A 111384-nucleotide genomic window follows, 5' to 3' on the forward strand; every position below is an offset into this window, starting at 1 on the left:
AGGTGTCGGTCGCCAGCAGCGCCGCGATCGTCGTCCCGGCGGTGCCTGCTAAAAGGGTGATCTCCGCGTCCATCCTTTGCCCTCCCTCTGTCCGGCCCGAGTGACAAGCCTATGGAGCCGACGCGGTCTCAGTACACCGGACTTTCAGCGACATTTCATGCCGCCCTCGCCCCACTGCTACGGACCGCCGCGTAGAGCGCGGTCGGCGCAGTCGCCACGGTGCTCGTGCGGCACGGTCCTGCCCTCTGTGCCGGAGCCGGACTTCAAGGCGCTGGAGCCCTGGCGCCCTGACGCAGGGGCTCTTCCGCCCTGGGCTCGCCAGAAAGATCAATGCGTCATCACAAAATATCGAGACCAGCTACACACCATCCTCACAAAGTCTTAAGATCTCACCGGTCTGACGCTCTGGGTGACTCACACCTCGGAGGCCGGCGCGCATCCACGCCGCGACACAGCACGCGAGCGCGGGGCAGCAGCAACGATCGAGAACAAGAAATGGGGGGTGGCATGTCTCTTCGGGATGCACCGAGGTCTTCGATATCCGGCGGAGCCCAGGGCATGAGGCGTGGGAGGAAGGAACGCCGGGCCTACGGAGCCATGGTGGTCGGGCTCATGGCCCTCTCCATCGGCATCTCGGCGTGCTCCGACGGGGACCAGAACGCGGTTTCGGCTTCTGTTTCGGCATCGGTTTCGGCTTCTGCGAGCGCGTCGGTATCAGCATCGGCATCGGTTTCGCCGTCTGCGACGGCTTCGGCCTCTCCCTCAGAAACCGCCTCGGCGTCCCCGTCCGCGACCCCCTCGAAAAGGCCCGTCGTCAAGGAGACGGTGGGCACTTATGCCGGGTGGAACCTCGGCGAGGCCGTGGCAGACGCTCGCGGACACCACGTGAAGTCTGTTTCGTACGCCGACGCGAGCGAACTGCGACGATCCGTGGCCCACACGTCCAACTGGAAGGTGTGCTCACAGAGCCCGTCCGCCGGTACGTACAACGCCTCCACCAGGCTCTCGTTCAAGATCGTGGAAACGAACGAGTCGTGTGCGCACCCGCCGCGCGCCGCCTCAAGCGGTACGTCCAGTAGTGGCGGGTCGTCCTCGTCCGGTGGCAGCGGCGGCAGCAGTTCCAGTTCGGGTGGGAGTACAGCGACGGGCGGAGGCTCCACCACGACGCAGGTCTGCAGCATCCGTTCCAACGCCGGCAATTGCTACCACGCCGGGCAGTTCTGCAGGAACGCCGATGTCGGGGCGACGACCACTGACGCAGCCGGGCGGAAGATCACATGCAGCTACCGGGCCAGTGCGAACCGGTGGCATTACTGAGCTGCCCACAAGGAACCCCGGAGCGTCGCCCCGACTTCCTCTTCACCCCGGCTCAAGGAGCCTTCGGCCGGTCGAACCACATGGTCGCCGCCGACGGCACCAGGCCCGCCCAGAAGAGGACGAGCGGGATCGTGCGTTCCGTCCAGGGGATCTGGGTGATCAGCAGGGCGCAGAGCATGGCCCATGCCGCCTGGCCCAGGACGGTGCGGGACCAGGGCATGCGGCTGATGAGGGAGCGGAGGTTGACCCGGATGCCGGCGCGGAGGCGGCGGTAGCGGAGGAGGGCGCCGAGGGCCCAGATGACCGCCATCGGGACGAGGTCCCAGAGGCGCTGGCCGAGGACCAGGGGCAGTTCTCGCTGGGTGTCCCCGTCCGTGGCGAACAGGTCGATGCCCGTGGCGGCGAGGGCCAGACAGAGCAGGGCCGGCCAGCGGAGGCCGCGCAGGAGGCGGTAGGAGGCCGCGTCCAGGCCGCGCTGCATGGGGACGGAGTCCGGGGTGGAGGCCAGCGCGTCGGCGTACAGGGTGGCGGCTTCCTTCGCCTTGACGCCGGGGGCGGTCGCCGCGGCCTTCGTCCGACGGGCCAGGGCCTGTTCGTGCTGCGGGTCCAGGCGGAGGATGGCCTCGTCCATCCGGGCGGCGGCGCTCCGGTCGGCGGACATGTCGGCGATGAGCCAGGCCACCTCGTAGGGGTACGCCTGCTCGGGGGCCAGCCGGATGGCCTCCTGGGCGATGGCGTCGGCCTCCCGCAGGGCGGCCTCCATGTCCTCGCGCCGGACCTGGCCGCCGTTGGCATGTCCGGAGCTGATCATCCTGATACGCCAGAGCCAGTCGGCGAGCCGCGCGTAGGTGAACCAGTAGTCGGGCGCCAGCCGGATCGCCTCGCGCAGCACGCCCTCGGTCTCCGGGAAGCGGCCCCCGACGCGCAGGGCGCGGGCATGCATGAGGAGCGCCCCGATGTCCTGGGTGTTCAGGGCCAGCGCCCGCTCGGTCGCCTCAAGCGCCTTCGCGCCGTCCTCCTTGTCCTCGACATGGCTCCGGGCGAGTTCGATCCAGGCCCGGATGTCCTCGGGGTCCTCCGCGAGCCGCTGGGCCAGCAGCTCCCTGGCCTCCTCGTACCGCTTGAGGTCGATGAGCAGGTCGGCCCGCTCCACCGCGGGGTGCGGGGTCGTGGTCACAGCTTGCGCCTCTTCTTCAGGTACGTCACCAGGTCGTCGTACATGCCGCCCTCGTTGGCGAACATCGCCACGTTGCGCGCGGAGGAGAACCACGGTTCGGCGGACGGCACTACCTCGTTCGCGGCGGCCAGCAGGTCCTTCATGCCGATCATCCGTACGGTTCCGGTGCGCACCGAGTCCAGCAGCGCACGCTCCGCCGCCGCCTCGCAGACATGGGCCAGGTCCGCGCCGGACAGCCCCTCGGTGATCTTGACCAGCTTGCCCAGTCCGACGTTCTCGATGGGCCGGTCCCGCAGGTGGTAGCGGAGGATCGCCTCCCGGGCGGGTCCGTCGGGCGGGAGGACGAGGATCGTCCTGTCCAGCCGTCCGGGGCGGCGCAGGGCGTTGTCCACGTCCCAGGGCACGTTGGTGGCGGCCAGGACGAAGACGCCCTCGTTCGCCGCGGAGTCGATGCCGTCCAACTCGCTGAGCAGCTGGTTGACCACGTTGCGCATGCCGCTGTGCCCGGTGCGGCTGCGCTTGGCGCCGAGAGCGTCCAACTCGTCCAGGAAGACCACGCAGGGCGCCTGCCGGCGGGCAGTCTCGAAGACCTCGTGCATGTTGCGTTCCGAGTTGCCGATCCACATGTCCAGCACGTCGTTCACGGACACCGACAGGAACGCGGCGCCGAGTTCGCCGGCCACCGCCCGCGCGATGAACGTCTTGCCGCAGCCGGGCGGCCCGTACAGCAACAGCCCGCCGCGCAGGCTCTTCCCGTACAGCTTGCGCAGCTCGGGGTTGCGCAGCGGGGCGAGGAAGGCGGCGTCCAGGCGGTCCTTCACCTCCTGCATGCCGCCGACGTCGGCCAGCCGTACGGTGCCGGGGTCCTCCACGTCCCACGCGTCGGCGCCCGCGGAGTCGTCCTGTCCGTCCGCGCGGACCGGCGCCTCGGTGAACCGCGGCGGCACCGCGTCCCCGACCTGCTCCTCCGCGGCCTTCCAGTCGAACCCGGTCCGCGTACGCGGGGGTTGGGACGGGGACGGGGGCTGGGACGCGGGCGGGGGCTGGGACGCGGACGGGGCCGGTGCGCCCATCGCCCTGACCATCAGGTCCCTGGCCTGGACGTCGCCCGGCGCGTGTTGCAGAGCCACGGCCGCCTCGGCGACGGCCTCGTCGGACCGGTCCGCCTCCAGCAGGAGCTGGGCCAGGTGGAGCCGGAGGGGCACATCGGCGGGCGCGGCGGCGACCGCTGTCCGCAGGCTCTGTATGAGAGGGGAGTCGTCCGACATGATCGACAGCCTAGCGGCGCCGTACGACACACCCCGGGGCCGTGGGCGTGGGGTGCGCGACGCCGGTGCCGCTCACGCCGTACCCCGGGGGGTCAGAGAGCGGCCTCGGTGTCCTGGCGCGGTCCTGCCGGAGCGGTGTCGGGCGCGCGGCCGGCCGGTGGCACGACGAGCCGGTCGTCCGGCACGGCGGCCGGGCGGTCCGCTGCCGCGCGGCGACGTGTCACGAAGCCGGTCGCGATGAGGGCGAGGGCGACGGTCCCGGAGAGCGCGGGCCAGTACACGTACCGGTAGTTGGACTCGGGTGCCGTGGGCAGGTACGCGAGGATGTACAGGAGCGAACTCGCCCCGAGGAGACGGAGTTCCCGGGAGTAGGGACCGGCCCGGCGGCGGCGCAGCACGAGCACCAGCGAGACGGCCAGCCAGAACCAGCCCTGGAAGAGCATCGGCAGATCGCGGGTGAAGCCGCTCACGTAGTTCTGCAGAGCGAACCTCAGCGTGTCGTTCAGCGGTTCCTTCCGCACCAGGGGATGCAGTCGGGCGCCGGCATTGGCATGGGTGCCGTTCCAGAAGGTCTGGTTGCTCTGGAAGAGCAGTTTGGTGAAGACCCGGCCCCGGTACTCGGCGTAGCCCTTCCAGTGGCGTGGCATCTGCCGCGCCCACATCCGGACGATGACATCGGCGTGCCGGTCCAGGTAGGTGACGTCGAACGGCTTGGTGTGCGGGAAGCACTGCAGGTACGCGTCCGAGGCGATGTTCCGCTTCTGGCAGTTCACGGCGGTGGCGACCAGGCGGTCCCGCAGGTCCGGCCCCGCGTGCGCCTGTTCCGCGGCCGCACGCATCTGGTCCGGGGTCAGCACGTGCGCGAGGTCGTCCACCGGAATCACCGCGTACACGCGCGTGGCCAGCGGGGTGGTGGCCGCGGACACAGCGGCCCCGCAGGCGATCACGACGGCGGCGAACACACCGGTGACGGCCAGCCAGCGGCGCCGACCGGGGGCGGGCCACGCGGCCGGCACCAGGAGGGCGAAGACCGGGATCACGGCCGGGACACCGTTCTTGCGCACGAGGGCGGCGTACGCGAGGAACAGCAGGGCCGACACCAGAAGGGCCCAGCGGCTCACGACCCGTTCGCGCGGCAGCTCACGCAAGGTGAGCGCGATCGCGAACACGGCGAGGAGTGCGTACGCCAGGTGCACGTCCTTCCACACCACCCCCGTGAAGTTCATGATGTGCGGCGCGAATCCCACGGCCAGCACCGCGAGGGAGAGCGCCCGGCTGCCGGAGCTCCTCCACACCAGCCGGGCGAGGACCCACAGCGTCCCCCACAGCACCGCGGCCTGCAGCGCGGCCATGGCCGAGAAGTCCCCCGTGATCCGGATGAGGACACGCCACAGGAGCGCCATCACCGGGGGGTGCCAGTCGTTCACCGGCTCGTCCCCCAGCGCCTGCCACAGCTGGGTGTTGCTGTCCGCGCTGAGGTACCCGGGGTGAAAGACGGTTGCCACGGCGTAGCCGCAGGCCGCCGCGAGGGCCGCCAGGCACCACGGCCACAGTGTGCCGTCCCTCCAGGCTCCGCGCAGTGCTGTGGTCCACCGGTCGACGGTTCCGGACATGTGGGCGGAGCCCTCCCAGCCGAGGATGACGGGTCGCGCTGCCGCTCGACCACGTTCCAGGGGCGAACAGCGTCCCAGGAGGGAACAGCTGGCGCACAACGTGGCGGAAATCTATGCGTATGGGGCCTCAAAGGACAAACCGGAACGATAATTCGTCTGCGGGTCAGCACTCCCCCGCGAGCCGCCCAAGGCCTGGAGCGTGATGTCTGGTGCGTGATGCGTGGAGCATGGAGCGTGATGCCTGGTGTCGGGTGCCTGGTGTCGGGTTCGATGGGGAACCCGCTTCCCCAGCCCTGGAGGTCGTACGTATGTCCTGGTCCGAGCGCACGGTGACGCGGGACGGTGTCCGGGTGGTCTGCCGGGACTGGGGCGGGCCGGGGCAGCCCGTCATCCTGCTGCACGGGCTGGCGGGCCACGCCGGTGAATGGGACGCCGTGGCCCGGTCCCTGAGCCCCGGACTGCGGATCGTCGCGGTCGATCAACGCGGGCACGGCGCCGCCGAACGCCGTCCGCAGGATGTCTCCCGCGCCGCCTACGTCTCGGACGTCGTCGCCGTGGCCGATCAGCTCGGGCTGCGGCAGCCCGTCCTCATCGGCCAGTCCCTGGGCGCCCACACCGCCATGCTCACCGCCGCCGCGCACCCCGCCCGCGTACGCGCGCTCGTCCTAGTCGAGGCGGGTCCAGCTGTCGCGGACCCGGACACGCCGTCCAAGATAGGCAGTTGGCTGGACACGTGGCCGACGTCGTTCGCCTCGCGCGAAGCCGCCGTCCGGTTCTTCGGCGGCGGGCCGCTCGGTGAGGGCTGGGCGGGCGGGCTGGAGGAACGCGAGGGCGGCTGGTGGCCTCGGTTCGACCGGGACGTCATGGTCGGCTCCATCACGGAGAACGCGCTGCGCCCCTTCTGGGACGAGTGGGACGCCGTCACCTGCCCGACCCTGCTCGTCCTGGGCCAGACCGGCTTCGTCCCGCCGCAGGAGGTCGACGAGATGCTGCACCGGCGCCCCGCCACCGAGGCCGTCTGCCTCCCCGGTACCGGCCACGACCTGCACCTGGAGCGGCCCGCGGTGCTGCACGACCTGATCTCCGGGTTCCTGGCCGGAATCGGCTGAGGGGCGGGGCGCGGAGAGCAGCGATTCACCCCAGGCCGGGGGCACGGTCGTACGTCAGGAACATCGCCCCGCTGTCCAGGACCTGGTGGTCCTTGAGCGTCCAGGCGTTCGGGCTGAACGTGGCTCCTCCGGAGAAGAGCGGGATGCCCGCGCCGATGGTCATCGGGCTCAGCTTGAGGATCAGGGTGTCGATCTCGGAGTACAGGGCGCCCGCGAGTTCCCCGCCGCCGATCAGCCAGATGTCCTTGCCCGCCCCCTGCTTCAGCTCCCTGACCCGGGCCGCCGGGTCGTCCGCCACGACCTCCACCGCGGGGTCCGGGCTCTCGCCGAGCGTCCGGGAGAACACGATGTGCCGCAGATGCGGGTAGGCGTCGGTCACCCCGGCCTTGAGGCCGGTCTCGTAGGACCTGCGGCCTTCGAGGACGGTGTCGAAGTGCGTGCCCGGCGCCGAGATGGACAGCGCGGTACGGGCGGGGCCGGGCAGGGTCTCCGGGTACTCGGCGATCATGTGCCCGATGTAGTCCTCCGGGACCGGCCAGAATCCGTCCGGGCCGGTGGGGTCGGCGCCGTCCGGGCCGGCGATGAAGCCGTCCAGGGTGGCGGCGATGTAGTACACGAGCTTGCGCACGGAGGGCCTTTCGTCACCGGGGCCGCCACGCGGCGGGCGCCCCTCGGCGCTCATGATTCAGACAGACCCGCCCGCCGCGCAACGGGAATCCGGGCTTCCGTACGCCCCACCCCGGGCACTTCCCGCGCCGCGGGGCGAGGGAGGTGACTGCGTCAACCCTGGGGCCACTGCCGCGCCCTCGGCCCGTGTTTCGACGAGCGTGCAAGAAGAGCGGCGGATTCCGGACAGCGGGGACGATCAGGACTTCTGCCGTCCTCGCATGCCGTCCAGCGCCGGGTTGATCACCGCGAAGGCCTGGCCGATGAGGTCGGCCGGGTCCTCCGTCCCGTCACTCGCGCTCCACCGGTCCAGTACGGCATCGAAGGCGTTCAGCGCCATGCCGGCGGCCAGCCTCGGATAGAGGGCGGATTCCGCCTCCGGACCCGGGCGCCGGGCCAGCTCCTCCGCCAGCTCGTCACGCCACTGGGCCTGGCGTTCCAGGAAGCGGGCGAGCAGGGCGGGGGTGCGCAGGATCAGCTGGACGACGCGCAGCGCCCTGTCAGATCCGGCGTGCCCGGCGCAGGCCGCGAGGGGGACGCGGACGGCGTGCAGCAACGCGACGGAGGGCGGCTCCGCCGCGGGGCGGGCCGCGAGCTCCGCGCGGATGCCGGTGCCCATGTCGGCCAGGAAGCGGACGACGACGTCCTCCTTGGACGCGAAGTACCGGAAGAACGTCCGCTTGGACACGCCCGCAGCGGTCACGATCTCGTCGACCGTCACCGCGTCGTACCCCTTCGACGCCATCAACTGCAGTGCGGCTTCGGTCAGTTCTTCGGAAACGAGCTGACGCTTCCGCTCGGCCATCGTCACTTCGGGGCGGGTGCTCACCCCCTCAGGATACTTCATGCCCTCAATGGCACTCAGTAGCATCTTGACACCAAGTGCCACCAAAGGCAGTCTGTGCCGCATGACACAGCGGCAGGAGCAGAAGCAGGAGCAGAAGCAGCGGAGGAGCGGGCGGGGGCAGGAACCGCGGACGCGGCGACAGCGGCAGTGGGCCGCCGAACAGATCCCGGACCAGACCGGGCGGGTCTTCGTCGTCACCGGCGCCAACAGCGGACTCGGCCTGGCCACCACCCGCGCGGTCGCCCGCCGGGGAGCGCACGTCGTCCTCGCCGTCCGCGACGAGGACAAGGGCCGCCGGGCAGTCGCCGGGATCACCGCGGAGCACCCGGGCGCGAGCCTTGAGGTGCAGCGCCTCGACCTCGCCGACCTCGACTCGGTGCGCACCTTCGCCGATGTGGTGCGCACCGCCCATCCGCGTCTGGACGTGCTCGTCAACAACGCCGGGGTGATGGCACCGCCCCGGTCACTGAGCGCGCAGGGCCACGAGTCACAGTTCGCGTCCAACCATCTCGGCCACTTCGCACTGACCGGGCTGCTCCTCGACCTGCTGACCCCGGGCATCGATCCCGTGGTGGTCACGGTGAGTTCGGCCAACCACCGCAAGGCGCGCCTCTTCTTCGACGACCTCACGGGCGAACGCCACTACTCACCGATGGGGTACTACAACCAGTCGAAGCTCGCCAACGCCGTCTTCGGCCACGCGCTCCACCGCCGGCTCGGCGAAGCGGGCAGCCCGGTACGCAGCGTGCTCGCCCACCCCGGCTACACCGCGACCGGCCTCCAGACCGACGGGCCCGTCGGACCGGTGAAGCTGCTCTTCGGCCACCTCCTCACCCCCCTCGCCCAGGACCCGGACCGGGGCGCGCTGCCACAGCTGTACGCGGCCACGGACCCGAGCGTGGCGGGCGGCGAGTTCATCGGGCCGGACGGCATGGCGGAACTGCGCGGCGGGCCGACGCGGGTGGAGCTGTCCGCCGGGGCTGCCGACGCCGCGACCGGCAACCGGCTGTGGGAGCTCTCGGAACGGGCGACGGGCGTGCGGTACGTGTTCCCCACACCTGCCTGACGGGTCCTCCCCGACCGCCCCACCCCTGCCTGACGGGTTCCTCCCCGCCCACCCCGCCACGGCCGCTTCGGGCCCGCACCGAGCGATTTCCGCCCGGTGCGGGCGGCGGCCGCGCGGAGTAGGCAGAGTAGTGAGCATGACGACACCCGCAGAGCTGCTCCGCTCCTTCGCCCGTACCCGCGCCTCGCTCGACGGCGAGGAGGTCACGTACTGGTGGTCCGGCGATGTGTACACCTGGTCCCCCGACGAGCCCTACCAGCGCGTCTTCGGCTTCGAAGGGCTCAACGTCTCCCGCCTCGTCCAGGATGCCGAAGCAGGTCCTGACGCCTACCAACTGCTCACCCGTGAGGCTGCCTTCTACCTGGACCCCGCGAGCCGCGAGATCCTGGAGACCTGGCAGGACCTGCCCGTGGTGCACGTCTGGAACGACCCGGCGAACCAGAAGTGGCGCCCCTTCCCGGTCCCGGTGACCGAACTGGGCGAGCAGCTCTGCTTCAGCCTGGAGATCCCGCTCGCCTACCCCTCACCGCTGCCGGTGGCCGAGTACCCCGTCCACTCGGCCGGTGACACGTACAAGGCCCTGGAGCTCTTCCAGTTCTTCGCCGACCGGGCAGACCTGGCAGGGCCGGCACCGAGCGTGCCGGCCACCATGTCGTGGACCCGGATGTCCCCGTGGCTCCCGTGGATGGCACGCGGTCAGCGGCCCGGTGGCCTCACCTACCACTGCCGGGGCCACAAGCTCGGCTCGTACGCCGAGGTCCCCGAGCGGACCCGCGCCTACATCGCCGCGCACCAACCGGAGTTCGCCAGCGCCCCGGAGAAGTGGAGCGAGCCGAACGAGACCAGCTGGACGTACTTCCGCAAGCTCAACCCCCCGAAGTAGCAGCCTGACCGGCGACGGTGCCGACACCGGCACCGGCTCGGCCCGGCTCAGCCCAACGTGACCCGGCCCGGCCAGGCCAGGCCCGGAAAGCTCCGGTGCTCTCCGAGGGCTGTCCCGGCCGGGATTTGGATAAGGTGCCGTTTCGACAGCAGCGCTCTGCGGGGGAGATACGAGTTCATGAGCGGTCAGCAGCCAAGCGGGGGCAGCGGCTCCCAGGTCTTTCAGCCACTCACAGCCGACGATCCGGCGACCATCGCCGGATACCGGCTGGCCGCCAAGCTCGGTGCGGGCGGCATGGGCAAGGTGTACCTGTCGTACACGCCCGGCGGGCGGCCCGTGGCCATCAAGGTGATCAGGCCGGAGTTCGGTGAGGACCCCGAGTTCCGGCGGCGGTTCGCCCAGGAGGTGCAGTCCGCGCAGCGCGTGCAGGGGCTGTTCACCGCGCCGGTCATCGACGCGGACACCAACGGCGCGCAGCCGTGGCTGGCCACCGCCTACGTACCGGGGCCCTCGCTCGCCGACGCGGTCGTCGCACACGGGGCGCTGCCGGTCGAGGCCGTCCTGCTGCTGATCGCCGGTATGGCCGAGGCGCTCCACGTCATCCACGGCGCGGGCATCGTGCACCGCGACCTCAAGCCGTCCAACGTGCTGCTCGCCGCCGACGGGCCCCGCGTCATCGACTTCGGCATCGCGTACGCGGCCGACGCGACCTCGCTCACCGGCAGCGGCGTCACCATCGGCACCCCGTCGTTCATGGCCCCGGAGCAGGCTGCCGGGCGCCGGGTCACCCCGGCCACCGACATCTTCGCCCTCGGCCAGGTCGCGGCGTTCGCGGCGGCCGGGTCGCCCGCCTTCGGGGAGGGGACCTCGCACGGGGTGCTCTACCGGATCGTCCACGAGGAGCCCGACCTCAGCCGCGTCCCGGAACGGCTGATGGAGCTGGTCAGCCGGTGCCTGGCCAAGGAGCCGGAGGCCAGGCCCTCGGTCGCCGAGGTCATCGAGCTGTGCCAGACCGCGAACGCGGAAACGGTGCTGCGGCGCCCCGAGGACTGGCTGCCGAGCCCGGTCGCCGCCGACATCACCGTACGGGCGGCGGCCCCGGCCCCCGCCCAGACCCCGCCGCCTCCGACCACCGCACCGGCCGCGCCTCCCGGCCCGGCCGCCGGATACTCACCGACCACCCCGGCGGCGCCGAGCACCCCGCCTCCGGGGTTCGGTCCGGCGCCGACCCCGCCGCCCGGCCAGTACGCCGATACGTCCCAGACCGGCTACCCCCTCCAGCCGCCGCACGCGCAGCCGACTCAGCCCGCGCACCCCGGCCGGCAGTACCCCTCAGGTCCTCAGCCGCAGGCCCAGCACCAGACCCCGGCCCACACGTCGGGCCCGTATCCCGCCCAGGCGCAGACGTACCCCGGGCAGTTCCCGCCCCAGGGGCACCAGACCCATCCCACGCCTCACCCGACGCCCCAGCCCCCGAAGAGCCGGCGCGGCCGGATCGCCGTCATCGCCATCGCCGCCGCGCTGGTCTTCGCCATCGCGGGCGCCGGAGCCGCGTACTACGTACTCAAGGACGACGGCAAGGAGACGCAGAACAACGCCTCCCCGAAGACCGGCGCCTCCCCCGAGGACAACAGCCCCTCGCAGGACAACGCCTCGCCGGACGCGACCGGCTCGACAGGTGGCGGCGGCCAGGGCAGCGAGGCCGATACCGAGCAGACCCCGCAGGCCGACCCCGAGCCCGCCGAGTACAAGTCCATCAACCTCACCGAGGGCTACCACCTGACGCTCGGGGACGAGGACCTCCGGCCCCAGGAGGGCGAGGACGCGGGATACGAGCTGTCCTACGACAGCGGCGGGTACCTCGACGCGGAGAACGACGAGGGAAAGCTGATCCTGCTCAATCCTGGGCAGCAGGGCTCGCTGGACGTCTGCCGCGCGGACACCCGGTTCGCGCAGAACATCCCCTTGGAGAAGCTCACCAAGGGGCGCCAGGTCTGCATCATCACGGGCACGGGGCACATCGGCCTCCTGACGTACCAGGGCCACTCCCCGGAGGACTCGCCCAGTACGTACTTGACGGTGGACGTGACCGTCTGGCGCAACGCGGACAGCTGAGCGAGCGGGTGCGGGGCGACGGGGCGGACTCCCCCGCTCGCCCCTCACCCGTCGTGCCGTCTACGGCCGCGCCCGCACCCCGCCCAGCAACTCCCGCTCCACATGGGCCGATACCACCCAGTTCGGCGCGTCCACGATCTCGGAGATCTTCAGATCCGCCGCCACGCTCGCCAGCAGGTAGGCGTCCTGCGGGGTGAGCCCCGTCCGGGCCGAGATCTCGTCGATCAGCGCGCGGACCGCGTCCTTCGCCGCCTCCATCAGGTCCGGTCCGATCCCCGTCGTGGCCAGGGCGGCGCCGGTCCTGGCGCTGACCGGGTCCGTCTCGATCACCGGTGTACGGGGCGCCGCGCCCTTGCGGACGTCCACCCGCAGCCGCACCGTCGCGGGCGTCTCGACGCCCGTACCGCAGACCTCGCCGTCACCCATCGCGGCGTGCGCGTCGCCCGCCGAGAGCAGGGCTCCCGGCACTCCGACGGGCAGGATGAGCCGGGCGCCGGGGCCGATGTGGCGGATGTCCATGTTGCCGCCCCAGCGGCGGGGCGGGATGACCGAGTGCGGTCCGGGCTCCGGCGGGGCGACGCCGATCGTCCCGATCATCGGCACCACCGGGATCCGCAGGCCGGGCAGCAGTTCGGCGTAGCCGCCGGTGATCGTCGAGATGCGCAGGTACGGGTCGGGGAAGTCGTCGGTAAGCAGCCCGAACCCGGGCAGGCAAGCAGTCCAGCCCCACTCCCCCACCTGTACGTCGAGGATGTCGACGACCAGCGCGTCGCCGGGCTCGGCCCCGGCCACGTACAGCGGGCCAGTGACGGGGTTGAGGGTGCCGAAGTCGAGCTCGGAAAGGTCTGCGGCGGTCGATCCGGCGGCCAGCTGGCCGCCGCTCGCGTCCTGGAACTCCAGGACCGCCTCTTCGCCGGGGGCGAGCGTGGCGACGGGCTTGACCGTCCGGTCCCAGGCGTGGTGCACCTGTCCGCGGTGGATGCTGAAGTCACTCATGAACGGCGGGGCCTCCAGGTCGGGTTCGGTGCGATGCGGTGCGTGCGCCCGCACTGCGGTGCGGTGCGTGCGCTGCCTCGGCCGGCGGGGACTGTCGTCCGCACGGCACCGCCGATCCTGGCGTGGCCGTGCGGGGTTGCACAACAGAGCCGGTCCGGGGCGGTCCGTCCCGCGGCGTGACCCACATGGCCGATGGCGGGCCCATGAGGCGGTTCCCGTTCGGGTGAGCACGTCCCGCGTGCGAGTGAATCCGTGGCCCGGCGGGGCCGGTGGCGGGCCAGACTCTGGCCGGAACGATCTTGCCTCGTTCCGGTCCGGTCCCGGTCGAACCGTGCGACGGACCGCACGTCGAACCCCACAAGGAGTGCCTCCACCATGCGACTTCGTACCACTGCGGCCGCCGCCCTCGGCGCGCTCGCGCTCATCGTCAGCCTCCCCGGCTCCGCGAACGCGGCTGCGGCCGAGGGTCAGTTCGCCTACACGTACACCACCGCGTCGGGGCACCGGCAGGCGGTCGTCCTGCTCGACCCGCCGATCCGGGAGTGCGTCACCCTGCCGGGAGTGGCCGACGAGAACACCTCGGAGCCCGCCGACACGCCCTGGAACAACACCGGTTCGACCGCGACGGTCTTCACCGGCCCGGACTGCGACGGCGCCTACTACACCCTGCGACCCGACGGCGGCCACGCCTCCAGCCGGCTCAAGCTCCGGTCGGTCGTCTTCAGCTGATCCGGTTCGGGGCCGGGCGGAACGAGGCGGGGCGGCGGGGGTGCACGGCCGATATCCGCAGGCGCTCGGCCGGGCGCGTGGGTACCTTGCGGGGATGCCTTTCTCACCCCGCCTCGTCACGGTCACGTCCGACAACGTCGAGGATGCCTGCGCCCTGCGGGTCCGCCCCGACCAGGACGGACTCGTGAAGCCGGTCGCCTGGTCCCTGGCCCAGGCGTACGCCTCGCCCGAGACCGCGTGGCCACGACTGATCGTCGACGACGAGCGGATCGTCGGCTTCGTGATGGCCTTCCTCGGCGTGCGCTTCCACCCCGGCGAGCCGGACGACCGGCCGCGCTCCGGGCTCTGGCGGCTGAACATCGCCGCCGGACAACAGTCCTGCGGCTACGGGCGGTTCGCGGTGGAGGCCGTCAACGATGAGCTGCGCCGGCGCGGGCAGACACGTACGACCGTTTCGTACGTGCCCGGCGAACACGGGCCGGAGGGGTTCTACCGGAAGCTCGGATTCCGGACGACCGGCGAGCTCAGCGGAGACCAGGTGGTGGCCGAGCTGGAGCTGCCCCCGACCGCGACCCCGACCCCGGCCCCGGCCCCGGCCCCGGCCCCGGCCCCGATACGGGAATGAGCCGCCGGGTCCGCCCGGTTGCCCGTACATGCCGACGCCACGCGTGATCCTTCTGCTGTCCGGAAGCCTGCGGTCCGCTTCCTCCAACGAGACGGTGCTGCGCACCGCGCGGGCGGTGGCGCCCGCAGGGGTGCGGACCGTGCTCCACGAGGGGCCCGGGGCGCTGCCGCACTTCAACCCCGATGACGATGCCGAGCCACTGCCGGAGCCGGTGGCCCGGCTGCGCGCAGCGATCGACGCGGCCGACGCCTTGCTGATCTGCACCCCGGAGTACGCGGGGACCCTGCCGGGGGCGTTCAAGAACCTGCTGGACTGGACCGTCGGCGGCACCGAGATCTGCGACAAGCCGGTCGCCTGGGTCAGCGCCGCCGCCCCGGGGCGCGGCCTGGGTGCGGAGGCGACGCTGCGGACCGTGCTCGGATACACGGGCGCCACCGTCGTCGAGGCCGCCTGCGTGCGGATTCCGGTGGACCGGCAGGTGGTCGGTCCGGACGGGGTCATCACGGAGGCGGGCGCACGGGAGCGGCTCGCGAAGGTGCTCACTGTGCTGGCGGAATCCGCTTCGGATGCGGATGCGGAGTAGTCAGCGGGCCGTCAGGCCGAGCGCGGACGGCCGGGATTGTCGGCCAGCAGGGGGAACAGCCTGGTGACCGCCGCCACGGCCACGGCGTCTGCGGGGCGGGTCTCCGGGTGGTCCTCGCGCTCGCGGTAGACAGCCAGCAAGTCGCGTACCGAGGAGGCTAGTTCGGTCATCTCCGCCGGGGTGAGATGGATGACGGCACTGAATGATTCGTCCTGCCGCCACTCGGCCGGCGCCCGGTCGCGGTGGCTCAGCCAGTGCTGGTAGCTCTCGTCCTCCAGCCCGCGTGCGAGCGCGTCGAACTCGGCCATTCCCTCCTGCCCCGGCTCGCGGGAGGTCTCCCAGCGCAGCCGCCACGGCCGCACCCGGCCGCCCTTGTGCGGGGCCTCCTCGATGAGGCCGTGCGCGGCGAGTTGGCGCAGGTGGAAGGAGCAGAGCCCGGAGCTGTGGCCGAGCCGGGCGGCGGCCTCGGTGGACGTCACCGTGCCGGCCTCCGCGAGCAGGTCGAGCAGGGCTACCCGGACGGGGTGGTCCGGGAGTGGTTTGCGGGCCCGGTACGGCAGCGGGCCCGTGGACCCGTGCAGTGGCTCCGGGGACCCGGCTTGACGCTTTTCATCGCTCATTTTGCAAAGGATGCTACTTTGCAAAGCGTTCGGTCAAACCGGCCGCCCCGGCCGTCCAGGCCGTCCCCCGGCCGACTCCCTTGTGCGCGGAAGGCGTTGATCATCCCCATGGCCGCTCGGTTCGATGACACCTCGCAGGACCGCCGGGTACGTGTGCAGGGCGTACCCGTCGACTCCTATCCCCGGTTCGCGCCGGAGTCCGAACGGGGCTCGGTGCGCCGGATCACCGTCGTCGGGGAGGAGATCCTGCGCCGGCCGTGCCGGGAGGTCACCGAGTTCGGCACCCCCGAACTCTCCCGGCTGGTCGACGACATGTTCGCCACCAACCAGGTGGCGGAGGGCGCCGGGCTCGCCGCCAACCAGGTCGATGTGGACCTGCGGCTGTTCATGTGGGACATCACCGACGACTGGGGGGTGCGCCATGTCGGGCACATCGCCAACCCCGTCCTGGACGAGGTGCCGCCCGAACAGCGCAGGCTGGTCGAGGAGTCCGAGGGGTGCCTGTCCGTCCCGGGCCCCTACCGGATGGTGGCGAGGCTGGACCGTACCGTCGTACGCGGCCGGGACAAGGACGGCGATCCGCTGGTCATCGAGGGCCGGGGCTACTTCGCCCGCTGCCTCCAGCACGAGACGGACCACCTGCGCGGCCACCTCTATCTGGACCGGCTCGCCCAGCGGGACCGGAAGACGGCCCTGCGTGAGATGGACGCCACCAAGGAGGAGACGTTCGCCCGGCGGGCCGCGCGCGCGGCGAAGCTGGGCAAGTGACCTGGGGGGCCGTCAGCGGTAGTACTCCTCGTTCACCCGGTCCGGGGGACGTGTACGGGGCCTCCGCCCTCTCCCCGCTCCCTCGCGGGTCGGCCCGGACCCTGTCCCGAACCGCTCAGCCCGTGATCAGCTTCTGGAGCGCGGGTGCGTAGAGGTCGGCGATGTGTTCCGGGGTGGCCAGGGCGCCGGCTCCCTCGCGGTGCAGGCTGAGGGTGGCGCCGAGGCCGAGCAGGTGGCCGGCCAGCAGCTCGGCGCGCAGCGCCCGGTCGGGTCCGGAGAGCCGGGCGGTCAGGGCGTCGGTGACCTGTTCGTGGAACCGGTCGCGCAGCAGCGAGCGTTCGTCCTGGTTGCCGAGGGAGAACACCACGCGCAGGAGCGGGTCCGAGTTGAGCTCGCGCCGCCGGGTCACCAGGGTGACGACCAGGTGGCGGCCCAGCCGGGCGAGTGGGGCGTCGAACAGTTCCGCGGCGGCCGGGCCGAAGTCGGCCACGGTGTTGAACAGCTCCTCCTTGCGGCCGAAGTGCTTGACCACCAGGGCCGGGCTCACCCCGGCGTCCGAGGCGATCTGGCGGATCGTCACCTCGGCGTACGGGCGCTGCGTGAACGCCCGCCGGGCCGCGCGCAGGATCGCGCTCCGTCCGGTGCCCGCGTCCGCGGACCCGGTGGCCGGTGCGGTGGCCTGGCCGCCGGTCATGCGCCCTCCTGGATCTGTGCTGTCCGTACACCGCCCTCGCGGATGCCCGGCGCCTTGCGGCTCTCCCCGACCGTACCCGGCCCGGCCTGCCGGTGGCCCGGCAGGAACAGCGTGACGACCAGCGCGGCGAGCGCCGCCCCCGCCGCGATCACGAAGACCAACTGGTACGCGTGGAGGGTCGGAGCCGTACGTCCTCCTGCCTGGAACGTGATGTTGGCCAGGACGGCGGCCACCGTCGCACTGCAGAAGGCCTGCCCGATCGACCGCATGAGGGTGTTCAGACCGTTGGCCGCCCCGGTCTCGCTGACCGGGACCCCGCGCATCACGAGTGCGGGCAGGGCCGAGTAGGCGATGGCCGTGCCCGACGCGACGACGGTGGCTCCGGCGACGATCAGCCACAGGCTGTGGCTGGTGAAGTAGCGCACCCCGTATCCGACGGCGATGATCCCGGCCGCCAGCGCCAGACTCACCTTCGGGCCGCGCTTGGCAGAGATCCGCGCCGAGACGGGCGAGAGCGCCACCATCGCCACACCACCGGGCAGCAGGCACAGGCCGCTGACGACGAGCGAGGCGCCGAGCCCGTAACCGGTGGCCTTCGGCTCCTGCACCATCTGGGCGGTCACCAGCGAGTTCGCGTAGAATGCGAAGCCGATCAGCAGGGCGGCGATGTTGGTGAGCAGTACGGCCGGGCGGGCGGAGACCCGCAGGTCGACCATGGGCGTCGCGACGCGGAGCTCGTACGCGCCCCAGAGCAGCGCCACCACGACGGCGGTCACGAGCAGGCCCACCGTCCGGACCGAACCCCAGCCCCAGTCGGCGCCCTGGGTGACCGCGAGCAGCAGGCAGACCAGCGCGGCGGACAGGCCCAGCGCGCCGACGGCATCGAACCGGCCCCGGCTGCGCAGCGGGGATTCCGGCACGCAGCGCAGGACCAGCGCGATGTCGATGAGCCCGATCACGCCGGAGACCCAGAACATCGTGTGCCATTCGAAGTTCTCGATGACCACGGCGGCGACCGGCAGGCCGACGGCCGCGCCGATCCCGAGCGTGGAGCTCATCAGCGCGACGGCGGACAGGACGCGCTCCGGCGGGAGCTCGTCTCGCAGGATGCTGATGCCCAGCGGTACGACGGCGATCGCCGCACCCTGGAGGGCGCGGCCGGTGATCAGGACGCCGATGTGCGAGCTGACCGCGCAGAGCACGGAGCCCACCACCAGCACCGCGAGCGAGGCGACGAGCACCCGCCGCTTGCCGTACATGTCTCCGACCCGGCCCAGGACCGGGGTGAAGACCGCGCCGGTGAGGAGCGTGACGGTGACCAGCCAGCTCGCGGCGGCGGGGGTGGCGCCGGTCAGCTCGGGGATGTGCGGCAGCAGCGGGACGACGATCGTCTGCATGACCGCGACCACCACACCGCAGAACGCCAGCACGCCGACGGCGAAGCGGGGGTGCGGGGCCTGGACGGCCGGGGGCGCGGCATCGGCTGGGACGTCGGCTGGGGCGGGTATGTCCGCGGGCATGGCTCTCCGTACGAGGCTCGGCGGCGAGGCAGGGGTGTACGTACGTTCACCCCCGGAGTCCTAGGGTAAACGCACGTACACCCCCTCCGCGACGGGACGCCGGAAAGCCGCGTTAGCCTCGGATCGGTGATCCGGGCCCGGGAAGCGGCACCGGACGACGGACGCGAAGGTGAAGGTGGCCGCGATGGCGAGGATTCCGGCAACGGCAGTGGCGGCGAGCGGGCTGGTCGGCGGCTACGCGGTGGCGCGGTGGACCAGGAAGCGGCCGCTGGGCGGCGTCGCCCTCGCCGCGGCGGGCACGGCGGCGGCGTACGAGTGGAACCGGCAGGCCGGGACGCGCGCGGCCGTCGGGCTGACCACCGCGTACGTCGCCGCCTTCGCCGGGTCGCACCCGCTCGCCAAGCGGATCGGGGCGTGGCCCGCGGTCTTCGCCGTGGCGGGCACGGTGGCCGCCGCGTCCTGGGCGGTTACGCGGCGCGCGGCCTGATCCGGGGGCGGGGGCCGGGGGCCGGGAGCCGGAGAGGCGGACCGGGCGAGGCGCGGGTGAGCCCCGGGTGCGTCCGGGGAGCCGCTTCGTCCTCAATCGCCGGACGGGCTTGATTTGCCTGGCAGACGGGCCTGAGCTGCCGGGCGGACAGGCTTGATTTGCCCGGCAGACGGGCCTGAGCTGCCGGGCGGACAGGCTTGATTTGCCCGGCAGACGGGCCTGAGCTGCCGGGCGGACAGGCTTGATTTGCCCGGCAGACGGGCCTGAGCAGACCCCCGACCGGCTTGATCTGACCGGCGGAGACGGGATGAGCCGGCCCCCGCAGCCCTGGGCTGCCTCAGCCGCCCAGGGCCTTCGACACCGTGTAGATCGCCAGGCCGGCCAGTGCGCCCACCACCGTGCCGTTGATGCGGATGAACTGCAGGTCGCGGCCGATGTGGGCCTCGATCTTCTTCGATGTCTGGTCCGCGTCCCAGCCCGCCACCGTGTCGCTGATCAGCGACGTGATCTCCGTCCGGTACGTCGTCACGACGTACACCGCCGCGTCCTCCAGCCAGCCCTCCAGCTTCGCCTGGAGGCGGCCGTCCGTCGCCAGGCGGGCGCCCAGGGACATCAGGGAGGCACGGGCGCGCAGCCGCAGTTCGCTCTGCTCGTCCTCGGCCGCCGCGATGACCATCGTGCGGACCGAGGACCAGGCGGACGCGATGACGTCCTGCACCTCGCCGCGCCCCAGCACCTCCGACTTCAGCCGCTCCACCCGGGCCCGGGTCTCCGAGTCCGTCTGGAGGTCGGCCGCGAAGTCCGTCAGGAACGTGTCGATCGAGCCGCGCGCCGGGTGCCCCGGCATGTCGCGCATCTCCGTCAGGAAACGCAGCAGCTCCTTGTAGACCCGCTCCCCCACCCGCTTGTCCACGAACCGGGGGGTCCAGCCCGGCGCACCGCCCTGCACCGCGTCCATCACCGAATCGGCGTGCAGCACCAGCCAGTCGTGAGCCCGGACACACACCAGGTCCACCACCTTGCGGTGGCCGCCGTCCGCGACGACCTTCTCCAGCATCTTGCCGAGGCCCGGCCCGATCTCCGCCGCGTTCGCCCGCCGGGTGATCGCCTCACCCACCACGGCCTGCACATCCGCGTCGCGCAGCACCGTCAGCGCACCGCGCAGGGCGGTCGACAACTCGGCCGTGACCCGGTCCGCGTGGGCCGGTTCCGCGAGCCACGCACCGAGCCTGCCGCCGATGCCGAGGGAGTGGATCCGGTCCCGTACGACATCGCCCGACAGAAAGTTCTCACCCACGAAGGAACCGAGTGAGGCTCCAAGCTGGTCCTTCTTCGTGGGAATGATGGCGGTGTGCGGAATCGGCAGGCCGAGCGGACGCTTGAAGAGTGCCGTGACGGCGAACCAGTCGGCCAGCGCACCCACCATGCCCGCCTCGGCGGCCGCGGCGACGTAGCCCGGCCAGCCGCCCACCCCCTCGTTCTTCGCCCAGGTGGCGAGGACGTACACCAGCGCGACCAGCAGAAGGAGGCCCGTGGCCGTGGTCTTCATCCGCCGTACGCCGCGCCGCTTCTCCTCGTCCGCGGCGGTGTACGAGAACGAGGCCAGGGAGGCCGGGCCGCGGCCGCCCGCCCCCCTGCTCCCCGCGCCCGCCGCCGCGCTCGCGCCCGCCTGCGCACCGGCCTCCGGCTCGCCGGGTCCGCTGCCTTCGATCCGTTTCATCCACTCCACCCGTCCGCGTACGCATCGTCCCCCGACGCCCCGTACGCATTGTCCTTACCCGACCTACTCCCGGGCCGCACGTTGAGTTCCCCGCGCCCTGCCGCATCATGGAACCGGCCCACGAACAGAGGAGAAACACCGCCCATGCCCAGGCGCCAGGGGTACGCCCTGCTCATAGCTCTCGTGACCGGCACCGCCGTGCTCGCCGCCGTCGTGGCGTTCGCCGGCTCGATGCTGTTCTCCGGGCCCCGGGCGAAGGCCTCCGCGTCCGCAGCGCCGCAGAGCACGGGCCGCCCGCCCGCGGCTCCGGCCCGCTCCGCCGGACTCTGGCTCGCCACCTGGGCGGCCGCACCCGTCCTCGGGGCTCCCGACCCGAACCACGACCAGGACTTGACCCACCGCACCATCCGCAACGTCGTTCACACCAGCATCGGTGGCAACGCGGCTCGCGTCACCCTCTCCAACCTCTTCGGTACCCAGCCGCTGGTGATCGACAACGTGACCGTGAACACCCGCCCGGTGACGTTCCGAGGCGCCCCGGCCACCACCGTCGCCGCGGGCGCGAAGATCGTCAGTGACCCCGTCGTCGTCCCGGTCGCCGCCGACGCCGACCTCGTCGTCACCCTGCGCACCCCCCACGCGAGCGGCCCGGTCACCGCACACCCCAACAGCCACCAGAGCTCCTACGTGGAGACCGGGAAGGGCACCTGGCGCAGCACCACCTGGCGCTACCTCACCGCAGTGGACGTGCGCAGCACGACCGCCACCGGAACCGTCGTCGCGCTCGGTGACTCCCTCACCGCGGGGACCGGCTCCACCACCGACGCGAACACCCGCTGGCCCGACATCCTCTCCGACCGGCTGAACGGCCGCTACGGGGTGGTGAACCAGGGCATCGGCGGCAACCGCATCCTGCGCGACGGCATCGGGCCGCGCGCCCTGGACCGCTTCCAGCGCGATGTGCTGGACATCAGCGGCGCGAAGACCGTCATCATCGCCCTCGGCGTCAACGACGTGCAGGGCTTCCCCCAGCAGACGGACCCGCAGCGGATCACGGACGCCCTGCGCGGCCTGACGCAGCGGGCCCACGCGCGCGGGATGCGGGTCGTCGGCGCGACCCTGATGCCGTACGACGGCTACCGCAGCTGGACCCCCGCTCAGGACGCCGTCCGCAACCGGGTCAACGAGACGATCCGGGCCGGCGGGGTCTTCGACCAGGTCCTGGACTTCGACCGCGACATGCGCGACCCGGGCCACCCGTACCGGCTGAACCCCGCCTACGACTGCGGCGATCACCTCCACCTGAACGACGCGGGCTACCAGCGCCTGGGCTCCCTGGTGAACCTGACCAACCTGGTGAGCGTCCGGCCGTCGTCCGACGCGCTCTGAGGGACGGGAGAACGGGGGGACGGGGCCTGGGCGGGCTCTGACCCAGGCCCTCGGGCTGCCGGGGTTACTCCCCCCGCCCCCTGCCCCCGTCACCCTTCTCCAGCCGCCCGCGCGAGCGCTCCGCCTCCCGCAGCCGCTGCTTCTCCGCCTTGCTCCGCTTGCGCTCCACGCCGACGCCGCCCATCAGCGCGAAGCCGGTGACCCGTACCCGGGGGGAGTCGGGGGCCGGGAAGCCCTCGTCCTTCGTGTTCTCCCCGAAGCCGCCCATCACGCCGATGCCCCGGACCTCGACATTCAGGTCCGGCGGGACCGTCACCTGCATACCGCCCATGATCGCGAAGCAGCGGATGACCACCTCACGGTCCTCGAAGTCCGCCTCGCGCAGATCGATCTCGCCGCCGCCCCACATCGCGAACGCGGTGAACTTCCGGCCGACCGTCCAGTTGCCCCGGCGGCGGAACCCGCCCCAGAACGCGAAGGCACCGCCCGACGTCGCGGGCTTGCCCACCCGGTCCGACCAGCGGGCCATCGAACCGGTCACAGGCTGCCCCGCGGCCACCGGCGCCACCGCCGCGCCGACGGCCGGAAGGTCGCGGACGATCGGTTCCAACTCCCCGTGCGTGCGGGCCTTGTAGGCGGCGTCGAGACGCTGCTCGAACTCCTCCATCTCCAGCCGGCCCTCGGCCACCGCCTCGCGCAGGATCTCGGCGATGCGTTCACGCTCGGCGTCGGAGGCACGCATGTCCGGAAGTTCGCTACTCATAGCGCGCAGCCTATTGAACGCCCGGACTTCCGTCACCGGACTACCCGCCCGAAGCCGGCCCCGCAGGCGCCTCCGTAACCGCTCCCTCGGCCGGTTCCTCAGCCGGTTCCCTGGCCGACTCGTACATCTTCGCGATCACGGCCTCGATATCGGGCTCCCGTACCGAGAGGTCCACCATCGGGTACTCCGCGGCGATCCGTGCCACCAGGGGCGCCGCGGACGCGGACGCCGGGAACGCCAGCCACTGCCGCGGCCCCTCCACCTTCACGGTACGCACCGCCGGCTCCGACTCCAGCCGGATGGGCGGGAGTTCGCGTTCCAGGTCGACGACCAGCGTCCGCTCGCTCTCCCCCACCTCGTGCAGGCCGGACAACGCCCCGTCGTACATCAGACGGCCGTGGTCGATCACCATCACCCGCTTGCACAACTGCTCGATGTCCGTCAGATCGTGGGTGGTGAGCAGCACCGTCGTCCCGCGCTCCGCGTTCAAGTCCCTTAGGAACCCACGCACCTTGGCCTTCGACACCACATCGAGGCCGATCGTCGGCTCGTCCAGGTACAGCACCTCGGGATCGTGCAGCAGGGCCGCCGCGATGTCGCCGCGCATCCGCTGCCCCAGCGAGAGCTGCCGCACCGGCACCTCCAACAGCTCCTCCAGGTCGAGGAGTTCGACGCACCGCTCCAGGTTGGCCCGGAAGCGGGCGTCGGGGACCCGGTACATCCGGTGGACCAGCCGGTACGAGTCGCGCAGCGGCAGGTCCCACCAGAGCGTGGTGCGCTGACCGAAGACCACGCCGATCCGGTGCGCCAGCCTCGTACGCTCCCGCGAGGGGTCGATGCCCGCCACCCGCAGCGAGCCGCCGCTCGGGGTGAGGATGCCCGTCAGCATCTTGATCGTCGTCGACTTGCCCGCCCCGTTCGGGCCGATGTAGCCGACCATCTCACCGCGCTCCACCCGGAAGCTGATGCCGTCGACGGCCCGCACCTCGCGGCGTTCGCTGCGCAGGAAGCCGGTACGACGGCGGACGTCGAACACCTTCTCCAGGCCGTCCAGCTCGATGAAGCCGCCGGTATCGCCTCCAGTTGCACTGCCCGTGCCGCCGCCCACGCCCATGTCCGATGCCCCGCTCCGCTCGATGATCGTCAACTTCCCGTACTCCGGTACGCCCGCAGCCCCGCCCGCCAGGCCAGACCCGCGACCACCCAGCACAGCGCCGCCACCACCGGCGGCAGGAACGCCACCCAGTCCGGCAGGTCCAGCGGATACGGCCGGCCCAGCACGTACAGCGCAGGCAGCCAGTTCACGAAGGCCAGCGGCACGACGAACGTGACCCCGCGCACCAGATCCTTCGCGAAGACCGTCGGCGGGTACTGGAGCAGCGTGTTGCCCCCGTACGTGAAGGAGTTCTGCACCTCGGAGGCGTCCTGCGCGAAGAACTGGAACGCCGCCCCCGCCACGAACACCGCCCCGAAGATCGCCGCCCCGCTCAACAGCATCAGCGGCACCATCAGCACCCGCGCAAGGGTCCAGTCGATATCCAGGGTCACCAGCGCATAGCCCAGCACCAGCACCCCCTGCGTGATCCGCCCCAGCCTGCGCAGCGCGAACCGGTCCGCCGCCACCTGCGCCATCACCGGAACCGGCCGCACCAGCAGGGTGTCCAGCGTCCCGTCCCGCACCCGCCGACCCAGCCGGTCCATCGAGCCCATCACCAGATCCGCCAGGCCGAACGCCGTGCCCGCGGCCCCGTACAGCAGGGCGATCTCCGGCAGCGTGTAACCGCCCAGCACATCCACGTGCGAGAACATCAGCATGATCGCGACGAAGTCGAACGCCGTCGCCGCGAAGTTGCCGAACGCCGTCATCACGAACGACGCCCGGTACGCCATCGTCGAGCGCAGCCACATCGCGGCGATCAGCCCGTACGCCCTGACCCCCTCGACCACCCGCGACCGGGGCTCGAACACCGCGACGGGCGGCTCCGCCACGGCCGTCTCCAGCGCCTCAGCCACCCTGGACCACCACCCTCCGCGTCGCCGCCGACTGCATCAGCCGCCCGACGAGCAGCAGCGCCAGCGCCCAGCCCGCCTGGAACCCGTACGCGCGCACCAGGCTCCAGCCCGTGCGCTTGCCCAGGAACACATCGGCCGGCACCTGGAGCAGCGCCGACCACGGCAACGCCCGCGCCACCTCGCCCAGCAGCCCCGGGAACAGGTTCAGCGGCAGCAGCAGCCCGGAGAAGAACATCCCCGCCAGGAACGCGATCTGCGCCGCCCCCGCCCCGTCCATCAGCCAGAACGCGGACAGCGCCACCAGATAGCGGATCGCGAAACTCACCACGACCCCCAGCGCCACGGAGACCAGGAACGCCGGCCAGATCCCCGGCGAGGTGGGCAGTGCCAGCTCGAAGGCCATGGAACCCAGCAGCATCGGCACGATGCCGCGCCCCAGCAGGTGGAACGCGGCACGCCCCAGATCCCCGGCCAGCCACCACAGTTGGAGATCGATCGGCCGGTAGAGATCGACCGCGACATCGCCGGTACGGATCCGCTCCATCAGCTCGTCCTCGAAGCCGCCGCCCATCATCGCGCACGTCATCAGCAGCGCCTGCCCCAGCCACACGTACGTGAGCGCCTGCGGCATGTCGTAGCCGCCGAGCTGCGGACGCTCGTCCCACAGCGCCACATACGTGTACGCCATGATGAAACCGAAGACGGTGTTGGTGAAGACCCCCGCGACCGTCGCGATCCGGTACGTGGCATAGCGCCGGAACCCGCCCGCCGCCACCACCGCATACAGCCGCACCGCACCCCACCCCCGCTGACTGTGACGCCGCCCTGCACTCGGCACCAAAGCGCACGAGCCTAGTCCAGCCGGGGCAGCCGCCGCGACCGCTTTTCGGGGAAAGATCCGGTGGATATACCGGAGAAAAGGGCACTATGGGGGAACTGACCGCGGCCGAGGAGTCTGCACCGACATGAGCGACGAGCCACAGCAGCAGAACGGGGACCCCGGCCGCAGGGGCTGGACCCCCAGAGACCTGCCTGCCGACGCCGCCGCCGCCCCCGGAGGCCAGGGCACCCCGGCCACAGACCCGGCCGACGCGGAGTCCGGGCCGAACAGCGCCACCGGCACGAAGCAGAAGAAGCCCAAGCGCCCCAAACGCAAGGGCTGGCGCCGCGCCGTCCCCACCTGGCGGATGGTGCTCGGCGGGATCCTCCTCATCGCCCTGGTCCTGATCGGCGGCTTCATCGCCGGGTACCAGCTCGTCGACATCCCCTCCGCCAACGCCAGTGCCACCGCCCAGTCCAACGTCTACCTCTACAAGGACGGCAGCGTCATCGCCCGCGACGGCGAGGTCAACCGGGAGAACATCAAGCTCGCCCAGGTCCCCCGCACCGTCCAGCAGGCGGTCCTCGCCGCCGAGGACCGCGACTTCTACTCCGAACGCGCCGTCGACATCAAGGCGATGTTCCGGGCCGGCTGGAACACCTTCACCGGCAAGGGCAAACAGGGCGGCTCGACCATCACGCAGCAGTACGTCAAGAACTACTACCTGGGCCAGGAACAGACCGTCGGCCGCAAGATCAAGGAGTTCTTCATCGCGATCAAGCTGGGCCGCGAGGAATCCAAGAACAAGATCTTCGAGGGCTACCTCAACACCAGCTACTTCGGCCGCAACGCCTACGGCATCCAGGCCGCCGCCCAGGCCTACTACAGCAAGGACATCGGCGACGTCACCACCGCAGAGGGCGCCTACCTCGCCTCCCTGCTCAACGCGCCCAGCGCGTACGACGTCATCACCCACCCGGAGAACAAGAGCGCCGCCGTCGCCCGCTGGAACTACGTACTCGACGGCATGGTCAAGGAGGACTGGCTCGGGGCCGGCGAGCGCGCCGCCATGACCTTCCCCCCGCCGGGCCGGGTCAAGCCCGCCAACAGCCTCTCCGGACAGCGCGGCTACATCGTCCAGGCCGTCGAGGACTACCTCGTCCGCAACGACATCCTCGACGAGAAGACCCTCGCCACCCGCGGCTACCGGATCACCACCACGCTGGAGAAGAGGAAACAGGACGCCCTCGTCGAAGCCGTCGACGACAACGTCATGTCCAAGACGAGCAAACAGCGCAAGGCCGACCGCAACGTCCGCGTCGGCGGCGCCTCCATCGACCCCGCGACCGGCCGCGTCGTCGCCATGTACGGCGGCATCGACTACACCCGGCAGTACGTCAACAACGCGACCCGCACCGACTACCAGGTCGGCTCCACCTTCAAGCCGTTCGTCTTCACCTCCGCCGTCGCGAACGGCTCCACCACCCAGGACGGCAGGCGCATCACCCCCACCACCATTTACGACGGCACCAACAAGCGCATGGTCCAGGGCCCCGACGGACCCACCGGCTACTCCCCCGCCAACGAGGACGACAAGAGCTACGGGCCCATCACCGTCAGCGCCGCCACCGACAAGTCCGTCAACGCCGTCTACGCCCAGATGGCCGAGGACGTCGGCCCCGACAAGGTCCGCCGGACCGCCGTCGGCCTCGGCATCCCCAAGGACACCCCCGACCTCACGGCGTCCCCGTCGATCGCGCTCGGCCCCGCCACCGCCAGCGTCCTGGACATGACCGACGCGTACGCCACCCTCGCCGGCCACGGCAGGCACGGCGCCCACGTCCTCGTCGACGAGGTCACCAAGGACGGTACGGCGGTCAAGCTCCCCGACCGCAGCACCAAACAGGCCGTCAGCCGCCAGGCGGCCGACACCACCACCTCGATCCTGCGGAGCGTCGTCGACGGCGGCACCGGAACCGCCGCCCAGGGCGCGGGCCGCCCCGCCGCCGGAAAGACCGGCACCGCGGAGGAGGACAAGGCCGCCTGGTTCGCCGGATACACCCCAGAGCTCGCCACCGTCATCGCCGTCATGGGCCAGGACCCCACCACCGGCGTACAGAAACCGCTCTACGGCGCGCTCGGGCTCCCCCGCATCAACGGCGGCGGCGCCCCCGCGGAGACCTGGGCCCAGTACACCGGAGCCGCCCTGCGCGGCACCCCCGTCAAGAACTTCACGCTCGACCTGGAGAGCGGCACCGACGAAACCGCACTGCCCAGCGCCCAGAGCAGCGCACCCGGCGACACCGGCCGGCCGTCCCGCACCCCGTCCGGCACCACCTCGAACACCCCGTCCAGCACGCCGCCCACCACCCCGTCCACCCCACAGGCCCCGCCCGCCACCACCGGCACCCCGACCGGCGGCACCGACACCGCGGGCGGCACGGACGGCGGCACAGGCGGCGGGACCGACGGCGGCACGGACACCGGAGGCGGCGACAGCGGCGGCGGGGACAACGGTGGGGCGGACAACGGTGGGGCGGACAACGGCGGAACAGACAACGGAACGGGCACCGCCGGCGGCCTCCTGGAAGGCGCCCGCGGCACCCGCGCCCCCGGCCGCCTCTAGGGGGCGTTGTCCGGGGCCCGGCCCGTCAGTGACCCGAGGTCGCCTTCAGCCCCACGACGGCCACCAGCAGCAGACACACGAAGAAGATCCGGGCCGCCGTCACCGGCTCGTGCAGCACCACCATGCCCAGCACCGCGGCACCGGCCGCACCGATACCCACCCAGACGCCGTACGCCGTACCGATGGGCAGGGTCCGCGCCGCATGGGACAGCAGCATCATGCTCGCCACGATCCCGAGGCCCGTGAACACACTCGGCCACAGCCGGGTGAACCCCTCGGTGTACTTCATTCCGATCGACCAGGCCACTTCGAGCAGACCGGCGATCACCAGCAGAACCCACGCCATGACAGAACCTCCGACGAGACAGAACACGCGATCAACACGGGTGCGTCGTCTTTGCGAAGCCCGGTACGGCGCGTCTCGTCGGGGTCCCACCACTCTAGCAAAGGACAGGCAAAAGGCCTGGTGACAACGGTCACCAGGCCTCGCGCACCGCTCTTCGGGGCTACAGATACAGGCCGGTCGAATCCACCGAGCCCTCGAACCGGTCCGCCGCCACCGCGTGCAGATCCCGCTCCCGCATCAGCACGTACGCCACGCCCCGCACCTCGACCTCGGCACGGTCCTCGGGGTCGTACAGCACCCGGTCCCCCGGCTCCACCGTCCGCACGTTCTGCCCCACCGCCACCACCACGGCCCACGCCAGACGGCGACCGACCGCGGCCGTCGCCGGAATCAGGATGCCGCCGCCGGAACGCCGCTCACCCTCGGGCGAATCGGACCGGACCAGCACACGGTCATGCAGCATCCGGATGGGCAGCTTGTCGTCGGTGTTCTCGCTCACGCCCCGCAACCTACCTGGCCGCTACGCCGCCCCGCGCCCGAGGGGCACCCGGGACGCACCCGAGCCCCGCGCCCGCCGCGTCTCGCGCCGTCTACGCCCCGTGCCGTCCGCGTCCCGTGCCGTCTACTTCCTGCACTTCTTACGCCGCCGTACGGCCACCGTGCTCCCGGGCAGCCGCACGGACACCGTGTTCGTGTTCTTGGGCCGCCGCGCGGACACCGTGAGCAGCCCCACCACACCCACCGCGAGCAGCGCCGCCGGAATCACCCGCTCCAGCCGCGGCGCACCGTCCTCCGTCACGAACTGGGCCTTCACGTCGGACACCGTCCGGTTCACCGCGACGTACGCCCGCCCGGCCGTCCGGTCCACGGCCTCCGCGGCCTTCGCCTTCGCGTCACCAATGATCGTCTTCGGGTGCACCCGCACCCCGATCTCATCGAGCACCACCGCGAGCTGCTCGCGCCTGGTGATGATGTCCGCCTCGATCTGCGCAGGGCTCCTGGCATCCGACACTGCGCCGCCTCCGTGGTCCTCGTCCGGTAAACCTTCATCGACAGTCTGTCAGCTCGGCCGCCCCCGCACCCGGCGGCACCCCTATTACTCTCGGTCCCGTACACCCCACGTACCAACGAGGAGAACCATGAGCGAGCGACTCCAGCCCGGCGACACCGCCCCTGCCTTCACCCTCCCGGACGCCGACGGGAACGACGTCTCGCTCGCGGACCACAAGGGCCGCAAAGTCATCGTCTACTTCTACCCGGCGGCTCTTACCCCCGGCTGCACCAAGCAGGCCTGCGACTTCACCGACAACCTCGACCTGCTGGCCGGTGCCGGATACGACGTCATCGGCGTCTCCCCCGACAAGCCCGAGAAGCTCGCCAAGTTCCGCGAGAAGGAGAACCTCAAGGTCACGCTCGTCGGTGACCCTGCCAAGGAGACCCTGGAGGCCTACGGCGCCTTCGGCGAGAAGAAGCTCTACGGCAAAACGGTGACGGGCGTCATCCGCTCCACGATCGTCGTCGACGAAGAGGGCAAGATCGAGCACGCCTTCTACAACGTCAAGGCCACCGGCCATGTCGCGAAGATCATCAGGGACCTCGGGATCTGACGACCGCATCCAGCGGCCGGGGATTGGGCCGAATGGCCGAAAAAATGTGATGGACATCCCAATCCCCCGCCGATTCGGTTTGCGACCGCCATGACCGCGCAGAAGCCTTCCCTGGAACACCCACCGAGGAAAGGACCCGGCCATGGCGGCCTCCGACCCCCATCAGGCGGCCGACCCCGAAGCGGTCAAACGTCATCCCGCCCTTTTCCGCGCCATCCGTAAGCGGCAGAACCCCAAGCTGCGGCGCACGGACATCACAGTCACGGACGACCAGGCGGTCAAGCGCGCCGTGAAGGCGGCCTCGCTCGGCAACGCCATGGAGTGGTTCGACTTCGGCATCTACTCCTACATGGCCGCCACCCTGGGCCACGTCTTCTTCCCCGGGGGAAGCGACACCACCCAGCTCCTCTCCTCCTTCGCGACCTTCGCCGTCGCCTTCCTGGTGCGCCCCCTCGGTGGCATGTTCTTCGGGCCCATGGGTGACAAGGTCGGCCGCAAGAAGATCCTCGCCCTCACCATGATCATGATGGCGATCGGCACCTTCGCGATCGGCCTCATCCCCTCCCACGGCTCCATCGGCCTCTGGTCCCCGGTACTCCTGATCTTCTTCCGGATGCTCCAGGGCTTCTCGACGGGCGGCGAGTACGGCGGCGCCTCCACGTTCATCGCCGAGTACGCCCCCGACAAGCGACGCGGCTACTTCGGCAGCTTCCTCGAATTCGGCACGCTCGCCGGCTACGTGGGCGCCTCCGGCCTGGTCACCCTGCTCTACGCGCTCCTGAACGACGGCCAGATGGAGACCTGGGGCTGGCGCATCCCGTTCCTCGTCGCGGGACCGCTCGGCCTCGTAGGCCTCTACCTGCGACTGCGCCTCGACGAGACCCCCGCCTTCCAGAAGCTGGAGGGCGGCACGGCACACGCCACAGAGGCGGCGGACGGCGTCGAGGTGACCGCGAAGGGCGACCTCGCCAAGATCTTCCGCGACTACTGGCCGACGCTGATCCTCTGCATCTGCCTGGTCGGCGCGTACAACATCACCGACTACATGCTGCTGTCGTACATGCCGACGTACCTCTCCGACGAGCTCGGCTACAGCGAGACCCACGGACTGCTCATCCTGCTCGGCGTGATGGTCTTCCTGATGCTGATCATCAGCCAGGTCGGCAAGCTCTCCGACCACTTCGGCCGCAAGCCGCTCCTGATGACGGGCATGCTCGGCTTCCTGATCTTCTCCCTGCCCGCCTTCCTGCTCATCCGGCAGGGCAGCATCCCGGCCGTCTCGCTCGGCATGCTGATGCTGGGCCTCTCCCTGGTCTGCATGCTCGGCACCATGTCCGCCGCCCTCCCGGCCCTGTTCCCCACCCAGGTCCGCTACGGCTCCCTGTCGGTGGGCTACAACCTGTCGGCGTCGATCTTCGGCGGCACGACCCCGTTCGTCATCACGGCCCTGATCAGCGTCTCGGGCACCAACCTGATGCCCGCCTACTACGCGATGGGCGCGGCCGTGGTCGGTGTCATCGCGGTGGCCTGCATGAAGGAAACGGCGAACAAGCCGCTGGACGGCTCGCCGCCCTCGGTGGAGACGAGCGAGGAGATGGAAGAACTGGTCGCGAACCAGACCCCGGACCCGAAGTTCTGACCCTGCGCCTACACGCAATGGCCCGTCCCGCTTCGGTTGCCGCCGAAGCGGGGCGGGCCATTCTGCATCTTGTCGGATATCGGACGTGACTCTCCAGGAGCCGGCCGACAAGCTGATTTCATCCCGCGTACCGTGCGGGAGGCCGCCCCGCTAGCATGGATGGCAGCGGCGGCCGTGTCGTAACTGGCAGCCGAGCTGGGTTTAGGTCCCAGTGGGAGAAATCCCGTGTGGGTTCGAATCCCACCGGCCGCACAACATGATGGGCCGCCCCCCGGGGCGGCCCATCGCGTCGTTCACCCCACCAGCTCCCGCACCACCGGTACCAGGGCCCGGAAGGCCAGGCCTCGGTGGCTGATCGCGTTCTTTTCCGCCGGGGTCAGTTCCGCGCAGGTGCGGGTCTCGCCGTCCGGCTGGAGGATCGGGTCGTAGCCGAAGCCGTGGGTGCCGGCGGGGACGTGGCGCAGGGTGCCGGGCAGGCGGCCCTCGACCACGCGTTCCGTGCCGTCGGGGAGGGCGAGGGCGGCGGCGCAGGCGAAGTGGGCGGCGCGGTGCGGGGCGTCGATGTCGGAGAGCTGGGCCAGGAGCAGGTCCAGGTTGGCCAGGTCGTCGCCGTGGGTGCCGGACCAGCGGGCGGAGAAGATGCCGGGGGCGCCGCCGAGTACGTCGACGCAGAGGCCGGAGTCGTCCGCGATGGCGGGGTGGCCGGTGGCCTGGGCGAGGGCGTGGGCCTTGAGGAGGGCGTTCTCCGCGAAGGTGACGCCGGTCTCCTTGACGTCGGGGATCTCGGGGTACGCGTCCGCGCCGACGAGTTCGTGGGTGAGGCCTGCGTCGGCGAGGATCGCGTGGAGTTCGGTGATCTTCCCGGCGTTGCGGGTGGCGAGGATGAGACGGGTCATGGGTCGATTATCGCCGCCACCGGCATGCCTGATTACGGGGTGCAGACCTTGCCGATCTCCTTGGCCGCGTCGGTGACCGGGGTGATGTCGGGGGTCTCGTCGCCCTTGTCGATGGAGTCACGGACGTTGCCGACGCCGGACCGGAGGTCGTCGACGGCCTTGCTGAGGTCGGCGTTGTCGGTCTTGTCCCCGAGGTTGCCGAGCTCCTTCTCGACGTCGTCGAGGGCTTCGGAGGCCTGGCTGGGGTCGTTCGAGGCGTTCGTGACGGCCTGCTGGAGGTTGTTCACGCTGGTGGCAATGGCGTCGGCGGTCTGGACGCAGTCGATCGCCTTGTCGAGCGCGCCGCAGCCGGCCGCAGCGGTGACGGTGAGCAGTGCGGTGGTGATGGCCAGTGCGGTGCGGTGGCGTCGGTGGCGCGCGGCCATGGTGTGGTCCCTCCCCGGGTGCGGATACGCGGACGGGCGCACGGTTCGACCCGTGCGCCCGTACTCGTATCGACGCTGTGCGTGGGGACTTGGTTGCTTCTTTACCTGACCCGCCGGGCCGGTCGTCAGGCGCCGAGGGTGCGGGCGAGGGCGTCGTTCTGGAACGCGGCGAGGTCGACGCAGCCGGCGGTGGCGAGGTCGAGGAGGGCGTTCAGTTCGTCGCGGTCGAAGGGTGCGGCCTCCGCGGTGCCCTGGACCTCGACGAAGCGGCCGTCGCCGGTGCAGACGACGTTCATGTCGGTCTCGGCGCGGACGTCCTCCTCGTAGCAGAGGTCGAGGAGGGGGGTGCCGTCGACGATGCCGACGCTGATGGCGGAGACGGTGCCGGTCAGCGGCTTGCGGCCGTGCTTGATGATCTTCTTGCCCTGGGCCCAGGTGATGGCGTCCGCGAGGGCGACGTAGGCGCCGGTGATGGCGGCGGTGCGGGTGCCGCCGTCGGCCTGGAGTACGTCGCAGTCCAGGACGACGGTGTTCTCGCCGAGGGCCTTGTAGTCGATGACGGCGCGCAGCGAGCGGCCGATGAGGCGGCTGATCTCGTGGGTGCGGCCGCCGATCTTGCCGCGCACGGATTCGCGGTCGCCGCGGGTGTTGGTGGAGCGGGGCAGCATGGAGTACTCGGCGGTGACCCAGCCTTCGCCGCTGCCCTTGCGCCAGCGCGGGACGCCTTCGGTGACGGAGGCGGTGCAGAAGACTTTGGTGTCGCCGAAGGAGATGAGGACGGATCCTTCGGCGTGTTTGCTCCATCCGCGTTCGATGGTGACGGGGCGGAGCTGGTCGGGGGTGCGGCCGTCGATACGAGACATGGGCGGAAGCCTATCCGGCGGGTGGAGTGCGGTCGTGCGCACGCCGCAGGCCCCGTCCTGGTGGGCGGGGCCTGCGGGGCTCGGGCCGGGGCCCGGGGGTTCAGCGGTGGGTCACATCATGTCTTCGATGTCGGCGGCGATGGGGTCCGCGTCGGTGCCGATGACGACCTGGATCGCGGTGCCCATCTTGACGACGCCGTGGGCGCCGGCGGCCTTGAGCGCGGCTTCGTCGACCTTGCTCGGGTCGATGACCTCGGTGCGGAGGCGGGTGATGCAGCCCTCGACCTCTTCGATGTTGTCGATTCCGCCGAGCCCGGCGACGATCTTCTCAGCCTTGCTGGCCATGGCCTTCTCCCTGGTTCTTCACGTACATGTGACGGCCCACCATGGGTCCGTTTCGTCACGGTAACGCACGGTTGGCCCAACTTCGCGGGCGGGCAGCCGAGCCATCGCCAATGATGACGATCACCGGTGCCCTGTCTTCCGGGCGGGCTCCGCACCGTACCGCAACTGGTCTACACCAGTGTGCAACAGCCCCCAAGTGTGCCTTGTTCCGGGAGGACGCCGATGAGCTCGAACAGTGCAGCGATCCCACAGAAGCGGTGGTGGAACGGTCTGTTCCAGGGCCTGCAGAAGATGGGGCGCAGCCTTCAGCTCCCGATCGCCGTGCTGCCCGCGGCGGGCATCCTCAACCGGCTCGGCCAGCCGGACGTGTTCGGTGACGACGGTCTGGGCTGGACCAACCTCGCCAAGGTGTTCGCGGCGGCCGGCGGGGCGCTGCTGGATTCGGGGCTCGGCCTTCCGCTGCTGTTCTGCGTCGGTGTGGCGATCGGGATGGCGAAGAAGGCGGACGGTTCGACGGCGCTGGCGGCGGTGACGGGCTTCCTCGTCTACTACGCGGTGCTGCACGCCTTCCCGGTGGACTGCGACGAGGGTTCGACGTTCGTCTCCGGTGGTGTCTGGTTCGGTACGTGTGTCACGGACGACGCGCAGGTGACGGCGGCCGCGTACCAGAACCCGGGGGTGTTCGGCGGGATCGTGATGGGGCTGATGGCGGCCTGGTTCTGGCAGCGGTTCCACCGGGTCAAGCTGGTGGACTGGCTGGGCTTCTTCAACGGCCGCCGTCTCGTCCCGATCATCATGGCCTTCGTCGGTCTGCTGTTCGCGGCGCTGTGCGCGTGGCTGTGGCAGCCGATCGGTGACGGTCTGACGAGCTTCTCGAAGTGGCTGGTGGACCTGGACTGGCTGGGCTCCGGCATCTTCGGTGTGGCCAACCGCGCCCTACTGGTGATCGGTATGCACCAGTTCCTGAACACGTTCGTCTGGTTCCAGTTCGGTGACTTCACGAAGCCGGACGGGACGGTCGTGCACGGTGACATCAACCGGTTCCTGGCGGGCGACCCGACGGCCGGCCAGTTCACCACCGGGTTCTTCCCGATCATGATGTTCGCCCTGCCGGCGGCCGCGCTGGCGATCTACCACTGCGCGAAGCCGCATCGCCGCAAGGCGGTCGGCGGCATGATGGTCTCGGTCGGCCTGACGTCGTTCGTGACGGGAATCACGGAGCCGATCGAGTACTCGTTCCTGTTCGTCGCGCCCGTGCTGTACGCGATCCACGCGGTGCTGACGGGTGTGTCGATGGCGCTCTCGTGGGCGCTCGGGGTGAAGGACGGATTCAGCTTCTCGGCGGGCCTGATCGACTACGTCATCAACTGGAGTCTGGCCACCAAACCATGGCTGATCATCCCGATCGGCCTGGGCTTCGCCGTGGTGTACTACGCGATCTTCCGGTTCGCGATCACCAGGTTCAACCTCCAGACCCCGGGCCGGGAGCCCGAAGAGGTGGAGGAAGAGATCGAGAGCAACCTCACGAAGTAGCACGAAGTAGCCGCTGGTACGGGGTCGCAGCCCGTACCGCCAAGGCCCCCGGACCCCTCGGTCCGGGGGCCTTCGGCATGTCACGTTGCGTATGCGATGGCTACTGCGAAGTAGTCGCAAATTGCAGGTTCCTTATCTAACCCTCACCGTGCTAAAACTGGTCTACACCACTGAGTGGTCCAGACCACGTGGCGTTCTGCCGCGTTTCTTGAGTCGTCGCCCACCAAAAACCCCCTGTCCCTGGCGGCGCCTTGTCTACTGGAGGAAGTTGATGAGTACGGCCACCGCTACGGCGGCCCCCGCGAAGAAGCGGGGCTCCGGCCTGTTCCAGGGCCTGCAGAAGGTGGGGCGCAGCCTCCAGCTGCCGATCGCCGTGCTGCCGGCCGCGGGCATTCTGCTCCGCCTCGGCCAGCCCGACGTCTTCGGTGACGACGGCCTCGGCTGGCACAAGGTCGCCTCGGTGTTCGCCACCGCGGGCGGCGCGGTCTTCGACAACCTTCCGATGCTCTTCTGCATCGGTGTCGCCATCGGGTTCGCCAAGAAGTCGGACGGCTCCACCGCGCTGGCCGGCCTCGTCGGCTTCCTGGTCTACAGCAACGTCCTCAAGGCCTTCCCGATCACCGAAGCGGTGATCCAGAAGGGCGAGGACACCGCGGCGACGTACAACAATCCCGGTGTCCTCGGCGGCATCCTGATGGGTCTCGTCACGGCGATCCTGTGGCAGAAGTTCCACCGCACCAAGCTGGTGGACTGGCTGGGCTTCTTCAACGGCCGCCGGCTCGTCCCGATCATCATGGCCTTCGTCGGCGTGATCTTCGGTGTCTTCTTCGGCCTGGTCTGGGAGCCCATCGGCGACGTCATAGCCGACTTCGGCCAGTGGATGACGGGTCTCGGTTCCTTCGGTGCCGGACTCTTCGGCCTGATCAACCGCGCGCTGCTGCCCGTCGGCATGCACCAGTTCGTCAACACGGTCTCGTGGTTCCAGCTGGGTGACTTCACGGACGCCACCGGCGCCGTCGTGCACGGCGACCTGAACCGCTTCTTCGCCGGTGACCCGACCTCGGGCCAGTTCATGTCGGGCTTCTTCCCGATCATGATGTTCGGCCTCCCGGCCGCCGCCATCGCCATCGCCCACGCCGCCCGCCCGGAGCGCCGCAAGGCCGTGATGGGCATGATGATCTCTCTCGCGCTGACCTCGTTCGTCACCGGTGTGACCGAGCCGATCGAGTTCTCGTTCATGTTCATCGCGCCGGTGCTCTACGCGATCCACGCCGTCCTGACCGCCATCTCGATGGCCGTCACCTGGGCGCTCGGCGTGCACGCCGGATTCACGTTCTCCGCGGGCTTCATCGACTACGCGCTGAACTGGAACCTGGCGACCAAGCCGTGGCTGATCATCCCGATCGGTCTCGTCTTCGGAGCGCTCTACTACGTGCTGTTCCGCTTCGCGATCGCCAAGTTCAACCTCACCACCCCGGGCCGCGAGCCCGAGGAAGAGGTCGAGGACCTGACCAAGGCGTAAGCCCGGTCGGTACATGACGGAGCCCTCACCTTCCCGGCGGAAGGTGAGGGCTCCGTCGTGTGTACGGGGTACGGGCTCCGTGGCGCTTACGGGGCCCGCGCCGTCAGATCTCGTAGACCGCGCCCGGTACCGCCAGCTCCGTCGGGCCGTCGAAGACCTCGCGGGCGTCGGAGAGGTTGCGGCCGGCGTCGGTCCACGGCGGGATGTGGGTGAGGACCAGGCGCCCCACCCCGGCGCGGGCGGCGAGCTCGCCGGCCTGGCGGCCGTTGAGGTGGAGGTCCGGGATGTCCTCCTTGCCGTGGACGAACGACGCCTCGCAGAGGAAGAGGTCGGCGCCCTCGGCCAGCTCGTCCAGGGCCCCGCAGATGCCGGTGTCGCCGGAGTACGTGAGCGAGCTGCCGCCGTGCTCGACGCGGATGCCGAACGTCTCGACGGGGTGGCGGAGCTTCTCCGTACGCACCGAGAAGGGGCCGATCTCGAACGAGCCCGACTTCAGCGTGTGGAAGTCGAAGACCTCGCCCATCGCGTGCTCTGACGGGGTGTCGGCGTGGGCGGTGGTGAGCCGCTGCTCCGTGCCGTCGGGGCCGTAGACCGGGAGGGGGGCCAGGCGTCCGCCCCCGTGCGGGTAGTAGCGGACGACGAAGTACGCGCACATGTCGATGCAGTGATCGGCATGGAGGTGGCTGAGGAAGATGGCGTCGAGGTCATAGAGACCGACGTGGCGCTGCAGCTCGCCGAGGGCGCCGTTGCCCATGTCGAGGAGCAGCCTGAAGCCGTCGGCCTCTACGAGGTAGCTCGAACAGGCTGATCCCGCGGACGGGAACGAGCCGGAGCATCCGACGACGGTGAGCTTCATGGAGCGTGAACCTCCGAGACGTGGGAACGGGGAGGGTTCGTGCGGTTCGTGGAGCGGTTTGTTGAGCGTAAGGCGCGAAAGAGCTGGTCGCTCCTTTGCGGCGGGCCGTTGTGGGGGAACTCACCTGTGCTGTCACCGGTTCGATGGAAGGGGTGCGCCTGGGGGTGCGCCTGCGGCGGGCTTGTTCCCCTCCCCGCCCCTTCCCGTAACCGGGGCTCCGCCCCGGGCCCCGCGCCTCAAACGCCGGCGAGGCTGAGTAGTTTCCACCCCCTCCGCGATTGAGGAGGAGGCTGAGCAGTTTCCAGCCCCTCCGGCGATTGCGGAGAAGGCTGAGTAGTTTCCAGCCCCTCCGGCGATTGAGGAGCGGGGGTACGGGGGCAGCGCCCCCGGAAACGGCGGACGCCGGGGGTCCCGACCGCATCGGTCGAGGCCCCCGGCGTCCGGGAAGAGGCAGCTCGGGCGCTACGCCCAGAGCTGGCCGTGCAGCGTTTCGATCGCCGCCTCCGTGGTGGGCGCGGTGTAGACGCCCGTCGACAGGTACTTCCAGCCGCCGTCCGCGACGACGAAGACGATGTCGGCGCGCTCACCGGCCTTGACCGCCTTGTTTCCCACGCCGATCGCGGCGTGCAGCGCGGCGCCGGTGGAGACGCCCGCGAAGATGCCCTCCTGCTGGAGGAGTTCGCGGGTGCGGGTGACGGCGTCGGCCGAGCCGACGGAGAAGCGGGTGGTGAGGACAGAGGCGTCGTACAGCTCGGGGACGAAGCCCTCGTCGAGGTTGCGCAGGCCGTAGACCAGGTCGTCGTAGCGCGGCTCCGCGGCGACGATCCTGATGCCTTCGACGTTCTCCCGCAGGTAGCGGCCGACGCCCATGAGCGTGCCCGTGGTGCCGAGGCCCGCCACGAAGTGCGTGATGGAGGGGAGGTCGGTGAGGATCTCCGGGCCGGTGGTGGCGTAGTGGGCGCCCGCGTTGTCGGGGTTGCCGTACTGGTAGAGCATCACCCAGTCCGGGTGCTGGGCCGACAGCTCCTTGGCGACCCGGACGGCGGTGTTGGAGCCGCCCGCCGCCGGGGAGGGGATGATCTCGGCGCCCCACATGGTGAGGAGGTCGCGCCGTTCCTGCGAGGTGTTCTCGGGCATCACGCAGACGATGCGGTAGCCCTTGAGCTTCGCCGCCATGGCGAGCGAGATGCCGGTGTTGCCGCTGGTGGGTTCGAGGATGGTGCAGCCGGGGGTGAGCCGGCCGTCCTTCTCGGCCTGCTCGACCATGTGGAGCGCGGGGCGGTCCTTGATCGAGCCGGTGGGGTTGCGGTCCTCCAGCTTGGCCCAGATGCGGACGTCGTCCGACGGTGACAGCCGCGGCAGGCGGACGAGCGGGGTGTTGCCCACTGCGGCGAGCGGGCTGTCGTAGCGCATCAGTTCATGCCGCCGGCGACGGCCGGGAGGATGGTGACGCTGTCGCCGTCGCTGAGCTTGGTGGAGATGCCGTCGAGGAAGCGGACGTCCTCGTCGTTGAGGTACACGTTCACGAAGCGGCGCAGCTGGTCGCCGTCGACGATGCGCTCACGGATGCCGGTGTGGCGGGCTTCCAGGTCCGTGAAGAGGTCGGCGAGGGTCGCTCCGCTGGCCTCGACGGCCTTGGCGCCGTCGGTGTAGGTGCGGAGGATGGTCGGGATGCGGACCTCGATGGCCATGGCGTGGGCTCCTGTCGAAGCGGAGTGGTGACGGTGGGCGTGGGGCACGCGGCTCTGCCCCCGCGCGGGGGTGGAACGTGTGGGGCGGTACGTGTGCGAGGTGGTGCGGGTGGCGCCCCGGCCGGCGGCGGCGCCTTGCCCCGGCCCGGCTCAGGCCTCGCGGCCGGTGGGCCGGTGGTTCGTACAGATCGCGCTGGAGAGGCGGCACAGATCGACGTGCAGGCGCGCCACGAGCAGCGTGCCCGGCGTCTTGTCGCTCACGTCATGGAGAACCATGGGCTCATCGTATCGATTCCCGGTCCGGAATCCGGCATGTGATCTCAGCTGGTGGATGGTTGGCGTTCGACAGGTGGACAGGGCCGGGGTCGCGGCCCTGTCCGGCCGGTGGTGCGGGGGCCGGCGGCCCCGGCTCAGGCGGCGTCGTGGGCGTCGATGACCTCGACGTCCTCCTCGGTGATCTCTCCGTCCACGATCCGGTACGAGCGGAACTGGAAGGGCCCCGCCCCGTCGGTGTCGGCGGTCGATACGAGGACGTAGTGGGCGCCCGGTTCGTTGGCGTAGGTCACGTCGGTGCGGGAGGGGTAGGCCTCGGTCGCGGTGTGCGAGTGGTAGACGATCACGGGCTCCTCGTCGCGGTCGTCCATGTCGCGGTAGAGCTTGAGGAGGTCGGCCGAGTCGAATTCGTAGAACGTGGGCGAGCGGGCCGCGTTGAGCATGGGGATGAAACGTTCGGCGCGGCCGGTTCCGGCCGGCCCGGCGACCACGCCGCACGCCTCGTCGGGGTGGTCGGCGCGGGAGTGCGCGACGATCTGGTCGTACAGCGCCTGGGTGATGGTCAGCATGGCGCCCAGGATAGGACGACGGGCCGCCGCGTACCGAGGGGTGGTACGCGGCGGCCCGCATCGTGGAACCGCCCGGGTCACGGGCGGACGGTTCAGCGGCCGGTGAAGGCCTTGTTCGCGGGGTTGCGGGCCTTGAGGACCAGGTAGGAGACGCCGAGGATCAGGGCCCACAGGGGGGCGCAGTACAGCGAGATCCGGGTGTCCTTGTCGATGCCCATCATCACGATGACCAGTCCGAGGAAGGCGAGCGCGAAGACGCTGGTGTACGGGGCGCCGGGGGCCCGGAAGCTGGACTGCGGGAGGACTCCGCGGTCGGCCAGCCGGCGGTAGCGGAGCTGGCTGACCAGGATCATGATCCAGGCCCACATGCCGGAGATGGTGGCGAAGGAGACGACGTAGGTGAAGGCGTCGCCGGGCCACTGGTAGTTGATCCAGACGCCGACGAGCATCAGGGCGGCCGAGACGGTGGTGCCGACCAGCGGGGTGCCGCTCCTGGTCAGCCGGGTGAAGACCTTCGGGCCCTGGCCGTTGAGCGCGAGGTCGCGCAGCATGCGGCCGGTGGAGTACATGCCGGAGTTGCAGGAGGAGAGCGCCGCGGTCAGGACGACGAAGTTGACGATGCCCGCGCCGAGGCCGAGGCCCATCTTCTGGAAGGCCTCGACGAACGGGGAGACGTCCGGGGAGAACGCGGTCCAGGGGACCACCGAGAGGATCATGACGAGCGCGCCGATGTAGAAGACGGCGATGCGCCACGGCACGGTGTTGATGGCCTTGGGCAGCACGGTCTTCGGGTCCTTGGACTCGCCCGCGGTGACGCCGACGAGTTCGACGGCGAGGAAGGCGAACATCACGATCTGCAGGGTCATCAGGGTGCCCTTGATGCCGTGCGGGAAGAAGCCGCCGTCGGCCCAGAGATGGGTGACGGACGCGGTGTCGCCGGCGTCGGAGAAGCCGAGGGTGAGGATTCCGGCGCAGATGAGGATCATGCCGACGATGGCGGTGACCTTGACCATCGAGAACCAGAATTCGAGTTCGCCGAAGAGCTTCACGGAGATGAGGTTCACGCCGTAGAGAATGACCGTGAAGATCAGTGCGGAGACCCATTGCGGAATGTTGAACCAGAACGTCATGTACTGGGCCGCTGCGGTGACTTCGGTGATTCCGGTGACGACCCAGAACAGCCAGTACGTCCAGCCGGTGACAAAGCCCGCGAAGGGCCCGACGAATTCACGGGCGTACTCCGAGAAGGATCCCGCGACCGGGCGGTACATGAGGAGTTCGCCCAGGGCCCGCATGATGAAGAAGATCACCAGGCCGGCGATCGCGTAGGCCAGGATGAGACTGGGTCCGGCCTTGGCTATGGCCTTGCCCGCGCCGAGGAAGAGGCCGGTGCCTATGGCCCCGCCGATGGCGATCATCTGGATCTGGCGTGCTCCGAGGGCGCGCTGGTAGCCCTCGGCCGAGGTGGTGTCCGCGGCTGCGGCCGGTGGTTCTTCCGGTCCCTTTTCGACCTTCGCCGATGTCATGTGGTGCGCCTTTCTCCACACTGATCCGCGCCTTGCGACCGCGGATCAGTTCCTGATCCCCCCGGATATGGATGGAGTGCCGCCGGTGGTGACCGGTCGATAGCGCCGTCGGGGACAGGGGTGGCGTCCCCGAGTGGTCGTGAAGATCTATCACGGGCATCACGGGGGCTCGTCGGACATCATGTGGCGCATACCACAAGAAGAAGCGGACATCGGTGTGCAGGCATCGCAAACAAGGCTGATCGGGTGACGCGATCGTTATTCGGATTTGAGCGTCCGTTGAGCGAACACAAGGGGTGGCGCGCAGGCCGGCCCTTGACTGCCGCGTTACGGCATCAGCGTCTCGATGAGCGTTTCCTGGAGGCCGCCCAGCCAGAGGTAGGCCATGACCATGGGCTTGCGCGGGTCGCTGTCGGGGAGCCGGTAGAGCGAGCCCTCCTCGCCGCCGTCCTCGTCGGAGACCTCAAGCCGGGCGCCGATGGTGAGGCGCAGGTCGTTGAGGGTCCCCAGCCAGTTGCGGCACTGCCCGGCGTCGAGCCGGAGCACGGCGCCGCTCTCCCCGACGGGCGAGAGTCCGTCCAGGGTGCGTACGACCACGAGGGCGTCGTCGCGCTTGCGGGTGCGCAGGTCGTTCTCGGTGAAGCGGCGGAACTCGGCCGAGGCGGCGCGCAGTTCGTCGTCCTCGTCGCCGTAGGCCTCGGGGAAGAGCCGGGCCAGGGCGGGGTCGCTGGGCGGCTCGCTGGGGCCCTCGGCGAAGAGTGCGGCGAGCGGGTCCTCACCCTCGACGGGTTCGTCGCCGGGTCCGATGAGCTCCAGCAGCTGGACGGCGAGGGAGCGCAGGATCGCGACCTCCACCTCGTCGAGCGCGACGGCCGCGCCGCCGCCGGGGGTGGCCTCGAAGTGGCCGGCCATGGGTTCTCTCCGATGGTGGTCGGGCGTGCGGGGCGGGGCAGGACAGAGCGGGGCGGGCAAGGGCGTGCTAGTTGCGGTCCTGGGTGAGTGTGGCCCAGAGCCCGTAGCCGTGCATCGCCTGGACGTCGCGCTCCATCTCCTCGCGGCTTCCGCTGGAGACGACGGCGCGGCCCTTCTGGTGGACGTCGAGCATGAGCTTGTGGGCCTTGTCCTTCGAATAGCCGAAGTAGGCCTGGAAGACATAGGTGACGTAGCTCATGAGGTTGACCGGGTCGTTGTGGACCAGCGTCACCCAGGGGACGTCGGGCTCGGGGACGACGAGGTTCTCCTCGGCCGATTCGGGACGTTCGATCTCTACGGGGGCGACGCTCACCTACCCCATGCTGCCACCCGGGAGGGGGCATCGCACAAACGGGCCCGGCACCGCGCCGGGCCCACCACCCCCATCTCGTCACTCTGACGAAATAGGGGTAGCATCCCCGGCATGAACTCTGCGGACCTTGGGCGACGGGTCGGTGTGCCCTCGACAGCGCTCTTCACCGACCAGTACGAGCTCACGATGGTGCAGGCCGCGCTGAAGGCCGGCACCGCCGACCGGCGCTCGGTCTTCGAGGCGTTCACCCGCCGGCTGCCCGAGGGGCGGCGCTACGGCGTCGTCGCGGGCACCGGGCGGGTACTGGACGCGGTCGAGAACTTCCACTTCGACGACGAGATGCTCGCCTTCCTGCGCGACCAGAACGTGGTCGACGCCCCTACGCTCGACTATCTGGCCGATTTCCGCTTCAGCGGGGACATCTGGGGCTACCCGGAGGGCGAGGTGTACTTCCCCGGCTCGCCGATCCTGCGGGCCGAGGGCTCCTTCGCCGAGTGCGTGCTGCTGGAGACGGTGATCCTGTCGATCCTCAACCACGACTCGGCGATCGCCGCCGCGGCCTCGCGGATGTCGTCGGCGGCAGGCGGCCGCGGGCTGATCGAGATGGGCGCGCGGCGCACCCATGAGCTGTCAGCGGTGGCCTCGGCCCGTGCGGCGTACATCGGCGGCTTCGACACCACCTCCGACCTGGCCGCGGGCTTCCGCTACAACATCCCGACCGTCGGGACGAGCGCCCACGCCTTCACCCTGCTGCACGACTCGGAGCGCGACGCGTTCCGGGCCCAGGTCGACTCGCTGGGGCGCGACACGACGCTGCTGGTCGACACGTACGACGTGACGGCGGCGGTCCGTACGGCGGTCGAGGTCGCCGGGACGGAGCTGGGCGCCGTCCGGATCGACTCCGGCGATCTGCTGCTGGTCGCGCACCGGGTGCGCCAGCAGCTGGACGAGCTGGGCGCGACGGACACGAAGATCGTGGTGACCTCGGACCTGGACGAGTACGCCATCGCCTCGCTGGCCGCCGCGCCGGTGGACGCGTACGGGGTGGGCACGCAGCTGGTGACCGGCAGCGGGCAGCCCACCTGCTCGATGGTCTACAAGCTGGTGGCGCGGGCGGCCTCGGCCGATCCGGCGGACCCGCTGCGTCCGGTGGCGAAGAAGTCGCTCGGCGCGAAGACCTCCATCGGGGGCCGCAAGTGGGCGGCGCGCCGGCTGGACGAGGACGGCGTGGCCGAGGCCGAGGTGATCGGCACCGGTCCGGTGCCGCCGGAGCTGGCCGGCCGGCAGCTGCTGGTGGAGCTGGTCCGGGGCGGCGAGGTGGTCGCCCGGGAGCCGCTGGACGCGGCCCGGGAGCGGCACATCGCGGCGCGGGCGGGGCTGCCGATGTCCGCGATGCAGCTGTCGCGGGGCGAGCCGGTTCTTCCCACCGAGTACGTATGAGGCGCGGACGGGCTTGATTGTGGGCCCCGAGTCTCTAGGCTCGGGGCCATCCCCGTATCCGCCCCGAATCCCTGGGCCCGGGGCCATCCCCGTAACCGCCGCTCTTCCGCTTCCCCCACCTAAGGACACCCGCCATGCACCGCGCCTTGATCGTCGTGGACGTTCAGAACGACTTCTGTGAGGGCGGGAGCCTCGCGGTGGCGGGGGGTGCCGATGTCGCCGCCGCCATCACGGACCTGATCGGTGAGGCCCAGCCCGGCTACCGGCACGTGGTGGCCACCCGTGATCACCACATCGACCCCGGCGGCCACTTCTCCTCGGCGCCGGACTTCGAGCACTCCTGGCCGCCGCACTGCGTGGCCGGTACGGAGGGGGTGGGCTTCCACCCCAATTTCGCGCCCGCGGTCGCTTCCGGGGCGATCGACGCGGTCTTCGACAAGGGGGCGTACGCCGCGGCGTACAGCGGCTTCGAGGGCCTGGACGAGAACGGCGTGGGGCTGGCGGAGTGGCTGCGCGACCGAGGGGTGGATTCGGTCGACGTCGTCGGTATCGCCACCGACCACTGCGTCCGGGCCACCGCGCTGGACGCCGTCCGGGAGGGCTTCGGCACGCATGTGCTGCTGGATCTGACCGCGGGCGTCGCGGAGGCGACCACGGACCGGGCGCTGACGGAGCTGCGGGAGGCGGGCGTGGTGCTCGCCGGCAAGCCTGTGGTGTAGCGGGAAGAACCGGTCAGCTCTGCCGGGCCGGCAGGGCGGGCCTCAGGAGCGCCCGGATCGGGTGCCAGAGTTCCTGGGCCCGCTCGGGTCTCGCACGCCACAGCACGCCGTCGGGATGGTGCAGGACGGCGGTGATCTCGTCCGGGGTCGGCGGCTCCGCGTTGCCCCGGAGGTAGACGGCGCGCAGGCCCAGATTGCGCAGCCGGGTCAGTGCGCGGGCCCGGTTCGGCGCGTGCACCAGGACGCGGACCGGGGTGTCAGGCCCCACGCTCTGCGCCGGGCTCGACAGTGTGATCGCGACGACCACGCTCCCGTTCGGCAACTTGCTGAATCCTCCGCCGGCCATACTCCGCACTCCCCCGTGAGACATCGTGTCAATAAGGAACAGAACAAGAGGCACCTAAACACGATCGGCCGCCGCCCGCTAGAGGGCGACGGCCGATCATGCTCTGACCTGCGGTGTTACCGGATTATCGGTGCGAGGCGCCCACCCGGACGGTCATCGTGGAGCCGCTGAGCGGCTCGCTGACGATCGTCAGCCGGGTGTTGGTGTCAGGAACCTGGACACTCCCGGTCGGGTTCTCCTTGTACCAGTAGGTACCCAGGTGGTCGTCGAAGATCGGCGCGCCGAACTGCGGCTTGATCTTCGTGGCCACGTCACCGTTGTGGAGCGTGAACCCGTCGGTGGGGTACCAGCTGAACGGTGCGTCGAAGGGCTGGATCTTGTTACGGATGACCGTGCCGTCCGCCCACTTCAGCGGCTTGGCGTGCGCGTCGACCGGCAGGATCAGGCCCTTGCCCGGGTGGACAGAGACGTTGTTGTCCTTCTGCGAGGTGTCCCACAGCCAGACGAGCAGACCGTTCTGGTACGGGTAGTGCTCGACCCAGTCCGGACGGGTCTTGGAGAAGCCGAAGTTGTACGGGCCGACCTTGAGGGTCTGGTCGTAGCTGACGTACTGGCGGTTCTCCGCGAGGTAGTACTGCGGGTAGTCCTTGGTGAACGACTTGCCGACCCGCGAGAAGCCCTTGGCGGTCCAGCCGTTGTCGTCGCCCTCGGCGTTGTCCGTGAAGAGCGCGGCACCGTCGGCGTTGACCGCGATGGTGTCGGCCGCGAAGCCCACACCGCCCGCGCCGCCGTCGGTGGCGTAGCGGAAGCGGACGTCGATCTTCTTGCCCGCGTAGGCGTCCAGCGGGTACGAGAGCTTCTGGTACTTGCCGGAGACGTCGGTCAGGGCCGGCTTGTCACTGGCGTCGCGCGGGATCGCCTTGCCGTCGGCGGTGCCGTCGATCGCGGTCCAGCTGGTGCCGCCGTTGTCCGAGACCTCGGTGTAGAGGTAGTCGTAGTCCGCCTCGATGTCCCACCAGCCGGCGAGGTCGAGGGAGGCCTTGGACTTGCCGGTGAGGTCGACCGGGCGGGACAGGGTGTTGTTGAGGTTGTCACCCATGTCGCTCCACCACTGCTTGGCACCCTCCGCGGGCGCCGTGACATCGGTGGTGACGGCCTTGTCGGGCAGCGTGACGACGAGCGCCTGCTTGTCCTTGGTGTTGTACTCGGACACGCCCAGCTTGTGAGTGGACTTCGTCGCGGCCTTGGCCTCGGCGTAGTTGAGCCAGCCCAGCTGGAGCTTGTCCCAGGCGGTCATGTCGCCGGGCAGGTCACCGATGCTGTTCTTACCGGTGCCGAGCCAGGAACCGGCCGACATCAGGGACCAGAAACCGACCGAGTTCTCGGCGGTGTTGGTCGTGTCGTAGAGGTCCGGCAGACCGAGGTCGTGGCCGTACTCGTGGGCGAAGACGCCCAGGCCGCCGTTCTCGGGCTGCGCGGTGTAGTCACCGACCCAGATGCCGGTGTCACCGATCTGGGTGCCGCCGGCCTTGTTCTCGGCCGGGCCAGTCGCACCGGCGTCCGTGCCGTAGGCGTACCAGCGGTGCGCCCAGATGGCGTTGGTGCCCTCGACGCCGCCGCCGGCGGACTCGTCCTCGCCGGCGTGCACGATCTGGAAGTGGTCGATGTAGCCGTCGGGCTCGTTGAAGTTGCCGTCACCGTCGAAGTCGTAACGGTCCCACTGGTCGTACTGGGCGAGATCCGTCTTGATCTGCTCCGGAGTACGGCCCTTGGCCTTCTGGTCGGCGGCCCAGGCGTTGGTGCCGTCCTTGATCATGTCCCAGGCGTTGGCGCAGTTGGTCGAACCGCACCAGTTCGAGCCGTAACGGGCCTCGTTGTACGGGACCTTGACCCAGTCGGAGACCTCGCCGTCCACCGAGTAGCGCCCGGAGGACGTCTTCTCGTAGTACGTCTTGAGCGAGTTCTTGCCGGCGCCCTCGCCGAAGTACAGGTCCTGGAAGTGGGCCTGGTTGTAATCGGCCTGCCAGGCGGTGCTGTTGTCCTTCTTGGGGTCCGGCTTGGCTATCTTGTTGTGCGCCGGTCCGGGCGTGCCGCCGTACTTCGGGACGGCGGGCTTGGGGCCGTCGCCGTCCGGGTCGAACATGGTCGTGTTGTCGACCTTGTCGCCGAACTCCACCAGGATGGTGAAGATCTTGTCGGTCTTCTCGCGGCCCAGCTCGACGTACTTCTTGTCGTCCAGCTTGACGACCTTGGAGCCGCCGCGCGTCGACACCTTCTTGTCGCCGGATATGACCTGCTCAAGAGCGGCCTGACGCTGAGCGTCCTGCTGCTTGCTGAACGGGCCTTCCAGGTTGTGCGCGTTGCCCTCGTTCGACCCCGGGTCCCGGCGGTCGACAGCGGAGGCAGCGGTGCCTGGCGCTTTGTCATCGGCCTGAGCGGTGGCGAAGGCGGATGCGGTGGCGGCGGTCGCGGCCATGGCCACGACAACCGCTCCGGTGCGAAGCGCCCGTCTGTTGATGATCACGTGATGCAGTCCTCCCCGGCGCCCGCGACTGCGGCCTGGGGATGTGAGGGGGCCGCGCGCGGAAACGCGTCACAAGTGACGACATTCGACCGGAGTTACGAGAGAAAAGACAGACCTTGACTTGAACAGACCAAGTGCACTATGCAGGAGCACATTTCCGCTATCCGGACGACCACGTCACACTCAACCGGCGCGCCGAAGAACGGGATTGGCACGGAGAATGACTCCGTGCGCCCCCCGTGCACCGGCACTGTGGGTTAGGTCATGCTTACTACCCGTTCCGCGAGGGCATCCACCGTCGTAGAGTCGCTTGACAGTGCGACCGTGTTGAGAGACCGCCCATCCGACGTCCCGAGGACGGATAACGCCATGCAGCGTCCTACTGCCGCACAGCTCTCCTACGGTTCGGTCACCGTTGTCTTCTCGACCCTCGCCATGCTGCTGCTGTCCCGGACGAGTTCGGACCTGGGCATCGTCGTGATCGCCGCGGCCGGGCTCGCGCTCGGCCTGCTGGTGGCCGTCAACGTGCCCGCGCCGACGCGCCGCCGGACATCGCCCACCGGGGCCGCGGTCTCCGCGCACCAGGACGCCCGCCCCGCCCACGAAGCCGGGGACCGCGCCGTGGGCCAGGTACAGCGCACGATCCCGGCCGCGCGCACCTCCGCCTCCGCACGGGTGGGCCAGCACTCACTGCGGCACTGACAGCGTCCGTACCGGGCCGTGCTCCGGCTGCCTCAAGCCGTGTTGCGGCCGTTGGTGGTCACCACCACCGTCTTGCCCGCCTTGTCCTGCAGTGCCTGCCGGTACGGCTTGTCCGTGAACATCAGCACGATGTTGATCAGCCACCACAGGCAGGGGCAGCACAGCAGCGCCGGCAGCCACAGCACCACGGCCCGCAGGAAGGAACTGCCGGTGTCGGGCACGCTGCCGTCGTTGAGCATCGCGACCCGCAGCTTCAGCAGCCGCTTGCCGAGGGTGCGGCCGTCCTTGTGCGTGAAGTACGTGTCGTACCCGACATAGATCACGAGTCCGATCAGCGACCAGATCAGCTGATGGCCGCTGTACGTCTGGGCGAAGATGTCACCGACGTCGTCGTTCCCGTTGTTGTCGTTGGACACCTCCACCGCGCCGCCCCAGGGCAGTGAGATCAGGTACAGCGGGATCGAGATGATCAGGAAGTCGATCAGCCTGGCCAGGATGCGCTTGCCGGGCTCGGCGAGCGGCGGCATCCCCGCCAGCGGGTCCGCGCCCCCGAACTGGCCTCCGCCGTAGGGGCCGGGGTCGTACGGCGGAGGAGGCGGCGCGCTGTCGTAGGGCGAGCCCGACGGCGGCTGGGGCTCGTGCGGCTTCTTGAGGAACGGGTCGTCCTCTGGCGGCTGGCCGGACGTCGGCTGATCGTTGCTCATGGGGGCAGTGCACCCCGCCGCACGGGCGCCCGCAACGGCTGAGGTGCTTTCGGGGGAACGGGGACCACCCGACGGCCCATCACCCGATGAGCCGTCAGCCGTGCGGGTCCATAAGCCATACGGGTTCCCTCAGCCGTGCGGGTTCCTCAGCCGGCCACGAAGGTGCGGGCCGCCTTGTCGTGCCAGCACTGCCGCCACGGCCGGTCGATCAGGCACCACAGCACGTTGAGCACGCCGACCACCAGGAGGCCCAGCACTCCGTAGACGAGCCAGCGGCGCAGGGCGGCGCCGAAGGTGGGCGACGAGCCGGACTCGATGTCCCGTACGCCGAGTCCGCAGAGCTTCTTGCCGAGCGTACGGCCCCACTTCGCGGTCGGCAGTGCCTCCAGGAGGACGCCCAGCACCAGGAACGCGACGAGGACCCCGGCGGCCAGTCCGGCGGTGGTGGAGTCCAGCAGCCAGACGGTGACCGTCTCACCGGACAGCTTGGCCGCGTCGATCTTCTCGTTGATGTGGTCCGCGGCCCGGGTCGCGAGGGGGAAGGCGACGGCGCCGACGAGCGCGCCCAGCACGACGGTGTCGATGAGCCGGGCGGCGAACCTCTTGCCGAGCGCGGCCGGACGGGCCGCCGACTGAGCCGCCGCCAGCTGCTGGAAATGGTCGTTCACCGGAGGCTTCCAGGGCACGACGGGCTGATCGGGCCCCTCAGCCTGGTGGGGTGCCTGGGCTTGGTGAGGCGTCTGGGCTTGGTGGGGCTGGTGAGCTTGCTGGGCCTGCTGGGGCTGCTGGGCCTGCTGGGCCTGGCGGGTCTGCTGGGCCTGGCGGGTCTGCTGAGGCGCTTGAATCTGCCGGGGGGTCTGAGCCTGCCGGGGCGTCTGAGCCTGCTGAGGTGCCTGAGCCTGCTGGGGGAACGCGGGCCCCTGATGCTGCGCGGGGCCGGGCGCTGTGGTCTGTGGGGCTGCCGGGGCGGCCGGAACGGCCGGGCCGAGCGCCCGGATCGTCATCGTGCCCTCTGCGGGCGGCTCCTGACCGTCGCGGTTGCCGCCGCCGGAGTCGGCGGAGCCCCCGGACCGACCTGAGCGTCCGGGCCGGGCGACCCGGATGGCGACGGTGTTCTCCGCCCGGTCACCGCCGTCCCGCATGCCCGGCAGCGCACCGGCAGCCGGGCCGGGCGCCGGGTCAGGGGCCGCGTCCGGGCCCGGAGGCACAGGCAGGCGCGGGTCCACCGGAGCGAGGTCGGCGCTACGCCGGACGGCGGGCGAGCGGTCACCGGAGGAACGCGGCACCGGGGAGCGGTCTCCGGGCGTGTCGGCTGCCGGGGAACTGCCCTCGGGCGTACGCGGGTCGGCGCCCGACGCAGACTGCACGGGCTGCTGCGAGAGCTGCTCACCCTGCTGCGAGGGCTGAACGGGCTGCGGGCCGGGCTGACCCGGCTGACCCGGCTGGCCGGGCTGACCCGGCTGACCCGGCTGACCGCCCCAGGAGACCCGGCGGTCGTGCTCGCCGCCGAAGCCGTTCTGCCGGGAGACGTCGGCCTGCCAGGCGGGCGAGGGCTCGGACCGGACGTCGGCCGGCGGATCCTCGTCGAAGAACATCGGACCGGTCTCGTCCACCGGCGCCGGGGCGGGCCGGTGCGGTTCGGCCGGCTCCGGTTCGGGTGCCGAGGGCATCGACTCGCCGCTCTGCGGGGCGGGCCTGCTCGTGCCGGGCACCCAGGAGGCGCCGTTCCAGTACCGGACGTATCCGGGAATGGACGGATCGGGGTAGTACCCCTCGCGGGGGCTTTCGTCACCGGGTGCCGGGGTTGGGGCGCTCATCACCGTGGTCCCGTATCTCTTCGAGTCTCAGTACAAGGGTCTCAGTACAAGGGTCCACATCTACCAGACACCCGCGTACCCCCGTGCCGGTCCGGGGGTTTGGGCCACTTTCCGGTCACGCCAATCTTTTTTCCCCGAAGTCGCGTAATGGATGGCGGGGAGGGCGCTCTCTCCCTGTGAAGGCCGGTCGCGGGACCGGCTCACAGGTCTCGAAGGGACGCCTCATGCACACCGTCGTGGAACGCGAGCTGGAGCTCAAGCTGGTCCTGTCGCCCGAGCGCAGCATCCCGGTGCCCGCCCGGCTGACCTATCGGACCCAGGACCCGTACGCCGTGCACATCACCTTCCACATCGGCTCGGACGCCCCGGTGTACTGGACGTTCGCCCGCGATCTGCTGGTGGAGGGCGTGTTCCGGCCGTGCGGGCACGGGGACGTACGGATCTGGCCGACCAAGGTCGACGGACGCTCCGTCATCTGTGTGGCGCTGACCTCGCCGGACGGCAACGCCCTGCTGGAGGTGGGGTCCGCCGCCGTGGCCGCCTGGGTGGAGCGGACGCTGCGGGTGGTGCCGCCGGGCACGGAGTCCGAGCGGCTCGGCATCGACGAGGGCCTCGCGGAACTGCTGGCGCCGCTGCCGGCCGACGACCTGTGGATGAGCGATCCCTGGCCGTCGGACGAGACGCAGGACGGCGAGAGTTGAGCGGGCGCGGCGCGGGACGCCGGCCGGAACACCTTGCCGGGGTGTCAGAACACCTTGCCCGGGTTGAGCAGCCCCAGCGGGTCGAAGGCCTGCTTGATGCCCCGGTGCAGTTCCACGCTCACCTCGCCGAGTTCCCGGGCGAGCCACTCCTTCTTGAGTACGCCGACGCCGTGTTCGCCGGTGATGGTGCCGCCGAGTTCGAGGCCGAGCGCCATGATCTCGTCGAAGGACTCGCGGGCCCGCCGGGACTCGTCGGCGTCCGTGTGGTCGAAGCAGACGACGGGGTGGGTGTTGCCGTCGCCCGCGTGGGCGCAGACGCCGATGGTGAGGTCGTACTTCTCCGCGACGGCGGCGGTGCCCTCCAGCATGGCGCCGAGCTTGGAGCGCGGTACGCACACGTCGTCGATCATCGTGGCGGACTTGACGGTCTCCAGCGCGGTGAGCGACATCCGCCGGGCCTGGAGCAGCATTTCGGATTCGGCCGCGTCCTCCGCGGGGACGACCTCGGTGGCTCCGGCGGCGGTGCAGAGTTCCGCGACGGCGGCCAGATCGGCTGCGGGGTCCGGTGTGTCGAAGGCGGCGAGCAGGAGCGCCTCCGTGGAGTCGGGGAGGCCCATGTTCGCCATCTTGTTGACGGCTCGGACTGTCGTACGGTCCATCAGTTCGAGGAGTGACGGAGTGTGCCCCCGCTCCATGATCGCGCAGATCGCGTCGCAGGCACTGGCCGCGCTGGGGAACTCGGCGGCCAGCGCGAGCTGCCGGGGCGGCTTCGGCTTGAGCGCGAGCACGGCCTTGACGACGATCCCGAGGCTGCCCTCGGAGCCGACGAGGAGCCGGGTGAGGTCGTATCCGGCGACGCCCTTCGCGGTGCGGCGGCCGGTGCTGAGGAGGCGTCCGTCCGCGAGGACGACGTCGAGGCCGAGGACGTATTCGGCGGTGACCCCGTACTTGACGCAGCACAGGCCGCCGGAGGCGGTCCCGATGTTGCCGCCGATGGTGCACATCTCCCAGCTGGAGGGGTCCGGCGGGTAGTACAGCCCGTGCTCGTCGACCGCGCGGGACAGCACCGCGTTGATGACGCCCGGCTCCACCACGGCGATCCGGTCGACGGGGCTGATCTCCAGGATGCGGTCCATCTTGGTCAGGGAGAGCACGATGCAGCCGTCGGAGGCGTTCGCGGCGCCCGACAGGCCCGTGCGGGCCCCCTGCGGGACGACCGGGACGCGCAGGGCCGTGGCGGTGCGCATGACGTGCTGGACCTGCTCGACGTTGCGTGGGAGCGCGACGACGGCCGGGGAGCCCGCCTCGCAGAAACTCGCCATGTCATTGGCGTAGGAGGCGGTGATGTCCGGGTCGGTGATCAGGGCCTCGGCCGGGAGCCCCGCACGCAGTAGTTCGAGAAGATCGTCCATGATCCAAGACTCGCATCCGGGCCCATTGGTGTGAACCCGTAAGCGCCTGTCATCCCAAGACGTGGTGCGATCTTCGTACTGACGCAGAGTGATCGGCATGGACGTCACTCCGCAGCAGCCCCCGGCGGCCCCCGGGCCGGACCACTCCCCCGAGACCCCGGACACCGCGTACGCCCCACCCTGCGAATCCCCTCCGGCCCTGCCGCCGGACCCCGCGTCCCTGGCCGAGCCGCCACCCGCCTCGCTGCGCACGACGCTGCGCCGGGCCGCGGTCGGCGCGGTGGCGGGTGCGGTGCTGGTGACGGGTGCGGTGGTCGCCGTGCCTGACGAGGACAAGGACGCGGCGCCGCCGGTGTCCGGTCCGGTCTCCCGGGCGATGACCGCGACGACGGCCGGCTCCCCCGCCTCGCTCTCCGATCTGACGGCGCTGATCGGGGACCGGCAGTCGTGGGTGGGCACCCACCCCTCCGACGCGCAGTCGTGGGCGGTGCTCGGGTCCGCGTACGTGGAGTGGGGGCGGCGGGCGGCGGACGCGGCGTACTACACCCGCGCCGAGCAGGCGCTGAAGCGGTCGCTGAACGTGCAGCCGGGTGACCGGGGGAACGAGGCGGCCTGGGTCGGCCTCGCCTCGCTCGCCAACGCCCGGCACGACTACGTGACGGCGAAGAAGTGGGGCGAGACGGTACGGCGCCGGCAGCCGAAGCAGTGGACGGTGTACCCGGAGCTGATCGACGCGTACAACGGCCTCGGCGACCAGAAGTCGGCGATCACGGCGGTGGAGAAGTACACGGAGCTGCGGGCCGGGGTGCCCGCGCTGGGACGGGCGGCGCAGATGTACCGCGACCGGGGCTGGCGCGAGGACGCGCTCGCCACCGCCCAGGACGCCGCGAACCGGGCGAAGACAACTGCGGAGAAGGCCGCCTGCCTCTCCCGGCTGGGCGACCTGGCCTGGGAGCGGGGCGAACCGAAGGAGGCCGTGGCCCAGTACGGGGCGGCGCTGCGCACCGACCGCGCCCACCACGCGTCCCTCGCGGGCCGCGCCCGTGCGCTGGCGGCCCTGGGCCGCACGGACGAGGCCCAGCGGGACTACCAGGCCGCACTGGCCAAGTCGCCGCGGCCCGAGTACATGCTGGAGCTGGGCGAGCTGTACGAGTCGCTGGGCCTGGACGGCGACTCCGTCAACCAGTACACCCGGCTGCGCAAGGCGCTGTCCCGGGCCGGAACCCAGGGCGTGGACGAGGCGCTGCTCCTCGGCCGCTTCGAGGCCGCCCACGGTGACGCGGACGCGGCGGTGGAGGAGTTGCGCGCGGAGTGGGACCTCGGGCACCGCAGCGCGGCGGTGGCCGACGCGCTGGGCTGGGCGCTGCACCGCTCGGGCGATTCGGACTCGGCTCTGGAGTACGCGCGGAAGGCGGTCGACACGGGCGGCCAGAACGCCTCGTACGCGTACCACCTCGGCATGGTCCAGCGCGCGCTGAGGGACTTCGGCCCGGCCCGCCGCAACCTGGAGGCCGCGCTCCGCACCAACCCCCGGTTCTCGCCGCTGGACGCCCCGAGCGCGCAGGAGGCCCTGGACACCATGGGCCTGCCCCCGGCGGGCGGCCCCCAGGACATGCAGCCCGCACCCCCACCGGCACCACCCCAGGCCCCGGCCCCGCCCCCGCAGCGAACCGACCCGCCGCAGTCCCCGGCCCCGTCCCCCGCACCCCCGAAGCAGGGCGCGGCGGGCCCACCGGCACCGTCACCATCGGCGGCCAAGCCTTCGTCGTCGGGGGCGGCGTCGGGGCACTGACATCCGGCGCGAGCCCGCCCCGCCCGAGGCGGCGCGGACGGTCCGGCCCACCCAGCCGCCCGCCCGCCTCGACCGGCAGCTGCGCCACTCTCGGCCTCTATCATCAAATACATGAACGACACCGTGTACGGTCATTTGCGCAAATTCGCCGCAGAACTCACCGTGCCTCCCGGTCTGGAGTACCCGGAGATCAGCCACGGCGAGATCGTCATGATGATGTCACCAGTGAAACGGCACGAGCTCGCCGCGCTGCGTTTGCGGAGGCAGCTCGACGCCCAACTGCCCGACGGAGTGGTCGCCCACACCGGCGGAGATGTCGAGGACCAGGTGCTGGGGATCCTGCGACGCCCCGATGTGATCGTGATCCCTGAATCGGTGCTTGAGGAGGGGGACGAGCAGGGCATCGACCCGGCGGACGTTCTCCTTGCCGCCGAGATCGTCTCGCGCTCCAACCCCGAGAACGACTACGTGAGCAAGATGCGCGACTACCCCGCCATGCGCATTCCGCGCTATCTGATCGTCGACCCGCGCGCAGGCATCGTCCTGCACCACTGGAAGCCGACCGGTAGCGGAGACGACGCCCGCTACACCAACACGATGGAGTACGCGTTCGGCGACATCGTCACGGTAGGTGAATGGACCGTCGACACAAGCGTGTTCCTCCGCTACGCGGCGGACGGCGGCAATTAGCCACGGCGATCAGGGAGCACGTCCGCGCTCAGCACTCCGCTGCCTTGCACACGGGCCCCGGTTCGCAGCCTGGGCCCGTCAGCCTTGTGCGACGCGAGCCGGCCGCGTCAGTGGCCGCCAACGGCGCCATGCCCCCCTACCTGCGCCAGGCGCTCACGCACCTCGACGTCTGCTCGGTGATGTACGGCCTGGCCCAGTGGATGGAGGCCGTCTACGGGCTGTCCACCGAGCAGGCGGCATGAGGGACAGCGCAGAGTTACTCTTTACTGGTTAAGGATAATTTCCCGCACGTCCACCAACCATTGGCGCAGCCGTACGCCCGGAGGCGGGGAACCTCCAAGCCCCAGCGCACTCGCCGATTTTTGAGCGATTGATCCGACTCGTTGAGAGTGAGAAATTCGCGGATTTCTTCTGCCGCTTGTTGGAGGTCGCTCTCAGGTGTGTCCGAGATGTAGTCGTCGAGGGCTTCTCTGTGTGAGGAGTACTCCAGCGGGAAATCCTGGTGGAAGTACGCTCCCAGCATCTGTGACAGTTCCGGGAATCGCTCTGCCCACTCCCATGCGGTTTGAGGCGGCGTGCGAGGAGATGCTGTCGGACCCTCCAGGCTCCTTCGGAGGTGACCGTAGATGACAGCAAGGCATCCTTCCACCGTTCCTCCGACGGGTGGGTTGATCTTGGGAAGGAGGTCGACGTCTTCCGCGATCTCGTCGTTGAACAGGCCGACCGCGAGAAGATCTTCGATTTCGGCCAGAGCCTCGGCTACGCGCCCCGGGTCTGAAGCCGTTTGCCTGAGATAGGCACACAGCGCGTCCCCCGGGCAGCTCTCAGTGTCATCGAAGGCGAAACCTGTCGATTCGTAGGAAGACAGGAGACGCCGAAGTTCTCGGAAGCGATCGGTCGACGTTGCCACTTTTTTGAACCTACTCTTGAACTAGGGAATGGGGTAGGACGTGAGGACTCTATAACCACTCACTGCGGACGGATCGCGATTCAGGACCACTTGAACCCCGGTGACCCACTGCTCCGCGGTTCCCTGCTTGAAATTCTCCCGGCTCAAACTCATTCCAGTGGCCTCGCTGAAGTGTGCCGGGAAAACGAGCTTCTTCTTGGAGCTGGCGAGCCACTCGCCAATCTCCTTCTGCTTTCTCAGGATTACGGCATCAGTGAATTTCTGTGCCTCTCCTTTCCCTTCGTCACCGGCAACATCGGCACGGTACTTGGGATTGGCGGGACCTCTGCGTTTGTCCCGGGGCCAGGCGTTGTAGTCAACGTCACGCGCCCACCGCAGCCCCACGCGCAGGACCAGGAACCCGGTGCGCCCTGTCCGCGCCGCGTGCTCGGCGCACCACAGGTGCCGTACGGCAACACCCGGCGACGCGGCAGGCTCCGGGCCCTCCCCACACGTGGTGCACTCCGTTTCGTGCACCGCCGGGCTGTCGAACGCGTCCTCGACGAACACTCAGCCCGGCGGCCCCGGCGGGTCGCACTTCCCGTGGGCGCGGTCGACTTCCTGGTCGGCTGGCTGTCCGGTGACATCACCAGCGTCCTTTCCGACGCCGCCGAGTTCGCCGCCGACGCCGAGGAGTTCGCCACAGAGGACTGATCCGCTGCTCATCGGCGTGTGAGAGGAGCCGAGCCGCACGAGCCGGCCGATCAAGCTCTGTCACGGCGGCGGTCTTAGCGGCGGGGCCCCGATCCGACGACCGGAGCCCCGCCAGGGTTCTGCGTCCGCGCCAGGGTGACTGGGCCTCGGGTGAACCTTGGGTGGACGGCGGGAAGACCGCACAGTCGTCCGCCGCGCCGGGACGCCGCGCGATGCTTCCGGCGTAGCGCGAGGACGCGAAGCGCCGCGTGACAGACTCCTCCCCGGACGCGCGGGGGCGCACGCGCCCGCGACTTGGGAGGGGACACGTGAGCAGGACGAAATGGGCCGCTTTGGCGCTGGCCGTCATAGCCGTCGGGGCCGCGGGCTGCGGCACGGACGACGCCGGTACCGAAGCCCCCGCCCCGTCGTCGGCGGCGCCCCGGCCCGAGGGCACGGGCCCTCTCCCGGAGAAGGCCGTGCGCGCAGACCTCGACTCCTCGGCCGCGAACGCGGGCGTTCCGGACAACGCTCCGGACTACGCCCGCTCGACCGAGGAGCGGACGGACGACTCTCTGGCATCGTGCGGCGTCGCGTTCAAGGGCTTCGGTACCAAAACCACGCCCGTTGACCTCACCCGATTCGAAAAAGTGGTGAGCGAGCTCCGCGAGCGCGACTGGCAGCCGCCCCGGGAGAACAGCAAGGGCACGGACGCCGTCGGCGAGACCCGGGTGGTCCTCAAACAGCGCGGCTGGTCCATGGTGGCGTCGCACATGGACATCCAGAAGGGCGTGATCACCCTGCTGGCCACCGAAGACGCGTGCGTGAAAAGGATCGGCGTCGACGCGGGTGTGCTCGGCTGACCAGCCGCCCTCATGGCTTGGCGAACGGTGCGTCAGAGGCGGACGTCGTGCACCGCGAGCGCCCGCGGCAGCACCAGCACGTGAGTACGGAGCCTGTGTCAGCCGTTCAGTAGACGCTCAGCTTCCTGGCCGGCGATGGCCAGTGCCTGGCCCAGGCGTTCGGGGGCACGGCCGCCTGCGTTGGCGATTGCCCCTCGTCCGCCGGATCCGCCGCCGACGATCCGTGCCGCTTCGGTGAGGAGCCGGCTCGCCTCAGCCCCGGTCTGATGCAGAGCGGGCGAGACGGCGGCCACCAGCAGGGCCTTGCCCTGGTGTTCGGTAGCCAGGATGACGATGGCCACCCCGGTTCCCAGGCGCGTGACGGTGTCGGCGGCCAGGGAGCGCAGTTCGTCGGAGGCGATGCCGGTGACGGGCTGGACGAGGAGGCGGCCCCGCCCGGAAGTCCGAGCATCGCCCGCCAGGTCTGCCGCAATCCGGCCGAGTTCGGCCGTACGGTGGCGGGCCAGTTCACTCTGGGCGGAGGCGAGCGCTTCCAGGCGCTTGTGCAGGACGTCGGGGGCCTCGGCGGGCCGGGTGCCGAGCAGGCCGGAGAGTTCGGTCAGCAGTCGTCGTTCGGTGTCGAGGTGGGTGATGGTGCCGTGGCCGGTGAGGGCTTCGACGCGGCGGAGGTTGGAGCCGATAGAGGATTCGGTGAGCAGGCGGAAGGTGCCGACCTGGGAGCCGTGAGCGACGTGGGTACCGCCGCACAGCTCACGGGAGAAGTCGCCGATGTCGACGATGCGGACTGTGTCGCCGTACTTCTCGCCGAACAGGGCGATCGCTCCGGCGGCCTCGGCCTCGGCACGGTCGGCGTGCCAGGCGCGGACCGCAGGGTCGTCGAGAACATGGCCGTTGACGGTCTGCTCGATCTGGGTGAGCTGGTCGGGGGTGAGTGCACTGAAGTGGGCGAAGTCGAAGCGGAGCCGGTCGGGTTCGACGAGCGAGCCCTGCTGGCGGGCGTGGTCGCCGAGGGTGGCCATGACGACGGCGTGCAGGATGTGGGTGGCGGAGTGTGAACGCATCAGGCCGGCCCGGCGGTCGGCGTCGACAACGGCTTCGCCGCTCGCGCCGGTGGTCAGTTCGCCGTCCAGGACGCGGGCGGTGTGGACGCGGAATCCTTCCAGGCCGTAGCGGGTGTCGGTGATGCGTACGACGGTGCCGTCGCTCAGGTTGAGAGCGCCGGTGTCGCCGATCTGCCCGCCGGCTTCGGCGTAGAAAGGTGAGCGGTTCAGGACCAGCTCGACCTCTGTGCCCTGGCCGGCGCTGGGCACGACCGCGCCGCCGGAGATGAGCCCGGTGACCGTGGCCTCAGCGGACAGGTGCTCGTATCCGAGGAACTCGGTCCGCGGGAGGGCGGCGGACAGTTCGCGATAGGTGTCCTGTTTCTTCAGCGCCTGGGAAGTCCTGGCCTTGCCGCCGGCCTTGGCGCGCGTGCGCTGCTCGTCCAGAAGGGTGGCGAAGCGGTCTTCGTCGACGTTCAGTCCGGCGTCCCGGGCGGCCTCGACGGTGAGTTCGACGGGGAAGCCGTAGGTGTCGGCGAGTTCGAAGGCGGTCTCGCCGGTCAGCGCGGCCGAGCCGCTGTGCTGGGTACGGCTGATCGCGGCGTCCAGGAGCCGGGTGCCCTGGGTGAGGGTGCGGCTGAAGGATTCCTCCTCGGCGGCGACGACCTGCTCGATCAGCGATGCCTGCCCGGTCAGCTCGGGCCAGACGCCGCCGAGATTGCGGATCACGCGGGCGGTCACCGGGGGCAGGACGGGGCCGTCGATGCCGAGCAGGCGGGCGTGGCGGATCGCGCGGCGCATCAGGCGGCGCAGGACGTAGCCGCGGCCGTCCTTGGCGGGCAGCACGCCGTCGGCGATGAGGTAGGCCATGGAGCGGGCATGCTCGGCGACGACCTGGAAGGAGACCTTCTCCTCGCCCTCGGACGGCATCGCGCGGCCGGCGAGGTCCTGCACGGCGTTCAGGGTGGGCAGCAGCAAGTCGGTGGTGCACACGTTCTGGGCGTCCTGGAGGATCGCGGCGAGCCGGTCCAGGCCCAGGCCGGTGTCGACGCCCTTGCGGTCGAGCTCGCCGAGGATGGGGAAGTTGCCCTTCCTGTCGCCCTCGCCACGCTGGAACTGCATGAAGACCAGGTTCCAGATCTCGACGTAGCGCTCGCCGTCGACGGCCGGGCCGCCCTCCTCGCCGAAGGCCGGACCTCGGTCGTAGTTGACCTCCGAGCACGGCCCGCAGGGGCCAGGAACGCCCATGGACCAGTAGTTGTCCCCCATGCCAAGGCGCTGGATACGGTTCGCGGGGACGCCGATGCGGCGCCAGATGTGCTCGGCCTCGTCGTCGTCCTCGTAGACGGTGATCCAGAGCTTGTCCTTCTCCAGCCCGTAGCCCTGGGTGAGGAGTTCCCAGGCGTAGGCGATGGCGTCTTCCTTGAAGTAGTCGCCGAAGGAGAAGTTGCCCATCATCTCGAAGAACGTGGCGTGCCGGTTGGTGCGGCCGACGTTGTCGATATCGGAGGTGCGGGCGCACTTCTGGATGCTGGTCGCGCGGGGGAAGGCGGGGGTGGTCTCGCCCAGGAAGTAGGGCTTGAACTGGTTCATCCCGGCGTTCGCGAGCAACAGGGTGGGGTCGTCGGGGACCAGCGGGCTGGAGGGGACCAGCTGGTGACCACGGGAGGTGAAGAAGTCGGTGAACGTCTGTCGGATCTGCGTCGAGCGCATGGCGGTATGGCCTCACGGAAGAGTCACGGAGGGTGCAGGGAGAGTGATCACACGCCGAGCCGGGCCGAGAACAGGGACTGAGGAAGTTCTCAGTTCTCCAGCTCGACGCAGATAGCTCGCGCCCCCAGGGGGTACACCGTGACTCCTGATCCGTTGCCGCACAGGTGGTGCAGCAGACCATGTGGGCACTGGGCGCCAAGTCTGCTGCACCACCGACTGTAGCGGGTCGACTTCCGGCATCGCTCAGAGTTGTCGCCCCCGGCTCCCGGACCGCACCCGCCTCCCGGGTGCGGTCCGGACTCAGACGCGCGAGTTCCGCAGCGACTGCCACACCGCGCCGGCCAGTGCGCGCGTCGCCCGGGGAACCGAGAGGTGCTCGTGCTCGCGGTACAGGTTCCAGTTGTACGGGACGAGCGAGAGCTTGTTGGAGGACAGCGATCCCGCCTGGTGTGCCCGGTACACCGCGAGCGGTTCGGCGAGGCCCCGGGCGTCGGCGCCGTCGCGCATGATCGACAGCCACAGCGCGTAGTCCTGGCGCTTGCGCATCTCCGGCATCAGCCTCGTGCCCAGGACGTTGCGGTCGTACATGGCGGTCAGCGCTCCGATGTGGTCCCGGACCAGCATCGCGCGGTAGTCCACGTGCCCTGTCGCCCGGACCACCCGGCCGTTCGGAACGAAGTCGGTGCTCTCGCCGTCGTAGTCGGCGTCCATCTTGAAGTACGAGGTGAACGTCAAGGGCGCGCTGCCCGCGGCAGCGAATTCGATCTGCCGCTCCGTCTTCTCCGGCAGCCACATGTCGTCACTGTCGAGGAACGCGACGTAGTCACCCCGGGCCCGCTGAATAGCGAGGTTGCGCGCCCGGCCGGCACCGCCCCGTTCGGGTGCCGACTCCGGCAGGACGCGCTTGTCCTGCCGGGCGAACTCCATGAGCAGATCCATGGAGTCATCAGAGGACTTGTCGTCGGTGACCAGGAGCTCAAGGTCGCTGTGGGTCTGTGTGAGCACCGACCGGATGGCAGCGCCGACGGTGGCTGCCGAGTTGTACACGGGCATCACAACAGACACCAGGGGCACTGCGCTTCTCCTTGCTCAGCCGGAACGACGGTCCATTCAAACACTGCGATGGAGGACGGGCTGCCATGCACATCGTTGTCGCTGGTCAGGGCTATCAGGACCGTACCGGCGCAGGGCCGTCAGCTCCGCGATCGCGCCTGTCCCGGCGCGTGAGAAACAGGACATCGGACGGTGCCTGGACGTCCGGCGGCTCCGGGCCGGTGCAGCCGGTGAGCAGGTAGCGTGTGGCCCGGTCCGCCGACAGCCCCTCACCGGCCGCTGCGTCACCTACGTCTACGTCGAGGCATCACGCTCCCTCGCCCCATCGCTCAGCACCCACGGGCTGCCCGCCCCCGCGGAGGGGCCCGCGACCGCGCGCAGCAGCCCGACGCGCAGGACCAGGAAGCGGGTGTGCCCTGTCCGGACGGCATGCTCGGCGCGCCATACGTGCCGGACGGCTACGGCCTCCGGTACGGACGGCTCCGGTCCCTCGCCGCAGGTGACGCACTCCGTCTCGTGTATCACCGGGCTCTCGGACGTGTCCTCGACGAACACCCAGCCCGGGAACCCGGACGGCTCCGGGGCCGATACCGTGACCAGCCGATCCGCGGGCACCCGCAGGGGCCGCCCGCCGCCGGTGAAGGCCAGCACCACCGCCATGCCGCCGGTCGCGAACCGGTCCAGCCGCACAGCGCTCACCTCGCGCCACTCCCCCTGTACGTGCACGAGGTCGCCGCGCCTCATCCGTACCGCGCACCGGAGCTGTTCAGTCGGCATCCCGGGCGCCTCCGCCCGCTGCGGGGAGCCCGCACTCCGCCCAGACGGCTTTCCCCGGGCCGATCCGGTCAGCGGTCCGCCAGCGCGGCCACGAGGAAGAGCCCGCGCCCGTCGCACGCGTCCAGTGCGGGTTCGCGGCCGACAGGCCGGACGGCCGAGGCGTCGTGCACCTCGATCCGCACCCCGTCCGACAGCCGGACGAACCGGGTCTCGATCTCCCGCCCCGGCGAGACCCGGGCATGCCGCCCGGCGTTGGTGAGTAACTCCGACAGGACGAGCGACGCGGTGTCGGTGAGCGCCGCCATCTCCCAACGTGCCAGTGCCGTACGCAACTCGGCACGCGCCCGCCCGACCTGACGGGGGCGACGACTCCACCGCCGCACCACCTGTTCCGGCGTCACCGCCCGACCACCACACCGTGAATGACGCGCGGCCCCGCGTCGATACCGTGGGATGCCAGCCACAACACGGTCCGGTGCGCCCGTCGTTGCCGGATCGCGGCCCGCTCCCACCGGGCCCAGGCGGCGGGCGAGTACGGACCGCGCGCGGCGGCCAGCCGGGTGTCCGCCAGAGCGATGGCCCCGGACCGGGACTTGGCGGGGAAGGGCGGTGGGAGGGGGCTGAGTTGAGGGGGCGGATTCATGGACCGCAGCAGCGGACCAAACAGCCAGTCGATAACATGCTTCATGTCGACGCTCCTGTGAGGGCGTGGGCCACGCCCCCGGACCGGCGCAGGTCGCGGGGGTCTTTTGCGTGCGCAAAAACTCACCTTTCGCAACAACACAGTTGCGGTGAGTTACGAATCCAGAGTGTCTCGGAACCCGTCCTCACCGCAACCGAATCAATAGGAAACCGTTCCAAGATCTTTTGTGGCTACTACCCTTGGCCCGTCACCATTCATAAAGGGGGGTACGCATGGTCGATTCCCGGCCTTCTGTCCGACGGCGAAGGCTTGCCACAACACTCGTCCAGCTCCGTGAAGCGGCCGGAAGGTCTCCGGAGGAGGCCGCTGACCGGATCGGATGCCACCGATCGAAGATCAGTCGCATCGAGAACGCACACCTCGGTATCTCCCTCGGTGAACTACGCGACCTGCTGACGTTCTACGGGGTGCAGGACGATGTACTCATCGAGGACCTGGTAACGCTTGCCCGGCGCCGCAACGAACGCGGATGGACACGAAACCTGGGCACGACGCTCCCCTCGTACGCGGATCACATCGACTACGAGCAGACGTCGGACTACATCCGGTCCTTTCAGCCGCTCCTGGTTGCCGGGCTGTTCCAGACGCCCGACTACGCAAGAGCCTTGTATCGGGCCAATCCTGAGATGCTCAGCCCCGAGCGCATCGACGAGCTCGTCGGCATGAGGATGCAACGGCAAGAAGTGCTCGCGCGCGAGCAAGCGCCGCGCATCTGCGTGATCGAGGGGGAGGCAGCCCTGCGCAGCGAGGTGGGCGGTGCCTCCGTGATGAGGCCACAACTCGACCAGTTGCTGGAGCTCGGCGAGCGTCCGAACATCGAGATCCAGGTCGTGCCCTTCAGCGCGGGCGCTCACGCCGGGCTCGTCGGGGCATTCGTCGTGTTCGGCTTTCCCACGCCCACCTTTTCCGACGTCGTTTGCGTTGAGCACGTCACCGGAACACTGCACATGGAGACCCCTGCCGAAACGGGCCGTTATACGCTCGCGTTCGACTCATTGAGATCGGTGGCGTTGAGCCCCGTGGACAGTAATGACCTCATCCACCGGATCAGACTCAAGCTTTAGCCGCCAGGAAGAGGTAACCACCATGCTCGCTACCGAACTTGGCCGTGCCGTCTGGCGCAAGAGCAGCTACAGCGGCGGCGGATCGTCGGGAGGCGACTGCATAGAGGTCGCCGACCTCGCCCCCGGCCCCCGCACCGCCGTCCGCGACAGCAAGAACCCCGCCGGCCCCGCCCTCCTCATCGGGAACCAGGCCTGGGGCGCCTTCGTCGCGGAGGCCAAGCGGCTTCCCTGAGGTGGGCATCACGTCGGGCACGGGACGTCCCGGGGCGGTCCGCGCCCGCGCGATGGAGGGCCGGTGGGGCCATTGTCAGCTGAACGTGCGCCGGTAGGTCTGCGGGCTGACACCGGTGGTGCGTTTGAAGCGGTCGCGGAAGGCGGTGGGGGAGCCGAAGCCGACCTGGCTGCCGATGCGTTCGACGGAGTGCCCGGTGGTTTCGAGGAGGTGCTGTGCCTGGCGGATGCGGGCTCGGTGGAGCCATTGGAGTGGGGTTATGCCCGTCTGGTCGCGGAAGCGCCTGATCAGGGTCCGGGTGCTGGTCCCGGCCCGCGCGGCGATGTCAGCGAGACTGAGCTCGCGGGCCAGGTTCTCCCGTAGCCAGTCGAGCAGGGCTTCCAGCTCGGAGCCCTGCGGTGTGGGCGCGTGGTCGTGGACGATGAACTGGGCCTGACCGCCTTCTCGTTCGAGAGGCATGACCGAGAGGCGGGCGGCGTCCGCGGCGACGGCGGAGCCGTAGTCATGGCGGATCATGTGCAGGCACAGATCTATGCCTGCGGCCGCGCCGGCCGAGGTGAGGAACTGGCCGTTGTCGACGTAGAGGACGTCCGGATCGACGTCGATGTCCGGATGGGTGGCGGCCAGCAGGCCCGCCGCTCGCCAGTGCGTCGTCACTCGCAGCCCGTCGAGGAGCCCGGTGGCGGCGAGGGGGAAGGTGCCCGTGCAGATGGAGGCGATCCGTGTGCCGCCGGCAGCGGCTGACCGCAGCGCGTCCCGCACGAGGGCAGGGACGGGGGTCGCGGGATCGGTGACACCAGGCACGATGACCGTATCCGCTTCCTGGAGAGCCTCCAGCCCCCAGGGGGCACGCAGGGTGAAGAATCCAGCGTCGATCTCGTCGCTCTCGGCGCACACCCGGATCCGGTAGCCGGGGCGCCCGTCGGGCAGGCGGGTCCGGGAGAAGACCTCGATCGGGGTGGACAGATCGAACGGGATCACCCGATCCAGCGCGAGAACGGCGACGGTGTGCATGGCTGGAATCTACCTCGTCACTGGCTCGGTGAATCCGGACCGGTGGCGAGCGTGGTGACGTTGCCGCAGTTCAAAGCTCTTCGATGGCCTTCAAGGCTCTCCGAGAGCCTGTGGCGTTATCCCGTTGAAACCTGTCATTCTTGCCACTGTGCGATCACGGCTACAGCCGGTTGACTTCGAAGCGTCCGAGAAGGAAGCCGACGCCGGAGGAACCACCCCATGCACGTCCAGATCGTTCTGTTCGACGGCTTCGACCCGCTCGACGCCATCGCCCCCTACGAGGTCCTGTACGCCGGTGGCTCGGCGTCGGACGGGGCGGTGACCGTCGAGCTGGTCTCCGCGGAGGGGCCACGCGAGGTCATCAGCGGCACCGGAGGGATGGCGCTGCGCGCCACCGGAGCCCTCGACCTGGAACGCGCGGACATGGTCGTGGTGCCCGGCGCCTCCGGCCGGGTCGGCGAGCCGGGCGAGGTCCCGGAGGAGGAGGTGGGCGCCGGGGAGTGGAAGCAGGACGAGTTCATCCCGGTGCTTCTGGGCCGCACGCTGAGCACCGGGCTGCCCGCACTCCTCAAGCAGGCGATGGACGACCCCGGCATCACGGTCGCCACCGTCTGCGGCGGCTCGCTCGTCCTGGCCATGGCCGGGCTGCTGGAGGGCCGCCACGCCACCACCCACCACCTGGGCCTCGACATGCTGGACGCCACCGGCGCCCACGCCGTCCGCGCCCGGATCGTGGACGACGGCGACCTGATCACCGGCGCGGGCGTCACCTCCGGGCTCGACCTCGGCCTGTACCTGCTGGAGCGCGAGGCCGGCCCCCGCATCGCGCACGCCGTCGAAGAGCTCTTCGCCCACGAGCGGCGCGGCACGGTCTGGCGGCCTCAGGGCCCGGCACCCGCCGCCCTCTGAACACGCGGCCCACGCCCGTCACGGCCCAGTCGCCCACCCCCTTGACCAGTCAGGAAGAACATCAGCATGTCCGTCGAAGGCACCTGGAACCTCTCCATCTCCACCCCCATCGGCAAGATGAAGGCCGTGGTCGAACTCCGTCGGCAGGACGGCGCCCTGACCGGGGTCGCCCACGGAGCCGGTGAGGAAGTACCGCTGGCCGACGTCGCCCTCACCGGAGACCGGCTCACCTGGAAGCAGTCCGTCACCAAGCCCATGCGGCTGAACCTGGCCTTCGACGTGACGGTCGACGGCGACACGTTCCGGGGCACATCCAAGGCCGGCCGTCTGCCGTCCTCGAAGGTCACCGGCGAGCGCCGGAGCGCCGCGGCGAACCAGGCGTGACCAGGCGTGACCAGGCGTGACCAGGCGTGACCAGGCGTGACCAAGCCTCCTTCTGTCACGCCTGACCCGGGACACGTGGGCGCTCAGCGCCGTGAAAGGTCGAGTCCGGGGAGCAGTTCGACACGGCCCTGCCGGCGGGAGACCGACGGGCGGGCCGGAAGGAATCCGGCCCGCCCGTCGTCGTACTACGGCATCGCTCAGAGGTTGCCGCGGCGCTCCTGCTCGCGCTCGATCGCCTCGAACAGGGCCTTGAAGTTGCCCTTGCCGAAGCCCATCGAGCCGTGGCGCTCGATCATCTCGAAGAACACCGTCGGCCGGTCCTGGACCGGCTTGGTGAAGATCTGGAGCAGGTAGCCGTCCTCGTCGCGGTCCACCAGGATCTTCTGCTCGCGCAGGGTCTCCACCGGCACCCGGGTCTCGCCGGCCCACTCGCCCAGCGTGTCGTAGTACGAGTCCGGGGTGTCCAGGAACTGGACGCCGGCCTCACGCATCGCCTTCACGGAGGCGACGATGTCGTTCGTGGCGAGCGCGATGTGCTGGACGCCCGCGCTGCCGTAGAACTCCAGGTACTCGTCGATCTGGGACTTCTTCTTGGCGACGGCCGGCTCGTTGATCGGGAACTTGACCTTGAGGGTGCCGTCCGCGACCACCTTGGACATGAGCGCGGAGTACTCGGTGGCGATGTCGTCGCCCACGAACTCCTTCATGTTGGTGAAGCCCATGACCTTGTTGTAGAAGCCGACCCACTCGTTCATCCGGCCGAGCTCGACGTTGCCGACGCAGTGGTCGATGGCCTGGAAGGTGCGCTTGGCGGGCGGCGCGACGATGGGCTCGGCGGCGGCGTAGCCGGGGAGGTAGGGGCCGTCGTAGCCGCCGCGCTCGACGAGCGTGTGGCGGGTCTTGCCGTACGTGGCGATGGCGGCCAGGACGACCGTGCCGTGCTCGTCCTTCACCTCGTGCGGCTCGGTCAGGCCGTGGGCACCGTGCTCGACCGCGTAGGCGTAGGCGGCGCGGGCGTCCGGGACCTCGATGGCCAGGTCGACGACGCCGTCGCCGTGCTCGGTGACGTGGTCTGCCAGGAAGCGGCCGTGGTCCGTGGCCGGCTTGATGACGGACGTGAAGACGAAGCGGGCGGAGCCGGTGGTCAGGACGTAACTGGCCGTCTCGCGGCTGCCGTTCTCCGGTCCGGAGTAGGCGACCAGCTTCATGCCGAAGGCGGTGGAGTAGTAGTGCGCGGCCTGCTTGGCGTTGCCGACGGCGAAGACGACGGCGTCCATTCCCTTGACCGGGAAGGGGTCGGCCTGCCGTGCACTGTCGGGGGTGCTGTGCATCGTCTCAGTCATGTCCGAAGGGTCTCCCCGCTTCGCAAGGTGCGCAACAGTTTGCGAAATCACTGGGCAGTCTGTGCAGTGGTTGACCATGATGAGCGGGCTATCTGTACATGCTGACCATCCCTGCGACTCCCCGGAGGCAGACCTTGGCCATCGATCACCTGGACGGGCGGCTCATCGTGCTGCTGGCGCGTGAACCCAGGATCGGGGTACTGGAGGCTTCGCGCAGGCTCGGCGTGGCGCGCGGGACGGTGCAGGCGCGCCTCGACCGTCTTCAATCGAATGGCGTCATCCGCGGATTCGGTCCGGACGTGGACCCCGCGGCCCTCGGCTACCCGGTCACCGCCTTCGCGACGCTGGAGATCAAACAGGGTCAAGGGACCGACGTGCGGGCGCACTTGAGTGGCGTACCGGAGGTACTCGAACTGCACACCACCACCGGACAGGGCGATATGTTCTGCCGGCTCGTGGCCCGCTCCAACGCGGATCTCCAACGGGTGATCGACCTCGTTGTCGGATTTGATGGCATTGTCCGGGCCTCCACGGCCATCGTCATGGAGAACCCCGTACCCCTGCGCATCATCCCCCTCGTCGAACAGGCGGCGGAGGACGTCAACTGAGCCGAGGAGTGCCGCGTTGAGCTTCTGGGAGTATCTGGGCAATCGGCACCAGCAGCTGCTCACCGACGCGTTCCAGCACGTCAGCGCCGTGTTCCAGTGCATGGTCATCGCGACGGTGCTCGGCGTCCTGATCGGTGTCGTCAGCTATCGCAGCGGCTGGGGCGGCTCCCTGGCGATCACCTCGACGGCGGCCATCCTGACCATTCCGTCCCTCGCCGCGATCGGTCTGCTGATCCCGCTGGTCGGACTGGGTGTGGCGCCGACCGTGATCACCCTGACGCTGTACGGGCTGCTGCCCATCGTCCGGAACTCCATCGTCGGGCTGCGCGGCGTCGACCCGGCGCTGGTGGACGCGGCGAAGGGCATCGGGATGTCGCGGATCGCCCGGCTCTGCAAGGTGGAGCTGCCGCTCGCCTGGCCACCGATCCTCACCGGCATCCGGGTCTCGACCCAGATGCTGATGGGCATCGCCGCCATCGCCGCGTACGCCTCCGGGCCGGGGCTCGGCAACGAGATCTTCCGCGGGATCGCCTCGCTGGGCAGCGCCAACGCGATCAACCAGGTGCTCGCGGGCACGCTCGGCATCGTCGTCCTCGCCCTGCTCTTCGACGCCGCGTACGTACTGCTGGGGCGGCTCACCATCCCGAGGGGGATCCGTGTCTGAGACCGAGGCGGAAGCCGAGGAGAAACCCGCCGTGGACACCACCTCCGGCGCCACCATCCAGCTGGAGAACCTGACCAAGCTCTACCCGGGCAACCCGAGCCCGGCCGTGGACAACGTCTCGATGGACATCAAGGCCGGCGAGACCGTGATCCTCGTAGGCCCGTCCGGCTGCGGGAAGTCGACCACGCTGAAGATGATCAACCGGCTGATCGAGCCGACGTCCGGCCGCATCCGGATCGGCGACGAGGACGTCACCGACATGGATCCGGTGAAGCTGCGCCGGAAGATCGGGTACGCGATCCAGTCGTCCGGGCTCTTCCCGCACATGACGGTCGCGGAGAACATCGCCCTGGTGCCGAAGATGATCGGCTGGTCGAAGTCGAAGGTGAAGGACCGGGTCGAGGAGATGCTCGATCTGGTCGGGCTCGACCCGCGCGAGTTCCACGGCCGCTATCCGCGTGCACTCTCCGGCGGTCAGCAGCAGCGGGTGGGCGTGGCGCGGGCGCTGGCCGCCGATCCGCCGGTGCTGCTGATGGACGAACCGTTCGGCGCGGTCGACCCGATCACCCGCGACCACCTCCAGGACGAGCTGATCCGGCTCCAGCACGAACTGCACAAGACCATCGTCTTCGTCACCCACGACTTCGACGAGGCCATCAAGCTGGGTGACCGGATCGCCGTGCTGCGCGAGCGCTCGCACATCGCGCAGTTCGACACCCCGGAGGCCATCCTGACCAACCCGACGGACGACTTCGTCTCGGGCTTCGTCGGGGCCGGTGCGGCGCTGAAGCGGCTCAATCTCACCCGGGTACGGGACGTGGAGATCGCCGAGTTCCCGACGGTGACGGTCGACGACCCGCTCCAGTCGGTCTTCAACAAGCTGGGCGGCGGCCCGCACAACGAACTGCTGATGCTGGACCGCAGGAACCGCCCCTACAAGTGGCTGCGGCGCGGCGACCTGATGCGCGCCCGCGGTTCACTGGCGCGGGCCGGGCAGTTGGTGCACGACACGGTGACCAGGGACGCCACGCTGCACGACGCGCTGGAGGCGGTGCTGACCGACAGCGGCGGGCGGGTCGCGGTGACCGGGCGGCGCGGCGAGTTCATCGGGGTCGTCGACATGCACACCCTGATGAACTCCGTGCACGAACTGCTGGAGGCCGACCGGCTCACCGCCATCGAGCACCAGCACCAGCTCGATGACCAGCGCAGCCATCAGACCGTGCAGGAGCTGGAGGGCGGTGCGGACGTATGACTCCCAGCTCTCGCTCCCCCTCTCCTTCCAGCCCCGGCCCCACCGGTCCGGTCCCCGCGTCCGACCGGGACCGCCCGCCCGGCGAGCACGACGTCAAGGGCCACGCCTTCCGTGACGAGGAGGAGGAGCCGCCGCCCGCCTCGGCCCGGCCGGCCCGCCGGATCACCTGGCGCAAGCTGGTGACGGTGCCCGCAGCGCTCGCGGTGGTCCTGATCGTCACCTACGTATGGATCAACAACGTCCACCTCGACGCCATCGCGGAGAACTCCCTCGCGGGCGACACCGTCGAACTGCGCTGGTGGCAGCACGTCAGGCTGACCGCCATCTCGACCTTCTGGGTGCTGATCATCGCCATCCCGCTGGGCATCGCGCTGACCCGGCGGGGGCTGAACAAGGCGGCCCCGGTGGTCACCGCGATCGCCAACATCGGCCAGGCGACCCCGGCGATCGGGCTGCTTGCGCTGCTGGTCATCTGGCTGGGCATCGGCCCCTCGACGGCGATCACCGGCATGGTGATCTACGCGGTGCTGCCGGTGCTCTCCAACACCGTCGCCGGTCTGAAGGCGATCGAGCCGACCCTGGTGGAGGCCTCGCGCGGGATCGGGATGTCCGCGATGGGGACGCTCTCCAAGGTCGAACTGCCGCTCGCGGTGCCGCTGATCCTGGCCGGGGTACGGACCGCGCTGGTGCTCAACGTGGGCACGGCGACCCTGGCGACGTTCGGGGGCGGCGGCGGGCTCGGCGACCTGATCACCTCGGGCATCCAGACCCAGCGGATGCCGGTGCTGGTCCTCGGTTCCGTACTCACCGTGGTGCTGGCGCTGCTGGTGGACTGGCTGGCGTCGCTGGTCGAGGTCGCGCTGACACCGCGCGGACTGGAGGCGGGGTAATGAGGAGGAGGCGGATGCGTACGGCGTCGGTGGCGGCGGCCGCCCTGGCGCTGGTGCTCTCCGGGTGCGGCCTGAAGAGCGGGTCCCCGATGGTCGACGACGTGAAGCCGGGGTCGGTGGGGAAGGGCGAGCCGCTGGACGGCGCCTCGCTGACCGTCACGTCGAAGAACTTCAGCGAGAACATCATCCTGGGCCAGATGATCGGCCTGATCTTCAAGGCCGCCGGGGCCGAGGTGCTCGACCGGACGAACCTGCCCGGTTCGATCAGCGCGCGCGAGGCGATCCGCCAGGGCGACGCCGATGCGATGTACGAGTACACCGGCACCGCCTGGATCACCTATCTGGGACATTCGAAGCCGATCATCAGCCCGCTGAAGCAGTGGGAGGCGGTGCGCGACGCGGACCGGAAGAACGGGGTGACGTGGCTGCCGCAGTCCACCCTGAACAACACGTACGCGCTCGCCATCAGCAAGCGGAACAACGCGAAGTACCACCTCAAGACGCTCTCCGACGTCGCCGCGCTGGCGAAGAAGAACCCCTCGGCGGTGACGGTCTGTGTGGAGAACGAGTTCGCCTCCCGCAACGACGGGCTGCCGGGCATGGAGAAGGCGTACGGGATGTCGATCCCCGGCGGCAACATCAAGAAGATGGACGCCGGGATCGTCTACACCCAGGTGTCGAAGTCCAACTCCTGCCTGCTGGGAGAGGTGTTCACCACCGACGGCCGGATCAAGGCGATGAACCTCGATGTGCTGACGGACAACAAGCACTTCTTCCCCAACTACAACGCGGCGCCCGTCATCCACACCCCGACCTTCGAGAAGTACCCGGTGATCGCCGCCCTGCTGGACCCGCTCAGCGCCCGGCTGACCACGGAGGTGGCGCAGGAGCTGAACGCCAAGGTGGACGTCGACGGGGACGACCCGCACCAGGTGGCGAAGGACTGGCTGGTCGCGGAGGGGTTCATCAGGACGGGGTGAGGGACGGGGGCCGTCCGCCCAGAGTTACAAAGGAGTCGATGCAAAGAACCTGTTGCAAAGCTTCCTTTGTAACTCTATGGTTGGGGCATGACAGAGAAAGAGACCGGTCGGGACGGCGCCCCGGACATGCACACGGTGGACGCCCGCTCCCTGCGCGGCCTTGCCCACCCCCTGCGGATGCGGCTGCTGACCGCCCTGCGGGAGTTCGGCCCGGCGACGGCGTCCGGCTTGGCGGACCGGCTCGGCGAGTCCAGCGGCGCCACCAGCTACCACCTGCGGCAGCTCGCCTCCTACGGCTTCGTGGAGGACGACCCGGAGCGCGGCAAGGGCCGCGAGCGGTGGTGGAAGGCCGCCCACGGAGGCATCGCGTTCGACCACAGTGCGGACTTCCTCCGCGACCCGGACCCGGAGATCCGCGGCGCCATGGGAGTCGTCCTGCACGAGAGCGCCACCCGGCACGCCCAGGAGCTGAACACCTGGCTCGGCACCACGCACGAATGGCCCAAGGAGTGGGTGCGCTCCTCCGACCTGAGCGACTTCAAGATGCGCCTCACACCCGAACTCGCCCTGGAAATGGCGGAGAAGGTCCACGAGCTCATCGAGAGCTACTGGGGCCGGGTCCCGGAGGGCACCGAGGGTTCCGCCCTGGTCCGCACCCACCTGCACGTCTTCCCACGCCCCGCCGAATGACCCGTCGAACGACCTGACCGAGGGGACCACAGAGCCATGCATCCCGAGACGCACCTCCAGCTGCACACCATCCGTTCCGCCGAACTCCGGCGCCAAGCAGCCGACTTCCGCCTCGCGCACCCCCGGGCCGGCACCGACAACCACTCCCCGCGCACCGGACTGCGCACCCGACTCGGCCTGACCATGGTCGAGTTGGGACTGCGCCTGCTGCCGGACGGATCCGCCGCACCGACCCGCACCGCTCGAACGGCGTAGCCCGTGGACGGGGGGAAGAACACGCGGAACCGGCTACCTCTCGTCGCCGTACTGTCCGCCAACTCCATATCCACCGCCGGTACTTCACTCACCCTCATCGGCGTTCCGTGGTTCGTCCTCGAAACCACGGGCAGCGCCGGCCGGGCCGGGCTCGTCGCCTTCTGCGCGACCCTCCCGATCGTCGTCTCCGCCCTGATCGGCGGTCCCGTCATCGACCGGATCGGCCGCCGCCGGGTCTCCGTAGCCTCCGACACGGTGTGCGGACTGGCCGTCGCCGCAGTGCCGTTGCTCCACTACGCCGACGCCCTCACCTTCTGGATGCTCTGCACCCTGATGGCCGTCAACGGGCTGTTCCACACGCCCGGCAACACCGCGCGCTACGTCCTGGTACCCGACCTCGCCGAACACGCCGGCACCACACTCCCCCGCGCCGCCAGCCTCTTCGACGCGGTCTCGCGCGGGGCCAGGATGGTCGGCGCCGCGCTGGCCGGGGTGCTGATCGCGCTGGTCGGCGCGGAGACCGTACTGCTGCTGGACGCGGCCACCTTCCTCACCTCCGCCGCGCTCATCGCGGCAGGGCTACGGGGCGTGCGCGCGGCCGAACCGGTCAGGACCGCCGAACCGGTCTCGCTGCCCACCTACAAGCGCGAACTACGCGAAGGCTACGCCTACTTGTTCGGCAACCGGCTGCTGCTGGGCGTCGTCGTGATGGTCCTGATCATGAACGGCACCGACCAGGGCTGGGCCGCCGTCCTGCTGCCGGTCCACGCCTCGGCCGAACTCGGCGGGGCCCGGGATCTGGGACTGCTCACCGCGCTGTTCGGGGCGGGCGGCCTGACCGGGGCCCTGCTGTACGGGGCGGTGGGGCACCGCTACTCACGGCGCACCGTGTTCAGCGTCTGCGTGGTGCTGTGCGGGGCGCCGAGGTTCCTGGTCGCGGCGCTCACCGGCACGACGCCGCCGCTGGCCGTGACGATGGTGCTGAGCGGGATCGCGGGCGGCGTGCTGAACCCGATCCTGACGACGGTGATCTACGGGAGCGTCCCCGACGCGCTGCGCAGCCGGGTCTCCGGAGCGATCACCGCCGGCTGCGAGCTGGCCATGCCGGTGGGCGGTCTCGCGGCCGGGCTGCTGGTGGAGAGCGCGGGCGCCTCGGGGGCGCTGCTGGCGATGGGCGGGTGCTACCTGCTCGCGACACTGAGCCCGCTGGTCTTCCCGGCCTGGCGGACGATGGACGACGAACCGGGCGCCGGTCCGGATGAGCCCTCGCACCACGTGGAACGGCAGGTCAGCAGCTCGGGACCTTGCCCCCGTGATCCAGTGCCCGCAGCGAGGAGACCGCGCCCTTCAGAGTCGTGACCGGGATCAGCCGCAGCCCGTCGGGAAGCTCGGCGTGCGCCTCCTTGCACTCCGCCTTCGGCACGAGGAACACACTCGCCCCGTCCCGGCGGGCCGCCTGCGTCTTCAGCGAGACGCCGCCGACCGCGCCGACCTTGCCGTCCGCCTCGATGGTGCCCGTGCCGGCGATGGTGCGGCCGCCGGTGAGATCGCCCCCGGAGCCGTCGCCGTCGAGCTTGTCGACGATCCCGAGCGCGAAGAACAGTCCCGCGCTCGGGCCGCCCACGTCGGCGAGGTGCAGGGTGACGTCGACGGATCCTGGCTTCCTGCCGAGGTAGTTCAGCGCGGCGTCCACGGCCGAGTCCTGCGACTCCACCATGTCGTCCAGGTTGTGCTTCTCGATCTCCTTCTCGGAGCCGCCGCTCGGGTAGATCGAGTCCCGGGGCATGACCGCCCGGTCCGTACGGAACCAGCTGTCGATCACGTCACTGATCCCGACATCGGCGTCGGGCCCGGTCGCCACGATCGTCGTCATCCGCAGCTGGCCCTTGGTGGGCCGGGTGGGGGTGCCCTCGATGGTGATCACAGGGGCCCCCTTGTCGTCCCCGAGCACATTCGCCGTCGTACCGGGCTGCGCCAGCGTGAACGGCAGCGGCGCGAAGGCGGCCACGCCGAAGAGGGCGAGCACGGGCAGGGCGCAGAGGGCGAGGGTGCGGGGGCGCGAGAGACGTGTGAGCACCCGCCCAATCTAACCGGACCCGCCTGTGCGGTGTGCGGTGTGCCCTGTCGGGGTGCGGGGTGCTGTGGTGCGGGGTTCCGTCCTCAATCGCCGGACGGGCTTGAGTGCGGGTCCCCCGCGGGGTGCGCCTGTCCGGTGGGTGGGGGGTGGTGCCCCTCCGGGGCGTCTCCTCAAAAATGGCGTGTTCACCCGGGTACGTGAGGGACCCGGGTCGTACGCCATTTTCTGCGGGGACTCCCCTGCACGTCCCCACCCCAGGCCCAGTCGCGTCTGCACACCGGCCGGAGTGCTGCCGCAGACGCACGGCGGCCGGGTTCGGGGGCGTGCAGGGGAGTCCCCGCAGAACGACGAACACAGACCCGGGTACGCAATGCGTACCCCCCGCACGTTCGTCGTTCGAGGAGACGCCCCGGAGGGACCCCGAACCCCCACCCACCGGACAGGGCGCCCAGCGGGGGACCCGCACAAACAAGCCCGTCCGGCGATTGAGGACGGAACCCCGCACCCCAAGGGCCCCGCGTCAACGAAGCGCGTCCGCTACTTCCCGGGCCGCGTCCACCACGCGGGGGCCCACCCGTTCCGGGACCGCGTCCGCGAGCATCACGACGCCGACGCTGCCCTCGACCCCCGTCACCCCCATCAGCGCGGCCGCCGCACCGCTCGCCCCGGCTTCCAGCTCACCGTGGGTGAGGGTGAACGCGGTTTCGCCCACCGGCTTCTGCCGGGCCGCGAGGATGGCCCGGCCCGCGGCGCCCCGGTCGAGCGGGTGGCGGAAGCCGGCCCGGTACGCGACGTGGTAGTCCGTCCAGGTCGGTTCGACGACCGCGACGGCCAGCGCGTCCGTGCCGTCGACGAGCGTGAGGTGGGCCGTGGCCCCTATGTCCTCCGCCAGCGAGCGCAGCGCGGGCAGCGCGGCCTCGCGGACGAGCGGGTGCACCTGGCGGCCCAGGCGCAGTACGCCCAGGCCGACTCTGGCTCTGCCGCCCAAATCGCGCCGGATCAGGGTGTGTTGCTCCAGGGTGGCGAGCAGGCGGTAGACCACGGTGCGGTTGACGCCGAGTTTGTTCGACAACTCGGTGACCGTCAGTCCGTGGTCGGTGTCGGCAAGCAGTTTGAGGACACGCAGTCCCCGGTCGAGCGTCTGCGAGGTCTCCGCGGTCACGACGCCCTCTCCTCTTTGGTGAGCGGCGGCGGCTGGTTCCCACGGATTGTGCGTCACCGGTCCCAGCGGCGACGCACGGAGAGGCCGCCGGCCTGGCCAAGGCACCGGCTGCGCTCCGCGGCGGCGTTGCCACGGGGCGTTCACATTTTTGGGACAGTAGCGAGCCAGTCCGCTCAGCGGAAGACCTCGTCCAGAATCCGGGCGCCTGCGGAAAAGCGCTTGTGCGCCGCGAGCATAAGTGCCGGTCAGCGGGGCGTCGGCCGGATGGCGCGGATCTACGCGCGTCCATGTCGGCCGACTCCCTCGCGACGCTCCGTACATCAGATGTGAACCAGCGTTAACTCACCGTGAACAATTGCTGGACGGTTTTACCGTTCACGAGCACTTCGCAGGCCCGGATCGACTTCGTCGCCGGGTCCCGGACGGTGAAGTTGAGGGCGAAGGTGCCGTCGAGCCCGATGATCCGGGTGACGTAGGAGTCGGAGGTCTGCTTCCCGTCCGCGGTGCGTCCGGTCACGGAGACCGTGGCGACGGGGGCGAAGCCCCGGCCGGTCACCTGGACCACGGTGCCGACCGGTCCTTCGGGCGGCGAGAGCGCGAAGGACGGGCCGGCCGGGACCGTGCCGTCCTGGACGGTGAAGGCGGCCGTCTCGGTGCGCGGGTTGACGAGGACCTCGCGGACCCGGATCGCGACGGTGTCGGCCGCCTTGACGGTGAAGGTCTGCGAGAAGGCCCCGTCGAGGCCGACCACCTTGGTCCGCACCGGATCGGAGGTCTGTGAGCCGTCGGCCCGCAGACCGACGATCGACACGGTCGCGACCTTCGCGAAGCCCTGTCCCAGGACGGTGACCGCGGTGCCCTTCGGGCCGGCCGCCGGGGTGAGGACGATGTACGTCGGTGAGACGGTCAGCTGGGTGAGGGCCTCCGAGCTGCCGGCGGTGACGCGGAGCGCGTACACGGCGCGGGGGGTGGAGCCGGCGACGGTGACCGTGCCGCTCAGGTTGCCGTCGGCGGTGATCCGGAGGGTGGAGCCGCTGATCCGGGCCGCGTCGCAGCCGGTGCCGTCGGCGGCGCACAGCTCGGCGACCGGGGTGACGCCGGACGGCCAGCCGTCGCCGGAGACGCCGATGGACCCGCCCGGTTTGACCTTGGCCGTGCCCGCCGAGAGCGTCGCGGTGGCCTCGGTCACGGTGAACGGCGCGGTGAGTACGGTCGCCGGGTCGTTGGCCTCGTCGACCTGGACCGAGGCGATGGCCGGGTCCGAGACGGTGAGCTCGACGCGGAACTTCCCGTCGGACCCGCTCTTCACGTAGACGGCGGTGTCGTCGAGGGTCGCCCCGCTCGCGTCGAGGGCGACCGTGTTGATCCACCGGTCCTGGAAGTAGTTGCTCCCGGTGACGGTGATGACGCTGCCGACCGGCCCGCTGCTCCGGGACAGCGCGATCGCGCGGGGCCCGTCGGGGACGAAGGCGCGGACGGTCAGCGGCGCGGTCGTCTCCTTCGTACCGTCGCCGACCTTCACCAGGTACGAGCCGTCCGGCACGGCGCCCGCCTCCGCGAGCACGGCGTTGCCGGTCAGCTGCCCGGAGCCGTCGATCTTGAGGGTGGAGGAGGCGAACTTGGCCGGGTCGCAGCCGCCGCCGTCCGGCGCGCAGAGCGACGGTACGGGGGTGGCGGACGGGGTCCAGCGGCTGCCCGCCAGGGTGACCGCGGTGGACGGGCGCACCGGGGTGGTGGGGGCGATCAGCGTGGCCGGCTGTCCGGCGCTGCCCTCCACGGTCACGGTGCCGATGGACCCGCCGCCCGCGGTCACGACGCACGGCGTCTCGTAGGTGCCGCCGAGCACCTTGGTACGGGTGAGGTTGCGCAGCGGGGTGAAGGAGACCGGCCCGCTCGCGTTGGCGGGGACGATGAAGTCCCCTTCGTACGGCGGGATCTCGATCGGTTTCCCGGACGGGATGTCGAGGGAGACCTGGGGCCCTGTGACGGTCACCGTGCCGGTGGCGCCGCCGGACATGGCGAGGTCGAGGCTCGGGGTGGTGGGTACGTCGTTGAGGCTGAGCCCGCTGGTGGCGGGGGACGGGCCGAGCGTCACCTTGGCGTGGACCTTGCCGCCCGGGTCGACGACGTCGGGGGTGAGTTCTACGTTCATCTGCTGCGGCCCGGTCGCCTCGCCCTGGCCGGCGGGCAGGGTGCAGTGCACGGTCGGGGTGACCGTACCGGCGTGGGCGAGGGGTGCCAGGGCGGCGGATCCGCCGGTCCAGACGAGCAGGGTGGTGGCGCCGAGTGCGACGGCGCGGCGTAATGCCGAGCCACCCGGTCTTCTCGTGCCGGCGGGTCTGTGATGCGCGAACATACGGCTCCTCCAAAGGAAGCGGAATGCGGATGATGGGAATGGGCGGAATGATGCGGACGCGGAACGGGAAACGCCCGGCCGCTCCATTGCCGTATGGAGCGATCGGGCGTCCTGAAGGATTTCCTCCGTTACAGCAGGGTCAGGGTCAGGGTGGCGCTGTAGTCTCCGGGCCGGGTGAATTCGGGAACGGTGAGGGCGAGATCGGCGTCGGCGTCGAACTTCCCGCCGGTGAACGGACGTGATCCGTCCGGATCGACCCGGCAGAGGCTCGCCGCCTCGCTCCCGAGCGCCGTGGGCGCTCCGGCCACCGGTGTCCCCACGCTCCCGTCCTGTGCCGAGCAGGCCGGGGTCCAGCGCACGGCATAGGCCGGGATGATGTTCCCGTCGGCGCTCGTGAAGCGGCTCAGGGTGGCGGTCAGCGACCATCCGCTGTTGACGCCTCTGGCGTCCTCCACCTCGACCCGGTTGAGCCGGGCCCGCTGCGCACCGGTGTCCGCGCCGAGGACCGTGGTGCCGAAGTCGACGGTGTCGCCGGTCTGGGTCATGGCCAGCGTCCCGGCCCTGACCTCGGTGGTCAGTTGCTGCTCCGCCGTGCCGCCGTCGTCCCCGCCGCCGCCTTCTTTGGTGACGGTGAACGGCGCCGTGCGGACGGTCGCCGGGTCGTTGCCCTCGTCGGCCTGGACGGCGACGACGGCGTCGGAGATGACGGTGAACTCGACGGCGAAGGTGCCGTCCGGGCCGCTCTTGACGTAGACCGCGCTGTCGTCGAGCCCGGTGCCCGCCGCGTCGAGGCCGATGATGTTGATCCAGCGGTCCGGGTTGTAGTTCCGGCCGCTGACGGTGACCACGCTGCCGACCGGGCCGCTGTCCGCCGACAGTGAGATCTCCCGGTTGCCTGCCGCGACGGCCTCGACGGTGAGGGGTGCGGTGGCCTCCTTCGTACCGTCGTTCACCTTCACCTCGTATCTGCCGTCGGGCACCGCCCCGGCCTCGCCCAGGGTCGCGGTGCCGGTGAGCGTGCCGTAGGAGTCGATCCGCAGGGTGTTCGAGGTGAACTTCAGCGGGTCGCAGCCGCCACCGCCCGCCGCGCAGAGCGACGGTACGGGGGTGCCGTCCGGCGTCCACTGCGAACCGCGCAGCTTGACGGCGGTGTTGGGGCGTACCGGGTCTGCCGGGGCGGTCAGGGTGGCGGGTTCCGAGGTGGAGCCCTCCGCGGTGACGGTGCCGACGCTGCCCACGTCACCGACGACGTCGCACGGTGTCTCGAAGACCGATCCGAGGACCTTGGTCTGGGTGAGGGTGCGGACCGGGGCGAGCGATATCTCGCCGGAGGCGTCCACCGGAACCAGGAAGTCGCCCTCGTACGCGGGGATCTCGATGGGCTGCCCGGCCGGCACGTCCATGGTGAACTCGGCGCCCCGCACGGTGACGGTGCCGGTGGCCCCGCCGGACATCGCGAGGTCGAGGCTGGGGATGGTCGGCACGTCGTCCAGGGCGATGGCGCTGGTGGCGGGGGACGCGCCGAGCGTCACCCTGGCGTGCACCTTGCCGCCCGGGGCGACGACCGCGGGCGACAGCTCGACGTTCATCTCCTGCGGCCCGGTCGCCTCGCCCTGGCCCGCGGGCAGGGTGCAGTGGACGGTCGGGGTCACCGTGCCGGCCGCGGCCGCCGTGGCGTGGTGCGGGGGAAGCGGCGCGGCGGCTCCGACACAGCCCAGCGACAGTACGAAGCAGGCTGCGAGCAGACCGGTCACCCCGGGTCTTCGACGTCGGATCACCTGACACCCTTTCATGGCCCATTGATTGCGCACATTGAGGAGCTCCGGTGCAGAGAAGTCAAGAGAGACCGAATTGATCCTTTCGGAAATGGCAGAAAAGCATTTCAGCACGCGTTTTCGGCGCATCCGTTGACATCTTCGAAGATCACCGTTTCACTGCACCCGACATGCCGGGCCCGGCACGCAGATCCGCAGGCTGGTACCGATCCAGCGAATCTGCGGAATTCAACCGGAAGGAGTTCCACCCGTCATGTCGATCTCTTCACGTCACACCCCGGGCCGAAGACGCCTGCCGCTGGTGGCGGGCGCCGCGTGTGCCGTCGGTGCCATGCTCGCGCTGTCGTCCCCGACCGCCTCGGCCGTCACCCCGCTCACCGCTACGGCGAGCTACAACTGCGGCTCCTGGGGCAGCGGTCTCGCCACGCTGACCGCCGCGGACTCGGGCACCAGTAAGACCATCAAGATCACCTCCACGGCGATCACGATGCCGGCCGGCACGAGCGCCGACCCGAACAGCATCACCACGACGCTGACCCTCACCAAGACCTCGGGCGGCGTCACCAGTCAGGTCCAGTTCTCCGCGAAGACCAACCCCGGTCTGAGCGGCGGGAATCCGATCACCCTCGGCCCGCTGAAGCTGACCTCTGGCACCCTCGCGGCCGGGGACAGCACCAACTCCACGGTGCTGCCCACTCCCCCGACCACCTCCAACTGGTCGCTGCGGATCGTGGCCTCGTCCCCGACGTCGGCCACCGTGCCGTGCGTGGCGACGACCAGCCAGTCCGCACCGTTCGTCTGGTAGCGGCGGGCTCTCTCATGACACCGGCCTCAGCCCGTTGAAGCCGGTCCGCTCATGACACCGGCCCGGGGCGAGGACGGCTGTCCTGTGCCCCGGGCCGGTGCCCACGCGTTTCCGGCGGGCTCACGTCATGCGGGTGGCCCACTCCTGGACCTTCCTGATCCGCTGCTCGATCTGCCCTGCGGTGGCCTCCGCGCTCGGCGGCCCGCCGCACACCCGCCGCAGCTCGGTGTGGATGACCCCGTGCGGCTTGCCGCTCTGGTGCGTGTAGGCCGACACCATGGTGTTCAGCTGCTTGCGCAGGCTCAGCAGCTGCTTGTGCGTGACCACCGGCCGGTCCTCGGCCGGCTTCTCCAGCAGGTCGGCCTCGGAGGCCGGCTTCTGGCGGCTGTGCGCGATCTGCCGGGTCTGCCGCTTCTGGAGCAGCAGCTGCACCTGGTCGGGCTCCAGCAGCCCCGGGATCCCGAGGTAGTCCTGCTCCTCCTCGCTGCCCGGGTGCGCCTGCATGCCGAACTCGGCACCGTCGTACAGCACCCGGTCGAAGACCGCGTCGGATTCGAGGGCCTCGAAGGGCAGTTGCTCCTCGGTCTCCTCGTCCTCCAGCTTCTCCGCGTCGGCGAGGAGTTTGTCCTCCTCCGCGAACGGGTTCTCCTCCTCGCTGCCCTTCTTGGGCTTGTCGAGGACGTGGTCCCGTTCGACCTCCATCTCGTTGGCGAAGTCGAGCAGCATCGGGATCGTCGGTACGAAGACCGAGGCGGTCTCGCCGCGCTTGCGGGAGCGCACGAAGCGGCCGACGGCCTGGGCGAAGAAGAGCGGCGTCGAGATGGTGGTGGCGTACACGCCGACCGCGAGGCGCGGCACGTCGACGCCCTCCGACACCATCCGGACGGCGACCATCCAGCGCGAGCCGTCCTCGGTGAACGCGTCGATCCGCTTGGACGCGGCCTTCTCGTCGGACAGGACGACGGTGGCCTTCTCGCCGGTCACCTTCTTGAGGATCTTGGCGTACTCGCGGGCGGACTCCTGGTCGGTCGCGATGACCAGGCCGCCCGCGTCCGGAATGCCCTTGCGGACCTCGGTCAGCCGCTTGTCGGCGGCGCTGAGCACATTGGGGATCCAGTCGCCGGTGGGCGAGAGCGCGGTGCGCCAGGCCTGCCCGATGGCGTCCTTGGTCATCGGCTCGCCGAGCCGGGCGGCGATCTCGTCACCGGCCTTGGTGCGCCAGCGCATGTTGCCGCTGTAGCTGAGGAAGATCACCGGACGGACCACGCCGTCGGCCAGCGCGTTGCCGTAGCCGTAGGTGTAGTCGGCGGAGGACCGCCGGATGCCGTCGTTCCCCTCCTCGTAGACGACGAAGGGGATCGGGTTGGTGTCGGAGCGGAACGGCGTCCCGGTGAGCGCCAGCCGGCGGGTCGCCGGGTCGAACGCCTCCTGGCACGCCTCGCCCCAGGACTTCGAGTCACCGGCGTGGTGGATCTCGTCGAGGATCACCAGGGTCTTGCGCTGCTCGCACCGGTTGCGGTGCAGCATCGGGCGGACCCCGACACCCGCGTACGTGACGGCGACCCCGTGGTACTCCTTGCTCACGGGGCCGGCGCTGTAGTCGGGGTCGAGCTTGATCCCTATCCGGGCGGCGGCCTCCGCCCACTGCTTCTTGAGGTGCTCGGTCGGTGCCACGACGGTGACCTGCTGCACGACGTGGTGGTGCAGCAGCCATGACGCGAGGGTCAGCGCGAAGGTGGTCTTACCGGCGCCGGGGGTCGCGACGGCGAGGAAATCGCGCGGCTGCTCCTGGATGTACCTCTCCATGGCGCCCTGCTGCCAGGCTCGCAGCTTCCCGGCCGTACCCCAGGGGGCGCGGCCGGGAAAGGCGGGTGAGAGGTGGTGGGAGGCGGTAGTAGTCACGGTCTCCGGTTCGGGTCTCTCGGGTACGTGGGGTGCTGTCCGCACGGGCCGGGACGGGCACGCACGCGATACGACAACCGGGCCACCCTACCGGGGGACGGCGGGCGATCCGCCCTGGACGCCGCCACCCCGGGACGAAGTGCGACGGCTCTCACACGTGACCGGTGACCAGGTCGCGCAACCCCTGGGAGATGACCTTCACCTCGTCCGTTTCGCCTGTGGCGACCGCGATGACCAGCCCACAGTTCACTTGAGCCGCTTCATGAGTTCGCTCCACCTGGCCGCTTGTTCCTTCGCCGATCGGGCGACGTCGGCCTGTCGGGCAGAGCCGGCCAGGTACTCGTCGACGGCCCGAAGCACGATCGTGTGCACGCTAACCCCCTCCAAGTCGGCACGCTGCCGGAGAGCCTCGGCCTGATCGTCGCGAAGGTGCAGGTTCATGCCCATACCAGGACGGTATCGTTCACCGCTCGCGCACCCGCGTAGCCACCCACGCCCCCACCAGCGCGACCCCCGCCATCGGCAGGAACACCACCGCGAACGCCCCCGGGTGCGAGCCGGAGGACCCCGCCTCAACCGCCTCGTGCACGGCGCCCACCGCTCCCCCGCCGAGCGCGCCGAACGCCGCGCCGCCGGCGGCCAGCAGCAGGGCGTTGGAGAGGCCGTCCGAGATCTGCAGGGCCGCGGAGTTCGCCCCCGCCTCATGCGGTGCGGACAGTTTCAGCAGCAGCACGCTCGTCGACGCGGTCACCGTGCCCATGCCGAGGCAGCCGACCGCCCAGGCCGCGGCGACCGTCCAGACCGGCACCCCGTCGATCAGCACGGTGGGCGCGGCCGCGATCGCCGCGGCGACCAGCACCATGCCGGCCACCATCAGCCGCTCCCGGTGCGGCTCCAGGCGCGGCCGGGACTGGAGGAACGAGCCAAGCGCCCAGGTCCCGCCACCGGCCGCGAGCGACAGTCCGGCCATCGTCGGGGACAGTCCGCGCTGGGTGACCAGCATCAGGGGGACGAACGACTCGGCGGCGATGAACGAACCGGCCGCCACCCCGCGCAGCAGCACCACGGAGGGCAGCCCGCGCGCCGCCCGTCCGGTGCCCCGGGGGAGCAGACCGCGCACCGCGGGGACGAGCAGGGCGACCCCGGCGACGAGCGGCAGCAGCGAGAACCAGTTCCGCTCCTGACCGGCGTACTGGAGCAGCCCCGCGCCCAGCGAGATGCCCAGCGCGAGCACGACGCGCCGGCGGTCGAACGGTTCGACGGGCGCCGCCGGGTCCGCGGGCCCGGACGCCATGCGCCGGATCGCGGGCAGCGCGAGCGCCAGCGGGAAGACCACCAGGACCGGGATGCCGACGAAGACCCAGCGCCAGCCCAGGTGCTCGGTCACGCTCCCGGAGGCCAGCGGCCCGACGACGGACGGGATCACCCAGCTCGCGGCGAACCCGGCCATGATCGCGGGCCGCAGCGGCTCCGGGTAGGCCCGGCTGACCACCACGTACAGCGCGACGATCACCAGCCCACCGCCGAGCCCCTGCACGGCCCGCCCCGCGATGAACATCCACATGGTGCCCGCGGTCCCGGACAGCAGCAGGCCCAGCCCGAAGGCGCTGATCCCGGCGGCGAGCGGTCCCAGCGGGCCGCGCCGGTCGGCCCACTGGCCGGAGAGCACCATGGCGAAGAGGCTGGTGGTGAAGTACGCCGAGAACGCGAACGCGTAGAGCGGGATGCCGTGCAGCTCACGGGCGGCGACCGGCATCGCGGTCCCCACGGCGGTGGCCTCGAAGGCGATCAGGAACACGACGGAGACGATGCCGATGCTCAGCGCCCGGTAGGTGCGCCCGAGCACCCCTTCCGCCGCCCCCGCGACCATGATCCGATGCAGGCCATCGATGTCTTCAGGGCGGGCCGAGACCTCGGCGTCACGCGGTTCCAGGGCGGTCATGAACCCTAGAGTAAGGGGCAAAATCCCCCTTGGACCCTGTCGCGAGTCCCTCCCGTTCTGGTCCCTTGGTCGTAGGACCGGACGGCTGTTCATGAACGGGGTGTGGCAGTCGCGTTGCGGGACGGCCCGCGCTCTTGGCGGCCGTGGTCACGGGCGCCTACGGTCGGTACCGGAACAACGCACGGCCGTGTGCCCGAGAGGCTTAGGGGCTCGACTGCAACTCGAGTTACACCGGTTCGATTCCGGTCACGGCCTCGGTATACGGAACCGCCCGCCCCCTCGTCCGGAAGGACGCGGGGGCGGGCGGTTCCGCGTGACGGGTCAGGCGGTGGCCCCGGCGTCCGGGACCGGACGGCTGCCGCGCGCCCTGCGCACCGCGTACGCGATAAGGACGACGGCCAGGCTGCCGAGGCTGGTGAACAGCTGGGTGCGCTGGTCACCGATGACGGCCATGGCCACCAGTACGGCGGCGAATCCGGCCATCACCACCCAGGTCAGGTACGGGAAGAGCCACATGCGCAGGGTCAGCCGCTCGGGCTCCTCGCGCTCCAGCCGGCGGCGCATACGCAGCTGGGACACGCCGATCATGAGGTACATGAAGATGGCGATCGCGCCGGAGGAGTTCACCAGATAGGTGAAGACGGTGTCCGGCGACAGGTAGGCCAGGAGGACGGAGATCCAGCCGACCGCCGTTCCGGCCAGGATCGCGCGGGCCGGGACCTGGCGCTTGTTCGTCGCCACCAGCCAGGTGGGGGCGTCGCCGTAGGTGGCGAGCGCCCGCAGCATCCGCGAGGAGACGTAGACCGAGGAGTTGAGCACGCTCAGCACGGCCGTGAGGATCACGATGTCCATCACGACGCCCGCGCCCGGCAGCCCGATGATCTTCCAGGCGGCGACGTACGGGCTGGCCAGGACCTTGGCGCTGTCCCACGGAACGATGGTGACGACGAGGACGATGGAGCCGACGTAGAAGAGGATGATCCGCCAGATGATCCCGGTGGTGGCGCGGGCCACCGAGCGCTCGGGCTCCTTGCTCTCGGCGGCCGCGATGGTGACGATCTCGGCTCCGCCGAACGCGAAGATGACCACGACGATCGCGGAGAAGATCGCGGTGAATCCGTTCGGCGCGAAGCCGCCGTGCGCGGTCAGGTTGGAGAAGTCGAAGGACGAGCCCGGCCAGCCGCCGAAGACGTAGAGGCCGCCGACGATCAGGAACGCCACGATCGCGGCGACCTTGACGGAGGAGAACCAGAACTCGAACTCACCGAACGACTTCACGGAGAGCAGGTTGGTCGCGGTCATCACGACCATCAGGCCCATGGCCAGCACCCAGAGCGGCAGCCCGATCCACGCGTGCAGGATCGCCGCGCCCGCGACGGCCTCCACGGCCACGATGATGACGTAGTAGTACCAGTACAGCCATCCGATGGTGAAGCCCGCCCACGGCCCGATGGCGGTACGGGCGTAGTCGGCGAAGGAGCCCGAGGAGGGCCTCGCCACGACCATCTCACCGAGCATCCGCATGGTGCACAGCACGAGCGCGCCGGCCAGGCAGTACGAGACGATCGCGGCGGGCCCCGCGGTCTTGATCACCGAGCCGCTGCCGACGAACAGTCCGGCGCCGATCGCGCCGCCGATCGCGATCATCGACATATGGCGGTTGCGCAGCGAACGGCTGAGTTCCGGCTGCGGGCCCTGCGGCGTTTTCTGCGAACTCTTCTGCGGCGTCTTCTGCGGCGTTCTCTGCGGTACGGAGGAAGTCATGGCAGCTCCAGGTCATGGGCAACGTCGTACAAGGCGGGGGGCGTGCGCGCCGTCGGAGCGGCGTTCGGGCGGCACCGGCACCGGGCCGCCGGACCGCCGGGTCCTCAGGTCCAGTCGCCCTCGCGACCGCCGCCGATCACCCAGCTGAGCGCCCGGAAACGGCGCAGCGCCGTCACGGCGTCCGGGGTGTCCATACGGACGGTGCGGGGGCCGGCCAGTGCGACTCCGGACAGTGCGCTCGCGCGGTCCGCGAGGTGCGGGCTGTCCACGTCGACCTCCACCACGTGCGGCACGGGGCGTGCGACGGGCCGGCGCGGGGGCGCCGAGAGGGCTGCCGCGGCCTCGCGGCGGATGTCGGCGCTCGTGACGGCCGGGGTGCGGCAGACGGCGGCGTGCCGGGAGATCGCCCTCTTCACGGTGACGGTCCGGCAGCCGGGCGCGTACCCGGTGGCTTCGCGGCAGGTCACGTCGTCGCCCGTGACCAGGACGACGGGGACACCGGCCTCCGCGGCGACCAGGGCGTTGAACTCGCCCTCTCCGACGGGCTCGCCGTCGATGCGGACGCCGAGGATGCTGTGCGAGAGGTAGGTGTGCGCGAGGACGCCCTGTTCGCCGGCGCCGGTGTGGTAGCCGACGAAGGCCACCGCGTCGGGTCCCTCCGCCAGGCCCTCCAGCATGCCGAGCGGCTTGTGCCGGCCGACGATCAGGACGGCGCGCGGGTCGAGTTCCTCGATGAGTACGTTGTCCATGCCGCAGTGCGCGTCGTTGACGACGATCTCGTCCGCGCCGGCGTCCGCGAACCCGGCGACCGCGGCGTTGACGTCCTGGGTGAGCAGTCGGCGGAAGCGTTCGTAGCGCGGTGTACCGGCTGTGACGTCCGCCGGGGAGACGGTGCCCGTCGCCCCTTCCATGTCGGCGGATATGAGAACGTGCTTCACCCCGCCACCTCCTTCTTCGGTGTCCGCTCCGGTCCCCGCGCGCACAGCGCCACGAGCGCGTCCGCGTGGGAGAGGCCGCTCTCCTCAACGACTTCGCGCACGCTCTGGGCCTCGCGGACCATGGCGAGGCGGACCTGCCCTGCCGAATCGGTGCGATAACCGTATACAGCGGGTCTGGGCAGGGAATTGTATGAGAAGTGCGAGGAAAAGTAGTACGCCCCGGTGTCGTACAGCGCCACCACGTCCCCGGGCTCGACCGCCGGAAGCTCGCGGGCGCTCGCGGTCAGGTCCCCGGCGAAGCAGCACGGCCCGGCGATGTCCACGACCTGGAGCGGCCCCTCCTTGGGCCGGCCAGAGGCGTCGAACACGCCGACGCGCAGGGGCCAGGAGTCGGGCATGAACACCGTACGGGTGGCCACCTGGGCCCCGGCGTGGGTCACCGCGATCCGCCGGCCGCCGGCCGACTTGGTGTACTCGACGACCGAGCCGATGGTGCCGCTCTTCGCCAGCAGTGAGCGGCCGAACTCGGTGACGAGGGTGTAGCGGCCGTCGAAGAGGCTGGGGGCGGCGGCGCGCAGTTCGGTGACGTAGTCGGTGTAGGTGGGGCGGTCGTCCTCGCTGTCGAAGTTCACGGGCAGGCCGCCGCCGATGTCCAGGCCGGTGATCCGGGCCTGCCCCAGCTGCTTGTTGATCCGTTCCGCCAGCTCGTACGCGGCGCCGACCCCCTGCGCGATGAGCGGCAGCGGGCAGCCCTGGGAGCCGACGTGTGCGTGCAGGCGGTTGAGCCAGGGGCGCGTGGTGAAGGCCTCGATCACCGCGTCGACGGCTCCCGGGTCACGCAGCGCGACGCCGAATTTGGACGTCGCGGTGGCGGTGCTCATCGCCCCGATGGCCCCGGCCCCGACCTGCGGGTTCACCCGGAGGCCGATGGGCCCGGCGGGCTCGCGGCCGGCCAGCAGGCGGTCGACGCGGTCGAGCTCCTGGAAGTTGTCCAGGTTGATCGCGATGCCGTGCTCAAGGGCGAACTCCAGCTCCTCGACGGTCTTCGCGGGGCTGTCGAACACCAGCCGGTCGTGGCTGAAGCCCGCGGCGAGGGCCTGTTCCAGCTCGCCGGGCGACGCCACCTCGCAGCCCATGCCCGCCTCCGCGAGCAGCCGGAGCACCGGCACCAGTCCGCACGCCTTGGCCGCGAAGGTGTGGTGGACCGTGGCCGGCCCCTCGAACGCCTCGTTCAGCGCGTCCACCGCGGCCAGCACCCCGTCGACGTCGAGCAGTCCGACCAGGGGCGAGCCGGGGCCGAGCAGCCCGTCCTCGACGGCACGGGCGAGCGCCGCCTCACGGGCGCGCTTGCGCTGGGGGGCCGGACCGGAAGTCACCTTGAACACACTCCTACGTGATGGGTCGCTCATGCGCCGCGCCTGTCGGGACCGCGGGCTGTTGTGCCCAGCTTCGGTGCGCGGGGCCCGGCATGTCTTCGTCGGCCAGGACCAGGACCGGCCGGTGTTCCTGTCTGCTCCGACAGCTAAACGATCACCAAGGGGGTTCGACCCGGAATCAGGAGCGGGGCCGGGCAGGCCCGAGGCGCAGGCCGGTCTCCGCCAGGAACCGCACCGCCGGATCGGCCAGGTCGACCCCGAACAGCTCCCGCGCCCGGCGCAGCCGGTACCGCAGCGTATTGGGGTGCACGTTGAGGTGTCGCGCGGCGGCGGCCGTGTCGCCGAAGGCGTCGAGGTACGCGGCGACGGACTCGCCGTAGCGCGCCCCGTGCGACCGGTCATGCTCCAGCATCGCGTGCACCGGCCCCGACATCTCCTGCCACAGCGGCTCCACCCGGTCGAGCAGCCGCAGCACCGTCGCCTCGGCCGCGACCTCCGCGTACGACGCCACCGCGGACCCGGCCCCGTGAGGGGTCAGCCGCGCGGCGCGCTCCCGCAGCACCCGCACCACCAGCTCCGCGGCGTCCCGCGAGGCGGGCAGTTCCGCCGGATCCGAGACCACGGGCCCGGCTCCGGCGAAGACCACGCCCCTGGGCACGGAACGGGCCGTGGCCAGCAGGGTGCGCGCGGGGTCGCTCTCGCCGTCCACGGCCGGCACCAGGACGTACAGCCGCTGCCCGGACCGGGCGGTCACGCACCCCGGCCGGTAGGCCGCGGCCTGTAGCGCCAGTACGTCGAGAACCCGCTGCGCCCGCTGCCCGGCGTCCCCCGGCGCGGGTTCCGGTCCGTCGTAGGCCTCCGCCACCAGCACGGCGTACGGCCGGCCCCGGACGAGCCCCACGTCGTGCGCGGCCTGCCCGTTGCCCGACAGGAGCGCGTGCACCGAACCCTCGCGCGCCCAGGCCGCGGCCCGGCCCCAGGTCCGGTGGTGCGACAGGTGCGGGACGGCGGCGCGGGCCGCCGTCCGCAGCGCCGCCACCGCGTCCTCGGCCAGCGGCCGCCCGTCGGCCGCCGCCCAGATCGAGCCGAGCACCTCGGAGCCGTGCCGCACTGCGACGGCCAGCCGCTCTGCGTACCGCTCGTCGGCGGGGAGCCGTACCACGTCGTCGGTGTTCCACAGCGCCTGGAAGAAGCCGCTCTCCCGCAGCTGGACGACCCGCCAGCGGGGCACCTCCTGGCCCAGGATCGTGAGCCGGCGCATCGGGTCGGGCTCGTGGTCCATCCGCGAGTAGGCCAGCACCCGCGACTGCGGGTCCTCGATCGTGATCGCGCCGCCGACGAGGTCCGCCACGGTGTTGGCCAGCCCCGACAGATCGCCCAGCCGCAGCCCGTCCACCCCGGCCGCGCTCCCGGACCGGTCCGGGACGCTGTGCACCAGCGCCGTCCGCAACTGCCCGAGCACCTCGGTCCAGCTCTGCACGGGCCCCCGGGTCAGCAACGCCGTACGCCCCCGCTCCGCCGCCTCCAGCAGCGCCGCCCGCGGCCCCCGCGCGCCCCGCCGCATCACCACGGCCGCCGCTCCGGCATGGTCCGCGGCGCGCAGCACGTCGACCGCCTCGGGCGAGGCGACCTCCACGCCGACCGCGAGCAGGACCAGCCCGGTGGCCGCCCAGGCGTCCTCGTCCCGCTCCTCACCGGGGTCGTGCAGCACCACGTCGGACACGGGTACGCCGGTGCCGCACGGCGCCACGACGACATCGAGCGTCCCGGCGGCGATCAGCGCGAGGAGCTGCGCCAGCGTGGGGCCGGGTTCGGGGCGGTCCGCCGAGGAGAGGTGCATCCGCCCATGGTCACCCCGCACCACCGCGCCCCGCCATGTCCCCGGTCACTGCCGGGCAACACTTCCCGCTACCGCCGGGGCGGCTCGCCGGGAGACCAGAAGTCCGAATGCTCCTGCGGCTTCAGCTCTGCTTTGTTCGGCCCCCCGGGCTGGCCAGGCGTCCCTGTTGGATAGGTCATCGCGGAATCCTCGACACAGCTCACGCCTGCTTCGACGAAGACATTGCCGATACTGCCGACTTGCAGGATGACGGCGAATCCGTCAGCGGTCCTGGCCCGGATCCGTGGCACGTCCTTGTCGGAAAAGACGCTGAAATCCCGGGCGCCCTGGTGCTCCCAGTATCGCCGGACCTGCTCCAATAGCTCGCCGCGCCGCTGCTCGGAGACCACAGTGAGAATGTTCCTGCTGCGGAATACAGTCGTAGTGCCGGTCGGCCGGTTGAGACCGGTGCTGCATGCCGTTTCCGAAGTGGTTCCGTGCACCCATTTCACGGCCGGGTGAATCGCCGCCATGGTGCCGTCGAGAATCACCTCCGCACGCTGCCCAGCCTGTTGCATGTCCATCGTGGATTTCTCCTGTTCCTTCTTGCCCTCACAAGCCGCAAGCACTGCCACCAGCAGCACACACCCCAGCAATCGCGCCGGTCTGCTCACACGCATCACCTGGGCGCCACCGTCGTGATCTTGTCGCCATGACCAGCCACGACGCTCGCAATGTTGTTCAGGGAATCGCCGCCGGCGTCCTTGTCGAAGTAGATCGAATGCGCGGGCAGATCTCCGGTCACTAGCCCCGTGAGACCGCTGTCCTCGCCGGGGGCGACGCTGAAGTGATGCCCTCCGAAATGGTCGTCGGCCGGGTCGGTACCGAACCAGTTCTCCTTGGGGCCGTACTCGCTTCCCGGAGTGACGTACTGCAGAGGGTTACCCGTGGGCAGGTTGCTCACCTGGTCGTTCTCCGCCGCCCCGATGTAGACGTGGTCGGCACCCACGCCGAGATCGGCGGCCTTGTCGACACCGACACTCGGGCTTCCCACGAGAACCACGTCGTCAGCGGGGATTCCGCCGGGCTGCTGGGTGGCCTGGCCCACGGTCAAGGATCCGTAGGAGTGACCAATGGCCGTCACATGCGGTGATCCGGATTCATGAGTCGCCCGAATACCGTTCAGGAAACTGTTGTAGGCCGGGGCGCCAGCCTTGGCGTCATCGTCCCTCATAACGTCAGTGGCCGACCACTTAACACCATCCAGTTGTGGTGCGTCATAGCCGAGCCAGACCACGGAGGCACTGGTAGTGCCCGGGTACATGCCGTTCGCGGCATCTGCTACATCTCTCGCCCGTTTCAGGTCCGCAGAGGCGAAGTGCCCGCTTAGCTTGGTGTTAAGGCCCGGCACATACGCGGAGACGTTCTTCGAGGCGTCCGGGTTGCCGAACGAGACGATGGCGCGGCCGTTGCCCTGCGAACCGAGGCCGAGCAGATACGGGCGGGGCTCGCGCTCCCGGTCCAGTTGCTGCCGAATGCCCTTCACACCGTCGATCTTGTCCCTGATGGCCGCCGCCTCATCCCCGGTCGCCGACGCGTAGTCGGACTCCAGGCTGCTCAGCAGCATCGGCAGGTAGGTCCGGTTGGCCCGGTCCCGGTCGGCCATCGGTACGCCGTCCCGGTTGCCGATCTCCTGCGGGTAGTCCTGGACCAGCTCGGCCTGGAGGCTGGGGGAGAGCCCCGCCCACCACGCCTGTACGGCGTCGGGCGACGCCTTCCCGTCCGGCATCCCGAGCTCGGACAGCAGCTCGGTATGGAGCGCGTTCGCGGTCGCCAACTCCACCAGGCCGGCGCTCCAGTCGCCCTTGGCGCACCGGTTGGCCGCCTCGGTGAAGAGCTCGATCGCCGCCGTGTACTCCTTGTCCGCCGCCTGCGCCGCGTGCCAGGCGTCACCGATCCGGTCGGCGTACCCCTGAGCGCGAGCGGCCTGGTCCCGGTGCATGATCGCGATGTCGCCCGGCATCATGTGGTCGGCGCCGACGGTCGGGGCGGTGACCGTGCCGTCGTCAGCGACTTTGTAACGGGCGTCCGTGGCGTCCGCGACGGCGTCCGCGAGCCGGCCTTGGTAGGTCATGAGCGCTTCACCGCAGGACCTCAACACGTCGCCCACGCCGTCGAGTTCCTGCTTGGCGACATTCAAGCCCCGCTGCATCCGGCCGAGTCGGTCGGCGGCCGACTCAGCGGTGGCACCGCCCCAGGCGCCGTCCTGAGTGAGTGGGCGGTGCAGATACTTGCCGAAGTCCCCGGCATGAGTGGTGAACTGCTCCGCCAACGCGTCCCAGGTATCGCCCGCGTCCGTCAGCAGGAGCGGCTTGGCATCACGGAGTTCCGAGACCCGCATGCTCAGTAACCCCCGTTCGCCGAGTAGGGGCTCGGCGGGCTGGCGCCCGGGGCGTAGGGACCGAGGAACGTTTTGCGGCGCTCCTGGTCTTCGTGCGTGAGACTCTTGCCGGAGTCGCTGACCGCGTCCGCCGCGCTTCCCACCATGCCTGCCAGTGAACGCAGCGCCTTCGTCCACGCCTCCAGGCAGTCGTCGATCGCGCGGGCGGACTGGAAACCCACCAGCCCGGCGACAGCCGTATCCGTCGGTGTGAACAGGGCTTTGATGTCTTCCGGTATGTCGTGGGCAACCTTGCGAGCGGCCTCGGCCGCCTTGTGCACCTCGCTCGGTTCGATCCATAACCCTCGCGTCGCACCGCCGATCGGTGTGGACATGAGTTCCCCCCATGGTCGCTCGGTCGCTAGCGATCCATAGGCTAGACGCACGTGCGTCCCCGGTCCTGAGTACGCGTACTCAGGACCGGGGACTCACAGTCACGAGGTTGGTGACCCTGTGATTCCGCAGACTCCGTGCCTCACAGGGCTCAGGACCTGACCGCCGCCACCGCTGCCTGCGGCCGGATCGGGAGGCGGTTGACCGGGCGGCCGGTCGCCGAGCGGACCGCGGCGGCCACGGCGGCCGGGGAGGTCACCACGGGGACCGCGGAGGCGGGTTTGGCGCCGAACGGGGCCACCACGTCGCGCTCCTCGACGAGTCGGACGATGCGGATGTCCGGCGCGTCGAGGGAGGTCGGCAGGGCGTAACCCGTGAGGTCGGGGTGGCGGACGATGCCGCGGGCGGTGCGGAGGTTCTCCGTGAGGGCGGTGCCGATGCCCTGGGTGACGCCCGCCTCGATCCGGGTCGCCAGCTGGGACGGGTTGAGGACCCGGCCGACGTCCTGGGCGACGGCCATCTCCACGACGCGGACCGAGCCGAGCTCGATGTCGACGTCCACCACCGCGCGGATCGCGCAGAAGGCGAGGCCGACGAAGGCGTCGCCCTGGCCGGACTCGTCCAGCGGCTCCGTGGGGTGGGGGCGGCACTGGGCGGTGGCCCAGAGCTCCTTGCCGTCCATCGCCTCCGTGACGGTCGTCGAGAGCACCCCGTCGTAACTGGTGATCTTGCCGTCGGCGATCTGGAGCAGTTCGGTGGACATGCCGAACTGGTGGGCCAGCGGCTGGAGCAGCTGGGTGCGGACCATCTTCGCCGCGCGTTCGACCGCTCCGGCGGAGACCCAGGTGTGACGGCCGTGCGTGGCCGGTCCCGCCGGGGGCTGGTCGGTGTCGACGGAGGCCACGTGGACCTCCTCGATGCCCAGGGTCTCCTGGACGACCTGGCGGGCCAGTGTCGAGAAGCCCTGGCCCGTCTCGACCGCGGCGCAGATGACGGTGGCGACCCCGTCGTGGACCCGGACCGTGGCCGTGGAGACCTCGTCCGCGCCCTCGGCGCCGAGCATGTGGACCATGCCCAGCGCATAGCCGACCCCGCGCCGCACCGCGCCGGGTTCGCCCGCGCCCTCCAGGCCGCCGGGGAGCAGCCAGTCGTCCTCCGGGGAGTCCTTGGGGAGTGACGGGAGCCGGAAGTCCCGTACCGCGCCCAGGAGTTCCGCGACGGGGGCGGGGCAGGTCACGGTCTGTCCGGTGGGCAGGATGTCGCCGGTGGACAGGGCGTTGCGCAGCCGCAGTTCGGCCGGGTCGATGGAGAGCTTGGCGGCCAGCTTGTCCATCTGGCCCTCGTACGCGGCGCAGACCTGCATCGCGCCCTCGCCCCGGACATGCCCGGACGGGGGGTTGTTCGTACGGACGGCCCAGCCCTCGATGAAGGCGTGCGGGACGACGTAGGGGCCGCAGGCGAACGCGACGGCGGCGGCCAGCGATTCGGACGAGTCGTCGGCGTACGCGCCCGCGTCGAGGAGGAGCTGCGCCTCGACCTTCACCAGCCGGCCCTCGGCGTCCGCGTGGTGGCGGTAGCGGAGCAGCGTCGGGTGGCGGTGCGCGTGGCCGAGGAAGGACTCCTCGCGGGTGGCGGCCAGCTTGACCGGGCAGCCGGTGCGCAGGGCGAGCAGCCCCAGCGGGAGCTGGAATCCGGGGTCCTCGCGGTCGCCGGTGGCGCCGGGGACGCCGGTCACGACGACCTTCACCCGGTCCGGTTCGAGGCCGAAGCAGGCGGCGGCGAGATCGCGGTCGGTGTGCGGGTCGGTGGAGGCGGTGTAGAGCTCGACGCCGCCGTCCGGGCGGGGTACCGCGAGCCCGGCCTCGGCGCCGATCGGCGCCGGGTCCTGGCGGCCGATGCGGTACAGCCCCTCGACGATGACCTCGCCCACGATCTCCGGGTCGCCGTAGCGCAGCGGGATGTGGCGGATCAGGTTGCCGTCGGGGTGCAGCGGTTCGGCGGCGAAGGCCTTCTCCGGGTCGGTGACCGGTTCCAGCACCTCGTACTCGACGGCGATGGCGGCGGCGGCCAGCCGGGCGGTGTCGGGGTGGTCGGCGGCGACCGCGGCGATCGGCTCGCCGTGGTGGCGGACCAGCTCGGAGGCGAAGACGGGGCGGTCCACGACGCGGCGTCCGTAGGCGCTCTCGCCGGGGACGTCCTCGTGGGTGACGACCGCGCGTACGCCCGGCATCTCGACGGCGGCCGAGGTGTCGATCGACAGGATGCGCGCGTGCGGGTGCGGAGAGCGGAGCACGGCCGCCCAGAGCAGTCCCTCGGCCCACAGGTCGGCGGCGTACGGGAAGGTGCCCTCGGTCTTGGGGCGGGCGTCGGCCGGCGGCAGCGAGGCGCCGAGGCCGAACACCGGCTGCTCGCCCTCGGGGCCGTCGGGCCCGTCCAGCGAGGGGATGCTGATCGCCGTGTGGGTCGCGCCGCCCGCGGTGGCCGCGTCGTTGCTCACGCCATGCCTCCGTCCTGCAGATGGGCCTGCACACTACCCGCGCCGGGGGGCGCCTGGTGCGGGATGCGTGCCTCGTCCTGTTTCGCGGACTGTTCCGTGGGCTGTCCTGTGGGCTGTGCCGCGGATTCCGGTGCGGGGGCGGAGGCCGCCTCACGGCCCGCGATGACCTCGTTCACGGCGTCCAGCACGCCCCGGTAGCCGGAGCAGCGGCACAGGTTGCCGCAGAGTGCCTGACGGGTCTCCAGCTCGCTGGGGGCGTGGTTGCCCTCCAGCAGGTCGTGGACGGTCATCGCCATTCCGGGGATGCAGAAGCCGCACTGGACGGCGCCGCAGCCGGCCAGCGCCCGCTGCACGTCGGACGGTTCGCCGTCGACGGCCAGGCCTTCGACCGTCCGCACCTCGCTGCCCGCCGCGGTGGCCGCGGGGACCAGGCAGGAGGCGACGAGCCGGCCGTCCACCTGGACGTTGCAGGCACCGCACTCGCCCTGTGAGCAGCCGTCCTTGGCCCCGGCGAGGCCGAGGCGCTCGCGCAGCACGTAGAGCAGCGACTCACCGATCCAGGCGTCGGTGACGGGCCGGTCGACACCGTTCACGTGCAGTGCGTACGAGACGGAGGGGTGCTCGCTGGGCAGGTCGAGCCGGGGGGCCGGGGCGGCCTCGGGGTCCGTGACGTCGGGATCGGCGTCGAAGTCGGGGGCGGGGTTGGGGTCGAGGTCGGGGCCGGGGTCTGTGACTCCGGGGTCCGTGGCGTCGGCCTCGGCGGACGTGTCCGTCGCGTCCGGGGCCGTGGCATCGGCGTCCGGTGCCGCTTCGGTATCTGTGGCCTCGGTGTCCGGCGCGTCCTCGGCAACCGGCTCCGCGACCGGGGCCGTAGCGGATTCCGCCACCGGCTCCGTGACCGGTCCGGCCGTGCCGGGGTGCTCCATGGCGGGCTGCGACGCGTCCTGGAGAGCTACCTCCGGCGGGACGTCGTGCGCGTCCGGCGCGCCGTCCGGCGCGTCCGGTGTCCCTTCGTGGTCCGGCCCCTGCGGCGGGGCGCTGTCCCCGGCCGGGGGTTCCGGCTCGCGCGTCGCCCAGGGGGCGGGCGCACCGCCGGGCAGGGTGGCCGGCGGGGTGCGGTCCGCGTACCAGCCGGCGGCCGCCGCGGCGGGGGAGAACTCGCCGGACTCCTCGGGGAGATCGCCGTCGGCGACCGGGATCTGCCACTGGCCGGTGTGCCCGGCCGGTTCCGCCTGCTCTGCGGTCTCCGCGAAGTTCCACTGGCCGGTGGCGGCCCGGTCCTCGCGGTACCGGTCCGGGTACTGCTCCCCCGGCGGGTGCGGCTGGTACGGGGTCTGCGGGTATCCGTACGGGGCCTGCTGCTGGTTCGGGTCGGGCCAGTGCACCGCCTCGGGGGCGGGCCGCTCCGTGTCCGGGGCGTGGTCCTGCCCGTCACCCTGGCCGCCCCGGCTGTCCTGCCCGTCCGGTGTCCGGACGGCCCAACTGCCGGTGGCCGCCGGGTCGACCCCGGCCGCCGGGGTCAGCGGAAGGATCATCGGCGGCACGTAGCCCTGGCCGGGGGCGGCCAGCGGGATGTTCGCCAGGTCCTCGGGCGGCAGGTGGACGAAGGCGGTCGCGTCGGCGTCGTAGTCGCCGTTCTGAGGGATCGGCTCCCATCCCCCGTGCTGTTCGGTGTGGTCCTCGTTGCTCACGACAGTGCCCTCCCCAGCGCGCGTCGGGCCAGCGCGGCGACGGTGCGCCGCAGGTGCAGTACGGCGGGGGACAGCGGTGGCGCCTCTCCCCCGTCGGCGGGCGGTGGCTCGTCCGGGATGCACGCCGCGGCGACGTACTCGCCGAAGGCGGCCAGTGCGTCGGGCGCCAGGCCCCGTTCGCCGTCCCAGTCGATCAGCGAGGCGATCCAGCGTTCGGCCTCCAGCGGCCGCAGCGGCATCGGCGCGATGGCGCCGACCGCGCAGCGCACTCCGCGCCGGGCCGGGTCGAGCACGATCGCGACGGAGGCGGTGGCCCGGCCGGGGCCGGTGCGACCGGTCGCCTTGAGGAAGACCTGCGGGGCGTGCAGCAGCGGGACGCGGACGAAGCCGATCAGCTCTGCGGGCTCCAGCATCTCGCGGCCGGCCAGCAGGTGCGAGACCGGGATCTCGCGGCGGGCGCCGCCGGGACCGGCGATGACCAGCTCGGCCTCCAGCGCGGCCAGGACCGGCAGGGCGTCTCCGGTCGGGGCGGCGGTGGCGATGTTGCCGCCGAGCGTCCCGGCGTTGCGGATCTGCGGCGGGCCGGCGGCGCGGGCGGAGGCGGCCAGGGCGGGGATGAGGGCGGCGAAGTCGGGGCGGCCCATGCGGGCGTGGGTGAGTCCGGCGCCGAGGAGGGCGTGGCCGTCCTGGTAGTGCCAGCCCCTCAGTTCGCTGATCCGGCCGAGGCCGACCAGCCCGGAGGGGCGCAGGAGGCCCTTGTTGACGGCCGACATCAGGTCCGTGCCGCCCGCCACGGGGACGGCGGCAGGCATGGCACCGAGTGCCGCCACTGCCTCGTCCAGCGAGGCAGGCAGCGTGACGGACTGCGTCGCCTGCGGTGCTTGCGTGGTCAACCCAGCTGCCCCTTCCCGGTGTCCCGGCTGTCCCGTCTGTTTCGCCGTACGGTACGTGCTCAAAGCCTGGACGTGGCAACTCTGGCACATCTTCGGACCGGCCCGACGCGAGGGTCCGCGAAGGGAGTATCCGTCCCTGGCCAGGGGGATGGCCCCGATTCGCCCCTCTTCGGAGCAGAGTGCGAATTGCCACTATTCAGCGAGCTTGCACGACTTATTCCGTTCCACGGAAGTGTCAACGGAGGAGAACGGCGGAGTTCGACGGGAGAGTCCGGGAGCACCGGGAAGGGGGAGGTCTCACCTGAGCGGGGGCGCTCCCTCCAGCGGGCGGCCGAGGATGCCGGGCCGCCGCTGCCACGGCAACGGGCCGCCCGCCGGCCGGTAGTCGACGCCCAGCGCGTCGAGCCGCGCGTAGTGCGCGGCCATCCGCCGCTCGAAGCCGGCGAAGTCCCGGTCCTTGGGGGCGGGCAGGGCCGACCAGGCGACCTCCGCGAAGGCGGCCAGGCGCGGGAAGACCTGGTAGTCGACCCGGGCCCGGTTCTGCATGACCTCGGTCCAGACGTTGGCCTGGGTGCCCAGGATGTGCCGGGCCGCCTCCTCGGAGAGGCCCGGCGGAACGGGTTCGAAGCGGTAGACGTCCTCCAGGGTGCGCACGTATCCGATCGGCATCGGCTCGTCGGAGCCGCCGTCCTGACGGTGGTCCAGGTAGACCTGCTGCTCCGGGCACATCACCACGTCGTGCCCGGCCTCGGCGGCGGCGATGCCGCCCGCGTAGCCGCGCCAGGAGGAGACGGCCGCGCCCTCGGCGAGCCCGCCCTCCAGGATCTCGTCCCAGCCGATCAGCCGGCGGCCCCGTGCGGTGAGCCAGCCATCGAAGTGCCGGATGAACCAGGACTGGAGCTCGTCCTCGTCGGCCAGGCCGAGTTCCTTGATGCGGGCCTGGGCGGCGGGCGACGCCTTCCACTGGTCCTTGGGGCACTCGTCGCCGCCGACGTGGATGAACGGCGAGGTGGCGGCGGGGAAGAGTTCGAGGACCTCCTCGAAGACGCCCTCGAAGAAGCGCAGGGTCCGCTCGGTGGGGGCGAGCACGTTCGGGCTGACACCCCAGTCGCCCCAGACGGTCATGGCGTCGGTGTCGACGACATCGGTGTTGCCCAGCTCCGGGTAGGCGGTGATGGTCGCCTGCGAGTGGCCCGGGATGTCGATCTCGGGGACGACCCGGATGTGCCGGGCGGCGGCGTACGCCACGATCTCGCGGATGTCGTCCTGGGTGTAGAAACCGCCGTGCGGGGTCTCGTCCCAGAGTTCGGAGGCCCGGTGGCCGTGCTTGGTGCGCGAGCGCCAGGAGCCGGCCTCGGTCAGGCGCGGGTGACGCTTGATCTCGATGCGCCAGCCCTGGTCGTCGGTGAGGTGGAAGTGGAAGACGTTCAGCTTGTGGGCGGCGAGGAGGTCGAGGTAGCGCAGGACGTCGGTCTTGGGCATGAAGTGCCGTGCCACGTCGAGCATCATGCCGCGCCAGCCGAAGCGCGGGCCGTCCTCGATGTCGGTGAACCCGAAGCCGGGCCGGGCGGCGCCGTCCACGGGTGCCCGGCGGAACGCCTCGGGCCCCAGCAGCTGACGCAGCGTCTGCGCGCCCCAGAAGACCCCGGCGGGGCTACCGCCGGTGATCGCGACGCTGTTGCCGGGCAGGGTGGTCAGCCGGTACGCCTCGGGCTCCAGGGCGGGGTCGGTCAGCAGCCGGACGGACTGCTCCGCGCCCTCGCCCGCCGGGGCGAGCGACAGGCCGAAGGCGGCGCCGAGCGTGGCGCGCAGCCAGCGTTCCGTGGTCTCGGTGCCGGGTGCCGCCGTGATGGTGGTGGACGCGTCCAGGACGAATCCGCACCGCCCCTGCTCACCGGCGCGCACGGGGGCCGGGATCAGATCCATGTCCATGAGGTCAGTCCTTAACCGCTCCGCCGAGTCCCGAGACCAGGCGTCGCTGTACGAGTACGAAGAAGACCAGCACGGGGATGGTCATCACCGTCGAGGCTGCCATGATCCCTCCCCAGTCGTTCTCATCGGGTTTGAAGAAGACCAGCAGCGCCATCGGGAGCGTCGACTGGGAGGTGTCGCTGATGATGAACGACTTCGCGAAGAGGAAGTCGTTCCAGGTCGAGATGAACGAGAAGACGCTCGTCGCCACCAGTCCCGGGAAAACCAGTGGGAAGAGGATCTGCCACAGGAAGCGGGCCCGGCTCGCGCCGTCGATGTACGCCGCCTCCTCCAGGGCGTCCGGGACGGCCTTGACGAAGCCGCGCAGCATCCAGATCGCGAACGGCAGCGAGAACGCCAGGTGCGGCAGGATCAGCGAGCCGAGCGTGTTCAGCTGGCCGAAGTCGCGCATCAGGAAGAACAGCGGGATCGTCAGCGCCTCGACCGGCACCATCTGCGCGACCAGGAACATGATCAGCAGGGTGGTGCGGAAGCGGAACCGGAACCGGGTGACCGCCGTCGCCGCCAGGAAGGCGATCAGCGCGGAGACGATGACGACCGTGCCGGCGACGATCAGGCTGTTGAGGAAGTAGCGCCCGAAGTCCTGCTGCTGGAAGACCCGGCGGAAGGAGTCCAGGGACGGCGACAGCGTCCACGGCCTCGGGTGCGCGGACTGGACCTCTCCGGCCGGTTTGAAGGCCGAGAGCACCATCCAGTACAGCGGGAAGGCCACGGCTGCGGCGATCAGCAGCGCCGCCGCCTCGGCGGCGAGCCGGCCGGGCCGACGGACGCGCAGGGACGGCAGGCTCACAGTTCCTCCCCCTGGCGCCTCACCAGGCGCAGATAGACCAGCGTGACCGCCAGCAGGATGACCAGCATCACGACACCGATGGCCGAGCCGAGGCTGTACTGCGAGGACGCGAACGCCTTCTGGTAGGCGTACACGTTGAGCACCAGGTTCTGCCCGGCGATGCCGCCGCCGTTGGTCATCACGTAGATCTGCGTGAAGACCTTGAAGTCCCAGATGACCGACTGGATGGTGACGACGATCAGGATCGGCCGCAGCATCGGCGCCATGACAGAGCGCCAGATCCGCCACTGCGAGGCGCCGTCCAGCGCCGCCGCCTCCAGCACCTCGGTGGGGATCGCCCGGATGCCCGCGTAGACGGTGACCATCACGAACGGGAACGAGCACCACAGGACTTCGAGGAGCACCAGCGCGAAGGCGCTGTAGCGCCCGTACGTCCAGGAGAAGTCACCGAGCCCGAGCACCCGGTTGACCGGTCCGAAGTCGGCGTCGAAGAGGAAGACCCAGACGGTCGAGCCGGTGATCGCCGGGGTCGCCCAGGCGCCGAGCGCGGCCATCATCAGCGCGAGCCGGGGCACGGCCCGTACCCGGGTCAGCAGGACGGCCAGGGCGCAGCCGACCAGCAGGGTGGCGAGCACGCACAGGGCCGCGAAGACCACGGTGGCCGCCAGCACCTGCCAGAACTGGCTGTCCTGGAAGAGCGTCGCGTAGTTGCCGAAGCCCTGGAAGGTGGCCGGTTCGCCGCCGCTGACCTGGGCCTGGGTGTACTCCAGGAAGGAGATCAGGCCGAGTTGGTAGATCGGGTAGACCAGCAGCCCGCCCAGCAGGACGAGTGCGGGCAGGAGGTAGAGCCAGGGGGTCCAGCCGGACCGCCTGGCCGGGGAGGCCGGGGGGCGGCGCCGGCGCGGACGGGGGGCGGCCCCGCCCGTGCCGGTTGCGCCCGGCGCCTTGTACGCCGTGCTGTTCGCCGTCATCGTCAGCCCGCGGCGGCGAACGCTGCGTCCATCTTCTTCGCCGCGTCGTCCGAGGCGCCGGCCACGTCCTTACGGCCGCTGACGATCTCCTGGAACATCGTCGGCAGGATCAGCGAGGAGTCGATCTGGCCCCAGGCGGCCGAGGCGGGGACGAACTTGGCTCCCGAGCCCAGGGTCTTGACGAACGGTTCGACGAACGGCTGCTTCTTCGCGGCCGCGTCGAGCACGTCCGTGTACGTCGGCAGGAAGCCCATCGCGTCGAACATCTTCGCCTGGGTCTCCTTGCCGGTCAGCGACTTCATCAGGTCGACGGCGAGGGTGCGGTGCGCGCTGCTCTTCAGCACGCCGATGTTGTTGCCGCCCGCGAACGCCGGGGCGACCGAGTCCTCGGCCACACCGGGCAGCGGCACGACCGCGTACTTGCCCTTCACCGTGCCCGCCTCGACGGCCGCGTGGCTGAAGTCGCCGCCGATGGCCATGGCGGCCTTGCCGGAGGCGAAGGTGGTGACGGTCGCGTTGCCGCCCATGCCCGCGCACTTGGCGGCGGGGCAGTTGGCGCCGCCGAAGAGCGAGGTGTAGGCGGCGATGCCCTTGCGTGCCTTCTCGCTGTTGATGGCCGCCTTGTACGAAGTCCCACCGCCCGTCGCCAGTTCGCCGCCGTTGGCCCAGATGAACGGCATCGCGCCGTAGGTGTACGCGCCGCCCACCGCGAGCCCGTAGAGGTCAGGCTTCTTCTTGTGGATCTTCTTGGCGGTGGAGATCAGCTCCGCCTGGGACTTGGGCGCCTCGATCCCCAGGTCCTTGAAGACGTCGGTGCGGTAGTAGAGCGCCCGGACGCCGACGAAGAGCGGGGCCCCGTAGATCTTTCCGTCGACCGTCACGGACTGCTTGGCCGTCGGGTCGGTGTCCTTGGCGTCCGCCCACGCGCCGAACTCGGCGCTGACGTCGGCCAGTCCGCCGTCCTTCACGTAGCCGGCGGTGTCGGTGTTGCCGTACTCGATCAGGTCCGGGGCGCTCTTGGGGTCGTTGAACGCGGCCTTGACGCGCTGGGCGCGGGTGTCGACGGGTATGTACTCGATCTCGACCTTCGCGTCCTCGTGGGCCTTCCGGAAGTCGGCGACCGCGGCGTCGACGACCTTCTCCTTGGGCTTGTTGCCCACCTCCTGGAACAGCCAGACGCGCAGTGTGCCGGTCTTCTCGTCCCCCTTGGCGCCGGTGTCGGAGGTCTGCGGCGCGCAGGCGGTGGCGGTGAGACCCGCCAGCACAAGCGCCGCAGCCGGGGCGGCAATTCGGGCAGAAAGCTTCATCCGGGACCCCTACCGGTAAGCGTTGCAACATGCGCAACGCGCGTTTCGTTCTGCACAACTGGCAGGAGGGTAGGTCTAGACGAAGTCTCCGACAAGTGGTCTCAACCACTCTGTGACCCGGGGAAGCAGCCCGTGCAACGCGCCCGGTGCGACGCTTGCCCGCTCCGGACGACGAAGAACCCCCGGGGCGCGCGGTTGCGTGCCCCGGGGGTTCTCCCGGGCAGGTGGGACTCTGCGGACGCGTCCTACTTCTTGTCCTTGCCGCCCTTGCCCTTGTCCTTGTCGCCGCCGGCGCCCATGGACTCGTAGATCTCCTTGCACATGGGACACACCGGGTACTTCTTGGGGTCGCGCCCCGGTACCCAGACCTTGCCGCACAGCGCTACCACGGGGGTGCCCTCCAGGGCACTCGCCATGATCTTGTCCTTCTGGACGTAATGGGCGTAGCGCTCGTGGTCGCCGTCGCCGTTCGACACCTGTGGCGTCGGCTCCACGAGGGTTCCCGTACCTGCCCCGCGATCGGGCTCAAGAGTGCTCATAACCGCCAAGCGTACTGAAAGCCCGGCGGATCAGTTCAGCGAAGGGTCGTCCGGGTACGTGGCGACCATGGCCAGTTCGCTGCGCTGACGGCGCAGGACGGCCCTCCAGAGGCCCTCCGGGCGCGGGGACGAGACATCCCCCGGCTCCGACTCGACGACGTACCAGGCGCCCTCGGAGAGTTCCGCCTCCAGTTGTCCGGGCCCCCAGCCCGCGTACCCGGCGAAGATCCGCAGCGAGCCGAGGGCCGGGGCCAGCAGCTCGGGCGGCGCCTCCAGGTCCACCAGGCCGATCGCCCCGTGCACCCGGCGCCAGCCGAGGGGGCCCTCCTCCCCGGGGATCACCGCCACCCCCAGCGCCGAGTCGAGGGAGACCGGGCCGCCCTGGAAGACGACACCGGGTTCGCCGGCCAGTCCGGCCCAGGACAGCAGGATGTCGGCGACGCCGACCGGGGTCGGGCGGTTCAGGACAACGCCGAGCGAGCCCTCCTCGTCGTGGTCGAGGAGCAGCACCACCGCGCGGTCGAAATTCGGGTCCGCCAGGGCGGGTGCGGCCACGAGCAGCCGCCCTGTGAGCGAGGACACCTCGGTCATGCCAGAAATGATCCCGCATCTTCGGCGTTCGTGGGGGCCAAGTGGCCCGGCCGTCGCCCCGGGGACCCGAGCGCAGCTCAGGGCGCACGGGTGCACGGGGAGCGCACGACCGGGCACCCATCCGGACGGTGACCCTCCGCGAGATCCAGGACGCGGAGCGTGTTGTGGCGGATTCATGACGTTCGCGTACCCCCCGCTTTCTTACGGAGGAGGGGTGCGCGGCCATTACCCTTTCGATTGGCCCCCTGCCCGACCACTCCGGAACGCGAGATTCATGACCGGCACAGACGATGTCCTGCTTGTCCACGGCGGAACCCCGCTGGAGGGCGAGATCCGCGTCCGAGGCGCCAAGAACCTGGTGCCGAAGGCAATGGTCGCCGCGCTGCTCGGCAGCGGGCCCAGCCGGCTGCGCAACGTGCCCGACATCCGCGATGTGCGGGTGGTCCGCGGGCTGCTGCAGCTGCACGGCGTGACGGTCCGTCCGGGTGACGAACCGGGTGAGCTGATCCTGGACCCCACCCACGTCGAGAGCGCGAACGTCGCCGACATCGACGCCCACGCGGGCTCGTCGCGCATCCCGATCCTCTTCTGCGGCCCGCTGCTGCACCGGCTGGGCCACGCGTTCATCCCTGGGCTCGGCGGCTGCGACATCGGCGGCCGGCCCATCGACTTCCACTTCGACGTGCTGCGCCAGTTCGGCGCGACGATCGAGAAGCGGGCGGACGGCCAGTACCTGGAGGCCCCGCAGCGGCTGCGCGGCACCAAGATCAGGCTGCCGTACCCCTCGGTGGGCTCCACCGAGCAGGTGCTGCTGACCGCGGTGCTGGCCGAGGGCGTCACCGAGCTGTCGAACGCGGCCGTGGAGCCGGAGATCGAGGACCTCATCTGCGTACTGCAGAAGATGGGCGCGATCATCTCCATGGACACCGACCGGACCATCCGGATCACCGGTGTCGACCGTCTCGACGGCTACACGCACCGGGCCATCCCGGACCGCCTGGAGGCCGCCTCCTGGGCGTCCGCGGCGCTGGCGACCGAGGGCAACATCTACGTCCACGGGGCGCAGCAGCGCTCGATGATGACGTTCCTGAACACCTTCCGCCGGGTCGGCGGCGCCTTCGAGATCGACGACGAGGGCATCCGGTTCTGGCATCCGGGCGGCGCGCTGAACGCCATCGCGCTGGAGACGGACGTGCACCCCGGTTTCCAGACCGACTGGCAGCAGCCGCTGGTCGTGGCGCTGACGCAGGCCACGGGCCTGTCGATCGTGCACGAGACGGTGTACGAGTCGCGGCTCGGCTTCACCTCCGCGCTGAACCAGATGGGCGCGCACATCCAGCTCTACCGCGAATGCCTGGGCGGCTCCGACTGCCGCTTCGGCCAGCGCAACTTCCTGCACTCGGCGGTCGTCTCCGGGCCGACGAAGCTGCAGGGCGCCGATCTGGTCATCCCCGACCTGCGCGGCGGTTTCTCGTACCTGATCGCCGCTCTCGCGGCGCAGGGGACGTCCCGGGTGCACGGGATCGACCTGATCAACCGGGGCTACGAGAACTTCATGGACAAGCTGGAGAAGCTCGGCGCGAAGGTGGAGCTGCCGGGCGGTTCACTCGTCTGAGCCGGGTCCCCCGGGGGCGGCGAGCCCCCGGGGAGCGGCTCCGTACCCGTACAGAGGCCCGCAAACGGCTCTCTGCGGCCCGTACGCCGAAGGGCGGCCACCCTGGTCGGGGTGACCGCCCTTCGTCGTGCCAGAAGGTGTTACTTGCCCTTGGCGGCTTCCTTGAGCTTCGAGCCCGCGGAGACCTTCACGCTGTAGCCGGCCGGGATGTTGATCGGGTCGCCGGTCTGCGGGTTACGAGCGGTGCGAGCGGCACGGTGGGTGCGCTCGAAGGTCAGGAAGCCGGGGATGGTGACCTTCTCGTCGCCCTTGGCGACGATCTCACCGACGGTCTCGGCGAGCGCGGCCAGCACGGCGTCGGCGTCCTTGCGAGTCACCTCGGCGCGGTCGGCCAGGGCGGCCACCAGCTCACTGCGGTTCATGTTGTTACTCCCGTGTTCTTCTTGCCTGTGAGGCGTGAGATCGAAGCCGATGCTGCCAGGGCCCTCGGACAGTCCCCGGACTCGGGTCCGTGTAAGAACCCTCGCGCCCCGTGGGGGTCTCCCCCCGGACGAAGTCCTTGGGAAAGCATCCTGCCCCCACCTGCGGCGGGAAAGCCAATCCGGCACCCTCCGGAGTCACACGAAAAGCGCCACTGCCTCGTCGTGGTGACGTTCCGTCGACTCCCCGAAAGCGGTCCGCAGCGATTGCGGGGCTCTGCGGGACGCGTCGCCCGCCCACCCTAAAGGGGCGTTTGGGGCGCCGCGACCCGCGACGCGCCGGACATCAGACGGACGTGGGGCCCGTCACAGTCGCGCCGGCCACCTTGGCGGCGTCCCGGACCGCTCCGGCGACCGCTCCGGCGACCTTGTCGTTGAAGACCGAGGGGATGATGTAGTTCGCGTTCACCTCGTCCTCCGCGACGACATCGGCGAGGGCGCGCGCGGCGGCGAGCATCATCTCCGTGTTGACGGTCCGGGACTGGGCGTCCAGGAGTCCGCGGAAGACGCCGGGGAAGACCAGGACGTTGTTGATCTGGTTGGGGAAGTCGGAGCGGCCGGTGGCCACCACCGCGGCCGTCTCGCGGGCGACCGCGGGGTCGACCTCGGGGTCCGGGTTCGCGAGCGCGAACACGATCGCGCCGTCCGCCATGGCCGCGACGTCGGTCCCGTCCAGCACGTTCGGGGCCGAGACGCCGATGAAGACGTCGGCGCCCACGACGGCCTCCTTGAGGGTGCCGGTGACGGACTCCGGGTTGGTGTTGTCCGCGATCCAGCGCAGCGGCGACTCGGCGTCGGCGGAGACCAGGTCCTCGCGGCCGGCGTGCACCACGCCGTGGATGTCGGCGACGACCGCGTGCTTGACGCCCGCGGCGAGGAGGAGCTTCAGGATGGCCGTACCGGCCGCCCCGGCGCCGGACATGACGACCCGTACGTCCCCGATTGCCTTGCCCACCACGCGCAGCGCGTTGGTCAGCGAGGCCAGTACGACGATGGCGGTGCCGTGCTGGTCGTCGTGGAAGACGGGGATGTCCAGGGCCTCGCGCAGCCGGGCCTCGATCTCGAAGCAGCGCGGTGCGGAGATGTCCTCCAGGTTGATGCCCGCGAATCCGGGGGCGATCGCCTTGACGATCTCGACGATGGCGTCGGTGTCCTGGGTGTCCAGGCAGATCGGCCAGGCGTCGATGCCGGCGAACCGCTTGAAGAGGGCCGCCTTGCCCTCCATCACCGGGAGTGCGGCCTTCGGGCCGATGTTGCCGAGGCCGAGCACCGCGGAGCCGTCCGTCACGACTGCGACGGAGTTGCGCTTGATGGTGAGCCGGCGGGCGTCCTCGGGGTTCTCCGCGATCGCCATGCAGACCCGGGCCACACCGGGGGTGTAGATCATCGAGAGGTCGTCACGGTTGCGGATGGGGTGCTTCGACTGCATCTCGATCTTGCCGCCGAGGTGCATCAGGAACGTACGGTCGGACACCTTGCCGAGGATGACGCCGTCGATGTCGCGCAGGCCTTCGACGATCTCGTCGGCGTGCGAGGTGGAGGAGGCCGCGATCGTGACGTCGATCCGGAGCTTGTCGTGGCCGGAAGCGGTCACGTCGAGGCCGGTGACCGAACCACCGGAGGACTCCACGGCCGTGGTGAGCTGGGAGACCGCTGTGCCGCTCGCGGGCACCTCCAGCCTGACCGTCATCGAGTACGAGACGCTGGGCGCCGTTGCCATGGCCGAGTCCTTCGCTTTCCTTAGCTTCATTGCTACGCGGCCGGGTCGGAAATGTGGAACAGACCCGCACACGCCTTCAGATATTCGCACCTACCGGTGGGTAGCCGGTAATGACTGCCGCACTTCGGAAAGTTGTTTCCACCATACGAGATATGAGGGCTCCAGCGGAACCCCCTGAAGGCGCACCTCGGCGATGGCGGTGGGCCCGTAAGCAGAACCGGTGGGCCCGTAAACAGAAACAGACCCGCGTCACCGGGAGGTGACGCGGGTCTGTCTTCTTCGGTTAAGCGGCACCGGCCCGCCATGCTCGCCTCGCGGCAAGTGGTCGCTCGAAGCGACTAAGGTTGGGCCCGGGGGCTTGGATCGAACCGATGCCGACTCCAGGCTAACAAACACCCCGGAGAAGTGATTCCCTCGGCGCGGGTTGACTCCGAGGAGGCTCCCGCGCCGAGCGGGCGTCAGTCCCTCAGCAGGTCCGGCACCCCGTCCTCGTCGGGCAGGTCCCGCTCCCCCGAGACGACCGTGAGCTGCTGCGTCGCCCGCGTCAGCGCGACGTACAGCACCCGCAGCCCCGCCGGGGACTCGTCCGCGATCTCCGCGGGCGAGACGACCACCGTGGCGTCGTACTCAAGGCCCTTCGCCTCCAGGCTGCCGAGCGCGACCACCCGCTCGCCCAGCTCCGCGAGCCACTTACGGGCCTGCGCCCGCCGGTTCATCGCGACGACGACACCGACGGTGCCGTCCACCTCGGCCAGCAGCCGCCGCGCCTCCTCACGCACGGTCCCGGCCAGATCGCCGTCCCGTACGGTCTCGAAGCGCGGCCGCACGCCCGTGGAGCGGACGGCGGCCGGTGACTCCATGCCGGGCATCGCGAGCGCGAGGACCTTGGCGGCCAGCTCGGCGATCTCGGCCGGGTTGCGGTAGTTGACGGTCAGCGTGAAGTTCCGGCGCGGG

Annotated in this window: 108 protein-coding genes, 2 tRNA genes, 1 pseudogene and 1 riboswitch (2 of these 112 cut by a window edge); of the genes and pseudogenes, 40 read left to right on the top strand and 71 right to left on the bottom strand. The window is 70.5% G+C overall.

Annotation, left to right across the window (positions count from 1 at the left end; genetic code table 11):
* The 5 genes from ACZ601_RS09200 to ACZ601_RS09220 form a co-directional block, all read right to left on the bottom strand.
* Positions 1 to 73: the 5' end (the start) of a hypothetical protein gene (locus ACZ601_RS09200; protein WP_469534934.1), read on the bottom strand. The gene continues 338 nt to the left of window position 1, outside the view; 73 of the gene's 411 nt are visible here — the first part of the coding sequence; its start codon is at positions 71 to 73; its stop codon lies beyond the left edge, outside the window.
* Between the two features lie 514 nt (positions 74 to 587).
* Complete coding sequence (locus tag ACZ601_RS09205) at positions 588 to 833, bottom strand: hypothetical protein (RefSeq protein WP_469534936.1); 246 nt, start codon at positions 831 to 833, stop codon at positions 588 to 590.
* A 536-nt stretch (positions 834 to 1369) separates the two neighbouring features.
* A complete protein-coding gene (locus ACZ601_RS09210; RefSeq protein ID WP_469534937.1) occupies positions 1370 to 2494 on the bottom strand; it encodes a tetratricopeptide repeat protein in 1125 nt (374 codons plus the stop codon).
* Positions 2491 to 3762: an ATP-binding protein gene (locus ACZ601_RS09215; protein ID WP_469534940.1), complete on the bottom strand. Its 1272-nt coding sequence runs from the start codon at positions 3760 to 3762 to the stop codon at positions 2491 to 2493. Before ACZ601_RS09215 ends, ACZ601_RS09210 begins: the two co-directional genes overlap by 4 nt.
* Positions 3763 to 3854: 92 nt before the next feature.
* A complete protein-coding gene (locus ACZ601_RS09220; RefSeq protein WP_469534943.1) occupies positions 3855 to 5375 on the bottom strand; it encodes a hypothetical protein in 1521 nt (506 codons plus the stop codon).
* 308 nt (positions 5376 to 5683) lie between these two features.
* On the opposite strand from ACZ601_RS09220, the gene ACZ601_RS09225 reads away from it, so the two are divergent.
* Positions 5684 to 6484 (top strand): alpha/beta fold hydrolase, encoded by an 801-nt coding sequence (locus ACZ601_RS09225; RefSeq protein WP_469534946.1) that lies wholly within the window; start codon positions 5684 to 5686, stop codon positions 6482 to 6484.
* A 25-nt stretch (positions 6485 to 6509) separates the two neighbouring features.
* Here the strand turns inward: ACZ601_RS09225 and ACZ601_RS09230 are convergent, their stop codons facing one another.
* Both ACZ601_RS09230 and ACZ601_RS09235 read right to left on the bottom strand, forming a co-directional pair.
* Positions 6510 to 7112: a dihydrofolate reductase family protein gene (locus tag ACZ601_RS09230; protein WP_469534948.1), complete on the bottom strand. Its 603-nt coding sequence runs from the start codon at positions 7110 to 7112 to the stop codon at positions 6510 to 6512.
* 237 nt (positions 7113 to 7349) lie between these two features.
* A complete protein-coding gene (locus ACZ601_RS09235; protein ID WP_469534951.1) occupies positions 7350 to 7997 on the bottom strand; it encodes a TetR family transcriptional regulator in 648 nt (215 codons plus the stop codon).
* 61 nt (positions 7998 to 8058) lie between these two features.
* Here ACZ601_RS09235 and ACZ601_RS09240 point away from each other — a divergent pair, with 61 nt between their 5' ends.
* From ACZ601_RS09240 to ACZ601_RS09250, 3 genes are all read left to right on the top strand, one after another.
* Positions 8059 to 9063 carry an oxidoreductase gene (locus ACZ601_RS09240; protein WP_469534954.1) on the top strand — a complete coding sequence of 335 codons (1005 nt, stop codon included), beginning with the start codon at positions 8059 to 8061 and terminating at the stop codon, positions 9061 to 9063.
* Positions 9064 to 9199: 136 nt separating this feature from the next.
* Positions 9200 to 9946, top strand: a complete 747-nt coding sequence (locus ACZ601_RS09245) for a DUF1838 family protein (protein ID WP_469534957.1) — start codon at positions 9200 to 9202, stop codon at positions 9944 to 9946.
* A 177-nt stretch (positions 9947 to 10123) separates the two neighbouring features.
* Complete coding sequence (locus ACZ601_RS09250; RefSeq protein ID WP_469534960.1) at positions 10124 to 12061, top strand: serine/threonine-protein kinase; 1938 nt, start codon at positions 10124 to 10126, stop codon at positions 12059 to 12061.
* A gap of 60 nt (positions 12062 to 12121) precedes the next feature.
* Here ACZ601_RS09250 and ACZ601_RS09255 read toward each other — a convergent pair whose 3' ends face one another.
* Positions 12122 to 13057: an acetamidase/formamidase family protein gene (locus tag ACZ601_RS09255; RefSeq protein ID WP_469534962.1), complete on the bottom strand. Its 936-nt coding sequence runs from the start codon at positions 13055 to 13057 to the stop codon at positions 12122 to 12124.
* A gap of 375 nt (positions 13058 to 13432) precedes the next feature.
* On the opposite strand from ACZ601_RS09255, the gene ACZ601_RS09260 reads away from it, so the two are divergent.
* The 3 genes from ACZ601_RS09260 to ACZ601_RS09270 all read left to right on the top strand — a co-directional run bounded on the left by ACZ601_RS09260 (position 13433) and on the right by ACZ601_RS09270 (position 14994).
* Positions 13433 to 13786 (top strand): hypothetical protein, encoded by a 354-nt coding sequence (locus ACZ601_RS09260; protein ID WP_469534965.1) that lies wholly within the window; start codon positions 13433 to 13435, stop codon positions 13784 to 13786.
* 94 nt (positions 13787 to 13880) lie between these two features.
* Entirely contained in the window at positions 13881 to 14411 is a 531-nt protein-coding gene (locus ACZ601_RS09265) for a GNAT family N-acetyltransferase (RefSeq protein WP_469534971.1), read from the top strand.
* A 28-nt stretch (positions 14412 to 14439) separates the two neighbouring features.
* Positions 14440 to 14994, top strand: coding sequence for an NADPH-dependent FMN reductase (locus ACZ601_RS09270; protein ID WP_469534974.1), 555 nt, complete (start codon positions 14440 to 14442; stop codon positions 14992 to 14994).
* A gap of 11 nt (positions 14995 to 15005) precedes the next feature.
* On the opposite strand, the gene ACZ601_RS09275 is transcribed toward ACZ601_RS09270, so the two are convergent.
* Positions 15006 to 15614: a winged helix-turn-helix domain-containing protein gene (locus tag ACZ601_RS09275; RefSeq protein ID WP_469534977.1), complete on the bottom strand. Its 609-nt coding sequence runs from the start codon at positions 15612 to 15614 to the stop codon at positions 15006 to 15008.
* 108 nt (positions 15615 to 15722) lie between these two features.
* On the opposite strand from ACZ601_RS09275, the gene def reads away from it, so the two are divergent.
* Positions 15723 to 16382 carry a peptide deformylase gene (gene def / locus ACZ601_RS09280; protein ID WP_469534980.1) on the top strand — a complete coding sequence of 220 codons (660 nt, stop codon included), beginning with the start codon at positions 15723 to 15725 and terminating at the stop codon, positions 16380 to 16382.
* 115 nt (positions 16383 to 16497) lie between these two features.
* On the opposite strand, the gene ACZ601_RS09285 is transcribed toward def, so the two are convergent.
* Both ACZ601_RS09285 and ACZ601_RS09290 read right to left on the bottom strand, forming a co-directional pair.
* Positions 16498 to 17076, bottom strand: a complete 579-nt coding sequence (locus ACZ601_RS09285) for a TetR/AcrR family transcriptional regulator (RefSeq protein WP_440578457.1) — start codon at positions 17074 to 17076, stop codon at positions 16498 to 16500.
* Positions 17073 to 18596: an MFS transporter gene (locus ACZ601_RS09290; protein ID WP_440578458.1), complete on the bottom strand. Its 1524-nt coding sequence runs from the start codon at positions 18594 to 18596 to the stop codon at positions 17073 to 17075. Before ACZ601_RS09290 ends, ACZ601_RS09285 begins: the two co-directional genes overlap by 4 nt.
* 184 nt (positions 18597 to 18780) lie before the next feature.
* Between ACZ601_RS09290 and ACZ601_RS09295 the strand changes: the two genes are divergently transcribed.
* Positions 18781 to 19083 carry a hypothetical protein gene (locus tag ACZ601_RS09295; protein WP_440578459.1) on the top strand — a complete coding sequence of 101 codons (303 nt, stop codon included), beginning with the start codon at positions 18781 to 18783 and terminating at the stop codon, positions 19081 to 19083.
* Positions 19084 to 19420: 337 nt separating this feature from the next.
* Here the strand turns inward: ACZ601_RS09295 and ACZ601_RS09300 are convergent, their stop codons facing one another.
* The gene (locus ACZ601_RS09300; protein ID WP_469534985.1) at positions 19421 to 20803 is read right to left on the bottom strand and encodes a DUF445 domain-containing protein; all 1383 of its coding nucleotides are present in this window, start codon (positions 20801 to 20803) and stop codon (positions 19421 to 19423) included.
* A gap of 144 nt (positions 20804 to 20947) precedes the next feature.
* Here ACZ601_RS09300 and ACZ601_RS09305 point away from each other — a divergent pair, with 144 nt between their 5' ends.
* On the top strand, positions 20948 to 22192 hold the full coding sequence (locus ACZ601_RS09305; RefSeq protein ID WP_469534987.1) for an SGNH/GDSL hydrolase family protein: 1245 nt from the start codon (positions 20948 to 20950) through the stop codon (positions 22190 to 22192).
* A gap of 64 nt (positions 22193 to 22256) precedes the next feature.
* Here ACZ601_RS09305 and ACZ601_RS09310 read toward each other — a convergent pair whose 3' ends face one another.
* The 4 genes from ACZ601_RS09310 to ACZ601_RS09325 form a co-directional block, all read right to left on the bottom strand.
* Entirely contained in the window at positions 22257 to 22934 is a 678-nt protein-coding gene (locus ACZ601_RS09310; RefSeq protein ID WP_469535297.1) for a DUF1707 SHOCT-like domain-containing protein, read from the bottom strand.
* Positions 22935 to 22995: 61 nt separating this feature from the next.
* Positions 22996 to 24069 carry an ABC transporter ATP-binding protein gene (locus tag ACZ601_RS09315; RefSeq protein WP_469535300.1) on the bottom strand — a complete coding sequence of 358 codons (1074 nt, stop codon included), beginning with the start codon at positions 24067 to 24069 and terminating at the stop codon, positions 22996 to 22998.
* A 29-nt stretch (positions 24070 to 24098) separates the two neighbouring features.
* Positions 24099 to 24968 (bottom strand): ABC transporter permease, encoded by an 870-nt coding sequence (locus ACZ601_RS09320; RefSeq protein WP_440578376.1) that lies wholly within the window; start codon positions 24966 to 24968, stop codon positions 24099 to 24101.
* On the bottom strand, positions 24961 to 25761 hold the full coding sequence (locus tag ACZ601_RS09325; protein ID WP_469534991.1) for an ABC transporter permease: 801 nt from the start codon (positions 25759 to 25761) through the stop codon (positions 24961 to 24963). Before ACZ601_RS09325 ends, ACZ601_RS09320 begins: the two co-directional genes overlap by 8 nt.
* A gap of 172 nt (positions 25762 to 25933) precedes the next feature.
* Between ACZ601_RS09325 and ACZ601_RS09330 the strand changes: the two genes are divergently transcribed.
* Positions 25934 to 28414: a transglycosylase domain-containing protein gene (locus ACZ601_RS09330; protein WP_469534994.1), complete on the top strand. Its 2481-nt coding sequence runs from the start codon at positions 25934 to 25936 to the stop codon at positions 28412 to 28414.
* Between the two features lie 25 nt (positions 28415 to 28439).
* Here the strand turns inward: ACZ601_RS09330 and ACZ601_RS09335 are convergent, their stop codons facing one another.
* The 3 genes and pseudogenes from ACZ601_RS09335 to ACZ601_RS09345 all read right to left on the bottom strand — a co-directional run.
* Positions 28440 to 28760, bottom strand: coding sequence for a DMT family transporter (locus ACZ601_RS09335; protein WP_311305487.1), 321 nt, complete (start codon positions 28758 to 28760; stop codon positions 28440 to 28442).
* A gap of 39 nt (positions 28761 to 28799) precedes the next feature.
* A riboswitch (guanidine-III (ykkC-III) riboswitch) is annotated at positions 28800 to 28869 on the bottom strand.
* Positions 28870 to 28920: 51 nt separating this feature from the next.
* Positions 28921 to 29259 carry a GroES family chaperonin gene (locus tag ACZ601_RS09340; protein ID WP_031087845.1) on the bottom strand — a complete coding sequence of 113 codons (339 nt, stop codon included), beginning with the start codon at positions 29257 to 29259 and terminating at the stop codon, positions 28921 to 28923.
* 204 nt (positions 29260 to 29463) lie between these two features.
* Positions 29464 to 29772, bottom strand: a pseudogene (locus tag ACZ601_RS09345) (DUF3618 domain-containing protein); the annotation flags it as partial.
* 127 nt (positions 29773 to 29899) lie between these two features.
* On the opposite strand from ACZ601_RS09345, the gene bcp reads away from it, so the two are divergent.
* The 3 genes from bcp to ACZ601_RS09360 all read left to right on the top strand — a co-directional run bounded on the left by bcp (position 29900) and on the right by ACZ601_RS09360 (position 32258).
* Positions 29900 to 30367 carry a thioredoxin-dependent thiol peroxidase gene (gene bcp / locus ACZ601_RS09350; protein ID WP_311305485.1) on the top strand — a complete coding sequence of 156 codons (468 nt, stop codon included), beginning with the start codon at positions 29900 to 29902 and terminating at the stop codon, positions 30365 to 30367.
* 142 nt (positions 30368 to 30509) lie between these two features.
* Positions 30510 to 32006 carry a glycine betaine/L-proline transporter ProP gene (gene proP, locus ACZ601_RS09355; RefSeq protein WP_469534998.1) on the top strand — a complete coding sequence of 499 codons (1497 nt, stop codon included), beginning with the start codon at positions 30510 to 30512 and terminating at the stop codon, positions 32004 to 32006.
* A gap of 168 nt (positions 32007 to 32174) precedes the next feature.
* Positions 32175 to 32258 (top strand) — tRNA-Leu (locus ACZ601_RS09360).
* A 41-nt stretch (positions 32259 to 32299) separates the two neighbouring features.
* Here the strand turns inward: ACZ601_RS09360 and rdgB are convergent.
* From rdgB to ACZ601_RS09380, 4 genes are all read right to left on the bottom strand, one after another.
* Positions 32300 to 32902, bottom strand: a complete 603-nt coding sequence (gene rdgB / locus ACZ601_RS09365; RefSeq protein WP_469535001.1) for an RdgB/HAM1 family non-canonical purine NTP pyrophosphatase — start codon at positions 32900 to 32902, stop codon at positions 32300 to 32302.
* A 32-nt stretch (positions 32903 to 32934) separates the two neighbouring features.
* Positions 32935 to 33327 carry a hypothetical protein gene (locus tag ACZ601_RS09370; RefSeq protein WP_469535003.1) on the bottom strand — a complete coding sequence of 131 codons (393 nt, stop codon included), beginning with the start codon at positions 33325 to 33327 and terminating at the stop codon, positions 32935 to 32937.
* Between the two features lie 125 nt (positions 33328 to 33452).
* Positions 33453 to 34190 carry a ribonuclease PH gene (rph, locus tag ACZ601_RS09375; RefSeq protein ID WP_469535005.1) on the bottom strand — a complete coding sequence of 246 codons (738 nt, stop codon included), beginning with the start codon at positions 34188 to 34190 and terminating at the stop codon, positions 33453 to 33455.
* Between the two features lie 111 nt (positions 34191 to 34301).
* Positions 34302 to 34535, bottom strand: a complete 234-nt coding sequence (locus ACZ601_RS09380; RefSeq protein ID WP_019886687.1) for a PTS sugar transporter subunit IIB — start codon at positions 34533 to 34535, stop codon at positions 34302 to 34304.
* A gap of 222 nt (positions 34536 to 34757) precedes the next feature.
* Between ACZ601_RS09380 and ACZ601_RS09385 the strand changes: the two genes are divergently transcribed.
* Entirely contained in the window at positions 34758 to 36068 is a 1311-nt protein-coding gene (locus tag ACZ601_RS09385) for a PTS transporter subunit EIIC (protein WP_440578035.1), read from the top strand.
* Between the two features lie 271 nt (positions 36069 to 36339).
* The gene (locus tag ACZ601_RS09390) at positions 36340 to 37590 is read left to right on the top strand and encodes a PTS transporter subunit EIIC (protein ID WP_440578034.1); all 1251 of its coding nucleotides are present in this window, start codon (positions 36340 to 36342) and stop codon (positions 37588 to 37590) included.
* Between the two features lie 103 nt (positions 37591 to 37693).
* Here the strand turns inward: ACZ601_RS09390 and ACZ601_RS09395 are convergent, their stop codons facing one another.
* From ACZ601_RS09395 to clpS, 8 genes are all read right to left on the bottom strand, one after another.
* On the bottom strand, positions 37694 to 38446 hold the full coding sequence (locus ACZ601_RS09395) for an MBL fold metallo-hydrolase (protein ID WP_469535010.1): 753 nt from the start codon (positions 38444 to 38446) through the stop codon (positions 37694 to 37696).
* Positions 38447 to 38908: 462 nt separating this feature from the next.
* On the bottom strand, positions 38909 to 39859 hold the full coding sequence (locus ACZ601_RS09400) for a PLP-dependent cysteine synthase family protein (protein ID WP_073738225.1): 951 nt from the start codon (positions 39857 to 39859) through the stop codon (positions 38909 to 38911).
* Positions 39859 to 40137, bottom strand: a complete 279-nt coding sequence (locus tag ACZ601_RS09405; protein WP_389208465.1) for a MoaD/ThiS family protein — start codon at positions 40135 to 40137, stop codon at positions 39859 to 39861. Before ACZ601_RS09405 ends, ACZ601_RS09400 begins: the two co-directional genes overlap by 1 nt.
* A gap of 150 nt (positions 40138 to 40287) precedes the next feature.
* The gene (locus tag ACZ601_RS09410) at positions 40288 to 40413 is read right to left on the bottom strand and encodes a putative leader peptide (protein ID WP_440578032.1); all 126 of its coding nucleotides are present in this window, start codon (positions 40411 to 40413) and stop codon (positions 40288 to 40290) included.
* Positions 40414 to 40547: 134 nt separating this feature from the next.
* Positions 40548 to 40979 carry a M67 family metallopeptidase gene (locus tag ACZ601_RS09415; RefSeq protein ID WP_024489648.1) on the bottom strand — a complete coding sequence of 144 codons (432 nt, stop codon included), beginning with the start codon at positions 40977 to 40979 and terminating at the stop codon, positions 40548 to 40550.
* Between the two features lie 92 nt (positions 40980 to 41071).
* Positions 41072 to 42505: an amino acid permease gene (locus tag ACZ601_RS09420; protein WP_440578031.1), complete on the bottom strand. Its 1434-nt coding sequence runs from the start codon at positions 42503 to 42505 to the stop codon at positions 41072 to 41074.
* Between the two features lie 327 nt (positions 42506 to 42832).
* Positions 42833 to 43417 carry a DUF2017 domain-containing protein gene (locus ACZ601_RS09425; protein WP_469535015.1) on the bottom strand — a complete coding sequence of 195 codons (585 nt, stop codon included), beginning with the start codon at positions 43415 to 43417 and terminating at the stop codon, positions 42833 to 42835.
* Between the two features lie 67 nt (positions 43418 to 43484).
* Complete coding sequence (gene clpS / locus ACZ601_RS09430; protein ID WP_018555894.1) at positions 43485 to 43790, bottom strand: ATP-dependent Clp protease adapter ClpS; 306 nt, start codon at positions 43788 to 43790, stop codon at positions 43485 to 43487.
* A 111-nt stretch (positions 43791 to 43901) separates the two neighbouring features.
* On the opposite strand from clpS, the gene ACZ601_RS09435 reads away from it, so the two are divergent.
* Both ACZ601_RS09435 and ACZ601_RS09440 read left to right on the top strand, forming a co-directional pair.
* Positions 43902 to 45230, top strand: coding sequence for a nicotinate phosphoribosyltransferase (locus tag ACZ601_RS09435; RefSeq protein WP_440577698.1), 1329 nt, complete (start codon positions 43902 to 43904; stop codon positions 45228 to 45230).
* Between the two features lie 134 nt (positions 45231 to 45364).
* Entirely contained in the window at positions 45365 to 45949 is a 585-nt protein-coding gene (locus ACZ601_RS09440) for an isochorismatase family protein (RefSeq protein WP_440577697.1), read from the top strand.
* A gap of 13 nt (positions 45950 to 45962) precedes the next feature.
* Here the strand turns inward: ACZ601_RS09440 and ACZ601_RS09445 are convergent, their stop codons facing one another.
* Together ACZ601_RS09445 and ACZ601_RS09450 are read right to left on the bottom strand one after the other, a co-directional pair.
* On the bottom strand, positions 45963 to 46295 hold the full coding sequence (locus ACZ601_RS09445; RefSeq protein ID WP_440577696.1) for a hypothetical protein: 333 nt from the start codon (positions 46293 to 46295) through the stop codon (positions 45963 to 45965).
* 124 nt (positions 46296 to 46419) lie between these two features.
* Positions 46420 to 48819, bottom strand: a complete 2400-nt coding sequence (locus ACZ601_RS09450) for an immune inhibitor A domain-containing protein (protein ID WP_469535020.1) — start codon at positions 48817 to 48819, stop codon at positions 46420 to 46422.
* A gap of 369 nt (positions 48820 to 49188) precedes the next feature.
* On the opposite strand from ACZ601_RS09450, the gene ACZ601_RS09455 reads away from it, so the two are divergent.
* Complete coding sequence (locus tag ACZ601_RS09455; RefSeq protein WP_469535023.1) at positions 49189 to 49521, top strand: hypothetical protein; 333 nt, start codon at positions 49189 to 49191, stop codon at positions 49519 to 49521.
* A 32-nt stretch (positions 49522 to 49553) separates the two neighbouring features.
* On the opposite strand, the gene ACZ601_RS09460 is transcribed toward ACZ601_RS09455, so the two are convergent.
* Both ACZ601_RS09460 and ACZ601_RS09465 read right to left on the bottom strand, forming a co-directional pair.
* A complete protein-coding gene (locus ACZ601_RS09460) occupies positions 49554 to 50225 on the bottom strand; it encodes an RDD family protein (protein ID WP_440577693.1) in 672 nt (223 codons plus the stop codon).
* A gap of 146 nt (positions 50226 to 50371) precedes the next feature.
* Entirely contained in the window at positions 50372 to 52042 is a 1671-nt protein-coding gene (locus ACZ601_RS09465) for an RDD family protein (protein ID WP_469535026.1), read from the bottom strand.
* A gap of 224 nt (positions 52043 to 52266) precedes the next feature.
* Between ACZ601_RS09465 and ACZ601_RS09470 the strand changes: the two genes are divergently transcribed.
* Entirely contained in the window at positions 52267 to 52743 is a 477-nt protein-coding gene (locus ACZ601_RS09470) for an SsgA family sporulation/cell division regulator (RefSeq protein ID WP_440577691.1), read from the top strand.
* 44 nt (positions 52744 to 52787) lie between these two features.
* Here the strand turns inward: ACZ601_RS09470 and ACZ601_RS09475 are convergent, their stop codons facing one another.
* Entirely contained in the window at positions 52788 to 54155 is a 1368-nt protein-coding gene (locus tag ACZ601_RS09475; protein WP_440577690.1) for an FAD-binding oxidoreductase, read from the bottom strand.
* Between the two features lie 97 nt (positions 54156 to 54252).
* Here ACZ601_RS09475 and ACZ601_RS09480 point away from each other — a divergent pair, with 97 nt between their 5' ends.
* The 3 genes from ACZ601_RS09480 (at position 54253) to ACZ601_RS09490 (ending at position 56879) form a co-directional block, all read left to right on the top strand.
* The gene (locus ACZ601_RS09480) at positions 54253 to 55947 is read left to right on the top strand and encodes a tetratricopeptide repeat protein (RefSeq protein ID WP_469535029.1); all 1695 of its coding nucleotides are present in this window, start codon (positions 54253 to 54255) and stop codon (positions 55945 to 55947) included.
* 111 nt (positions 55948 to 56058) lie between these two features.
* On the top strand, positions 56059 to 56637 hold the full coding sequence (locus ACZ601_RS09485; protein ID WP_469535032.1) for a Uma2 family endonuclease: 579 nt from the start codon (positions 56059 to 56061) through the stop codon (positions 56635 to 56637).
* Between the two features lie 86 nt (positions 56638 to 56723).
* The gene (locus ACZ601_RS09490; RefSeq protein WP_469535034.1) at positions 56724 to 56879 is read left to right on the top strand and encodes a hypothetical protein; all 156 of its coding nucleotides are present in this window, start codon (positions 56724 to 56726) and stop codon (positions 56877 to 56879) included.
* A gap of 14 nt (positions 56880 to 56893) precedes the next feature.
* Here the strand turns inward: ACZ601_RS09490 and ACZ601_RS09495 are convergent, their stop codons facing one another.
* Both ACZ601_RS09495 and ACZ601_RS09500 read right to left on the bottom strand, forming a co-directional pair.
* Positions 56894 to 57547, bottom strand: coding sequence for a contact-dependent growth inhibition system immunity protein (locus ACZ601_RS09495; protein WP_469535037.1), 654 nt, complete (start codon positions 57545 to 57547; stop codon positions 56894 to 56896).
* A 21-nt stretch (positions 57548 to 57568) separates the two neighbouring features.
* Complete coding sequence (locus ACZ601_RS09500) at positions 57569 to 58096, bottom strand: RNase A-like domain-containing protein (RefSeq protein WP_469535038.1); 528 nt, start codon at positions 58094 to 58096, stop codon at positions 57569 to 57571.
* On the opposite strand from ACZ601_RS09500, the gene ACZ601_RS09505 reads away from it, so the two are divergent.
* Together ACZ601_RS09505 and ACZ601_RS09510 are read left to right on the top strand one after the other, a co-directional pair.
* The gene (locus ACZ601_RS09505) at positions 58058 to 58240 is read left to right on the top strand and encodes a hypothetical protein (protein ID WP_469535309.1); all 183 of its coding nucleotides are present in this window, start codon (positions 58058 to 58060) and stop codon (positions 58238 to 58240) included. The two genes, ACZ601_RS09500 and ACZ601_RS09505, sit on opposite strands and share 39 nt — an antisense overlap.
* A gap of 308 nt (positions 58241 to 58548) precedes the next feature.
* A complete protein-coding gene (locus tag ACZ601_RS09510; protein ID WP_469535040.1) occupies positions 58549 to 59082 on the top strand; it encodes a hypothetical protein in 534 nt (177 codons plus the stop codon).
* 98 nt (positions 59083 to 59180) lie between these two features.
* Here the strand turns inward: ACZ601_RS09510 and alaS are convergent, their stop codons facing one another.
* From alaS to ACZ601_RS09535, 5 genes are all read right to left on the bottom strand, one after another.
* Positions 59181 to 61835 carry an alanine--tRNA ligase gene (gene alaS, locus ACZ601_RS09515; protein ID WP_469535043.1) on the bottom strand — a complete coding sequence of 885 codons (2655 nt, stop codon included), beginning with the start codon at positions 61833 to 61835 and terminating at the stop codon, positions 59181 to 59183.
* Between the two features lie 300 nt (positions 61836 to 62135).
* The gene (locus ACZ601_RS09520) at positions 62136 to 62909 is read right to left on the bottom strand and encodes a glycosyltransferase family 2 protein (RefSeq protein ID WP_440576046.1); all 774 of its coding nucleotides are present in this window, start codon (positions 62907 to 62909) and stop codon (positions 62136 to 62138) included.
* Positions 62910 to 63182: 273 nt separating this feature from the next.
* Positions 63183 to 63665, bottom strand: coding sequence for a DUF7848 domain-containing protein (locus ACZ601_RS09525; protein WP_469535045.1), 483 nt, complete (start codon positions 63663 to 63665; stop codon positions 63183 to 63185).
* A gap of 68 nt (positions 63666 to 63733) precedes the next feature.
* The gene (locus ACZ601_RS09530; protein ID WP_469535047.1) at positions 63734 to 64066 is read right to left on the bottom strand and encodes an ATP-binding protein; all 333 of its coding nucleotides are present in this window, start codon (positions 64064 to 64066) and stop codon (positions 63734 to 63736) included.
* Complete coding sequence (locus ACZ601_RS09535) at positions 64063 to 64353, bottom strand: hypothetical protein (RefSeq protein WP_469535049.1); 291 nt, start codon at positions 64351 to 64353, stop codon at positions 64063 to 64065. Before ACZ601_RS09535 ends, ACZ601_RS09530 begins: the two co-directional genes overlap by 4 nt.
* A 227-nt stretch (positions 64354 to 64580) precedes the next feature.
* Here ACZ601_RS09535 and ACZ601_RS09540 point away from each other — a divergent pair, with 227 nt between their 5' ends.
* Positions 64581 to 65432 (top strand): helix-turn-helix domain-containing protein, encoded by an 852-nt coding sequence (locus ACZ601_RS09540; protein ID WP_469535051.1) that lies wholly within the window; start codon positions 64581 to 64583, stop codon positions 65430 to 65432.
* A gap of 22 nt (positions 65433 to 65454) precedes the next feature.
* Positions 65455 to 65664 (top strand): DUF397 domain-containing protein, encoded by a 210-nt coding sequence (locus ACZ601_RS09545; protein ID WP_469535052.1) that lies wholly within the window; start codon positions 65455 to 65457, stop codon positions 65662 to 65664.
* A 75-nt stretch (positions 65665 to 65739) separates the two neighbouring features.
* On the opposite strand, the gene ACZ601_RS09550 is transcribed toward ACZ601_RS09545, so the two are convergent.
* Entirely contained in the window at positions 65740 to 66678 is a 939-nt protein-coding gene (locus tag ACZ601_RS09550; RefSeq protein ID WP_469535055.1) for a GlxA family transcriptional regulator, read from the bottom strand.
* A 219-nt stretch (positions 66679 to 66897) separates the two neighbouring features.
* Between ACZ601_RS09550 and ACZ601_RS09555 the strand changes: the two genes are divergently transcribed.
* Positions 66898 to 67587 (top strand): DJ-1/PfpI family protein, encoded by a 690-nt coding sequence (locus tag ACZ601_RS09555; protein WP_440576049.1) that lies wholly within the window; start codon positions 66898 to 66900, stop codon positions 67585 to 67587.
* A 66-nt stretch (positions 67588 to 67653) separates the two neighbouring features.
* Entirely contained in the window at positions 67654 to 67971 is a 318-nt protein-coding gene (locus tag ACZ601_RS09560) for a hypothetical protein (RefSeq protein ID WP_440576050.1), read from the top strand.
* Between the two features lie 197 nt (positions 67972 to 68168).
* Here ACZ601_RS09560 and hppD read toward each other — a convergent pair whose 3' ends face one another.
* Positions 68169 to 69314 carry a 4-hydroxyphenylpyruvate dioxygenase gene (gene hppD / locus ACZ601_RS09565; protein WP_440576051.1) on the bottom strand — a complete coding sequence of 382 codons (1146 nt, stop codon included), beginning with the start codon at positions 69312 to 69314 and terminating at the stop codon, positions 68169 to 68171.
* Between the two features lie 134 nt (positions 69315 to 69448).
* On the opposite strand from hppD, the gene ACZ601_RS09570 reads away from it, so the two are divergent.
* The 8 genes from ACZ601_RS09570 to ACZ601_RS09605 all read left to right on the top strand — a co-directional run bounded on the left by ACZ601_RS09570 (position 69449) and on the right by ACZ601_RS09605 (position 76015).
* Complete coding sequence (locus ACZ601_RS09570; RefSeq protein WP_327337101.1) at positions 69449 to 69922, top strand: Lrp/AsnC family transcriptional regulator; 474 nt, start codon at positions 69449 to 69451, stop codon at positions 69920 to 69922.
* Between the two features lie 16 nt (positions 69923 to 69938).
* Positions 69939 to 70586, top strand: coding sequence for an ABC transporter permease (locus tag ACZ601_RS09575; protein ID WP_311305441.1), 648 nt, complete (start codon positions 69939 to 69941; stop codon positions 70584 to 70586).
* The gene (locus tag ACZ601_RS09580; protein ID WP_469535059.1) at positions 70579 to 71841 is read left to right on the top strand and encodes an ABC transporter ATP-binding protein; all 1263 of its coding nucleotides are present in this window, start codon (positions 70579 to 70581) and stop codon (positions 71839 to 71841) included. The genes ACZ601_RS09575 and ACZ601_RS09580 overlap by 8 nt, the downstream gene beginning before the upstream one ends.
* Positions 71838 to 72731, top strand: a complete 894-nt coding sequence (locus ACZ601_RS09585) for an ABC transporter permease (protein ID WP_469535062.1) — start codon at positions 71838 to 71840, stop codon at positions 72729 to 72731. The genes ACZ601_RS09580 and ACZ601_RS09585 overlap by 4 nt, the downstream gene beginning before the upstream one ends.
* A 14-nt stretch (positions 72732 to 72745) precedes the next feature.
* Complete coding sequence (locus tag ACZ601_RS09590; protein WP_440576054.1) at positions 72746 to 73711, top strand: glycine betaine ABC transporter substrate-binding protein; 966 nt, start codon at positions 72746 to 72748, stop codon at positions 73709 to 73711.
* A gap of 87 nt (positions 73712 to 73798) precedes the next feature.
* The gene (locus tag ACZ601_RS09595) at positions 73799 to 74401 is read left to right on the top strand and encodes an ArsR/SmtB family transcription factor (protein WP_440576055.1); all 603 of its coding nucleotides are present in this window, start codon (positions 73799 to 73801) and stop codon (positions 74399 to 74401) included.
* 36 nt (positions 74402 to 74437) lie between these two features.
* Positions 74438 to 74656, top strand: a complete 219-nt coding sequence (locus tag ACZ601_RS09600; RefSeq protein ID WP_469535067.1) for a hypothetical protein — start codon at positions 74438 to 74440, stop codon at positions 74654 to 74656.
* Between the two features lie 3 nt (positions 74657 to 74659).
* Positions 74660 to 76015 carry an MFS transporter gene (locus tag ACZ601_RS09605; protein WP_469535070.1) on the top strand — a complete coding sequence of 452 codons (1356 nt, stop codon included), beginning with the start codon at positions 74660 to 74662 and terminating at the stop codon, positions 76013 to 76015.
* On the opposite strand, the gene ACZ601_RS09610 is transcribed toward ACZ601_RS09605, so the two are convergent.
* The 4 genes from ACZ601_RS09610 to ACZ601_RS09625 form a co-directional block, all read right to left on the bottom strand.
* The gene (locus tag ACZ601_RS09610; protein ID WP_469535072.1) at positions 75945 to 76733 is read right to left on the bottom strand and encodes a S16 family serine protease; all 789 of its coding nucleotides are present in this window, start codon (positions 76731 to 76733) and stop codon (positions 75945 to 75947) included. The genes ACZ601_RS09605 and ACZ601_RS09610 overlap by 71 nt on opposite strands.
* A gap of 520 nt (positions 76734 to 77253) precedes the next feature.
* A complete protein-coding gene (locus ACZ601_RS09615; protein WP_024489166.1) occupies positions 77254 to 77895 on the bottom strand; it encodes an IclR family transcriptional regulator in 642 nt (213 codons plus the stop codon).
* 337 nt (positions 77896 to 78232) lie between these two features.
* Positions 78233 to 80251, bottom strand: coding sequence for a hypothetical protein (locus ACZ601_RS09620; protein ID WP_469535075.1), 2019 nt, complete (start codon positions 80249 to 80251; stop codon positions 78233 to 78235).
* Positions 80252 to 80379: 128 nt separating this feature from the next.
* Positions 80380 to 82005: a WxL domain-containing protein gene (locus ACZ601_RS09625; protein ID WP_469535078.1), complete on the bottom strand. Its 1626-nt coding sequence runs from the start codon at positions 82003 to 82005 to the stop codon at positions 80380 to 80382.
* A 274-nt stretch (positions 82006 to 82279) separates the two neighbouring features.
* Between ACZ601_RS09625 and ACZ601_RS09630 the strand changes: the two genes are divergently transcribed.
* Positions 82280 to 82831: a hypothetical protein gene (locus tag ACZ601_RS09630; RefSeq protein WP_440576284.1), complete on the top strand. Its 552-nt coding sequence runs from the start codon at positions 82280 to 82282 to the stop codon at positions 82829 to 82831.
* Between the two features lie 120 nt (positions 82832 to 82951).
* Here ACZ601_RS09630 and ACZ601_RS09635 read toward each other — a convergent pair whose 3' ends face one another.
* From ACZ601_RS09635 to ACZ601_RS09645, 3 genes are all read right to left on the bottom strand, one after another.
* On the bottom strand, positions 82952 to 84733 hold the full coding sequence (locus tag ACZ601_RS09635; protein ID WP_469535081.1) for a DEAD/DEAH box helicase: 1782 nt from the start codon (positions 84731 to 84733) through the stop codon (positions 82952 to 82954).
* A gap of 246 nt (positions 84734 to 84979) precedes the next feature.
* A complete protein-coding gene (locus ACZ601_RS09640) occupies positions 84980 to 85180 on the bottom strand; it encodes a CopG family transcriptional regulator (protein ID WP_469535084.1) in 201 nt (66 codons plus the stop codon).
* 16 nt (positions 85181 to 85196) lie between these two features.
* Positions 85197 to 86675, bottom strand: coding sequence for an MFS transporter (locus ACZ601_RS09645; protein WP_469535086.1), 1479 nt, complete (start codon positions 86673 to 86675; stop codon positions 85197 to 85199).
* 183 nt (positions 86676 to 86858) lie between these two features.
* On the opposite strand from ACZ601_RS09645, the gene ACZ601_RS09650 reads away from it, so the two are divergent.
* Positions 86859 to 86930, top strand: a tRNA-Cys gene (locus ACZ601_RS09650).
* A gap of 66 nt (positions 86931 to 86996) precedes the next feature.
* Here ACZ601_RS09650 and ACZ601_RS09655 read toward each other — a convergent pair.
* From ACZ601_RS09655 to ACZ601_RS09730, 16 genes are all read right to left on the bottom strand, one after another.
* On the bottom strand, positions 86997 to 88439 hold the full coding sequence (locus tag ACZ601_RS09655; protein WP_469535089.1) for an amino acid permease: 1443 nt from the start codon (positions 88437 to 88439) through the stop codon (positions 86997 to 86999).
* A gap of 104 nt (positions 88440 to 88543) precedes the next feature.
* On the bottom strand, positions 88544 to 89377 hold the full coding sequence (locus tag ACZ601_RS09660) for a M55 family metallopeptidase (RefSeq protein ID WP_469535091.1): 834 nt from the start codon (positions 89375 to 89377) through the stop codon (positions 88544 to 88546).
* Positions 89374 to 90786: a diaminopimelate decarboxylase gene (locus ACZ601_RS09665; RefSeq protein ID WP_469535093.1), complete on the bottom strand. Its 1413-nt coding sequence runs from the start codon at positions 90784 to 90786 to the stop codon at positions 89374 to 89376. The genes ACZ601_RS09660 and ACZ601_RS09665 overlap by 4 nt, the downstream gene beginning before the upstream one ends.
* A 145-nt stretch (positions 90787 to 90931) precedes the next feature.
* Positions 90932 to 92593: a helix-turn-helix domain-containing protein gene (locus tag ACZ601_RS09670; protein WP_469535095.1), complete on the bottom strand. Its 1662-nt coding sequence runs from the start codon at positions 92591 to 92593 to the stop codon at positions 90932 to 90934.
* A 68-nt stretch (positions 92594 to 92661) separates the two neighbouring features.
* A complete protein-coding gene (locus ACZ601_RS09675; protein ID WP_469535098.1) occupies positions 92662 to 93246 on the bottom strand; it encodes a hypothetical protein in 585 nt (194 codons plus the stop codon).
* Between the two features lie 5 nt (positions 93247 to 93251).
* Positions 93252 to 94973 (bottom strand): alpha/beta hydrolase, encoded by a 1722-nt coding sequence (locus ACZ601_RS09680; protein ID WP_469535101.1) that lies wholly within the window; start codon positions 94971 to 94973, stop codon positions 93252 to 93254.
* A 2-nt stretch (positions 94974 to 94975) separates the two neighbouring features.
* Positions 94976 to 95347, bottom strand: a complete 372-nt coding sequence (locus ACZ601_RS09685) for a hypothetical protein (RefSeq protein ID WP_469535103.1) — start codon at positions 95345 to 95347, stop codon at positions 94976 to 94978.
* A 149-nt stretch (positions 95348 to 95496) separates the two neighbouring features.
* Positions 95497 to 97842, bottom strand: coding sequence for a xanthine dehydrogenase family protein molybdopterin-binding subunit (locus ACZ601_RS09690; protein ID WP_469535106.1), 2346 nt, complete (start codon positions 97840 to 97842; stop codon positions 95497 to 95499).
* The gene (locus ACZ601_RS09695) at positions 97839 to 99533 is read right to left on the bottom strand and encodes a (2Fe-2S)-binding protein (RefSeq protein ID WP_469535110.1); all 1695 of its coding nucleotides are present in this window, start codon (positions 99531 to 99533) and stop codon (positions 97839 to 97841) included. Before ACZ601_RS09695 ends, ACZ601_RS09690 begins: the two co-directional genes overlap by 4 nt.
* Positions 99530 to 100426: an FAD binding domain-containing protein gene (locus ACZ601_RS09700; protein ID WP_073738181.1), complete on the bottom strand. Its 897-nt coding sequence runs from the start codon at positions 100424 to 100426 to the stop codon at positions 99530 to 99532. Before ACZ601_RS09700 ends, ACZ601_RS09695 begins: the two co-directional genes overlap by 4 nt.
* Positions 100427 to 100723: 297 nt before the next feature.
* Positions 100724 to 102358: a beta-N-acetylhexosaminidase gene (locus tag ACZ601_RS09705; RefSeq protein WP_469535113.1), complete on the bottom strand. Its 1635-nt coding sequence runs from the start codon at positions 102356 to 102358 to the stop codon at positions 100724 to 100726.
* 4 nt (positions 102359 to 102362) lie between these two features.
* Complete coding sequence (locus tag ACZ601_RS09710) at positions 102363 to 103208, bottom strand: carbohydrate ABC transporter permease (protein WP_469535116.1); 846 nt, start codon at positions 103206 to 103208, stop codon at positions 102363 to 102365.
* Positions 103205 to 104179, bottom strand: coding sequence for a carbohydrate ABC transporter permease (locus ACZ601_RS09715; protein ID WP_469535119.1), 975 nt, complete (start codon positions 104177 to 104179; stop codon positions 103205 to 103207). The genes ACZ601_RS09710 and ACZ601_RS09715 overlap by 4 nt, the downstream gene beginning before the upstream one ends.
* A gap of 2 nt (positions 104180 to 104181) precedes the next feature.
* Complete coding sequence (locus ACZ601_RS09720) at positions 104182 to 105486, bottom strand: extracellular solute-binding protein (RefSeq protein WP_469535122.1); 1305 nt, start codon at positions 105484 to 105486, stop codon at positions 104182 to 104184.
* Positions 105487 to 105731: 245 nt separating this feature from the next.
* Positions 105732 to 106025, bottom strand: a complete 294-nt coding sequence (locus ACZ601_RS09725) for a DUF3039 domain-containing protein (RefSeq protein WP_073723799.1) — start codon at positions 106023 to 106025, stop codon at positions 105732 to 105734.
* A gap of 30 nt (positions 106026 to 106055) precedes the next feature.
* On the bottom strand, positions 106056 to 106616 hold the full coding sequence (locus ACZ601_RS09730; protein ID WP_073738176.1) for a YqgE/AlgH family protein: 561 nt from the start codon (positions 106614 to 106616) through the stop codon (positions 106056 to 106058).
* Between the two features lie 274 nt (positions 106617 to 106890).
* Here ACZ601_RS09730 and murA point away from each other — a divergent pair, with 274 nt between their 5' ends.
* Positions 106891 to 108231 (top strand): UDP-N-acetylglucosamine 1-carboxyvinyltransferase, encoded by a 1341-nt coding sequence (gene murA, locus ACZ601_RS09735; protein ID WP_440575721.1) that lies wholly within the window; start codon positions 106891 to 106893, stop codon positions 108229 to 108231.
* A 140-nt stretch (positions 108232 to 108371) separates the two neighbouring features.
* Here murA and ACZ601_RS09740 read toward each other — a convergent pair whose 3' ends face one another.
* The 3 genes from ACZ601_RS09740 to ACZ601_RS09750 all read right to left on the bottom strand — a co-directional run.
* Entirely contained in the window at positions 108372 to 108653 is a 282-nt protein-coding gene (locus ACZ601_RS09740) for an HU family DNA-binding protein (RefSeq protein WP_003968811.1), read from the bottom strand.
* Positions 108654 to 108996: 343 nt separating this feature from the next.
* Positions 108997 to 110430 (bottom strand): NAD-dependent malic enzyme, encoded by a 1434-nt coding sequence (locus ACZ601_RS09745; RefSeq protein ID WP_469535129.1) that lies wholly within the window; start codon positions 110428 to 110430, stop codon positions 108997 to 108999.
* A gap of 458 nt (positions 110431 to 110888) precedes the next feature.
* Positions 110889 to 111384 carry the final stretch of a HelD family protein gene (locus ACZ601_RS09750; RefSeq protein WP_469535132.1) on the bottom strand. 1895 nt of this gene lie beyond the right edge of the window, so only the last 496 of its 2391 coding nucleotides appear in the window; the start codon falls outside the window, past its right edge; the stop codon is at positions 110889 to 110891.

The organism is Streptomyces sp. NPDC104307, assembly GCF_055584045.1.

What these genes read in the sequence shown, in the direction of transcription:
- ACZ601_RS09545 (WP_469535052.1), top strand. Translation starts at nt 65,455, where the DNA reads ATGCTCGCTACCGAACTTGGCCGTGCCGTCTGGCGCAAGAGCAGCTAC.
- ACZ601_RS09745 (WP_469535129.1), bottom strand. Translation starts at nt 110,430, where the DNA reads ATGGCAACGGCGCCCAGCGTCTCGTACTCGATGACGGTCAGGCTGGAG.
- ACZ601_RS09260 (WP_469534965.1), top strand. Translation starts at nt 13,433, where the DNA reads ATGCGACTTCGTACCACTGCGGCCGCCGCCCTCGGCGCGCTCGCGCTC.
- ACZ601_RS09235 (WP_469534951.1), bottom strand. Translation starts at nt 7,997, where the DNA reads ATGAAGTATCCTGAGGGGGTGAGCACCCGCCCCGAAGTGACGATGGCC.
- ACZ601_RS09685 (WP_469535103.1), bottom strand. Translation starts at nt 95,347, where the DNA reads ATGTCCACACCGATCGGCGGTGCGACGCGAGGGTTATGGATCGAACCG.
- ACZ601_RS09540 (WP_469535051.1), top strand. Translation starts at nt 64,581, where the DNA reads ATGGTCGATTCCCGGCCTTCTGTCCGACGGCGAAGGCTTGCCACAACA.
- ACZ601_RS09740 (WP_003968811.1), bottom strand. Translation starts at nt 108,653, where the DNA reads ATGAACCGCAGTGAGCTGGTGGCCGCCCTGGCCGACCGCGCCGAGGTG.
- ACZ601_RS09250 (WP_469534960.1), top strand. Translation starts at nt 10,124, where the DNA reads ATGAGCGGTCAGCAGCCAAGCGGGGGCAGCGGCTCCCAGGTCTTTCAG.
- ACZ601_RS09420 (WP_440578031.1), bottom strand. Translation starts at nt 42,505, where the DNA reads ATGACATCGGCGAAGGTCGAAAAGGGACCGGAAGAACCACCGGCCGCA.
- ACZ601_RS09225 (WP_469534946.1), top strand. Translation starts at nt 5,684, where the DNA reads ATGTCCTGGTCCGAGCGCACGGTGACGCGGGACGGTGTCCGGGTGGTC.
- proP (WP_469534998.1), top strand. Translation starts at nt 30,510, where the DNA reads ATGGCGGCCTCCGACCCCCATCAGGCGGCCGACCCCGAAGCGGTCAAA.
- ACZ601_RS09285 (WP_440578457.1), bottom strand. Translation starts at nt 17,076, where the DNA reads ATGACCGGCGGCCAGGCCACCGCACCGGCCACCGGGTCCGCGGACGCG.
- ACZ601_RS09665 (WP_469535093.1), bottom strand. Translation starts at nt 90,786, where the DNA reads ATGAGCGACCCATCACGTAGGAGTGTGTTCAAGGTGACTTCCGGTCCG.
- bcp (WP_311305485.1), top strand. Translation starts at nt 29,900, where the DNA reads ATGAGCGAGCGACTCCAGCCCGGCGACACCGCCCCTGCCTTCACCCTC.
- ACZ601_RS09245 (WP_469534957.1), top strand. Translation starts at nt 9,200, where the DNA reads ATGACGACACCCGCAGAGCTGCTCCGCTCCTTCGCCCGTACCCGCGCC.
- ACZ601_RS09395 (WP_469535010.1), bottom strand. Translation starts at nt 38,446, where the DNA reads ATGAAGCTCACCGTCGTCGGATGCTCCGGCTCGTTCCCGTCCGCGGGA.
- ACZ601_RS09550 (WP_469535055.1), bottom strand. Translation starts at nt 66,678, where the DNA reads ATGCACACCGTCGCCGTTCTCGCGCTGGATCGGGTGATCCCGTTCGAT.
- ACZ601_RS09385 (WP_440578035.1), top strand. Translation starts at nt 34,758, where the DNA reads ATGAGCTCGAACAGTGCAGCGATCCCACAGAAGCGGTGGTGGAACGGT.
- ACZ601_RS09330 (WP_469534994.1), top strand. Translation starts at nt 25,934, where the DNA reads ATGAGCGACGAGCCACAGCAGCAGAACGGGGACCCCGGCCGCAGGGGC.
- ACZ601_RS09295 (WP_440578459.1), top strand. Translation starts at nt 18,781, where the DNA reads ATGGCGAGGATTCCGGCAACGGCAGTGGCGGCGAGCGGGCTGGTCGGC.
- ACZ601_RS09240 (WP_469534954.1), top strand. Translation starts at nt 8,059, where the DNA reads ATGACACAGCGGCAGGAGCAGAAGCAGGAGCAGAAGCAGCGGAGGAGC.
- def (WP_469534980.1), top strand. Translation starts at nt 15,723, where the DNA reads ATGGCCGCTCGGTTCGATGACACCTCGCAGGACCGCCGGGTACGTGTG.
- ACZ601_RS09715 (WP_469535119.1), bottom strand. Translation starts at nt 104,179, where the DNA reads ATGACGGCGAACAGCACGGCGTACAAGGCGCCGGGCGCAACCGGCACG.
- ACZ601_RS09370 (WP_469535003.1), bottom strand. Translation starts at nt 33,327, where the DNA reads ATGGCCGCGCGCCACCGACGCCACCGCACCGCACTGGCCATCACCACC.
- ACZ601_RS09215 (WP_469534940.1), bottom strand. Translation starts at nt 3,762, where the DNA reads ATGTCGGACGACTCCCCTCTCATACAGAGCCTGCGGACAGCGGTCGCC.
- rph (WP_469535005.1), bottom strand. Translation starts at nt 34,190, where the DNA reads ATGTCTCGTATCGACGGCCGCACCCCCGACCAGCTCCGCCCCGTCACC.
- ACZ601_RS09380 (WP_019886687.1), bottom strand. Translation starts at nt 34,535, where the DNA reads ATGGCCAGCAAGGCTGAGAAGATCGTCGCCGGGCTCGGCGGAATCGAC.
- ACZ601_RS09440 (WP_440577697.1), top strand. Translation starts at nt 45,365, where the DNA reads ATGCACCGCGCCTTGATCGTCGTGGACGTTCAGAACGACTTCTGTGAG.
- ACZ601_RS09390 (WP_440578034.1), top strand. Translation starts at nt 36,340, where the DNA reads ATGAGTACGGCCACCGCTACGGCGGCCCCCGCGAAGAAGCGGGGCTCC.
- ACZ601_RS09445 (WP_440577696.1), bottom strand. Translation starts at nt 46,295, where the DNA reads ATGGCCGGCGGAGGATTCAGCAAGTTGCCGAACGGGAGCGTGGTCGTC.
- ACZ601_RS09270 (WP_469534974.1), top strand. Translation starts at nt 14,440, where the DNA reads ATGCCGACGCCACGCGTGATCCTTCTGCTGTCCGGAAGCCTGCGGTCC.
- ACZ601_RS09705 (WP_469535113.1), bottom strand. Translation starts at nt 102,358, where the DNA reads ATGGACATGGATCTGATCCCGGCCCCCGTGCGCGCCGGTGAGCAGGGG.
- ACZ601_RS09725 (WP_073723799.1), bottom strand. Translation starts at nt 106,025, where the DNA reads ATGAGCACTCTTGAGCCCGATCGCGGGGCAGGTACGGGAACCCTCGTG.
- ACZ601_RS09335 (WP_311305487.1), bottom strand. Translation starts at nt 28,760, where the DNA reads ATGGCGTGGGTTCTGCTGGTGATCGCCGGTCTGCTCGAAGTGGCCTGG.
- ACZ601_RS09655 (WP_469535089.1), bottom strand. Translation starts at nt 88,439, where the DNA reads ATGACTTCCTCCGTACCGCAGAGAACGCCGCAGAAGACGCCGCAGAAG.
- ACZ601_RS09485 (WP_469535032.1), top strand. Translation starts at nt 56,059, where the DNA reads ATGAACGACACCGTGTACGGTCATTTGCGCAAATTCGCCGCAGAACTC.
- ACZ601_RS09310 (WP_469535297.1), bottom strand. Translation starts at nt 22,934, where the DNA reads ATGCGTGCCTCCGACGCCGAGCGTGAACGCATCGCCGAGATCCTGCGC.
- ACZ601_RS09300 (WP_469534985.1), bottom strand. Translation starts at nt 20,803, where the DNA reads ATGAAACGGATCGAAGGCAGCGGACCCGGCGAGCCGGAGGCCGGTGCG.
- ACZ601_RS09220 (WP_469534943.1), bottom strand. Translation starts at nt 5,375, where the DNA reads ATGTCCGGAACCGTCGACCGGTGGACCACAGCACTGCGCGGAGCCTGG.
- ACZ601_RS09590 (WP_440576054.1), top strand. Translation starts at nt 72,746, where the DNA reads ATGCGTACGGCGTCGGTGGCGGCGGCCGCCCTGGCGCTGGTGCTCTCC.
- ACZ601_RS09435 (WP_440577698.1), top strand. Translation starts at nt 43,902, where the DNA reads ATGAACTCTGCGGACCTTGGGCGACGGGTCGGTGTGCCCTCGACAGCG.
- ACZ601_RS09585 (WP_469535062.1), top strand. Translation starts at nt 71,838, where the DNA reads ATGACTCCCAGCTCTCGCTCCCCCTCTCCTTCCAGCCCCGGCCCCACC.
- ACZ601_RS09680 (WP_469535101.1), bottom strand. Translation starts at nt 94,973, where the DNA reads ATGCGGGTCTCGGAACTCCGTGATGCCAAGCCGCTCCTGCTGACGGAC.
- ACZ601_RS09630 (WP_440576284.1), top strand. Translation starts at nt 82,280, where the DNA reads ATGTCGATCTCTTCACGTCACACCCCGGGCCGAAGACGCCTGCCGCTG.
- ACZ601_RS09255 (WP_469534962.1), bottom strand. Translation starts at nt 13,057, where the DNA reads ATGAGTGACTTCAGCATCCACCGCGGACAGGTGCACCACGCCTGGGAC.
- ACZ601_RS09400 (WP_073738225.1), bottom strand. Translation starts at nt 39,859, where the DNA reads ATGCGCTACGACAGCCCGCTCGCCGCAGTGGGCAACACCCCGCTCGTC.
- ACZ601_RS09535 (WP_469535049.1), bottom strand. Translation starts at nt 64,353, where the DNA reads ATGAAGCATGTTATCGACTGGCTGTTTGGTCCGCTGCTGCGGTCCATG.
- ACZ601_RS09720 (WP_469535122.1), bottom strand. Translation starts at nt 105,486, where the DNA reads ATGAAGCTTTCTGCCCGAATTGCCGCCCCGGCTGCGGCGCTTGTGCTG.
- alaS (WP_469535043.1), bottom strand. Translation starts at nt 61,835, where the DNA reads ATGCGCTCGACGCAGATCCGACAGACGTTCACCGACTTCTTCACCTCC.
- rdgB (WP_469535001.1), bottom strand. Translation starts at nt 32,902, where the DNA reads ATGACCCGTCTCATCCTCGCCACCCGCAACGCCGGGAAGATCACCGAA.
- ACZ601_RS09305 (WP_469534987.1), top strand. Translation starts at nt 20,948, where the DNA reads ATGCCCAGGCGCCAGGGGTACGCCCTGCTCATAGCTCTCGTGACCGGC.
- ACZ601_RS09290 (WP_440578458.1), bottom strand. Translation starts at nt 18,596, where the DNA reads ATGCCCGCGGACATACCCGCCCCAGCCGACGTCCCAGCCGATGCCGCG.
- ACZ601_RS09475 (WP_440577690.1), bottom strand. Translation starts at nt 54,155, where the DNA reads ATGGACGATCTTCTCGAACTACTGCGTGCGGGGCTCCCGGCCGAGGCC.
- ACZ601_RS09640 (WP_469535084.1), bottom strand. Translation starts at nt 85,180, where the DNA reads ATGGGCATGAACCTGCACCTTCGCGACGATCAGGCCGAGGCTCTCCGG.
- ACZ601_RS09455 (WP_469535023.1), top strand. Translation starts at nt 49,189, where the DNA reads ATGCAGCGTCCTACTGCCGCACAGCTCTCCTACGGTTCGGTCACCGTT.
- ACZ601_RS09525 (WP_469535045.1), bottom strand. Translation starts at nt 63,665, where the DNA reads ATGCCGACTGAACAGCTCCGGTGCGCGGTACGGATGAGGCGCGGCGAC.
- ACZ601_RS09315 (WP_469535300.1), bottom strand. Translation starts at nt 24,069, where the DNA reads ATGGGCGTGGGCGGCGGCACGGGCAGTGCAACTGGAGGCGATACCGGC.
- ACZ601_RS09600 (WP_469535067.1), top strand. Translation starts at nt 74,438, where the DNA reads ATGCATCCCGAGACGCACCTCCAGCTGCACACCATCCGTTCCGCCGAA.
- ACZ601_RS09480 (WP_469535029.1), top strand. Translation starts at nt 54,253, where the DNA reads ATGGACGTCACTCCGCAGCAGCCCCCGGCGGCCCCCGGGCCGGACCAC.
- ACZ601_RS09410 (WP_440578032.1), bottom strand. Translation starts at nt 40,413, where the DNA reads ATGGTTCTCCATGACGTGAGCGACAAGACGCCGGGCACGCTGCTCGTG.
- ACZ601_RS09265 (WP_469534971.1), top strand. Translation starts at nt 13,881, where the DNA reads ATGCCTTTCTCACCCCGCCTCGTCACGGTCACGTCCGACAACGTCGAG.
- ACZ601_RS09275 (WP_469534977.1), bottom strand. Translation starts at nt 15,614, where the DNA reads ATGAGCGATGAAAAGCGTCAAGCCGGGTCCCCGGAGCCACTGCACGGG.
- ACZ601_RS09730 (WP_073738176.1), bottom strand. Translation starts at nt 106,616, where the DNA reads ATGACCGAGGTGTCCTCGCTCACAGGGCGGCTGCTCGTGGCCGCACCC.
- ACZ601_RS09470 (WP_440577691.1), top strand. Translation starts at nt 52,267, where the DNA reads ATGCACACCGTCGTGGAACGCGAGCTGGAGCTCAAGCTGGTCCTGTCG.
- ACZ601_RS09425 (WP_469535015.1), bottom strand. Translation starts at nt 43,417, where the DNA reads ATGGCCGGCCACTTCGAGGCCACCCCCGGCGGCGGCGCGGCCGTCGCG.
- ACZ601_RS09595 (WP_440576055.1), top strand. Translation starts at nt 73,799, where the DNA reads ATGACAGAGAAAGAGACCGGTCGGGACGGCGCCCCGGACATGCACACG.
- hppD (WP_440576051.1), bottom strand. Translation starts at nt 69,314, where the DNA reads ATGACTGAGACGATGCACAGCACCCCCGACAGTGCACGGCAGGCCGAC.
- ACZ601_RS09560 (WP_440576050.1), top strand. Translation starts at nt 67,654, where the DNA reads ATGTCCGTCGAAGGCACCTGGAACCTCTCCATCTCCACCCCCATCGGC.
- ACZ601_RS09405 (WP_389208465.1), bottom strand. Translation starts at nt 40,137, where the DNA reads ATGGCCATCGAGGTCCGCATCCCGACCATCCTCCGCACCTACACCGAC.
- ACZ601_RS09465 (WP_469535026.1), bottom strand. Translation starts at nt 52,042, where the DNA reads ATGAGCGCCCCAACCCCGGCACCCGGTGACGAAAGCCCCCGCGAGGGG.
- murA (WP_440575721.1), top strand. Translation starts at nt 106,891, where the DNA reads ATGACCGGCACAGACGATGTCCTGCTTGTCCACGGCGGAACCCCGCTG.
- ACZ601_RS09415 (WP_024489648.1), bottom strand. Translation starts at nt 40,979, where the DNA reads ATGCTGACCATCACCCAGGCGCTGTACGACCAGATCGTCGCGCACTCC.
- ACZ601_RS09670 (WP_469535095.1), bottom strand. Translation starts at nt 92,593, where the DNA reads ATGCACCTCTCCTCGGCGGACCGCCCCGAACCCGGCCCCACGCTGGCG.
- ACZ601_RS09555 (WP_440576049.1), top strand. Translation starts at nt 66,898, where the DNA reads ATGCACGTCCAGATCGTTCTGTTCGACGGCTTCGACCCGCTCGACGCC.
- ACZ601_RS09645 (WP_469535086.1), bottom strand. Translation starts at nt 86,675, where the DNA reads ATGACCGCCCTGGAACCGCGTGACGCCGAGGTCTCGGCCCGCCCTGAA.
- ACZ601_RS09460 (WP_440577693.1), bottom strand. Translation starts at nt 50,225, where the DNA reads ATGAGCAACGATCAGCCGACGTCCGGCCAGCCGCCAGAGGACGACCCG.
- ACZ601_RS09620 (WP_469535075.1), bottom strand. Translation starts at nt 80,251, where the DNA reads ATGTTCGCGCATCACAGACCCGCCGGCACGAGAAGACCGGGTGGCTCG.